105 protein-coding genes and 4 tRNA genes (1 of these 109 cut by a window edge) are annotated in these 99,198 nt (G+C 59.3%); 32 read left to right on the plus strand and 77 right to left on the minus strand.

Annotated features, from left to right (window positions below):
- The 3 genes from ppa to AC07N4_RS25035 form a co-directional block, all read left to right on the plus strand.
- Window positions 1–325, plus strand: partial view of an inorganic diphosphatase gene (ppa, locus tag AC07N4_RS25025; RefSeq protein ID WP_007990564.1) — the 3' portion only. It extends 203 nt beyond the left edge of the window; only the last 325 of its 528 coding nucleotides appear in the window; its start codon lies beyond the left edge, outside the window; its stop codon occupies window positions 323–325.
- 221 nt (window positions 326–546) lie between these two features.
- Window positions 547–1,284, plus strand: a complete 738-nt coding sequence (locus tag AC07N4_RS25030; RefSeq protein WP_085732972.1) for a S24 family peptidase — start codon at window positions 547–549, stop codon at window positions 1,282–1,284.
- 415 nt (window positions 1,285–1,699) lie between these two features.
- Window positions 1,700–2,176, plus strand: a complete 477-nt coding sequence (locus tag AC07N4_RS25035) for a hypothetical protein (RefSeq protein ID WP_256580622.1) — start codon at window positions 1,700–1,702, stop codon at window positions 2,174–2,176.
- A 1-nt stretch (window position 2,177) separates the two neighbouring features.
- On the opposite strand, the gene AC07N4_RS25040 is transcribed toward AC07N4_RS25035, so the two are convergent.
- Genes AC07N4_RS25040 through AC07N4_RS25065 form a run of 6 tightly spaced genes read right to left on the minus strand, consistent with a single transcriptional unit; the run spans window position 2,178 to window position 12,351 of the window.
- Window positions 2,178–2,990 (minus strand): YfaP family protein, encoded by an 813-nt coding sequence (locus AC07N4_RS25040; protein WP_102620863.1) that lies wholly within the window; start codon window positions 2,988–2,990, stop codon window positions 2,178–2,180.
- Window positions 2,991–2,993: 3 nt separating this feature from the next.
- Window positions 2,994–4,613: a DUF2300 domain-containing protein gene (locus tag AC07N4_RS25045; RefSeq protein WP_493066442.1), complete on the minus strand. Its 1,620-nt coding sequence runs from the start codon at window positions 4,611–4,613 to the stop codon at window positions 2,994–2,996.
- 1 nt (window position 4,614) lies between these two features.
- A complete protein-coding gene (locus AC07N4_RS25050; RefSeq protein WP_493066441.1) occupies window positions 4,615–9,180 on the minus strand; it encodes an alpha-2-macroglobulin family protein in 4,566 nt (1,521 codons plus the stop codon).
- On the minus strand, window positions 9,177–9,842 hold the full coding sequence (locus tag AC07N4_RS25055) for a DUF1175 domain-containing protein (RefSeq protein WP_170931650.1): 666 nt from the start codon (window positions 9,840–9,842) through the stop codon (window positions 9,177–9,179). The genes AC07N4_RS25050 and AC07N4_RS25055 overlap by 4 nt, the downstream gene beginning before the upstream one ends.
- On the minus strand, window positions 9,812–11,524 hold the full coding sequence (locus AC07N4_RS25060) for a DUF2138 domain-containing protein (protein ID WP_096820762.1): 1,713 nt from the start codon (window positions 11,522–11,524) through the stop codon (window positions 9,812–9,814). Before AC07N4_RS25060 ends, AC07N4_RS25055 begins: the two co-directional genes overlap by 31 nt.
- A gap of 35 nt (window positions 11,525–11,559) precedes the next feature.
- Window positions 11,560–12,351, minus strand: a complete 792-nt coding sequence (locus AC07N4_RS25065) for a YfaP family protein (RefSeq protein WP_493066440.1) — start codon at window positions 12,349–12,351, stop codon at window positions 11,560–11,562.
- Between the two features lie 277 nt (window positions 12,352–12,628).
- On the opposite strand from AC07N4_RS25065, the gene AC07N4_RS25070 reads away from it, so the two are divergent.
- The 5 genes from AC07N4_RS25070 (at window position 12,629) to AC07N4_RS25090 (ending at window position 19,002) form a co-directional block, all read left to right on the plus strand.
- Window positions 12,629–13,774, plus strand: a complete 1,146-nt coding sequence (locus tag AC07N4_RS25070; RefSeq protein WP_493066439.1) for a Fic family protein — start codon at window positions 12,629–12,631, stop codon at window positions 13,772–13,774.
- A gap of 88 nt (window positions 13,775–13,862) precedes the next feature.
- A complete protein-coding gene (locus AC07N4_RS25075) occupies window positions 13,863–14,105 on the plus strand; it encodes an exodeoxyribonuclease VII small subunit (RefSeq protein WP_007894317.1) in 243 nt (80 codons plus the stop codon).
- Complete coding sequence (gene ispA, locus AC07N4_RS25080) at window positions 14,102–14,989, plus strand: (2E,6E)-farnesyl diphosphate synthase (protein ID WP_096820759.1); 888 nt, start codon at window positions 14,102–14,104, stop codon at window positions 14,987–14,989. The genes AC07N4_RS25075 and ispA overlap by 4 nt, the downstream gene beginning before the upstream one ends.
- A gap of 91 nt (window positions 14,990–15,080) precedes the next feature.
- A complete protein-coding gene (dxs, locus tag AC07N4_RS25085; protein ID WP_273540951.1) occupies window positions 15,081–16,979 on the plus strand; it encodes a 1-deoxy-D-xylulose-5-phosphate synthase in 1,899 nt (632 codons plus the stop codon).
- A 139-nt stretch (window positions 16,980–17,118) separates the two neighbouring features.
- Window positions 17,119–19,002 carry a TonB-dependent receptor domain-containing protein gene (locus tag AC07N4_RS25090; protein ID WP_493066438.1) on the plus strand — a complete coding sequence of 628 codons (1,884 nt, stop codon included), beginning with the start codon at window positions 17,119–17,121 and terminating at the stop codon, window positions 19,000–19,002.
- Window positions 19,003–19,005: 3 nt separating this feature from the next.
- Here AC07N4_RS25090 and AC07N4_RS25095 read toward each other — a convergent pair whose 3' ends face one another.
- From AC07N4_RS25095 to nrdR, 12 genes are all read right to left on the minus strand, one after another.
- Window positions 19,006–19,806, minus strand: a complete 801-nt coding sequence (locus AC07N4_RS25095) for a cobalamin-binding protein (protein ID WP_493066437.1) — start codon at window positions 19,804–19,806, stop codon at window positions 19,006–19,008.
- A complete protein-coding gene (locus AC07N4_RS25100; RefSeq protein WP_096820755.1) occupies window positions 19,806–20,225 on the minus strand; it encodes an MFS transporter in 420 nt (139 codons plus the stop codon). The genes AC07N4_RS25095 and AC07N4_RS25100 overlap by 1 nt, the downstream gene beginning before the upstream one ends.
- Entirely contained in the window at window positions 20,222–20,839 is a 618-nt protein-coding gene (gene ribA / locus AC07N4_RS25105) for a GTP cyclohydrolase II (RefSeq protein ID WP_065259552.1), read from the minus strand. The genes AC07N4_RS25100 and ribA overlap by 4 nt, the downstream gene beginning before the upstream one ends.
- A gap of 133 nt (window positions 20,840–20,972) precedes the next feature.
- Entirely contained in the window at window positions 20,973–21,710 is a 738-nt protein-coding gene (locus AC07N4_RS25110) for a substrate-binding periplasmic protein (protein ID WP_096820754.1), read from the minus strand.
- Window positions 21,711–21,738: 28 nt separating this feature from the next.
- A complete protein-coding gene (locus tag AC07N4_RS25115) occupies window positions 21,739–22,242 on the minus strand; it encodes a phosphatidylglycerophosphatase A family protein (protein WP_096820753.1) in 504 nt (167 codons plus the stop codon).
- Window positions 22,239–23,204, minus strand: a complete 966-nt coding sequence (gene thiL, locus AC07N4_RS25120) for a thiamine-phosphate kinase (RefSeq protein WP_493066436.1) — start codon at window positions 23,202–23,204, stop codon at window positions 22,239–22,241. The genes AC07N4_RS25115 and thiL overlap by 4 nt, the downstream gene beginning before the upstream one ends.
- Before the next feature lie 18 nt (window positions 23,205–23,222).
- Window positions 23,223–23,723, minus strand: coding sequence for a transcription antitermination factor NusB (nusB, locus tag AC07N4_RS25125; RefSeq protein WP_096820751.1), 501 nt, complete (start codon window positions 23,721–23,723; stop codon window positions 23,223–23,225).
- On the minus strand, window positions 23,720–24,196 hold the full coding sequence (gene ribH / locus AC07N4_RS25130; protein ID WP_003228649.1) for a 6,7-dimethyl-8-ribityllumazine synthase: 477 nt from the start codon (window positions 24,194–24,196) through the stop codon (window positions 23,720–23,722). Before ribH ends, nusB begins: the two co-directional genes overlap by 4 nt.
- A gap of 91 nt (window positions 24,197–24,287) precedes the next feature.
- A complete protein-coding gene (ribBA, locus tag AC07N4_RS25135; RefSeq protein ID WP_065259547.1) occupies window positions 24,288–25,379 on the minus strand; it encodes a bifunctional 3,4-dihydroxy-2-butanone-4-phosphate synthase/GTP cyclohydrolase II in 1,092 nt (363 codons plus the stop codon).
- Between the two features lie 16 nt (window positions 25,380–25,395).
- On the minus strand, window positions 25,396–26,061 hold the full coding sequence (locus tag AC07N4_RS25140; RefSeq protein WP_102620871.1) for a riboflavin synthase: 666 nt from the start codon (window positions 26,059–26,061) through the stop codon (window positions 25,396–25,398).
- Between the two features lie 47 nt (window positions 26,062–26,108).
- A complete protein-coding gene (ribD, locus tag AC07N4_RS25145; RefSeq protein ID WP_493066435.1) occupies window positions 26,109–27,242 on the minus strand; it encodes a bifunctional diaminohydroxyphosphoribosylaminopyrimidine deaminase/5-amino-6-(5-phosphoribosylamino)uracil reductase RibD in 1,134 nt (377 codons plus the stop codon).
- Window positions 27,239–27,703 (minus strand): transcriptional regulator NrdR, encoded by a 465-nt coding sequence (nrdR, locus tag AC07N4_RS25150; protein ID WP_003228656.1) that lies wholly within the window; start codon window positions 27,701–27,703, stop codon window positions 27,239–27,241. The genes ribD and nrdR overlap by 4 nt, the downstream gene beginning before the upstream one ends.
- A gap of 128 nt (window positions 27,704–27,831) precedes the next feature.
- On the opposite strand from nrdR, the gene AC07N4_RS25155 reads away from it, so the two are divergent.
- Genes AC07N4_RS25155 through trxA form a run of 3 tightly spaced genes read left to right on the plus strand, consistent with a single transcriptional unit; the run spans window position 27,832 to window position 29,861 of the window.
- The gene (locus tag AC07N4_RS25155; protein WP_102620892.1) at window positions 27,832–28,296 is read left to right on the plus strand and encodes a YbaY family lipoprotein; all 465 of its coding nucleotides are present in this window, start codon (window positions 27,832–27,834) and stop codon (window positions 28,294–28,296) included.
- Window positions 28,293–28,949 (plus strand): class I SAM-dependent methyltransferase, encoded by a 657-nt coding sequence (locus AC07N4_RS25160; protein WP_085712325.1) that lies wholly within the window; start codon window positions 28,293–28,295, stop codon window positions 28,947–28,949. The genes AC07N4_RS25155 and AC07N4_RS25160 overlap by 4 nt, the downstream gene beginning before the upstream one ends.
- A gap of 39 nt (window positions 28,950–28,988) precedes the next feature.
- The gene (gene trxA, locus AC07N4_RS25165) at window positions 28,989–29,861 is read left to right on the plus strand and encodes a thioredoxin (protein WP_096820749.1); all 873 of its coding nucleotides are present in this window, start codon (window positions 28,989–28,991) and stop codon (window positions 29,859–29,861) included.
- Window positions 29,862–29,865: 4 nt separating this feature from the next.
- On the opposite strand, the gene AC07N4_RS25170 is transcribed toward trxA, so the two are convergent.
- The gene (locus AC07N4_RS25170; protein ID WP_493066434.1) at window positions 29,866–30,222 is read right to left on the minus strand and encodes a hypothetical protein; all 357 of its coding nucleotides are present in this window, start codon (window positions 30,220–30,222) and stop codon (window positions 29,866–29,868) included.
- Between the two features lie 125 nt (window positions 30,223–30,347).
- Here AC07N4_RS25170 and AC07N4_RS25175 point away from each other — a divergent pair, with 125 nt between their 5' ends.
- The 8 genes from AC07N4_RS25175 to AC07N4_RS25210 all read left to right on the plus strand — a co-directional run bounded on the left by AC07N4_RS25175 (window position 30,348) and on the right by AC07N4_RS25210 (window position 36,567).
- A complete protein-coding gene (locus AC07N4_RS25175; protein ID WP_255261922.1) occupies window positions 30,348–30,929 on the plus strand; it encodes a PAAR domain-containing protein in 582 nt (193 codons plus the stop codon).
- Window positions 30,926–31,876, plus strand: a complete 951-nt coding sequence (locus AC07N4_RS25180) for a CHAP domain-containing protein (protein WP_096820747.1) — start codon at window positions 30,926–30,928, stop codon at window positions 31,874–31,876. The genes AC07N4_RS25175 and AC07N4_RS25180 overlap by 4 nt, the downstream gene beginning before the upstream one ends.
- Window positions 31,873–32,436 (plus strand): hypothetical protein, encoded by a 564-nt coding sequence (locus AC07N4_RS25185; RefSeq protein WP_096820746.1) that lies wholly within the window; start codon window positions 31,873–31,875, stop codon window positions 32,434–32,436. The genes AC07N4_RS25180 and AC07N4_RS25185 overlap by 4 nt, the downstream gene beginning before the upstream one ends.
- 157 nt (window positions 32,437–32,593) lie before the next feature.
- Complete coding sequence (locus tag AC07N4_RS25190) at window positions 32,594–33,187, plus strand: DUF2796 domain-containing protein (RefSeq protein ID WP_493066433.1); 594 nt, start codon at window positions 32,594–32,596, stop codon at window positions 33,185–33,187.
- 15 nt (window positions 33,188–33,202) lie between these two features.
- Window positions 33,203–33,913 (plus strand): ABC transporter ATP-binding protein, encoded by a 711-nt coding sequence (locus AC07N4_RS25195; protein ID WP_096820744.1) that lies wholly within the window; start codon window positions 33,203–33,205, stop codon window positions 33,911–33,913.
- Between the two features lies 1 nt (window position 33,914).
- Window positions 33,915–35,180 carry an ABC transporter permease gene (locus AC07N4_RS25200; protein ID WP_096820743.1) on the plus strand — a complete coding sequence of 422 codons (1,266 nt, stop codon included), beginning with the start codon at window positions 33,915–33,917 and terminating at the stop codon, window positions 35,178–35,180.
- A gap of 11 nt (window positions 35,181–35,191) precedes the next feature.
- Window positions 35,192–35,710, plus strand: a complete 519-nt coding sequence (locus AC07N4_RS25205) for a DUF3299 domain-containing protein (protein WP_096820927.1) — start codon at window positions 35,192–35,194, stop codon at window positions 35,708–35,710.
- A 158-nt stretch (window positions 35,711–35,868) separates the two neighbouring features.
- Window positions 35,869–36,567 carry an OmpW/AlkL family protein gene (locus AC07N4_RS25210; RefSeq protein WP_007955593.1) on the plus strand — a complete coding sequence of 233 codons (699 nt, stop codon included), beginning with the start codon at window positions 35,869–35,871 and terminating at the stop codon, window positions 36,565–36,567.
- Between the two features lie 190 nt (window positions 36,568–36,757).
- Here the strand turns inward: AC07N4_RS25210 and AC07N4_RS25215 are convergent, their stop codons facing one another.
- Window positions 36,758–37,687: an NAD-dependent epimerase/dehydratase family protein gene (locus tag AC07N4_RS25215; protein ID WP_102620875.1), complete on the minus strand. Its 930-nt coding sequence runs from the start codon at window positions 37,685–37,687 to the stop codon at window positions 36,758–36,760.
- Window positions 37,680–38,564, minus strand: coding sequence for a sugar nucleotide-binding protein (locus AC07N4_RS25220; RefSeq protein WP_096820741.1), 885 nt, complete (start codon window positions 38,562–38,564; stop codon window positions 37,680–37,682). Before AC07N4_RS25220 ends, AC07N4_RS25215 begins: the two co-directional genes overlap by 8 nt.
- Window positions 38,565–38,742: 178 nt before the next feature.
- On the opposite strand from AC07N4_RS25220, the gene AC07N4_RS25225 reads away from it, so the two are divergent.
- The 5 genes from AC07N4_RS25225 to AC07N4_RS25245 all read left to right on the plus strand — a co-directional run bounded on the left by AC07N4_RS25225 (window position 38,743) and on the right by AC07N4_RS25245 (window position 47,647).
- Window positions 38,743–43,038 carry a DEAD/DEAH box helicase gene (locus AC07N4_RS25225; protein WP_493066432.1) on the plus strand — a complete coding sequence of 1,432 codons (4,296 nt, stop codon included), beginning with the start codon at window positions 38,743–38,745 and terminating at the stop codon, window positions 43,036–43,038.
- Between the two features lie 132 nt (window positions 43,039–43,170).
- Window positions 43,171–44,382, plus strand: a complete 1,212-nt coding sequence (locus tag AC07N4_RS25230; RefSeq protein WP_493066431.1) for an MFS transporter — start codon at window positions 43,171–43,173, stop codon at window positions 44,380–44,382.
- A gap of 186 nt (window positions 44,383–44,568) precedes the next feature.
- The gene (locus AC07N4_RS25235) at window positions 44,569–45,366 is read left to right on the plus strand and encodes an endonuclease/exonuclease/phosphatase family protein (RefSeq protein ID WP_096820738.1); all 798 of its coding nucleotides are present in this window, start codon (window positions 44,569–44,571) and stop codon (window positions 45,364–45,366) included.
- Complete coding sequence (clsB, locus tag AC07N4_RS25240; RefSeq protein ID WP_493066430.1) at window positions 45,363–46,649, plus strand: cardiolipin synthase ClsB; 1,287 nt, start codon at window positions 45,363–45,365, stop codon at window positions 46,647–46,649. Before AC07N4_RS25235 ends, clsB begins: the two co-directional genes overlap by 4 nt.
- Window positions 46,646–47,647 carry a lysylphosphatidylglycerol synthase domain-containing protein gene (locus tag AC07N4_RS25245; protein ID WP_493066429.1) on the plus strand — a complete coding sequence of 334 codons (1,002 nt, stop codon included), beginning with the start codon at window positions 46,646–46,648 and terminating at the stop codon, window positions 47,645–47,647. Before clsB ends, AC07N4_RS25245 begins: the two co-directional genes overlap by 4 nt.
- On the opposite strand, the gene AC07N4_RS25250 is transcribed toward AC07N4_RS25245, so the two are convergent.
- From AC07N4_RS25250 to AC07N4_RS25260, 3 genes are all read right to left on the minus strand, one after another.
- A complete protein-coding gene (locus AC07N4_RS25250) occupies window positions 47,635–48,393 on the minus strand; it encodes an alpha/beta hydrolase family protein (protein WP_096820735.1) in 759 nt (252 codons plus the stop codon). The two genes, AC07N4_RS25245 and AC07N4_RS25250, sit on opposite strands and share 13 nt — an antisense overlap.
- Complete coding sequence (locus AC07N4_RS25255; protein ID WP_493066428.1) at window positions 48,383–49,492, minus strand: DUF3182 family protein; 1,110 nt, start codon at window positions 49,490–49,492, stop codon at window positions 48,383–48,385. Before AC07N4_RS25255 ends, AC07N4_RS25250 begins: the two co-directional genes overlap by 11 nt.
- Window positions 49,493–49,670: 178 nt before the next feature.
- Window positions 49,671–50,666 carry a GlxA family transcriptional regulator gene (locus AC07N4_RS25260; RefSeq protein WP_102620882.1) on the minus strand — a complete coding sequence of 332 codons (996 nt, stop codon included), beginning with the start codon at window positions 50,664–50,666 and terminating at the stop codon, window positions 49,671–49,673.
- A gap of 101 nt (window positions 50,667–50,767) precedes the next feature.
- On the opposite strand from AC07N4_RS25260, the gene AC07N4_RS25265 reads away from it, so the two are divergent.
- The 7 genes from AC07N4_RS25265 (at window position 50,768) to AC07N4_RS25295 (ending at window position 55,938) form a co-directional block, all read left to right on the plus strand.
- On the plus strand, window positions 50,768–51,322 hold the full coding sequence (locus AC07N4_RS25265) for a cysteine hydrolase family protein (protein WP_096820732.1): 555 nt from the start codon (window positions 50,768–50,770) through the stop codon (window positions 51,320–51,322).
- A 154-nt stretch (window positions 51,323–51,476) separates the two neighbouring features.
- On the plus strand, window positions 51,477–52,145 hold the full coding sequence (locus AC07N4_RS25270) for a YjfI family protein (protein ID WP_493066427.1): 669 nt from the start codon (window positions 51,477–51,479) through the stop codon (window positions 52,143–52,145).
- 17 nt (window positions 52,146–52,162) lie between these two features.
- Window positions 52,163–52,861 carry a PspA/IM30 family protein gene (locus AC07N4_RS25275; protein WP_273538177.1) on the plus strand — a complete coding sequence of 233 codons (699 nt, stop codon included), beginning with the start codon at window positions 52,163–52,165 and terminating at the stop codon, window positions 52,859–52,861.
- A gap of 123 nt (window positions 52,862–52,984) precedes the next feature.
- Entirely contained in the window at window positions 52,985–53,620 is a 636-nt protein-coding gene (locus tag AC07N4_RS25280; protein ID WP_096820729.1) for a DUF2491 family protein, read from the plus strand.
- Between the two features lie 13 nt (window positions 53,621–53,633).
- Window positions 53,634–54,059, plus strand: a complete 426-nt coding sequence (locus AC07N4_RS25285; protein WP_102620885.1) for a DUF350 domain-containing protein — start codon at window positions 53,634–53,636, stop codon at window positions 54,057–54,059.
- Between the two features lie 17 nt (window positions 54,060–54,076).
- Window positions 54,077–54,778: a DUF1190 domain-containing protein gene (locus tag AC07N4_RS25290; protein WP_192559113.1), complete on the plus strand. Its 702-nt coding sequence runs from the start codon at window positions 54,077–54,079 to the stop codon at window positions 54,776–54,778.
- A gap of 2 nt (window positions 54,779–54,780) precedes the next feature.
- Window positions 54,781–55,938, plus strand: a complete 1,158-nt coding sequence (locus AC07N4_RS25295; protein WP_102620887.1) for a glutathionylspermidine synthase family protein — start codon at window positions 54,781–54,783, stop codon at window positions 55,936–55,938.
- Window positions 55,939–56,003: 65 nt separating this feature from the next.
- Here the strand turns inward: AC07N4_RS25295 and AC07N4_RS25300 are convergent, their stop codons facing one another.
- From AC07N4_RS25300 to AC07N4_RS25310, 3 genes are all read right to left on the minus strand, one after another.
- Window positions 56,004–57,209: an acyltransferase family protein gene (locus AC07N4_RS25300; RefSeq protein ID WP_096820727.1), complete on the minus strand. Its 1,206-nt coding sequence runs from the start codon at window positions 57,207–57,209 to the stop codon at window positions 56,004–56,006.
- A 265-nt stretch (window positions 57,210–57,474) separates the two neighbouring features.
- Entirely contained in the window at window positions 57,475–57,993 is a 519-nt protein-coding gene (locus tag AC07N4_RS25305; protein WP_007966163.1) for a single-stranded DNA-binding protein, read from the minus strand.
- 9 nt (window positions 57,994–58,002) lie between these two features.
- Window positions 58,003–59,400, minus strand: a complete 1,398-nt coding sequence (locus AC07N4_RS25310) for an MFS transporter (protein WP_096820725.1) — start codon at window positions 59,398–59,400, stop codon at window positions 58,003–58,005.
- Between the two features lie 191 nt (window positions 59,401–59,591).
- Here AC07N4_RS25310 and uvrA point away from each other — a divergent pair, with 191 nt between their 5' ends.
- Window positions 59,592–62,426, plus strand: a complete 2,835-nt coding sequence (gene uvrA / locus AC07N4_RS25315; protein WP_096820724.1) for an excinuclease ABC subunit UvrA — start codon at window positions 59,592–59,594, stop codon at window positions 62,424–62,426.
- Between the two features lie 65 nt (window positions 62,427–62,491).
- Here uvrA and bfr read toward each other — a convergent pair whose 3' ends face one another.
- The 50 genes from bfr to birA all read right to left on the minus strand — a co-directional run bounded on the left by bfr (window position 62,492) and on the right by birA (window position 99,048).
- A complete protein-coding gene (bfr, locus tag AC07N4_RS25320) occupies window positions 62,492–62,959 on the minus strand; it encodes a bacterioferritin (protein ID WP_085733015.1) in 468 nt (155 codons plus the stop codon).
- Between the two features lie 149 nt (window positions 62,960–63,108).
- The gene (locus AC07N4_RS25325; protein ID WP_102620889.1) at window positions 63,109–64,563 is read right to left on the minus strand and encodes a catalase; all 1,455 of its coding nucleotides are present in this window, start codon (window positions 64,561–64,563) and stop codon (window positions 63,109–63,111) included.
- Window positions 64,564–64,801: 238 nt separating this feature from the next.
- The gene (gene rplQ / locus AC07N4_RS25330; protein WP_007955635.1) at window positions 64,802–65,188 is read right to left on the minus strand and encodes a 50S ribosomal protein L17; all 387 of its coding nucleotides are present in this window, start codon (window positions 65,186–65,188) and stop codon (window positions 64,802–64,804) included.
- A gap of 42 nt (window positions 65,189–65,230) precedes the next feature.
- Entirely contained in the window at window positions 65,231–66,232 is a 1,002-nt protein-coding gene (locus tag AC07N4_RS25335) for a DNA-directed RNA polymerase subunit alpha (protein ID WP_003186012.1), read from the minus strand.
- A 22-nt stretch (window positions 66,233–66,254) separates the two neighbouring features.
- Window positions 66,255–66,875 carry a 30S ribosomal protein S4 gene (gene rpsD, locus AC07N4_RS25340; protein WP_003176404.1) on the minus strand — a complete coding sequence of 207 codons (621 nt, stop codon included), beginning with the start codon at window positions 66,873–66,875 and terminating at the stop codon, window positions 66,255–66,257.
- An 18-nt stretch (window positions 66,876–66,893) separates the two neighbouring features.
- Complete coding sequence (rpsK, locus tag AC07N4_RS25345) at window positions 66,894–67,283, minus strand: 30S ribosomal protein S11 (protein WP_002555466.1); 390 nt, start codon at window positions 67,281–67,283, stop codon at window positions 66,894–66,896.
- Window positions 67,284–67,313: 30 nt separating this feature from the next.
- A complete protein-coding gene (gene rpsM, locus AC07N4_RS25350) occupies window positions 67,314–67,670 on the minus strand; it encodes a 30S ribosomal protein S13 (RefSeq protein WP_009045849.1) in 357 nt (118 codons plus the stop codon).
- Between the two features lie 130 nt (window positions 67,671–67,800).
- Window positions 67,801–67,917 carry a 50S ribosomal protein L36 gene (gene rpmJ / locus AC07N4_RS25355; RefSeq protein WP_002555468.1) on the minus strand — a complete coding sequence of 39 codons (117 nt, stop codon included), beginning with the start codon at window positions 67,915–67,917 and terminating at the stop codon, window positions 67,801–67,803.
- A gap of 27 nt (window positions 67,918–67,944) precedes the next feature.
- Window positions 67,945–69,273: a preprotein translocase subunit SecY gene (gene secY / locus AC07N4_RS25360; protein ID WP_003228718.1), complete on the minus strand. Its 1,329-nt coding sequence runs from the start codon at window positions 69,271–69,273 to the stop codon at window positions 67,945–67,947.
- On the minus strand, window positions 69,274–69,711 hold the full coding sequence (rplO, locus tag AC07N4_RS25365) for a 50S ribosomal protein L15 (RefSeq protein ID WP_003228720.1): 438 nt from the start codon (window positions 69,709–69,711) through the stop codon (window positions 69,274–69,276). It lies immediately after the preceding gene.
- A 3-nt stretch (window positions 69,712–69,714) separates the two neighbouring features.
- A complete protein-coding gene (rpmD, locus tag AC07N4_RS25370; protein WP_003176408.1) occupies window positions 69,715–69,891 on the minus strand; it encodes a 50S ribosomal protein L30 in 177 nt (58 codons plus the stop codon).
- Between the two features lie 2 nt (window positions 69,892–69,893).
- Window positions 69,894–70,394 carry a 30S ribosomal protein S5 gene (rpsE, locus tag AC07N4_RS25375; protein WP_007955637.1) on the minus strand — a complete coding sequence of 167 codons (501 nt, stop codon included), beginning with the start codon at window positions 70,392–70,394 and terminating at the stop codon, window positions 69,894–69,896.
- A 3-nt stretch (window positions 70,395–70,397) separates the two neighbouring features.
- On the minus strand, window positions 70,398–70,748 hold the full coding sequence (gene rplR, locus AC07N4_RS25380) for a 50S ribosomal protein L18 (protein ID WP_003186037.1): 351 nt from the start codon (window positions 70,746–70,748) through the stop codon (window positions 70,398–70,400).
- A gap of 10 nt (window positions 70,749–70,758) precedes the next feature.
- Entirely contained in the window at window positions 70,759–71,292 is a 534-nt protein-coding gene (gene rplF, locus AC07N4_RS25385; protein WP_025129400.1) for a 50S ribosomal protein L6, read from the minus strand.
- A gap of 12 nt (window positions 71,293–71,304) precedes the next feature.
- Entirely contained in the window at window positions 71,305–71,697 is a 393-nt protein-coding gene (gene rpsH, locus AC07N4_RS25390) for a 30S ribosomal protein S8 (protein ID WP_003228724.1), read from the minus strand.
- A 209-nt stretch (window positions 71,698–71,906) separates the two neighbouring features.
- Window positions 71,907–72,212 carry a 30S ribosomal protein S14 gene (rpsN, locus tag AC07N4_RS25395; protein ID WP_003228726.1) on the minus strand — a complete coding sequence of 102 codons (306 nt, stop codon included), beginning with the start codon at window positions 72,210–72,212 and terminating at the stop codon, window positions 71,907–71,909.
- Between the two features lie 13 nt (window positions 72,213–72,225).
- The gene (rplE, locus tag AC07N4_RS25400; RefSeq protein WP_003210069.1) at window positions 72,226–72,765 is read right to left on the minus strand and encodes a 50S ribosomal protein L5; all 540 of its coding nucleotides are present in this window, start codon (window positions 72,763–72,765) and stop codon (window positions 72,226–72,228) included.
- Window positions 72,766–72,785: 20 nt separating this feature from the next.
- Window positions 72,786–73,100, minus strand: a complete 315-nt coding sequence (rplX, locus tag AC07N4_RS25405; protein ID WP_003186046.1) for a 50S ribosomal protein L24 — start codon at window positions 73,098–73,100, stop codon at window positions 72,786–72,788.
- 11 nt (window positions 73,101–73,111) lie between these two features.
- A complete protein-coding gene (gene rplN, locus AC07N4_RS25410) occupies window positions 73,112–73,480 on the minus strand; it encodes a 50S ribosomal protein L14 (protein WP_002555479.1) in 369 nt (122 codons plus the stop codon).
- 23 nt (window positions 73,481–73,503) lie between these two features.
- On the minus strand, window positions 73,504–73,770 hold the full coding sequence (gene rpsQ, locus AC07N4_RS25415) for a 30S ribosomal protein S17 (RefSeq protein ID WP_003194644.1): 267 nt from the start codon (window positions 73,768–73,770) through the stop codon (window positions 73,504–73,506).
- Window positions 73,771–73,772: 2 nt separating this feature from the next.
- Window positions 73,773–73,964, minus strand: coding sequence for a 50S ribosomal protein L29 (gene rpmC, locus AC07N4_RS25420; protein WP_002555481.1), 192 nt, complete (start codon window positions 73,962–73,964; stop codon window positions 73,773–73,775).
- The gene (gene rplP / locus AC07N4_RS25425; RefSeq protein ID WP_003228729.1) at window positions 73,964–74,377 is read right to left on the minus strand and encodes a 50S ribosomal protein L16; all 414 of its coding nucleotides are present in this window, start codon (window positions 74,375–74,377) and stop codon (window positions 73,964–73,966) included. The genes rpmC and rplP overlap by 1 nt, the downstream gene beginning before the upstream one ends.
- Window positions 74,378–74,389: 12 nt before the next feature.
- Entirely contained in the window at window positions 74,390–75,076 is a 687-nt protein-coding gene (gene rpsC / locus AC07N4_RS25430) for a 30S ribosomal protein S3 (RefSeq protein WP_003176422.1), read from the minus strand.
- Between the two features lie 13 nt (window positions 75,077–75,089).
- Window positions 75,090–75,422, minus strand: a complete 333-nt coding sequence (gene rplV / locus AC07N4_RS25435) for a 50S ribosomal protein L22 (RefSeq protein WP_003103908.1) — start codon at window positions 75,420–75,422, stop codon at window positions 75,090–75,092.
- A gap of 11 nt (window positions 75,423–75,433) precedes the next feature.
- Window positions 75,434–75,709 carry a 30S ribosomal protein S19 gene (rpsS, locus tag AC07N4_RS25440; RefSeq protein WP_011336172.1) on the minus strand — a complete coding sequence of 92 codons (276 nt, stop codon included), beginning with the start codon at window positions 75,707–75,709 and terminating at the stop codon, window positions 75,434–75,436.
- A 16-nt stretch (window positions 75,710–75,725) separates the two neighbouring features.
- A complete protein-coding gene (rplB, locus tag AC07N4_RS25445) occupies window positions 75,726–76,550 on the minus strand; it encodes a 50S ribosomal protein L2 (RefSeq protein WP_003186055.1) in 825 nt (274 codons plus the stop codon).
- A gap of 14 nt (window positions 76,551–76,564) precedes the next feature.
- The gene (rplW, locus tag AC07N4_RS25450) at window positions 76,565–76,864 is read right to left on the minus strand and encodes a 50S ribosomal protein L23 (protein ID WP_002555488.1); all 300 of its coding nucleotides are present in this window, start codon (window positions 76,862–76,864) and stop codon (window positions 76,565–76,567) included.
- Entirely contained in the window at window positions 76,861–77,463 is a 603-nt protein-coding gene (gene rplD / locus AC07N4_RS25455; RefSeq protein ID WP_003228735.1) for a 50S ribosomal protein L4, read from the minus strand. Before rplD ends, rplW begins: the two co-directional genes overlap by 4 nt.
- A 12-nt stretch (window positions 77,464–77,475) precedes the next feature.
- Window positions 77,476–78,111 (minus strand): 50S ribosomal protein L3, encoded by a 636-nt coding sequence (rplC, locus tag AC07N4_RS25460; protein ID WP_007955641.1) that lies wholly within the window; start codon window positions 78,109–78,111, stop codon window positions 77,476–77,478.
- An 80-nt stretch (window positions 78,112–78,191) separates the two neighbouring features.
- Window positions 78,192–78,503 carry a 30S ribosomal protein S10 gene (gene rpsJ / locus AC07N4_RS25465; RefSeq protein WP_003186070.1) on the minus strand — a complete coding sequence of 104 codons (312 nt, stop codon included), beginning with the start codon at window positions 78,501–78,503 and terminating at the stop codon, window positions 78,192–78,194.
- Between the two features lie 157 nt (window positions 78,504–78,660).
- A complete protein-coding gene (gene tuf, locus AC07N4_RS25470; RefSeq protein ID WP_024014521.1) occupies window positions 78,661–79,854 on the minus strand; it encodes an elongation factor Tu in 1,194 nt (397 codons plus the stop codon).
- A 31-nt stretch (window positions 79,855–79,885) separates the two neighbouring features.
- Window positions 79,886–81,991, minus strand: a complete 2,106-nt coding sequence (gene fusA / locus AC07N4_RS25475) for an elongation factor G (protein ID WP_096823079.1) — start codon at window positions 81,989–81,991, stop codon at window positions 79,886–79,888.
- 30 nt (window positions 81,992–82,021) lie between these two features.
- Window positions 82,022–82,495, minus strand: a complete 474-nt coding sequence (gene rpsG, locus AC07N4_RS25480) for a 30S ribosomal protein S7 (RefSeq protein WP_007916467.1) — start codon at window positions 82,493–82,495, stop codon at window positions 82,022–82,024.
- 108 nt (window positions 82,496–82,603) lie between these two features.
- Window positions 82,604–82,975: a 30S ribosomal protein S12 gene (gene rpsL, locus AC07N4_RS25485; RefSeq protein WP_003186084.1), complete on the minus strand. Its 372-nt coding sequence runs from the start codon at window positions 82,973–82,975 to the stop codon at window positions 82,604–82,606.
- A 215-nt stretch (window positions 82,976–83,190) separates the two neighbouring features.
- Window positions 83,191–87,390 (minus strand): DNA-directed RNA polymerase subunit beta', encoded by a 4,200-nt coding sequence (gene rpoC, locus AC07N4_RS25490; RefSeq protein ID WP_096823078.1) that lies wholly within the window; start codon window positions 87,388–87,390, stop codon window positions 83,191–83,193.
- Between the two features lie 63 nt (window positions 87,391–87,453).
- Window positions 87,454–91,527: a DNA-directed RNA polymerase subunit beta gene (gene rpoB / locus AC07N4_RS25495; RefSeq protein WP_096823077.1), complete on the minus strand. Its 4,074-nt coding sequence runs from the start codon at window positions 91,525–91,527 to the stop codon at window positions 87,454–87,456.
- A 220-nt stretch (window positions 91,528–91,747) separates the two neighbouring features.
- Window positions 91,748–92,113 carry a 50S ribosomal protein L7/L12 gene (rplL, locus tag AC07N4_RS25500; protein WP_007962228.1) on the minus strand — a complete coding sequence of 122 codons (366 nt, stop codon included), beginning with the start codon at window positions 92,111–92,113 and terminating at the stop codon, window positions 91,748–91,750.
- A gap of 74 nt (window positions 92,114–92,187) precedes the next feature.
- Window positions 92,188–92,688, minus strand: a complete 501-nt coding sequence (rplJ, locus tag AC07N4_RS25505) for a 50S ribosomal protein L10 (RefSeq protein WP_085613345.1) — start codon at window positions 92,686–92,688, stop codon at window positions 92,188–92,190.
- Between the two features lie 197 nt (window positions 92,689–92,885).
- Window positions 92,886–93,581 (minus strand): 50S ribosomal protein L1, encoded by a 696-nt coding sequence (rplA, locus tag AC07N4_RS25510; RefSeq protein ID WP_003186095.1) that lies wholly within the window; start codon window positions 93,579–93,581, stop codon window positions 92,886–92,888.
- A complete protein-coding gene (rplK, locus tag AC07N4_RS25515; protein ID WP_003228756.1) occupies window positions 93,581–94,012 on the minus strand; it encodes a 50S ribosomal protein L11 in 432 nt (143 codons plus the stop codon). The genes rplA and rplK overlap by 1 nt, the downstream gene beginning before the upstream one ends.
- 117 nt (window positions 94,013–94,129) lie before the next feature.
- Window positions 94,130–94,663, minus strand: coding sequence for a transcription termination/antitermination protein NusG (gene nusG / locus AC07N4_RS25520; RefSeq protein ID WP_007957598.1), 534 nt, complete (start codon window positions 94,661–94,663; stop codon window positions 94,130–94,132).
- Window positions 94,664–94,672: 9 nt separating this feature from the next.
- On the minus strand, window positions 94,673–95,041 hold the full coding sequence (secE, locus tag AC07N4_RS25525; protein ID WP_011063783.1) for a preprotein translocase subunit SecE: 369 nt from the start codon (window positions 95,039–95,041) through the stop codon (window positions 94,673–94,675).
- 45 nt (window positions 95,042–95,086) lie between these two features.
- Window positions 95,087–95,162 (minus strand) — tRNA-Trp (locus AC07N4_RS25530).
- A 53-nt stretch (window positions 95,163–95,215) separates the two neighbouring features.
- Window positions 95,216–96,409: an elongation factor Tu gene (gene tuf / locus AC07N4_RS25535; protein ID WP_024014521.1), complete on the minus strand. Its 1,194-nt coding sequence runs from the start codon at window positions 96,407–96,409 to the stop codon at window positions 95,216–95,218.
- Between the two features lie 84 nt (window positions 96,410–96,493).
- A tRNA-Thr gene (locus AC07N4_RS25540) sits at window positions 96,494–96,569 on the minus strand.
- 26 nt (window positions 96,570–96,595) lie between these two features.
- Window positions 96,596–96,669, minus strand: a tRNA-Gly gene (locus AC07N4_RS25545).
- Between the two features lie 25 nt (window positions 96,670–96,694).
- Window positions 96,695–96,779, minus strand: a tRNA-Tyr gene (locus AC07N4_RS25550).
- 143 nt (window positions 96,780–96,922) lie between these two features.
- Window positions 96,923–97,348 (minus strand): hypothetical protein, encoded by a 426-nt coding sequence (locus AC07N4_RS25555; RefSeq protein WP_096823090.1) that lies wholly within the window; start codon window positions 97,346–97,348, stop codon window positions 96,923–96,925.
- 7 nt (window positions 97,349–97,355) lie between these two features.
- Window positions 97,356–98,105, minus strand: a complete 750-nt coding sequence (locus AC07N4_RS25560; RefSeq protein ID WP_102620890.1) for a pantothenate kinase — start codon at window positions 98,103–98,105, stop codon at window positions 97,356–97,358.
- Complete coding sequence (gene birA, locus AC07N4_RS25565; protein WP_493066426.1) at window positions 98,095–99,048, minus strand: bifunctional biotin--[acetyl-CoA-carboxylase] ligase/biotin operon repressor BirA; 954 nt, start codon at window positions 99,046–99,048, stop codon at window positions 98,095–98,097. The genes AC07N4_RS25560 and birA overlap by 11 nt, the downstream gene beginning before the upstream one ends.
- Window positions 99,049–99,198: the final 150 nt, after the last annotated feature.

Here is a 99,198-nt window from a genome sequence, read left to right on the forward strand (position 1 = left end):
TCCCCTGGACGTGCTGGTCGTAACCCCTTACCCGGTTGCTCCAGGTTCGGTGATCCGCGCTCGTCCAGTCGGCATCCTGAACATGACCGACGACGGCGGCGGCGATGCCAAAGTCATCGCAGTCCCACACGACAAGCTGTCCCAGCTGTACGTGGACGTGAAGGAATACACCGACCTGCCAGCCCTGCTGATCCAGCAGATCGAGCACTTCTTCGCGAACTACAAAGATCTCGAAAAAGGCAAATGGGTGAAAATCGAAGGCTGGGCCGGTGCAGACGCCGCCCGCGAAGCGATCACCAAGTCGGTTGCTGCCTACAAAGGCTAAGCCTCGCGACCTGCGACACGCTTGAAGAAAACCCCGGTTGATCCGGGGTTTTTTGTGCCTGACTGGCAGGGGCTTAAACAGCTTGTTTATGGCTGCCTACAGAAAAGTTTTAGTGTGTGTAATTTCCCACAAGTACGTCTTACATCCCGTCGCAAAATTTGCCGCGATTTTGAACGCCAGGTTTATTCAAACCGCTCTAGGCCGGCCGTAGACTCATGTTTATGAGAAAGAACACTAGCGGTCCAAGATTCAAGGCGCTCCTGGAAGCTGCGAATATCACCACCACGGGATTCGCAAAGTTCTGGGGCACGGAAGCCCAAAACGTTCATAACTGGTACACCCGGGGCGTACCCGCGTACCGCATGGAAGAAGTCGCGCGCCTGCTGTCCGTCAACAGCCAATGGCTGAAAACCGGTGAAGGCCCGAAAGAAGCGCCGCACCTGTACACCGCCGGCGACACACTGGATGCCCAGGCGATTCAGGGCGTCTATACGGTGCTCGAATCCACCGACATCGAACTGCCGCTCTACAAGGAAGCCCCGACTGCCCCTGGCTCCGACAAGACCCATGTCATCAAGGACCCGGAGCAAACCATCCGCCTGCCCCGCAGCCACCTCGAAACCCTGGAAATCCGCCACACCGACGCCATCTGCACGCACATGATCGGCAACAGCATGGCCGAGAAGATCGAAGACGGCTCCACCCTCGCCATCGACCGCGGCCTCACCCAGGTGGTGGACGGCGAAATCTACGCCATCGAACACGACGGCATGCTGCGCATCAAATACCTGCACCGCATGCCCGGCAATGCCCTGCGCCTGCGCAGCCACAACAGCGCCGAATACCCGGACGAGATCTTCCGGGCAGCGCAGATCGAGGAGCAGAGGATTCATGTATTGGGGTGGGTGTTCTGGTGGTCGACGCTGGGCAAACGGCGGCCGGTGGTGCCGTTTCTCTGAGGTTACTGCTGTTGTGGGAACTCGCCGGCTGGCGATGAGGCCCGGAAAATCAGTACAAATCCCGAATTTGTTCTGCTGCGGTCGCTCTAAACCGCACTTCAGGCTGGGAATCCCCGGCAAAACTCAGTATCCTGCGCCCCACATTCGCGCATCGACCGCCCTGCGGCCCAGATGACGCCTGACGCGGCAGACCACTGTCTGACCAAGTCCCACAGCCGGACGCAAGATCCGGGTGTACGTTTTGAAGGCTGGCGCGGTTTACCAAAAATAAACCAAGCCAGTCCCCGAGAAGCCGGCCACAAGCCGGCTTTTTAATGCCTGTTGGAAAAGTGATTTTCGAGAGGCGTTCAGCCAATTGCTGATCAACACCAAATTGTGCAGCAGGTACTTGCACAATTGTTCAGCGAAAAGGCTCTTGGCAACTTCGATGCTTAATCCACTACAAGGACGTTCAAGATTGCTCCCATCTGCCCTGAATTCACGCCTGAAATCCGTCGGACTGGTTTCGACCATATGCCTCTGCCTGACAGCTTGCGTGGGAGTAGGCGTTTCCCTCCCTGAAAAAACCACACTAAAAACCGACGCCTACAGAGCACAAAGCTACCGCTCGATTCCCCCACAGATCACCAGAACAGTAAAATCGACACCCGCCCGAGAATGGTGCGGAATTACTGTCTGGGCGCTGGTAGTTCCGGTGCCGTTGAAGCTGCCGGTGTGCACGTCGTACTTCGAACAGTCCTTCGGCAAAGACGAGTTCGGAAACGAAGCCGTTCTGCTCAACACCCAGCAAAAAGTGCCATCTCCGCTATACGCTTGTGGCCCATTCATGGTGCTGGGACCAATCGTTCACGGATATGAAGGCAATGCACTGTGCGGCGTTTTTCCCGATTGACTCACGGATAACTAAACGACTTCACCAACGTCAACTCCCCCACCGCCCGCATCGGTACCAAAAACGTCTCCATCTTCTCGCTCGGTGTCCCTTCCTCGGTAATCACCGTCACCTGCGCCGTGGTCAGCGGCTGCACCGCCTCTTCCCCGCCCTCGTCATCCCCGCGATAGCCACCGCCGAAGTAGTTCACATACACCAGATACTGCCCCTTGATCGGCGCCGGCATGGCGAAGATTTCCGGGCCGTAACCGGTGGTCACGTCAACGTCCAATGCAGCGCCGTTGGGGGCGACGCGGTTGCCGTACCAGATGTGCGCGCCGTCCGGTGTGACCAGATGCAAGTCGAGGTCGGTGCCGTCGCTGTCCCAGGACAGCAGCACGCGCAGTTTGGCCGGGGTGGCGCCGCCGCTGACGTTGAGGAATTGCGTGCGGTGGCGTTGCTGGCCGTCGGGGCTGCGGACTTCGACGCTGTTGCTGCCGTTGGGGAATGAGAATGGGCGGTCGAAGCGGCCGCTGTCGTCGATTTTCAGCGGCATGCTGACGCCATTGACGATCAGCCGGCCGGGCTCTTTGTTTTTCGGTGTGGCTTTGATTTCGCCGCTGATGCGTGCGGTGTTGGCCTGGCCGACCGGGGTGTTCACCGAGGAGGCCGGGTAGTTGACGGTCTGGCGGAAGTTTTCGCCGTCGCCCTCGGGCGCGCCGCTGCGCCAGCCGCCGATCGGGGTGTCGAGTTTGACGCTGTCGGCGGCCATCGCCATCGGCAATGCATTGAGCGCGCAGAGCAACAGCAAGACCTGTGGATAACGGAGTGTCATGGTCTATTCCAGCAAAAGGTGACGGGCGAGCCCTTCGATATAGGTTTCATCCTGGCCGTTGGGGTGTGCTTCAAAGGCCAGGTGCAGGTATTCGTGAGTCAGGTCGAGGCGATCCTGCAAAGACAGCACGCCGCGCACGTAGATGCGCTGACGTTCGCGGTCGACGAAGGGTCGTCCGAAGGCGAGTTTGCAGACGGCGAAAGTGCTGACTTCGTTGTAGCCAGTTTCGCTTTCCAGCCTCGGACGCCAGCCGCGCCGTTGTTTTTGCAGCCAGTCTTGCGCAGCGGGCAACGCTTCGCAGGACGCCACCGGGTTGTCCCAACGGCTAAGGCTGGCCCGGGGATAGGCGTGCAGCAGAATCGCGTCGTAGCGCTGGCCGGCATTGGCTTGTTCGACGGCTTGCTGCCAGGCAAGTTTGTCGGGGCCAGGTTGATCGGAGTGATAGGTGACGGTGCTGCCGGCCAACACCAGATCCGCCGTCCACGCCGCAATGCTGCGCGACTCGGCGGAGGCTGGACGCGGTGCGACCCGTTGGCGGGTGCTGCTGTCATCGATGCTCAGGCATTCGCCGTTGCGCGTGGCGTTTTGCAGCAGATACGTGCGGATTGCCACGGCCAATGCTTTGGCGGCTTCGGCGGGTTCGGGTTTGGCTTCACGCTCCAGCACACGGGCGACGTACTCTTCGCGATCCAGCCGGGCGACCAGTTTGTCGTTGAGCAGAAACAATTCGCCGTCGCTGTGGATATCCAGCGCATTGCCATTGGCGAATTCCACGCGGTAATCGCCCTGCAACGGGCCGGAACTCACCACTCGATCACCGACCAGAACCCGCGAAACCGGATAACGCGAGAACAATCCCACCTCAACACAACGCCCCGCCTCCGCCGGCCACGATGCGGGCAACACCGTCGCCAACGCCGAACCGTAATGCCGCAGAACCATCTGACTGGTACCCCGGCCACCCGCCCAGATCGGCGAACCATCCGCCGTCCAGCCAGCGAATCCGCCCTGGCGTGATTGAGGGTCCTGATCGCCGAGCCAGCTCCAGGTTTTCACCCGCAAGCGGCCGCCCAGTTCACCGACGACATTGCCGTCCGCCGCGTTCAGCACCACGTCGAGCAGCACACGACGCATCTGATCCTGAGCCGGCAGCAAAGCCAAAACTTTCAGCAAGTCAGCGACGGAAACCCGAGTAGCCGGTTGCACCGATGGCAGGTCCAGCAACCACGACGGCGCCTGTCGCGCCTGCCAATAGGTTTTCCAATCGCCAGCGGTTATGCCCAGCCGCGCCGGCTCGAAATACAGCCCGCAGGATTTCACCAGCGCCTGATCACGTTCGATCTTGCCGCCCGCGGTGCAGCAATAGACTTCTTCCTTCGACTGCCCGCGGCATTCATACGCCGGCTCTTGCGCGCCGGTATCCACCAGCCACGCGTAAACGAACACCTTCCACAGACTGCCCAGCGGCGTATCCAGAGACGAAGGCAGCGGCTCGCGAGCGGTCAGTTGCGTGGTGTTCAGCGACAACAACTCGCCCTTGTAGGCCACGCGCAACGGCTCATCCTGCGCCGTCGCCAGCGCAGGAATCACACACATCAGCAGCCACAGCAGCGGCCGGGTCATGTCAGTTGACCGTGACCTGACCGAGGGCGGCTTTCGCTTCCTGGGCCTGATGCTGCGGCGCGTAGACCTGAGTGAAGCGCACCGGCGGCAGGTTGAACTGGCCCTTCTGCGAGAAGCGCACCAGATGCCGCAGACGCAATTCACCGCTCAGCGCATCCACCGGCACCGCGTAGGCCAGTTGGCCCGGTTCGAACCGTGCTTTCTCCAGCGCGGTCGGCTCGGTGCCGTCCTTGCCCTGCAACTTGATGCCCCAGGTCGTGCGCTCGACATCCGCGCCCGGCGGCAGCGGCACTTCGAGCATGCCGTAGCGCAGCGGTTTCGGTGCCTTGCTGGTGAGGATCACCTCGTCCAGGTACAGGCTGTCGCTGGACAGCGGCTTGGTGCCGACCGGCTCCAGTTTGAAAGTGAAGGCTTCGTCACCCGGCACCAGACGCGACAGACGACGAGTGATGGTCACCGCCATCGGATCAACCGCCGGTTGTTGGGTCTGGAAACTCAGCGCGGCACGCAACGGACGCTCCTGGGTGCCCGACACTGTCAACACGGTCGGCACCGGCGCAGTCCCCTGCCACATCCAGTACATCTCGCCGGTCGCGCCGTAGTTTTTCTTCCAGCCTTCGCCCGGAGCCAGCGCGATGGTCGGCGAGGCCTGAGCGATGCTGCGTTGCAGCCAGGTCAGCGCCAGCGCGCGTTCGAGGGTCGATTGCTGCGGCAACAGGCGTTGCAGCAGCGCGTTCGCACGAGCCTGATCGAACGGTTGCAGCGAAAGGTTCAGCGCTTCGACAAACGGCTGCGAACTGACCGACAAGCGCTGTTGCGCAGCGCCCAACTGACGATTGAATGCTTCCGGCAGAGCAACTTTCGACTGGGTGGCCAGCGATGCGGTCAGGACCCGCGCCGCCGCCAGACCGAGCGCCGAATCCGGATCGCTCATCACCAGACTGTCCTCACCGTCGTCCATCAGGTTCGCGGCATTGCCCTCACCGGCCTTCGCCAGATCGTCCATCAAACCGCTGAGCAGCGTGTTGACCGGCAGATGCATCTGCTTGGCGAACGACAGGATCAGCGCCCGTTGCAGCAACGGCGTGTTCGGCGCCTGCTTGGCGTAAACCTCCAGCACCCGCTGCCAGTGCTCCGGCGGCAGGGTCAGATCCAGCACTTGGCTGGCGTTCCAGTCGGCGTAGTAGGCGTAAGCGGTGAGGAACGCATCCGGTTCACCGTCGAAGCCCCACCAGGTGAAGCTCGCCGACGGCCCGGCCATTTGCACCAGGCGCAGACGGCTGTTCTGCATGATCAGACGCAAGCGGTCGCGGATCTGCGGGCTCGACGCCAGCGACGGATAAGCGATGCTCAGCGGCAGCAAGCGGCTGGCGGTCTGCTCGACGCCGCCGTACGGATAGCTCAGCAGATCGTCGAGGGCGGAACGGAACAGCGCTTGCGGACTGTCATCCAGACGCAGGCGAATGTCGGTGGCGTCCGCCGGCAGAGTCAACGGCGTGTCGCCGCTGGCCACGTCGAGGCTCTGAGTCTGCGTCACTTGCCAGCCTTCTCCGGTCGCGGTCAGGCGCACAGCGAGGGCGTCGGCGGTCTTGCCGTCCTGCACCAGTTCGGCGGTCCATTCGCCGGTGGCCAATGCGAAGGCCGGCAGCGGCAGGTAGTTGATGCCGTTGTTGAGCGTCACCGGCAGGCGCTGTTCGGCGCCGGCGTAGTGCGTCACCAGTTCAGCCTTGACCGGTTTTTCGGCCTGGCTGAAGGCGAACACGCCGAGTTGCGGCTGATCGCCCTTGCGGAATTTGTTCGGCCCGCTCCACTTCAGGTACAGCGGTTTTTCCGAGCGCACGAACTGCTTCTTCTGCCCGACCTGACCGTCATCGGCAATCGCCCGCGCGGTAATGCGCCAGCGGGTCAGCGAGTCCGGCATCTTGAAGGTGAAGCGGGTCTTGCCGTCGGCGTCGGTCAGCAACTCTGGCTGCCACGCGGCGGTATCGACGTCTTCGCGGCGCGGCCGCTCCAGCACTTTTACCCCGCGTTCGCTGCGGTTGGCCTTGCCCGGTGCGCCCGGGCTGCCCGGCAGCGCCACGTCGTAGCTGATGAACGACAGGCTGGCGCTGGTGCGCACGTTGTTGCGGCGCGGGTGGTAGAAGAACTGGTCGATGGTCGGCGCGACTTCCGGTTGCAACGCGTAGACCATTTCATCCACGACGCTGACCGTCAGGTGCGCCGGCACTGCCTTGCCGGCGAACTGCGTGGTCAGGTCGACCGTCACGGTATCGCCCGGCTGATAGGTCTCTTTGTCAGTCTTGATTGCCACGTCGATCTGCGGCGCGACGACCTTGATCCCGGCGTTCTGGAAGCTGTACTGACCGCCCTTGGTGTAGAGCACGGAGAACGTCAGGTTCGGCGCAAAGTTGTCCTTCACCGGGATGCGTGCGCGGTATTGGGTTTCGCTGAGTTTTTCCAGTTTCAGCCAGTCGCCGCCCTTGGCCAGCAGCGCGGTGGCTTCGACCTTGTCGCGCTCCAGCGACAACAGGGCATCACTCACCGGCTCCGGGAAAGTGATCAGCGCCAGCGCTTCGTCGCCGGCCTTGTACTCAGTTTTGTCGAGGACGATTTCCACGGTGCCCGGCACCGCCTTGACGCCGTCGCCGGTGACCGAATGGCCGGTCGCACCAAGCACTCGACCGTGCTGATCTTTCAGCGACAGGTTGTAGGTGCCCGGGCGATCGAACGCCACGCTGAAACCTTTGTCTTTCGCCGCCAGTTTGCCTTCGCCGGTGGTCTGGTCTTCCAGACGCACCCAGCTGTAGCTGCTCGGCACAACGGCCTGAGCCTGTTCGCTGCCACCTTCGTTGGCGTAGCTGAACGCGACCTTGTCACCCACCGCGCTGAAACGCTGCGGCGCAGTCAGGCGGAAGCTGGCGGCGCCCCGGTCGATGAGGATTTCCTTGGTGGTCTTGACCCGATACGCCGCACCATCGCTGGCGAACACGGTGAGCATGTAGCGGCTCGGTTTGTCAGCGGCTGGCAGGTCGAGGTTCGCGTTGCCTTTGCTGTCGGTGGTCAGTTCGGTGCTGGTCAGCTCCACCGGGAATTGCCCGAGGTATTGCAGCTCGTTGTCGACCATCGACAGTTGCTGGGCGCGCAGGCTCAGGGTCAGTTTGGCGTTGGCCACCGGCTTGCCGTCCGGGTACAGCAGCACCAGGCTGCCCTTCACCGGTTCGCCGGTGCGGTAATCCTGCTTGGCCAGATTCAGCGAGATTTCGAAGTGCGGCTTGATGTACTCCGCCACACGGAACGCGCTGCTGTAGGCCTGATCCTTGTAGTTGAAACGCAGCTCGTAACCACCGGCCACCGCGTTGTCCGGCAACTGGAAACGGCCCTGGGTGCCGGCCTTCGAATCGAGTTTCAGATCGAGCCGCTGCAATTCGGTGCCGGTCGCATCGAGTACGCTGACGTTGACGTCCGCCGCACCCGGCAATACCGAGTCCCGCGCGTTCTTGAATTCGCGCCCGACGATTTTCAGCGACACCCAATCGCCCGGGCGATACAGCGGCCGGTCGGTGAAGGCGTAGAGTTTGGTGTCGTAGATTTCGCTGTCGTAATAGAAGTTTTCCGAGACGAACACGCCGCCCTCTTCGTCCTCGCCGATCACGAACGAACGCTCCGGGCTGACGTGTTTCAGGCGCAGCAAACCATCGGTGTCGGTGGCGCCGCTGCTCATCACGCCGAGGCCGTCGGTCCACAGCACATTGACCTTCGGCACCGAACTGCCTTCGTGTTTGCGCGCGGCCCACACCAGCAACTCATCACCAGCAATCTTGCTCACCGCGACGGTGTTGGAAACGAACACCATGGTGGTCGCGCGGTACTTGCCGATCAGCGCTTCAACCAGGTACAGGCCTGGTTTCAGGTTGCCCAGCGGGATGTAGACGTTGCCCGGCGCGACGCTGACGAACTCGCTGGAAGAACCGGCCAGATTCACGCCTTCCGGCGGCTGGATCGGCTTGGCCTGCCACAGCGGATAACGGAACTGGCTGACCACCGGCAGACCCGGAATCAAGGCGAACTGCGGTTGCGCGTCGTAAGGCGTCGGCGCAGCGATGGCGCTGCCCATCTTCAGCTCCGGCACCTCTTCGGTGACTTGCTGACGCGATTCGTAGGAGAACGCACGCTGCATCACCCGACGGGATTTGCGGTACCAGTTGTCCCACAGGTACGCGAGGGTGTTCGACAGGCCTTCGCCCTTGAACTGGCCGTCGCTGACCACGCGGTGCAGGTTCTTCTGGCGCTTGAGGAAGTCCAGCGGCTTGTCGATCTTGTACACGCGAATGTCGGCGCCGCCGTACGGTTCCATGCGGAAACGACGGTAGTCACGGCCCGGCGCTTCGAGGCGCACAACCGCCTGTTCGTCGCTGGCGAAACTGCTGTCGGCCAGCAGGAAGAAGCTTTCACCGGAGACCGGCGTGTAGCCGCTTGGCTCGACGGAGTCTTCGGCATTCACGGCCGAAAACGGCAGGGCTAACAGCAACAGAAAAGGCAGTAAACGCAGCATGCGGGCACCGGTCATTGGGAGAGAAAGTTCAGTCGATAGACGCCGATGAAGTTGGGGTTGGCTGCGTCGGGTATCCATCGGGTGTCCTTCCATGTCATGAGTTGCTGCAGGCTTGCCGAACGCATGCCGTTGTCAGTGGGGGTGGTCGTGCCGGTGTGATAGGCGATGTAACGGCCCATCCAGATCATCAGGTGCTGGTCGTCGCCCTGATCGAAAAACATCAGATCGCCGGGCCGTGCCTGAGACACGTCGCGGCCGATCAGATGGCTGTTGAACTGAATCAGTTTGATCGCGTTGACGTAGGGCCCGACCTTGCCGCCGCCCTGTTGCCATTGCTGGGCAAACTTGCGTTGCTCGTCGCTCAACGCCAGCTCCGGCGGCAGGTAGCGGTTGGACACGCCATTGCTGCGCAGCCATTTGTCGTCATGGACTTTCAGCGCTTCGTTGGCGGCGAAACGCACCAGCCCGGCGCAGTCCTGCTGATACCAGCGCGGGCTCGGGCCTTTGCTCAACTGCTCCTGAGCGATGCGCACGAACCAGGCGCGAAAGACCTGGGACTGCGCAGGATCGAGCGCCGGCGCTTCGACCGCTCGGGCACCCGCGCTCAGTAACAGCGCGAGCAAGCCGAGGCTGCGGATCAGTGCCGTCACAGCGCTTTCCACTCCAGCGGCAGCCATTGCCAGTGACCGTCGGGCTCACTGCCTTCCGGCAACGTCAGGGCGTATTTGCCGTAACCGCCGAGGGTGCGCAGTTTCGGGATCAGGTAGGTTTGCGCGGCGTTGTAGAACACCGGCTCCATGTCCTGCGGCAGGCTGTCGAGGGTTTCCTGCTGCATCAGTTGCGCCATCGAGTCCGGACCAAAGTAGATTGGCATCAGCACGTCTTTGGGCAGCACATCGGCCATCGGCGGGAAGCGTTTGTCGAGGGTGCCGAGAGCCTTGTCGACCAGTTTGTCGTCGAGGGAAAACAGCAGCGTCGAACCGTGGCGCGCCAGGCTGACTTTCATGAAAGCCTTGCCGGTGATCGCGTCCGGGTTCTCGGCATCCTTGGCCGCGTAAGGACCGAAGTTGGAGCTGACCTGACGCTGCCAGAGGTGGCTCTGGCCTTCCTGTTTTTCCACCACCGGGAACGCGTGCTCATCGACGTTGCCTTCATAGGCGCCGACCATCGAATCGAACAGCGTACCGATATCACCGTCGAGTTTGCCGCTGTCCTCGTCCTTCAGACTGGCCACCAGCAACGGCGTGTACAGCCGCGAATCGGCATACCAACACAGGCCCGCCGCGCCGGCCACGTGTTCGGTAAGCGTCTGCGCTACTGCTTCTTCGGCGCCTAGCTTCACCAGCAATGGTTTCTGCGGCTCGGCAGCTACCGGCAAGGTCACACAGGCACTGGCACCCAGCGGCATGGCTTGCCAGACCGGTTTGAAATCGAAGTCCGGCTGGTTCTCCAGTTCATCCATGGCGAGGAAGCTGTGCCAGCCCTTGTCGTCCATGTCGAAACGCAGGCCGGCGAAGTTCGGGATGAAGCGCTGGTAACCCATGGCCAGAACGCTGGAATTGACCGACAGACGCTGTTTGGTTTCAGGTGTTTTCGCCGGCAGCCCGAACGCTTCGGGGAACAATTTTTCGCCATTTAGCAGCGCCGCCAGCGCTTGTGGCGAAACATGGCCAGACTCTTCGGAGGCGCCACTTTCAGGGTCGTAGAATTTGGTCGGGTTGGACAGCACCACCAGTTTGTCGCCACGGGAAGCGAACAACAGTGATTTGCTGGCGTTGTAGGTCAGTTGATACAGCGGCACCTCGTCACTGCCGACTTTCAGGGTGCTCAACACGCTCAGTTGCGAATCATCCAGCGCGACTTTCGCCAGCGGCTCCAGCAGTTTGGCCAAACCGCCGCGATCCATCACCAACAGGAAATCCTTCAGACGACCATCGGCGCCACGCCACAGCGCTACGTCTGCCGGTTGATCGAAGAGCTGTTCGATCAGGCTGTCCTGCAGCTTCAGATCATGCTCGTAGATGATCCGCCGCAGACTGCCGATCAGCCCGAGGCGGTCGGCGTGGGTTTCGTAATAGAAGACGAAATCCTCGGTGAGCGTGGCCTTGAGGAACGGCACCGTCAGCAGGTCCTTGGGCAACTGGCTCAGGGAGCGGGTTTCCAGCAGCGCGTCCGGGCGGCTGAGGCCGAGCTTGTCGCTGGCCAGTGCCGCCGCAGGCAGCTTGGGTTTGTGCATCAGCCAGCCGAGCCCGCCCGCCACGCCGGCCACCAGGCACAGCCCGACCACCAGCAACGGCCAGCGCCGGGAAGGTTTGCCGGCAGGCGTTACGGCGGCCGGTGTAGCAGTGTTATCGCTCATCTTTCCAGAACCCGAGTTCATCCGTGGCGGGATGCTTAATAGTTGAAAGTCTTGACCAGCAGCAGATCACCGATGGCCCGCAGGGGCACGATGAACGTTTCGCGTTTTTCGTCGACGGCATTTTCGTTGAGCACCAGCGTGATCTGCGAGGTGATGACCTCGTTCTGGTTGCTGGTCTCCTCGAAGTTATAGCCGCCGTCGCCAAAGTTGCCCCAATAGTTGACGTAAACCAGATAGGTGCCATGCAGCGGCGCAGTCATGGTGAACATTTCTGGGCCGGGGCCGTCGACACCGTCCGGGTCCAGACCGCCGCCGTTGGTCAACGCCGTGTGGGCGAAAAACGCATGCTGGCCGTCAGGCGTAATGATGTGCAGATCGAGTTCAGCCTTGGGATCGTCCCAGCCGAGCACCACGCGAATTCGCGCCGGCGTACGCAGGTTGTTCGCTTCGTAGAACTGCACGCGCTTGAGCGACTGGCCTTCGGCGCTGCGCACTTCGACGCTGTTGGAGCCTGCGCCAAATGCATAAGGCCGGGCGAAACGCCCATCGTCGTCGGTGTACAGATTCAGCGGATTGCCGTTGACCGCTAGGGTGTGCGGCCCGCGCTGGTTGCCGATGGCCTTGAGCTGGCCCTGGATCATCGTGCGATTACGCTGGATGCCGCGATCGATCGGCGGCGTGGGATAGGCGACTTGCGGGTTTTCACTGCGGTCGAGCAAACCGTTATAGCGCCAGCCGCCCACCGGTTCCGACAGATCAGCGCTCGGCGCCGCCCATAGAGCGGGGGCGCAGGCCAACCCGACCAGCAGCAAAAGAAATGAACGCATGTGATGCCTCCTGCCATGCCTGAACGAAACCTTGCACCCGATCCTCGGTACTTCACAGCGGTGAAAACTGCGTTTCGTCTGAAAGACCCGTGACTGTCGGGTCGTAGAAGGCGCGAAGGTTAGCGATTCGGCAGTTTTTTAACAATCGGATACATCTTGAAATGCGGTGGGAATCACGCACCCGGGTGGACGATGAGCCGAATAGGCGTCATATTCGGCTCACAAAATGAGCCGAATAGCATTTCTATTCGGCTCACGCACTCAGGAACAGCATTTCATGGCAACTCACTGGATCTGGCAGCAACCCGATTGGCCCGACTTCAATTGGCAGGCAGAGCGTCTCACTGCGCTGTTGCGCGAATGCGTTCAGGCGCAGGGACAATTGATGGGCATGGCGGGATCAGTGGGCAATTCACTGAGCGCTCAGACTGAGCTGGACGCGTTGCTGCAGAACATCGTGACCTCCTCGGCCATCGAGGGGGAGCAGTTGAATGTTGAATCCGTGCGTTCTTCATTGGCACGACGTCTGGGGCTGGAATCACCGGATGGCGACAACGTCAGCAAGCGCAGCGAGGGGCTGGCGCAACTGATGCTCGATGCCACTCAACGTTTTGCCGAACCGCTGACGCTGGAACGATTGCTGGAATGGCATTCATGGCTGTTTCCAGAACAGGAGAGTGGTTTCCTTTCGCGAGCAATCAATGTCGGCGCATTACGCGGCGATGAGCCGATGCAGGTGGTTTCCGGACGAATCGACCGTCCGACCGTGCACTTCGAGGCGCCACCGCGACAAGGCCTTGAGCGACAACTCGACAGTTTTCTCAAGTGGTTCGACGCCAGTCAGCATCAGGCAGGCCTTGATCCTTTACTGCGAGCCGGTATTGCACATTTCTGGTTCGTCACCTTGCACCCGTTCGATGACGGCAACGGACGCCTGACTCGCACCCTCACCGATCTGGCACTGGCTCAGGGCGAAGCGCAGGCGATTCGTTTTTACGCGATGTCCGCCAGCATTCTCGATGACCGCGCGGGCTACTACCGAATTCTGGAATCCAGTCAGAAAGCCACGCTGGACATCACTGACTGGCTCACATGGTTCCTGCAAACCCTGCTGCGCAGCCTGCAGCAGGCCATCGCACGGATTGAAAGTGTGTTGGGCAAGTCGCGCTTCTGGCAGGCACACCGCGAGTCCGGGCTGTCGGTGGAGCAGATTAAAGTGCTCAACCGCTTGCTCGACGGTGGTGAACGCGGTTTCGAACACGGTATCAGTGCGGCGCAATACCAGAGTGTGGCCAAGGTCTCCAAAGCCACGGCGACCCGACATCTGGCGGAACTGCTGGAAAAAGGCTGCCTGCAACGTCTTCCGGGCGGCGGGCGGAGCACTCGTTATCAGATCCGTTATCCGGTCGAATCGACTGACTGACACCATTCTCCGTCGGCCCGCTCATTTGCCCATAAACCCCCTATCTGCTAGTGTCGCGCCGGTTTAACGTCAACCGGAATTAGCCGCCATGGCCCGCAAAAAAGCTGCACTGGATTTCGAACAGTCCCTCGCCGACCTGCAAACACTGGTCGAGCGTCTGGAGAACGGTGAATTGTCGCTGGAAGACTCGCTGACCGCTTTCGAGCAGGGCATCGGCCTGACCCGTGACTGCCAGGCAGCGCTGGCCCAGGCCGAGCAGAAGGTCCAGGTGTTGCTGGAGCGCGATGGCGAGCTGGCCGAGGAACCCTTCGACGCGGATCAGCCAGAATGATCGCGGCGTATTCGGCGACCAGCCAGGCGCGGGTCAATGCGGCACTGGAAACCTTGTTCAATGCACCGCTGCCAGAGCTGGCGCGGCTGTACGAAGCGATGCGCTACAGCGTGATGAACGGCGGCAAACGCGTGCGTCCATTGCTGGCCTACGCGGCTTGCGAAGCCCTCGGCGGCAAGGCCGAGCAGGCCAACGGCGCGGCGAGTGCAGTGGAGTTGATCCACGCCTATTCGCTGGTACACGACGATTTGCCGGCGATGGACGACGACGATCTGCGTCGCGGCCAGCCGACCACCCACAAGAAATTCGATGAAGCCTGCGCGATTCTTGCCGGCGACGGTTTGCAGAGCCTGGCGTTCAGCGCCCTGCTCGACCCGCGCCTGAGCGACCTGAGCGCGGATATCCGTCTGCAACAGGTCACGGCGCTGGCGCACGCGGCAGGCCCGGCCGGCATGGTCGGCGGTCAGGCCATCGACCTCGGTTCGGTCGGTCTGAAGCTCGATCAGAAAGCCCTTGAACAGATGCACCGGCACAAGACCGGCGCGCTGATCGAAGTCAGCGTCAAGCTCGGCGCCCTGGCCAGCGGCCGCGCCGAGAAGGATGAACTCAAGGCCCTGCAAAGTTATGCACAGGCCATCGGCCTGGCGTTCCAGGTGCAGGACGACATCCTCGACGTCGAAAGCGATACCGAAACCCTCGGCAAACGCCAGGGCGCCGACATTGCCCGCGACAAGCCGACCTACCCGGCCCTGTTGGGTCTGGACGCAGCCAAGGCCTATGCCCTGGAACTGCGCGATCAGGCATTGCACGCGCTGCGACCGTTTGACGCGGCTGCCGAGCCATTGCGCGATCTGGCCCGGTATATCGTCGACCGGCGCAACTAAAGGCTAATCAGCCAAAAAAGACCAACGCGTGGGCAGGGGACGATGCATCAGGTAAACTGCCGCATCTTTTATACCTATAACGATTCGCCTGATGCCCACGACGTTCCATGAGATTCCCCGCAAGCGCCCGACCACGCCCCTGCTCGACCGCGCGAACACGCCGGACGGCCTGCGCCGGTTAGGCGAAGCCGAGCTGGAAACCCTGGCTGATGAGTTGCGCCTGGAATTGCTCTACACGGTCGGCCAGACCGGTGGGCATTTCGGTGCCGGCCTGGGCGTCATCGAGCTGACCATCGCGTTGCATTACGTCTTCGACACCCCGGACGACCGGCTGGTGTGGGACGTCGGTCATCAGGCCTATCCGCACAAGATCCTCACCGGTCGCCGCGAGCGCATGGAAACCCTGCGCCAGAAGGACGGCATCGCTGCCTTCCCGCGTCGCTCCGAGAGCGAGTACGACACCTTTGGCGTCGGCCACTCCAGCACCTCGATCAGTGCCGCGCTGGGCATGGCCATCGCCGCCCGTCTGCAGAACAGTGATCGCAAGGCGATTGCCGTGATCGGTGACGGCGCATTGACCGCCGGCATGGCCTTCGAGGCGCTGAACCATGCGCCGGAAGTGAACGCCAACATGCTGGTGATCCTCAACGACAACGATATGTCGATCTCGCGCAACGTCGGCGGTCTGTCGAATTATCTGGCGAAGATCCTTTCCAGCCGCACTTACGCGAGCATGCGTGAAGGCAGCAAGAAAGTCCTGTCGCGCCTGCCCGGCGCCTGGGAAATCGCCCGTCGCACCGAAGAATACGCAAAAGGCATGCTGGTCCCCGGCACCCTCTTCGAAGAACTGGGCTGGAACTACATCGGCCCGATCGATGGCCACGACCTGCCGACCCTGATCGCCACCTTGCGCAACATGCGCGATCTGAAAGGCCCGCAGTTCCTGCACATCGTCACCAAGAAAGGCAAAGGCTTCGCCCCGGCGGAAGTCGACCCGATCGGTTACCACGCCATCACCAAGCTCGAACCGCTGGGCGCCCCGGCCGCTGCGCCGAAGAAGGCCGGCGGGCCGAAGTATTCCGGCGTGTTCGGTGAATGGCTGTGCGACATGGCCGCTGCCGACCCGCGTCTGGTGGGCATCACCCCGGCGATGAAGGAAGGTTCGGATCTGGTGGCGTTCAGCGAGCGTTTCCCGCTGCGCTACTTCGACGTGGCGATTGCCGAGCAGCACGCCGTGACCCTCGCGGCCGGCATGGCCTGCGAAGGCGCCAAACCGGTGGTGGCGATCTACTCGACGTTCCTGCAACGCGGCTACGACCAGTTGGTGCACGACGTTGCGGTGCAGAACCTCGACGTGCTGTTCGCCATCGACCGCGCCGGTCTGGTGGGCGAAGACGGCCCGACCCACGCCGGCAGTTTTGATCTGTCGTTCCTGCGTTGCATCCCGGGCATGGTCATCATGACCCCGAGCGATGAAAACGAACTGCGCAAGATGCTCACCACCGGTCACCTGTACAACGGCCCGGCGGCGGTGCGTTACCCGCGCGGCACCGGCCCGAACGCGACCATCGAGAAGAACCTCGAACCGATCGAGATCGGCAAGGGTGTGGTTCGTCGTCAGGGCAGCAAGGTCGCCCTGCTGGTGTTCGGCGTGCAACTGGCCGAAGCGCTGAACGTCGCCGAAACCCTGGACGCGACCGTGGTCGACATGCGTTTCGTCAAACCGATGGACGAAGCGCTGGTGCGTGAAATCGCCGCCAGCCACGACCTGCTGGTGACCATCGAAGAGAACGCGATCATGGGCGGTGCCGGTGGCGCGGTCAGCGAATTCCTCGCCCGCGAGAACATTCTCAAGTCGGTGCTGCATCTGGGCTTGCCGGACGTTTACGTCGAGCACGCCAAACCGGCGCAGATGCTGGCCGAGTGCGGGCTGGACGAGGCCGGGATCGAAGCGGCGGTGCGTGAGCGCCTGGAGCTGCTTAACAAGTAAAACGCAATGCCCATGTGGGAGCGAGCCTGCTCGCGATAGCGTACTGTCAGTCACTTCAATGCCGACTGACACACCGCAATCGCGAGCAGGCTCGCTCCCACATTGATTTGCGCACACCGGAAATACCAACGGAATACCGATGAACCTCTCGCGTCTCGCCCTGCCCCTTCTCCTGCTGCCAACCGCCAACGCCCTCGCCGACACTTTCGAACGCGACCAGGCCCTGAAGCTGCCGGACGTGCTGATCAGCGCCAACCGCCAGGTGGAAGCCCGTAACGACAGCAGCGCCGCCAACACCGTGTTCACCCGCGAAGACATCGAGCGCCTGCAACCGAGCAGCGTCACCGACCTGCTGCAACGGGTACCGGGCGTGCAAGTGGCGCAAACCGGCGGGCGCGGCAGTCTGCCGGGGATCTACATTCGTGGTACCCAATCGGCGCAAAGCCTGGTGCTGGTCGACGGCCAGCGCATCGGCAACTCCACCTCCGGCGACAGCAACCTGCAACACCTGAACATCGAGCAAATCGAACGCGTCGAAGTGCTGCGCGGTTCGCGTTCAGTGATCTATGGCAGCGATGCAATTGGCGGGGTGATTCAGATCTTCACCCGGCGCGGCGGCGAACAAGGCTTGCAGCCGCGGATGCATGTCGGATTCGGCAGCCATCAGATCTGGGAGCGCAGTGTCGGCCTGTCCGGCGGCGACGAGAAAACCCGCTTCAACCTCGGTGCCAGCCTCGATGAAACCGCCGGTCTCGACCGCACCCACGAGTCGTATCCCAGCGACAGCGACCACGACGCCTACCGCAACAAATCCATCAGTCTGAGCCTCAGCCATGCGCTGACCGATGATGTCGAAGTCGGCGCCAACCTGCTGGATAACCGTGGCAAAAGCGAGTTCGACAACCCGTTCGGACGCTTCGACCCAGTCACCTTCGACTCCGTCCAGCAGCAGCCCTACAGCGATTTCACCGTCAGCAGTTTCAGCAGCTACATCGACGCGCGGATCAACGAGCGCTGGAAATCGCGTCTGGAACTCGGCCACAGCGAAAACCGCGAGAAGACGTTCGACAAGCTCAGCGACGAACGCTCGGTGTTCAACACCTACCGCGACTCGGTGACCTGGCAGAACGACCTGACCCTGGATGCGCGCAACAGCCTGATCCTCGGTGGCGACTGGTATGAAGACCGAGTCAACAGCAGCACCGCGTTCGACGAGGACAGCCGCTGGAACCGTGCGGCCTTCATTCAGCATCGCTTCCAGGCCGACAGTTTCTCCACCGAACTCGGCCTGCGCCGTGACGACAATCAGCAGTTCGGCGGCCAGAACAGCTGGAGCGGCACGCTGACATTGCCGGTCAACCCGGACAACGATCTGCTTCTCAGCTACAGCGAAGGCTTCCGTGCACCGACCTTCAACGACCTGTATTACCCGGACTTCAGCAACCCGGATCTGAAACCGGAAACCTCGAAAAGCTACGAGCTGCAATGGCGCAGCCAGTTGAGTGACAGCAGCCGCCTCGAAGCCTCGCTGTATCGGACAGACCTGGAAGACGCGATCATCTTCGGCAGCAACTCACGCCCGGAAAACGTCGCGTCGGCGCGGATCAACGGCTTTGAGGCAGCGCTGAAACAGGAACTGCTGGGCTGGCAGAGCAACCTCGGCGTCGCAATCATCGACCCCCGCGACCGCGACACCGGTCACACCCTGGCGCGCCGTGCACGCCGGACGCTGAGCTGGGATCTGGATCGACAATTCGATCGTCTCGGTCTCGGTGCCAGTTGGCAGGCCGTCAGCAGCAGTTATGACGACCTGAACAATCAACAACCATTGGGTGGTTATGCGCTGCTCGGACTGCGCAGCAGCTGGGCGCTGAACCGTGAAATCAAGCTGGATTTCAAGGTGGATAACCTGCTGGACAAGGGTTACAGCCGAGCGCTGTACAGCCATGACGGCAGTCAGTATGGCTATCGCGAGGAAGGTCGGGCGTTCATGTTCGGGGTGACCTGGACGCCACAGCTGTAGCGGTCAACGGTCTGGCGCAATCAGTTGGCAGAGTTTGGCGGTCGCCTCGATCATCTGCCCGCTCGGACGCTCCAGACCTTTGTCGGTGACCAGCAGCAACTGCCTGTGCTCGACCGCTGCCACCTGCGGCCAGGCGCTCCATGCGTTCAGTTGTGACTGGTCGCCGGCCAAAATCACTTCGGGGTCACGCTGTAAAACAGCTTCGATGCTCACCTGCGGCGCCGGCAATGTCAGGTCGGCAAACACATTGCGTGCACCGCACACTTCAAGCGCATCGCTGATGATCTGCCCGCCACCGACGGTGTACAGCGGCTTGTCCCAGACCTGGTAGAACACCCGCAACGGCGTTTCCCGCCGATAGCGTTGGCGCAGCTCGTCGAGCTTGCGCCGCAACCCAGTCGCCCGCTCAACCCCGCGCTCAGGGCGACCAAGCTGCGCAGCGATGGCTTCGATCTGCGTGATCAACTGCTCGAAACTGTGGGGTTCGGCAACGAAGGTCGGGATGTTCAGGCGTTTGAGCTGATCACGCTGTGCTGGGCCGACACTGCCGGGCCACAACAGCAACAAGTCAGGCTTGAGGCTGAGCAGCCGTTCCATGTCGAGCTGACCATAACGGCCCACCGAAGGCACATCCTTGATCGCAGACGGCCGGTCACCGGCATCCAGCACACCCACCAACAGATCGGCCGAATCCAGCTCGACGACGATTTCAGACAAGGATGGCGCGAGACTGACCACTCGCAGAGCGGCCAGGGTTTCGCTGCTGACGGCCAGTAGCAGAACCGCCAGCCAGAGACGACGCATCAACCGAGTTGACGCGGGATACGGTAGAGGTAGAACAGCACCGCCGTGGACAGCGCCAGCAACATCAGCGGCACGGCCTCCAGGCCGACGAACACCGCCAGTGCACCGATCCACGCCGGCAACCCCGCCACCAGAAACGCTGTGCGACGACGAGCCGCAAGGGCTATCCACGCAGCGGGTTCTTCAGGGGTATCGAGGGCTTTTTGCGTGGCGATCAGCGCATGTTTGTAACGGCCGAAAAACTTCAGGCTGACAAACATCGAGGCCACACCGGCAATGAAAAACGGCATCGCCAGCACCGGCATGATCGCTTCGCTCTCGCCGAACACGGCATTGAGAACAAACAGCGGCACCAGCGCCAGCGCCAGGTATTTCCACCAGGCGACTGACAGACGGCGCCGCACCTGACCGCGAGTCACGCCCGGTCTACCTCGCCCTGATGTTCGTTGCCCATCATGTGGTCGAGTTTGCTGGCTTTGGTCGCCAGGTAGAGTTTGTTGTGCGGGTTGTGGCCTGTGTGCAGCGGCACGCGCTCGGCGACGACGATATTCATGTCGGTCAGGGCTTTGACCTTGCGCGGGTTGTTGGTCATCAGGCGCAGGGATTTCACGCCCAGATGCTCAAGCATCGGCAGGCACATGGCGTAGTCACGCTGGTCGGCGGCAAAACCCAGACGCTCGTTGGCTTCAACGGTGTCGGCACCGCCGTCCTGCAATTCGTAGGCACGGATCTTGTTCAGCAGGCCGATGCCACGGCCTTCCTGACGCAGGTACAGCAACACGCCACGACCTTCACGGGCGATCGCCTTGAGGGCGGCCTCCAGTTGCGAGCCGCAGTCGCAACGCTGACTGAACAAGGCATCGCCGGTCAGGCATTCGGAGTGCAACCGGCCGAGTACCGGGGCACCGTCGGCAATCTCACCCAGGCTCAGCACGACGTGCTCGCGGCCGGTGGCTTCATCGAGAAAACCGTGCATGGTGAATTGCGCAAAAGGCGTTGGCAGCTTGGAAGCGGCGACAAAAACGACAGGCACCGGTGTGCTCCTGATCTAAAAAGTCTGAAGATTCGCTGGGCGGCATTGTAACAGCAGGTTCCTGCAGGCGCTTAGGCTGAATTATCGGCCATAACGATCAAAAAGTTTGATAACAGGCCCGACATCATCGCGTTTACTCGAACGGATACGGCTGCTTCCAGTGCTCGAAGATCGGTTTCAGCTCGCCGCTTTTCACCAGTTGTTCCATGCGCTGGTCGTAGATCGACATCAGTGCGCGGGCCTGCGGGGTGTCGGCGAAACCGAGGTACAGCGGCAACTCTGCCAGATGCGAGTAATGGTATTGCGAAGGGTCGGCGGCGTTTCTCACCACCGCTTCGATTTCCGTCAGGGCATCGATGTAGTAATCCGCCCGCCCCTGCTTGAGCATCGACAGGATTCCGGTGCGGCGCTCGATCTGGTTGAAGCGCTTGACGTTCGGCAGGTAGGTTTCATACCGATAACCCCGCACCCAGGCCAGTCGGTACTTGCCAAGGTTCGCCTGGGTCGGCGACGGGTTGCTGGCAAGGCCGAGTGCGTAGATGTGGTCGGAATCGAAGTTCCATTTCGGGTACAGCACCTGCTCGGCTTCACCGCGATAGGAACCGACCAGTGCGTCGACTTCCTTCAGTTGCACCAGGCCCACCGAACGGGTGTACGGCACGGAGCGGATATCCAGAGTCACACCGGCCGGCTCGAACACTTTGCGCAACACGTCCCAGCCCAGGCCGTGGCCATCGGCAGCGGTGTAGTCTTCCCATTCTTCGCTGGCCAGGTGAATGACCGACGGCGTTGCGTCCTGCGCCTGCGCCACCGCACCGGCCAGCACACCCAGCAGGGTAAAAAACAGTATCGCCAAGCCGCGTCGAGCCATCCCTGTGTCCCTCATCCACGCCTTGAAATCAGGCGAAAATCCACACCAGTCCCTGCATCGCCAGCCAGGCGAACACGCCCGCCAGCACGTCGTCGAGCATGATGCCGACGCCGCCATGCACATGCCGGTCGATCCAGCGGATCGGCCATGGCTTGAGGATGTCGAAGAAGCGGAACATCAAAAACCCGGCGAGCAACCAGTACCAGCCTTCCGGCACCAGCCACAGGGTGATCCACATCCCGACCATTTCGTCCCAGACGATGCCTTCGTGGTCGTGTACCCGCAGATCGTCGGCGACCTTGCCGCACAGCCAGAAGCCGAACAGCATGGTGATCCCGAGCATCAGCCAGTAACCCCAGTCGGGCAACATCTGCCACAACGGAATAAAGGGTAGCGCAACTAACGAGCCCCACGTGCCCGGTGCTTTCGGCAAGGTGCCGGAACCGAAGCCGAACGCGAGGAAATGCCAGGGGTTGCGCCAGACCGACGGCGGAACGAACTCGCCGGGAACCTGTTTCGGGTGATCTGTCACGGTGACTCCTGAAAATGTTGATAACCCCGGATTTGCGGGGTGATGTCATGCCCTTCGCGATCCAGCAGCACCACGCCCTGCCCCTCTGCCACGCGCCCGATCACATGGATCGGCCAGCCATCGGCCAGCAGCGCCGGCAATACGACGGACGGCAAGGTAAAGGCCAGCACGTAATCATCGCCACCGCTCAGCGCCGCACGTTCGGCGCCGCGCTGACCGAGAAACGCCACCAGCGCCTCCGACAGCGGCACGCGCTCACGCTCGACTTCAAGGCGAACCTTCGAGGCCAGTGCAATGTGGCCGCAATCGGCGAGCAAGCCATCGGAGATATCCAGCGCCGACGTAGCCTTGCCACGCAAGGCCTGACCGAGGGCGAGTTGCGGTTGCGGCGACCAGTAATGATCGAGCAACGGCTGTGCGATGTCCGGCTCGGCTTCGCGCTGGCCGAGCACCAGCGGCAAGGCCCCTGCGGCATTGCCCAGTTCGCCGCCGACACACAGCAGATCGCCCGGCTGCGCGCCGCTGCGGGTCAGGGCCTTTCCGGCCGGGACGCGACCGAACACGGTGACGGTCAGGCTCAACGGCCCGCGAGTGGTATCGCCGCCAACCAGCGCCACGCTGCAGCTTTGCGCCATACGGTTCAAACCACGGGCATAGGCTTGCAGCCAATCGGCAGTCACCGTCGGCAAGGTCAGGGCAAGGGTAAAGGCAACGGGCGTGGCGCCCATGGCAGCCAGATCGCTGACCGCCACGGCCAGCGAGCGCTGACCGAGCAGAAACGGATCGCAGGGATCGGCGAAATGCACGCCGGCCACCAGCGTATCGGTGGAAATCGCCAGCTGCTCCCCGGAAGGAACCGCCAGCAAGGCGCAGTCGTCGCCGATCCCCAGTGCAACGCCTTCGCCACCCTGCGCACAAGGCGCGGCGGCGAAGAAATTGCGGATCAGCTCAAACTCGCCCATTGCGATATCAAGCGCTGATCAGCGCTTGAACGCCTTGACTTCAGCTTCACGCAGGCGCGGAGCCAGCTTGTCGAGAACGCCGTTGACGAACTTGTGGCCGTCGGTGGAACCGAACACCTTGGCCAATTCGATACCTTCGTTGATCACAACGCGGTACGGCACGTCGACGCGCTTGAGCAGCTCCCAGGTGGACAGACGCAGAACCGCCAGTTCAACCGGGTCCAACTCTTCGATCGCCAGATCCAGGCAAGGCGTGAGCGCGTTGTCGATTTCGGTGCGGCTGGCCGGAACCCCGTGCAGGATTTCGCGGAAATACGCGCCATCGACATCGGTAAAATCGTTATCGACCCGGAATTGCGCTTCGATCTCGTTCAGCGAAGCCTTGGCCATGTGCCATTGATACAGAGCCTGAGTCGCGAGCTGACGGGCTTCGCGGCGCTTGACGCTCTTCGATGGCTTGCCGGCATCCGCAGGTTTCGGATCGCGCGGGTTGAAACGATCGCTTTCGTCGCTAATCACTTGGCCTCCAACTGCGCCAGCAGGCTGACCATTTCCAGAGCGGACAGGGCAGCTTCAGCACCTTTGTTGCCGGCTTTGGTGCCGGAACGTTCGATGGCTTGCTCGATGGAATCAACGGTCAGGACGCCGAAAGCGACCGGTACGCCGAATTCCATGGACACCTGGGCCAGGCCCTTGGTGCACTCGCCAGCCACGTATTCGAAGTGCGGAGTGCCGCCACGAATGACCGCGCCCAGGGCGATGATTGCTGCGAACTCGCCTTTCTGGGCGACTTTTTGCGCAACCAGCGGGATTTCGAAGGCGCCAGGTGCGCGGATGATGGTGATGTCGCTTTCGCTCACGCCGTGGCGAACCAGGGCATCAACTGCACCGCTGACCAGGCTTTCAACCACGAAACTGTTGAAACGGCCCACTACCAAAGCGTAGCGGCCTTTAGGGGCGATGAAGGTACCTTCGATGGTCTTCAGGGTCATTCGTCAGATCTCTTAAAGAGCCGGGACGCGTCTGTTTCGCGTCCCTCAGTGATTTATTTGCCGCGAATTCGGGTCCGGAAACAACCGGTCATTATTCGGAGGGCACGTATTCTACAACTTCCAGATCGAAACCGGATATCGCATTAAATTTCATCGGTGCCGACATCAAGCGCATTTTGCGTACGCCGAGGTCACGCAGGATCTGCGAACCGGCACCGACGATGCTGTAGGTGGTCGGTTTTTTCACCGCCGCCTGATCGCCGGTTTCGCGGATATGCGCCAGCAACACGTCGCCATCGAGCGGGTGACCGAGCAGCAGCACCACACCGCTGCCGGCCTCGGCAACCGCAGCCATGGCGGCGCGCAGGCTCCAGCGGCCCGGTTGCTTGACCATCAGCAGGTCGCGCAGCGGGTCCATGTTGTGCACACGAACCAGGGTCGGTTCTTCGGCGCAAACGGTGCCCAGGGTCAGTGCCATGTGCACGTCGCCTTCCACGGAATCACGATAGGTCACCAGGTTGAATTGGCCCAGTTCGCTGTCCAGTGGCTGCTCGGCAATCCGCTGAACGGTACGTTCGTGGATCATCCGGTAGTGAATCAGGTCGGCGATGGTGCCGATCTTAATGTTGTGTTCGGCCGCGAAAGCTTCCAGTTCGGCGCGACGGGACATGGTGCCGTCGTCGTTCATCACTTCGCAGATCACGCCGCTCGGCTCGAAACCGGCCATGCGTGCCAGGTCGCAAGCCGCTTCGGTGTGACCGGCGCGCGCCAGGGTGCCGCCGGCCTGAGCCATCAGCGGGAAGATGTGGCCCGGGCTGACGATGTCTTCGGCTTTCGCGTCTTTCGCCGCAGCCGCTTGCACGGTGCGCGCGCGGTCAGCGGCGGAGATGCCGGTGGTCACGCCTTCGGCGGCTTCGATCGACACGGTGAACTTGGTGCCGAAACCGGAACCGTTGCGCGGTGCCATCAGCGGCAGCTTCAGGGTTTCGCAGCGCTCGCGGCTCATCGGCATGCAGATCAGGCCACGGGCGTGCTTGGCCATGAAGTTGATGTGCTCGGCCTTGCAGCATTCGGCGGCCATGATCAGGTCGCCTTCGTTCTCGCGGTCTTCGTCATCCATGAGGATGACCATCTTGCCTTGGCGGATGTCTTCAACCAGTTCTTCGATGCTATTGAGCGCCACAAGGCACCCCCTTCAGTCAGGATTTGAGGTAGCCGTTGGCGGCCAGAAAGCTTTCAGTGATCGTACCGCCGGCGGTCGGCTCTGCAGCCTTGTCGCCCAACAGCAGGCGTTCGAGATAACGCGCCAGCAAGTCGACTTCCAGGTTCACCCGGCGACCTGGCTTGTAGGACGCCATGATGGTTTCGCTCAAGGTGTGCGGGATGATCGTCAGCAGAAATTCGGCGCCATCGACCGCGTTCACGGTCAGGCTGGTGCCGTCGACGGTGATCGAGCCTTTGTGGGCGATGTACTTGGCCAGCTCTTTCGGCGCGCGGATGCGAAATTCCACGGCGCGGGCATTGTCGCTGCGCGAGACCACTTCGCCGACACCGTCGACGTGACCGCTGACCAGATGTCCGCCGAGACGGGTGGTCGGGGTCAGGGCTTTTTCCAGGTTGACCGGGCTACCGCTCTTCAGGTCATTCATGGCGGTGCAGTCGAGGGTTTCGCGACTGACGTCGGCGGCAAAGCCGTCGCCCGGCAGCTCTACAGCGGTCAGGCACACGCCGTTGACCGCGATGCTGTCGCCGAGTTTGACGTCGCTCAGGTCGAGCTTGCCGGTTTCGACATGCACCCGCACATCACCGCCCTTTGGGGTCAGTGCGCGGATACTGCCGATGGATTCGATGATGCCGGTAAACATGGGGTTCTCCTTGAGAACGAAGCCAGCGCTAACGCGATGGCCGGGAATTATACGCTCGCCGATGAGACAGGGATTGCAGTGACTCGCCAGTCATCGCCAACCGCGCGAATTTCAGTGATTTTCAGCTCCGGCGCATCCTTCATATAGGCTAGCGGCCAGTCCAGCAACGGACGCGCCGTGGAGCCGAGAAACTTGCCGGCGATGAAGATCACGAACTCGTCGACCAGACCGAGCTGGGCAAACGCACCGGCCAGTCGCGGACCGGCCTCGACCAGCACTTCGTTGACGCCACGGCTGGCCAGTTCAATCAGCAATTGGCGCAGATCGACCTGACCGTCATCACCCGGCACGATCAGGCATTCCGGGCCGTGGGCGTACTGTTCTTCGATGGCCACGCAGGTGGCGACCAGCGCCGGGCCGGCCTTGAAGAACGGCGCATCCAGCGGTACTCGCAGGCGCCCGTCAATCAGTACCCGCAGCGGCGGACGGCTCAGGGCCAGCGCGGTTTGCTCGGCATCCAGACCCAGCTCATCGCCGCGCACGGTCAGTCGTGCGCCATCGGCCAGCACCGTATCAGCGCCGGTCAGCACCACGCTGGCCTGGGCGCGCAAACGCTGCACCGCCGAACGCGCGGCAGGCCCGGTGATCCATTGGCTCTCGCCGCTTTCCATCGCTGTGCGGCCGTCGAGGCTCATGGCCAACTTGACCCGCACGAACGGCAAGCCGTGCTCCATGCGTTTCAGAAAACCTTGATTGAGCTTGCGTGCTTCGGCTTCCAGCACGCCGCTTTCGGTGGCGATGCCGGCATCGGCCAGACGCTGCAATCCGCGTCCGGCGACTTGCGGATTGGGATCGCGCATCGCCGCAACCACCCGGCCGACACCGGCATTCACCAGCGCATCGGCGCAGGGCGGCGTGCGGCCGTGATGGCTGCAAGGTTCGAGGGTGACGTAAGCGGTCGCGCCCCGGGCCAGCTCACCGGCGGCGCGCAGGGCGTGGACTTCGGCGTGGGGTTCGCCGGCACGCTCATGCCAGCCTTCGCCGACAATCTGCCCGTCGCGCACGATCACGCAGCCGACCCGTGGATTGGGATGGGTCGTGTAATGCCCTTTGCGCGCCAGTTCCAGGGCCCGGGCCATGAAGTGGGCGTCGAGGATGGCCTGTTCGGCGGCGCTGGTCATTCTTTCACCGGTTCACGGGCGAGGCGGTCGATCTCTTCGCGGAACTCGTTGAGGTCCTGGAAGCGGCGATACACGGAAGCGAAACGGATGTAGGCGACTTCATCGAGCTTTTGCAGCTCGGCCATCACCAGTTCGCCGACCACGAGGGATTTGACCTCGCGTTCGCCGGTGGCGCGCAGCTTGTGTTTGATGTGCACCAGCGAGGACTCGAGACGCTCGACGCTCACCGGACGTTTCTCCAGGGCGCGCTGCATGCCGGCGCGGAGTTTTTCTTCGTCGAACGGTTGGCGGCTGCCGTCGGTTTTGATCAGGCGCGGCAACACCAGTTCGGCCGTCTCGAACGTCGTGAAACGTTCGCCGCAGGCCAGGCATTCACGCCGGCGGCGCACCTGTTCGCCCTCGGCGACCAGACGCGAGTCGATGACCTTGGTGTCGTTGGCACCGCAGAAGGGACAGTGCATGGTGGCTGGCAACAAAAAAAGGGAGGGCCATGGTAGCGCATCCCGGTGGCAAGACAAGCCATAGGCTTTGCGGTATACAGACTGCCATGATCGTTTGATCCATGGATTTCATTTTGCTGGAGCCGCCAATGTCGTTACGACCGCTCGTTTTGCTCAGTGTTTTCAGCCTGCTGGTGGCCTGTGGCAGCGACGCGCCCAAGCCGCAGCCACCAACGCCGGGCCCGGCACCGCAACAGGCGCAGAAAAAGGCCAAAGAAGCGGCCGACCTCGGCCCGCTGCCCGCGTATCAACGGGAACTGAGCGGCACCCTGCAAGGCGTGCCGGCTGGCGCCGAAGTCGAACTGGCGCTGCTGGTGATCGACGAGAAAGGTCGCCCACAGCAGTTACTCGCCAGTTCCAGTCTGATCGGCAACAACCAGGTTCTGCCGTTTCGCCTGCGTTTCAACCCTGACGCCTTCCCGGCCGGCGCGCGGGTCGAACTGCGGGGCCGCGCCACTCAATCCGGCCAGTTGATCCTGCACCTGCCGTCGCAGACCATCAGCCAGCCGACCACCCAGGCGCTGGGCCAACTGCAATTTGTCAAAGCCCCATGAATGCACCGTTAGACCTGCAACAGGCGCTGGGCGAGTTGCTCGGTGATGCCCGGCTGGTGGCCTGCCCGCTGCCGGACACTGATCTGAAACTGTGGCTGATCGACGGCGACAACATGGCCCGGGAGTTCAGCCCGGACGAAACCCGGCGAATCCTGCACGAACCGCCGTACTGGAGTTTCTGCTGGGCCAGCGGCCTGGCGGTGGCGCGTTACCTGGCGGAATTTCCCGAGTGGGTGCGTGGCAAACGCGTACTGGATTTCGGCGCCGGTTCCGGGATCGCCGGGATTGCCGCCGTGAAGGCAGGAGCACTGGAAGTGGTGGCCTGCGACCTTGATCCGCTGGCGATTGCCGCCTGCCGGGCCAACGCTGAACTCAATGACGTGCAGATGAGTTATTCCACGGACTTCTTCGCCGAGGCGGATCGCTTTGATCTGATCCTGGTGGCCGACGTTCTGTACGACCGTGAGAACCTGCCGCTGCTCGATGCGTTTCTCAGTCGCGGTCGCGAAGCATTGGTGGCGGATTCGCGGGTCAGGGATTTCCGTCATCCGCTGTACCGGCGGATCGAAATGCTCGAAGCCATGACCCTGCCGGATCTGGCCGAGCCCGAAGAGTTTCGCCATGTCAGCCTCTACCATGCGGCCCGCGCCTGACCGTATAGTTGCCCCATTCACGCTTTTACGAGATACCCCATGAGTCAGCAAACGCCGTACATTTTCGACGCCACGACGGCCGACTTCGACCAGTCGGTGATCGAGGCCTCCTTTCAAAAACCGGTGCTGGTGGATTTCTGGGCCGAATGGTGCGCGCCGTGCAAGGCGTTGATGCCGATGCTGCAAGGGATCGCCGAGAGCTATCAGGGCGAGTTGCTGCTGGCCAAGGTCGACTGCGACGTCGAGCAGGACATCGTCGCCCGCTTCGGTATCCGCAGCCTGCCGACCGTGGTGCTGTTCAAGGACGGTCAGCCTGTGGACGGTTTCGCCGGGGCCCAGCCGGAATCCGCCGTGCGCGCCCTGCTCGAACCGCATGTGAAGATGCCGCCACCAGCCGCCGCTGATCCATTCGAACAGGCTCAGGCGCTGTTCGACGAAGGCCGTTACGCCGATGCCGAAGCCGCGCTGGTGGTGATGCTCAATGAAGACAACACCAACGCCAAGGCGCTGATTCTCTACGCCCGCTGCCTGACCGAACGCGGTGAACTGGGCGAAGCGCAAGCAGTGCTCGACGCGGTCAAGAGCGACGAGCACAAGGCTGCACTGGCCGGTGCCAAGGCACAGATCAAGTTCCTCGGCCTGGCCCGCGACCTGCCGGACGCCGCCGACTTGAAAAGCCGTCTGGCGCAGAACCCGCAGGACGATGAAGCGGTGTATCAACTGGCGATCCAGCAACTGGCCCGCCAGCAATACGAAGCGGCGCTGGACGCGCTGCTCAAGCTGTTCATCCGAAATCGCAGCTACGGCGAAGGCCTGCCGCACAAGACCTTGCTGCAAGTGTTCGAACTGCTGGGCAACGATCACCCGCTGGTGACCGCTTACCGTCGCAAGGTGTTTGCGGCGCTGTACTAAGCGCTTACTCGATCCAGCTGTAGAGCGGCGTATCCCCGCCGCTCGCCACTTTCACATCCGACGAATGCCGCAGGCGCACCAGCAAGCGCTTGCCCGCCGCCGCACTGCCGGTCAGCCCTTCGAGCTGATCCAGCAGCTCCGGCCCGCTGAGTTGCCCGGCCTTGCGCAACAGATCCCTGGCGACCTGCCACAACGCGTCATCCTGATTGACCGGTTTCGCCACAGGCGCCGCCGCTGTTTGCGGCTGGGCCGGCTGCACCTGCAAGCCAAACTGCGCACCGAGCCGCGCCCAATCGCTTTCATCCAGTTCCAGGGTCAAATCCACCGGCAACTCACCGACGGTTCCGCGTATCCGCAACATAACTTCGCTCCCGCACATTTCTGACCTGCATGCTCCCATGGGACTTGTGTAACGCCAAGTGTCAGAAGCTGGCGACGCTTGCCTTATCGGCTACATTTCTTCTTTTTTTCATGGGAAGGAACCCCATGTCTTCAGGAAGAAAACTGGCGTCGAAGGGAGGCCCCACCTCTACAGGTGGCGTGATTCTCGAAGGAAACGAAAACCTGCGTATCGAAGGCAAAATCATCGCCTCGATCGGGCAACTTGCCAGTTGCCCGGCGTGCAGTGCTGGCCAAGGACCGATTGTCGCCGTTGGCGAAAGAACTCTGATCCTGCCCGCCGGCCCAGCTGCACTGGAGGGTGACTATATCGCCTGCGGCTGCCCGCCCATGGCCAACAAACTGCTCACTCAGCAACACAGCGGCTTCGCCGGCATTGGCCGTCCAGCGCCCATCGATATGGGCCCTTCGATTACCGCCCCGACTTCACATCGCTATCTGCAAGTCATCATCGAACGCCTGGACGACTCCCAGAAACCAGGACTTGCCTACAGACTCAAAGACAAGAAAAAAACAGCCGTCCTGCAAGACATCACCTGTAATGCAACAGGCGAAGGCTGCGAACACCCTGTGGAAAGCCATTCGGATTACGACACTCTGTTGGTCGGTGAAGAGTCCGAGTGGACGTTTTACGCTTATGAAGAATCCCTGAATCAGGACTTGCCATGAAGTCGGAAATCAAACTCGTCTTTAAAGACTTTCTGATGCAGCCACCAAAAGGCGTGAAGTTTCAGTTGCTGATCGACGGACTTGTCATTGATGACAACATCGTTCAAAACGATGACAAACCCCGCATCTACTCACTCGTTTCGGACAAGACTCAAACCGCTATTACCCGCTTGGACGCCCAGAAATTACCTTCGATAAAAAGCCGTGACAGCTACGAAGTCACCGTTCAAATTGTTGGTAACTCCGGCGCAAAAAAGGCAATGCATACAGCCACGCTGAATTCAGGTAAATCGCTGTCGATAGTTGCAGTATCACCTTGGGTAAAAGTGCCCCTATCCACCAGCGGCAAAGTCTCTAACGACACATTCTACGAGGTCGAGTATGGCGTCAAACGGAGGGATGAAACCCGCACCGTAAAGGTGGTCATCCAGGACATGCCGCGCCGCATACTGATGGAGGCGCTATCACACCGAGGTTCGACTGAATGGGCCGGCAACAAAGTCAAACATTCTTTACCGCATCCAACGCTTAAGAAAAGCGTGGAGTTCAGGGCGGAATCAAACAAGTGCAATGTGTTCGTCTATGACGTATTGACTGCCATCGGTGTCAACGTGGCGATGATCGAACATGGCTCTTCAAAATACATCCCGGGCTATTCCAAAGTGAGCCCGCCAACCGCAGGGGAATGGGCAGATGAGACCCGGCTGCTCAATAGTTGGAACGCAGAGAAATCTCCCCTACCCGGAGACGTTGGTGCGTATGCTGTCAATTACTCTGATGCCAGCGGTCACGTCGGATTTGTTCTGACTCAAGGTGTCTGCATTTCAGCAGGCTGGGACAAAATCGAAGTCAACGACGCAGGTTTTCGAATCGCATCGGGTAATGCTGCTCGCAGTGACCACGACTTCACCATCTTCCGACGTTACAAGTACAGCAAACCACAATGAAACGACTCTGGATAATCCTGGCTGCTTCACTCCTGCTCGTTGTGGCATGGCGCTTTTGGTCGCCTGCCGACCTTTCAGCCTGCACCTCCGAAGGCGCAGCACCAGGGCCGTTGAGCGCCATCATTCACAATTACTTTGAAAGTAATAGACGTATCGGATGGCGCGATATGGATGACCGCTTCGACATACTCTCTACTCCCGAAGGCCAAAAAATTGCCGGCCAACCAAAGCCGTACGCATGTGAAGCGTTACAGATACTGCAAAATCCCGCGTTCAGTGAGAGTGAAAAAATCTTCACTACGGCGTTGATGTTCCAGTTGCCGATCAGTCAGTACATGGGCTTCATGGATCGCAGCCATCAACTCTACTCAGAGCACAAAATAGATCCGGAGGTCATGAAGGTGGTGGTACTTCCGCGTGGAACGGCGATCAACTACTGGTGGCTTCCAGCCTGGCGCCAGCGCTTCACTCGCGATGCTCCGAACCTGCTCGACGAAAGTCTGATCCGCCATGTGCTAACGGGAGGCTACTGGTTCGACTATCCCGGCGCCGGATTCTGATTCAAAAATCGTGACATTCAATCTACGTGCCGCTCCGGGAACATCCCGGACGGTGCTCAGTGATGCCTTGCGCAAAGCGTGCGGGGCGGGCAAACTCTGCGCACTTTCGTTATAAGATTACATAACAAACTCTTCACTTTACTTCCCGGAGTTCGCCATGCGTCGTCTGCTGCTCGCTTTGCCGTTTGCCCTGTTGCCACTGGCCATCGCCCAGGCTGCCGATGAGCATGACCACGATCATGAACACGGCAGCCTCGGTGCCCACGAACATGGCGTCGGTCGCCTGAACGCTGCGCTCGACGGCCAGACCCTGGAACTGGAGCTGGAAAGCCCGGCGATGAACCTGGTCGGCTTCGAACACGTCGCCACCAGCGATGCCGACAAGGCCAAGGTCGCTGCCGCTCGCGCGCAACTCGAAAAACCGCTGGCGCTGTTCAGCCTGCCGGCCGCCGCCGGTTGCAAGGTCACCCGTCAGGAACTGTCGAGCCCGCTGTTCGGTGACAAGCCGGATGCCGACGATCATGACGACGATGAAGACGCCAAGGGCGGCGAAGCGCATCACCACGATCACAGCGAAATCCACGCTCACTACCAGTTCACCTGCGCAGCACCGGGCGCCTTGACTACTCTGGATCTGGCGAACATTTTCAATACCTTCCCGGCGACCCAGAAAATTCAGGTACAACTGATCAGCCCGAACGGCCAGCAAGGCACGGAAGTGACGGCCAAATCCGCCGCCCTGAAATTCTGATCACGAACCGGCACCATGACCCAAGCACTCATCGAACTGTCCGACCTGGGCTTCAACTGGCCCGGTCACCCGCCGCTGCTGGACATCCCGGCGTTTCGTCTGGAACCGGGTGAAACCCTGTTCCTCAAGGGCCCCAGCGGCAGCGGCAAGACCACCCTGCTCGGCCTCCTCGGCGGGGTGCAGAAGCCCGGTCGCGGCAGCATTCGCCTGCTCGGCCAGGAACTGACCGAACTGGGTGCCGGCGCTCGCGATCGCTTTCGTGTCGATCACACCGGCTACATCTTCCAGCAGTTCAACCTGCTGCCGTTTCTCTCGGTGCGCGAGAACGTCGAGCTGCCGTGCCACTTTTCGAAGCTGCGCGCAGAACGTGCGAAACAGCGTCATGGCAGTGTCGATCAGGCAGCCGCCACCCTGCTCGCCCACCTGGGCTTGAAGGACGAAGGCATTCTCGGACGCCGTGCCGATTCGCTGTCGATCGGTCAACAGCAACGGGTTGCCGCTGCGCGCGCGTTGATCGGTCAGCCGGAACTGGTGATCGCCGACGAGCCGACCTCGGCATTGGATTACGACGCCCGGGAAAACTTCATTCGCCTGTTGTTCGCCGAGTGCCGTGAGGCCGGGTCGAGCCTGTTGTTCGTCAGCCACGACCAGAGTCTGGCGCCGCTGTTCGACCGTCACCTGTCCCTGGCCGAACTCAATCGCGCCGCCACGTCTGCCGAGGTCTGAGATGTATCTGTTCCGTCTGGCCATGGCCAGCCTCGCCAACCGCCGCTTCACCGCCCTGCTCACCGCGTTCGCCATCGCCCTCTCCGTCTGTCTGCTGTTGGCAGTGGAACGGGTGCGCACCGAAGCCAAGGCCAGTTTCGCCAGCACCATCAGCGGCACCGACCTGATCGTCGGCGCCCGTTCCGGTTCGGTGAACCTGCTGCTGTACTCGGTATTCCGCATCGGCAACGCCACCAACAACATTCGTTGGGACAGCTTCGAACACTTCGCCAGCAACCCGAAGGTGAAGTGGGCGATCCCGATGTCCCTCGGCGATTCCCATCGCGGCTATCGGGTGATGGGCACCACTGAAGCCTATTTCGAGCATTACCAGTACGGTCGCCAGCAGCATCTGGAACTGGCCGACGGCCGCGCCTTTGCTACCGATCCGTTCGAAGTGGTACTCGGTGCCGAAGTGGCCGAGGCGCTGCATTACAAGCTCGGCGACCAACTGGTACTGGCCCACGGTGTGGCGGCGATCAGTCTGGTCAAGCACGATGACAAACCGTTCACCGTGGTCGGCATTCTCAAGCGCACCGGCACGCCGGTGGACCGCACGTTGCACATCAGCCTCGGTGGCATGGAGGCAATCCACATCGACTGGCACAACGGTGTGCCGGCCCGTGGCAACGGGAGGATCAGTGCCGATCAGGCGCGCAACATGGACCTGACGCCGCAAGCGATCACCGCGTTCATGCTCGGCCTCAACAGCAAGATTTCCACCTTCGCGCTGCAACGGGAGATCAACGAATTCCGTGGCGAACCGATGCTGGCGATCCTGCCAGGTGTGGCCTTGCAGGAACTCTGGAGCCTGATGAGCACCGCTGAAAAAGCGCTGTTCGTGGTCTCGTTGTTCGTGGTGCTGACCGGGTTGATCGGCATGCTCACGGCGATTCTCACCAGCCTCAACGAACGCCGCCGCGAGATGGCGATCCTGCGTTCGGTGGGTGCGCGGCCGTGGCACATCGCGAGCCTGCTGGTGCTGGAGGCATTTGCTTTGGCGCTGACCGGGGTGATCGCCGGGCTGGCGTTGCTGTACATCGGCATCGCCGCGGCACAGGGTTATGTGCAGGCCAATTACGGCTTGTATCTGCCGCTCGCATGGCCAAGCGAGTATGAATGGACGCTGCTCGGTGGCATTCTGGCTGCCGCGCTGCTGATGGGCAGCGTGCCGGCCTGGCGCGCGTATCGCCAATCATTGGCCGATGGCCTGTCGATCCGTTTATGAGGATGTTCACCATGCCCCGCGCTGTCCTTGCGCTGCTGTTGCTGGTCGCCCTGCCCGTGTGGGCAGCGGCGCCGAAAGACCTGACCTGGTCGGAGATGATCCCGCCGGACGCGGCGCCCGAAGTGCCGAACATGACGCCGCTGCATGACCTGTCGAAGATGAGCGACGCGCTGTCCGCCGAATCCGCGCCGGCAGCCAAGCAGGACTTGCCCAACGCACCGGTGGTGCAAAGCCTCGACGGCCAGAACATCCGCCTGCCGGGCTACATCGTGCCGCTGGAAGTCAGCGAGGAAGGCCGCACCACGGACTTCCTGCTGGTGCCGTATTTCGGCGCCTGCATCCACGTGCCGCCACCACCGTCGAACCAGATCGTGCATGTGAAAAGCGCCGTCGGCGTGAAGCTCGACGAGCTGTATCAGCCGTACTGGGTCGAGGGGCCGTTGCAGGTCAAGGCGTCCACCAGCGAACTGGCCGATGCCGGGTATCAGATGGATGCGGACAAGATTTACGTCTACGAGCTGCCGGAGTAATTCCGGCAATCAGTTATAGCCCGCCAAATCGGCTTCGCGAGCAAAGGTTCCACAAAAAAACCGTCCATCACTGTTTCATTGAGCTGAGTCAAAAGACCGTATCAGACGGATTCGTACCATAGGACATCAAACATTTTTAACGTCCTTTGGGAGCTTCCATGAACAAGTCCTTGCTCAGCGCTTCGCTGTTTGCCCTCGCGCTCGCAGCCCCGCTCGCCCACGCCCACGAAGCTGGCGACATCATCGTTCGTGCCGGTGCGATCACCGTCAACCCAAAGGCCGACAGCTCCAGCGTCAAGGTCGATCAGGGTCCGCTGAGCGGCACCAACCTGGGCGGCAAGGCGACCATGAGCAGCGACACCCAACTGGGTTTGAACTTCGCCTACATGCTGACCAACAACATCGGTATCGAGCTGTTGGCCGCGTCCCCGTTCGAGCATGACGTGAAGCTCAAGGGCACCGCACTGCCAGCGGCCAACGGCAAGCTCGGCACCCTGAAACACCTGCCGCCGACCCTGAGCGTCGTCTACTACCCGCTGGACGCGAAGTCGGCCTTCCAGCCGTACATCGGCGGCGGCATCAACTACACCTGGATCTACGACGAACACGTCGGCAGCGAAGCCCAGTCCAACGGCTTCAGCAACTTCAAGGCGAAAAACTCCTGGGGCCTGGCCTGGCAGGTCGGCGCTGACTACATGCTGACCGACAACATCATGCTCAACGCCCAGGTGCGCTACATCGACATCGACACCCGCGCCACCGTCGAGAACAACGCCGTTGCGCCGGGCACCCGAGCAAAAGTGAATGTTGATGTCGATCCATTTGTGTACATGGTCGGTCTGGGCTACAAGTTCTAAGCGAGCAATCAAAGAACGTTCACGTGGTGGTGAATGAGGCTTGGTGGCGGGCAGACTCAGAACTGACGGCGATGTTACGCAATCGACCGGGGAGCAAGCTCCCTCGCTACAGGAAATGTGTTTGAAATCCGATTTCCGGCCGTGAAAAAGGCGCCTGTCAAAAGGCGCCTTTTTCATGTCCGCGAGAAGCTCAGCGGCCGAGCAAACGTGCCAGGCCAACGCTCATCGGCGTTGGCGTCGGGCACTTGAATCGCTCAAGCAGCCGAGCGTTGTTCGCCCGCGAATGACGGATATCGCCGGAGCGCGCCGGGCCATAGCTGACCGGCGGCAGCTCACCGACCACTGCTTCCAGCGCGGCCAGCATCTGCTTGAGGTTGGTCGCCTGATTCCAGCCGACGTTCACCGCGCCGACTTGTGCTTCAGGTTTTTCCAGGGCTTGCACCAGCACGTCGACCAGATCTTCGACGTACATGAAATCCCGGGTCTGCTCGCCATCGCCGAACACGGTGATCGGCAAGCCTTTCTGCGCGCGCTCACTGAAGATGCTGATCACGCCGGAGTACGGCGAGGACGGATCCTGACGCGGGCCGAAAATGTTGAAAAAGCGAAAGATCACCGGTTCCAGACCGTGCTGGCGACGGTAGAAATCGAAGTAGTGCTCACCGGCCAGTTTGTCCGATGCATACGGCGTCAATGGCGCTTTCGGCGTGTCTTCGTTGATCGACTCGCCCTCGCCATTGTTGCCGTAGACCGCGGCGCTGGAGGCGAACAGCACGCGCTTCACGCCGGCCTCGCGCATGGCTTCGCAGACGTTGAGCGTGCCGATGAAATTGCTCTGGTGAGTCTTCACCGGATCATCCACCGACGCCTGAACCGAAGCCACGGCGGCCAGGTGCGCGACTGCGCTGCAACCCAGCATCGCCTGGGCGACCAGCGCGGCATCGGCGACATCGCCGACGATCAGCTCGACCTTGGGATTGTCCAGCGGCAGGTTGCTGCGTTTGCCGGTCGACAAGTCATCGAGGATCCGTACCGAGTGGCCGTTGGCGAGCAACGCGTCAGTCAGGTGCGAACCGATGAAACCGGCGCCGCCGGTGATTAAAACAGGGCCGTCAGCCATGGCGATAAAACCTATCCAGTAAGCCCGGGAGTGCGGCACGCCAGGCGCGCGGCTTGATCCCGAAAGTGTGCAGAATTTTCTTGCAGGCCAGCACCGCGTGTTGCGGCTCTTCAGCGGCATCCTCACGCGCGGCATGGGCCTGGGCGGTCGGTTCTTCGATCGCCAGCGGATGCAGGCTGCGAGCCTCGGTGAGAATCGCCTGCCCCAGCGCCAGCGGCGTAGTCGCCTCGTGGCCGGCGTAGTGGTAAGTGCCCCACAGCGGCGCGGCGCAATCGAGTTGTTTGAGCACCGAAATGATCACCCGGGCCGCATCGTCGACCGGGGTCGGATTGCCGCGACGGTCGTCAGCCAGCAGCAATTCTTCCGGCTGTTCGGCACGGGCCAGGAATCGCCCGAGGGTGCCTTCCGGGCTGTCATCGAGCAGCCAGCCAAAGCGCAGCAACACGTGCTGCGGGCAAGTGGCGCGTACGCTCTGCTCGATCCGCCACAGCGCCTGACCGCGCAGGCCCAACGGCACGGGCTCGTCCTTTTCGCTGTAGGCGGTGGCACGGGAACCGTCGAATACCCGGTAGCTGGACGGTTGCACCAGCACGATGTTGTGGTGCTGGCACAGTTCGGCCAGACGCTCGATGGCGCGTTCCTGGCCCGACAGACGGCTTTCGCTGACGGTCTCGGCCTGGAACCAGTCGAAATAGTAGGCAAGGTTGATCAATGCATCGGGACGGGTGTCGTCGAGCAGTTGTGTCAGGCTCGCGGCATCCCAGCCGTCTTCGGGCGGGCGGGGGGCGAGGAAACCGATGTCTTCCTCCGCACCGAGGCGAATCAGCGCCTGCCCAAGGGCATTTCCGCCGCCCAGTAACATAAGGCGCATTCGCATAGAGTCAGCAGGCCCAGTCTGATTGGAACGATGGCTTTAGCGACGATGCGTGTGGCACCGTCGTCGATAATTGCCGGAATCGTTGCATTTTGCGGGTTTAGTGCGCAACCGTCACCCGTAAAGTGTAGATCCCCAGCGGTACTTGCAACTTCGCCCGCTCACCCGCATAACTGAAGCCATGAATCTGCCCCTCCCCAAGGACGCGGCCCTGGCAGGCTTCCACCCCGCTGTCAGCGCCTGGTTCAGCCGCACATTCGCGACGGTCACCGCCGCCCAGGCCCGCGCATGGCCGTTGATCCGCCAGCGACGCTCGACGCTGATCGCCGCGCCCACCGGCTCCGGCAAGACCCTCACCGCATTCCTCGCGGTGCTCGACGATCTGGTCCACCGTGGCCTGGAAACCCCGGACGGTCTGCCGGACGAGACGCTGGTGGTCTACGTTTCGCCGCTCAAGGCGTTGTCCAACGACATCCGCATCAACCTGCAAAATCCGCTGGCCGGAATAACCGACCAGTTACGCCAAATGGACCTGCCGGCACTGGAAATCACCACCGCCGTACGCACCGGTGACACCCCGCAAAAAGACCGCGCCGCCATGCGCAAAAGTGCGCCGCACATTCTGGTGACCACCCCGGAATCGCTCTACGTACTGCTCGGTTCGGAGTCCGGGCGCAAAATGCTCGGCACCACGCGCACGGTGATCGTCGATGAAATCCACGCCATTGCCGCCAGCAAACGTGGCAGCCACCTGGCCCTGAGCCTCGAACGCTTGCAGGCGCTGTGCGCCGAACCGCTGACCCGCATCGGCCTGTCGGCCACGCAAAAACCGATCGATGCGGTCGCACGGTTTCTGGTCGGCCATGAGCGCCCTTGCGAAATCATCGACATCGGCCACGCCCGTCCACGGGATCTGGGCATCGAAGTGCCGCCGGTGCCGTTGTCGGCGGTCATGGCCAATGATGTCTGGGAGCTGGTCTACGACCGACTCGCCACGCTCGCCCGCGAACACCGCACCACGCTGATTTTCGTCAACACCCGGCGCCTGGCCGAACGCCTGAGCCGGCACCTGAGCGAACGCCTCGGCAAACACGCGGTGGCCGCGCACCACGGCAGCCTCGCCAAGGAATTTCGTCTCGACGCCGAACAGCGACTCAAGCGTGGCGAGTTGCAAGTGCTGATCGCCACTGCATCGCTGGAACTGGGGATCGACATCGGTGAAGTCGACCTTGTGTGCCAGATCGCTTCGCCGCGCTCGATTGCCGGTTTTCTGCAACGGGTCGGCCGTTCCGGACACCAGGTTGGCGGCACGCCCAAGGGGCGCCTGTTCGCCACCACCCGCGATGACCTGATCGAATGCGCCGCGCTGCTCGACTGCGTGCGCCGGGGCGAACTCGACACCCTGCACATCCCCGAAGCGCCGCTGGATGTGCTGGCGCAACAGATCATCGCCGAGGTCAGTTGCCAGGAGTGGGCCGAGGACGCGTTGCTCGCACTGCTTCGTCACGCGGAACCCTACGCCGACCTCGACGAAAAGCATTATCAGGCGCTGCTGACCATGCTCGCCGAGGGCTACAACGGCCGTCAGGGCATCCGCAGCGCCTACCTGCACCGCGATGCCGTGAGCCGAACCTTGCGCGGACGACGCGGTGCGCGGCTGACGGCCGTGACCAGCGGCGGCACCATCCCCGACAACGCCGACTACAGCGTGCTGCTGGAACCCCAGGGCCTGAACATCGGCAGCGTCAACGAAGACTTCGCCGTGGAAAGCATTGCCGGCGATGTGTTCCAGCTCGGCAACACCTCCTACCGAATCCTGCGGGTGGAAACCGGCAAGGTGCGGGTCGAGGATGCCCAGGGCCAACCGCCGACCATTCCGTTCTGGCTCGGCGAAGCGCCCGGTCGCAGCGCCGAATTGTCGATGGCCGTGGCCCGCCTGCAGGCACAGCTCGATCAACTGCTGAGCGCCAGCCCCGGCGACCTGCAACCGGCCCTCGACTGGCTGACCGCAACCCTGGGACTGGACCTGGCCAGCGCCGAACAGCTTGTGGATTATCTGGCCCGAGCCCGCCTCTCCCTCGGCGCCCTGCCGTCCCAGGACACGCTGCTGATGGAGCGGTTTTTCGACGAATCCGGCGGCACCCAACTGATCATCCACTCGCCATTCGGCAGCCGTATCAATCGCGCCTGGGGCCTGGCCCTGCGCAAGCGCTTCTGCCGCACCTTCAATTTCGAATTGCAGGCCGCCGCCAGCGAAGACGCCATCGTGCTGTCGCTGTCCACCAGCCACAGTTTCGAACTCGACGAAGTCTGGCGTTATCTGCACAGCAACAGCGCCGAGCACATCCTGATTCAAGCGGTGCTGGATGCGCCGTTGTTCGGCGTACGCTGGCGCTGGAACGCCGGGGTGGCGCTGGCCCTGCCGCGCTTTGTCGGCGGGCGAAAAGTCCCGCCGCAGTTGCAGCGAATGAAAAGCGAAGACCTGATCGCCAGCGTGTTTCCCGATCAGATCGCCTGCCTGGAAAATCTCGCCGGCGAACGGGAAATCCCCGAGCATCCGCTGGTGGAACAGACCCTCGACGATTGCCTGCACGAAGCGATGGACAGCGAGGGCTGGCTCGTTCTCCTGCGACGGATGGAACGCGGCGAAGTGCGCCTGATCGCCCGCGATCTGCCGGCGCCCTCGCCGCTGGCGGCGGAAATCCTCAGCGCACGCCCCTACACCTTTCTCGACGACGCGCCGCTGGAAGAGCGTCGCACCCAGGCTGTGCTCAACCGCCGCTGGAGCGATCCACAATCCACCGATGACCTCGGTGCGCTGGACGCCGACGCGATCACCGCCGTACGTGAAGAAGCCTGGCCAACGCCGAACAGCCCCGATGAAATGCACGAAGCGCTGATGAGCCTGGCCTGCATCAGCGACCGCGAAGTCGAGGCCAACCTGCATTGGCGCGATTGGCTGAATGCGTTGGCCGACACGGGTCGAGCCTGCCAACTGCAAATCGATCCCGAGCATTCGCTCTGGTTGGCGCGAGAACGCCTGACCTGTCTGCAAGCGCTTTATCCACAGGCATCTTCAGTACTGCAAGCCCTGCCCGGTTTTGATGAAGTCTGGACCGCCGACGATGCCTTGGTGGAAGTCATCCGCGCACGACTGAGTGCATTCGGCCCGCTGCCACTGGAGACCATCGCGCAACCGCTGTCATTGCTGCCCGCTCACGTCCATCAAGCCCTCGCCCGACTGGAACGCGAAGGCTATGTACTGCGCGGTCAATTCACGCCGGGGCTGAAGACTGAAGAATGGTGCGAACGGCATCTGCTGGCGCGAATTCACCGCTACACCGTCAAGCGCCTGCGCCGGGAAATCGAACCGGTGGCGTTGCAGGATTTCATGCGTTTCCTGTTCGACTGGCAGCATGTCTCCCCGTCCACCCGGGGTCAGGGCAGCGCCGTGTTGCCGGCGATTGTCGGTCAGTTCGAAGGCTATCCGGCTGCCGCCTCGGCGTGGGACAGCGACATTCTTCCGGCGCGGCTCAAGGACTATTCACCGAGTTGGCTGGATGATTTGTGCCGCAGCGGAAAACTGGTGTGGACACGCCTCAGCGCCCGGCAAAAAACCAGCGGCACGGCGCTGCGCAGTACGCCCGTGGTGCTGTTGCCGCGCAGTCAGGTCGGGTTGTGGAGTGCACTGGCCGAGCAGACGCCGATCAGTGAACTGTCGCCTAAAACGCAGAAAGTCTTCGAGGCCCTCAGTCAGCACGGGGCGCTGTTTTTCGATGAGCTGATTCATGAAGCGCACCTGCTGCGCACCGAACTGGAAATCGCCTTGCAGGAACTGGTCGGCGCAGGTCTGGTGAATGCCGACAGCTTCGCCGGGCTGCGGGCACTGATCACCCCGGCGAGCAAGCGCCAGCAGCGCAGCAGTCGACGCGGGCGCGGGGCGTTCGTGGGTGGCATGGACGATGCCGGGCGCTGGGCGCTTTTACGTCGTGGGTCAGTTGCGGAAAGCAGCCAGACAGCGCCGCCCGAGACACTCGAACACATCGCCATGACTCTGTTGCGCCGATACGGCGTGGTGTTCTGGCGCCTGCTGGAACGCGAAGCCGATTGGCTGCCGAGCTGGCGCGAACTCCTGCGCACCTTTCACCGGCTGGAGGCCCGGGGCGAGATTCGCGGCGGGCGGTTTGTCAGTGGCCTGGCCGGTGAACAATTCGCCCTGCCCGAGGCGATTCCGCTGCTGCGCGAAGTGCGCCGTCGCCCCCATGACGGCAGCCTGATCGCGGTGTGCGGGGTCGATCCGCTGAACCTCGCCGGCACTTTGTTGCCGGGCGCGAAAGTGCCGGCGCTGGCGAGCAACCGGCTGGTGTATCGCGACGGGTTGCCGGTGGCGGCCGAGATTGCCGGCAAGCAGCAGTTCTGGCCGGAGCTGGATCAGGTCTCCATGGAACAGGTGCGCAACAAACTGATTCGGCATTGAGCTCAAGAACGCCTTGAGGGCAGCGTTTGATCTTTGCTCCCAGGTCAAATATCAAATGCCCATCCCTGTATTTTTCCTCCCTCCCCAAACCCCGACACTGCGCTCCATTCAATCCTCAACCGGAGTGCTGTCATGCCCATTGCCTTGCTCGCGCTGACGCTTAGCGCATTTGCCATCGGGACGACCGAGTTCGTCATCGTTGGCCTGCTTCCTACCATCGGCGCCGATCTTGGCGTCAGTCTGCCGTCCGCCGGTCTGCTGGTCAGTCTCTACGCCCTCGGCGTGGCCATCGGTGCGCCGGTGCTGACCGCGCTCACCGGCAAAGTCCCGCGCAAACTGTTGCTGCTGTTGCTGATGGTGCTGTTTACCCTCGGCAACCTGCTGGCCTGGCTGGCGCCGAGTTATGAATCGTTGGTGCTGGCGCGGATCGTCACCGGCCTTGCCCACGGCGTGTTCTTCTCCATCGGCTCGACCATTGCCACCAGCCTGGTGCCCAAGGAAAAGGCCGCCAGCGCGATTGCAATCATGTTCACCGGCCTGACCGTGGCATTGGTCACCGGCGTGCCGCTGGGCACGTTCATCGGTCAGCATTTCGGCTGGCGTGAAACCTTCCTCGCCGTGTCGGCGCTGGGCGTCATCGCGTTCATCGGCAGCTTGCTGTATGTGCCGAAAAACATCGCCCACAGCAAGCCGGCTTCGTTGCTGCAACAGTTGCAGGTGCTCAAACAGCCGCGCCTGCTGCTGGTCTACGCCATGACCGCCATCGGTTACGGCGGCTCGTTCATTGCCTTCACCTACCTGGCGCCGATTCTTCAGGACATCTCGGGCTTCAGCGCCGGCACGGTCAGCCTGGTGCTGCTGGTGTACGGCGTATCGGTCGCCGTCGGCAATATCTGGGGCGGCAAACTGGCCGACAAGCGCGGGCCGATCAGCGCCCTGAAAATCATCTTCGCCCTGCTCGCCGCCGTGCTGTTCGTGCTCACTTTCACCGCCGGCAACCCGTGGCTGGCGCTGGCCACCGTGCTGGTCTGGGGCGCAGTCGCCTTCGGCAACGTGCCGGGTTTGCAGGTGTACGTGGTGCGTCAGGCTGAACATCACACGCCGCAGGCAGTCGATGTGGCTTCAGGGCTGAACATTGCGGCGTTCAACCTCGGGATCGCCGGCGGTGCCTGGGGTGGCGGGCTGATTGTCGAACACATCGGCCTGATCCACACCGCGTGGATCGGCGGGCTGGTGGTGCTGGTGGCATTGGCCCTGACAGCCTTGAGCGGTCGCCTCGACCGGCTGGGTCCGGTGTATGCCGAACCCGCTGAAGGCTCTGCTCGCGTCATTACCGGCCACTGATCCGGCGAATACCGACCGTCCGTAGTCCCGCCGAAACTTTCTCGAACCGCCCGCAGTCACCAATAGACAGAGGCGGTACGAGGACTTTCGACGGGAGGACGGCATGGCGGCGATTCGCATCGATGACTCAAAGGGGCGCCCTGCCCCTTGGCGCGTCAAGCGCCACACCCCTGCGGGCATGCCGTCATGAGCATTCCCGAGCCGGTCGGCGTCACCGATGAACAGGCCACCGTCATCACCACGGTGCGTCGTTTTACCGTGCTGACGGTCAACACCCACAAGGGCTTCACCGCGCTGAACCGGCGCTTCATTCTCCCGGAACTGCGCGAAGCAGTCCGCAGCGTGTCCGCCGACGTGGTGTTCCTGCAGGAAGTCCACGGCACCCATGAACACCATCCCAAGCGCTACAACAATTGGCCGACGATGCCGCAATACGAGTTCCTCGCCGACAGCCTGTGGCCGCAGTTCGCCTACGGGCGCAACGCGGTGTATCCGGAGGGCGATCACGGCAACGCCCTGCTGTCGAAATTCCAGATCGTGCGCCACGACAACCTCGACGTTTCCATCAGCGGTCATGAAAACCGTGGCCTGTTGCATTGCGTGCTGCGCCTGCCGGGAGACGCTCGCGAATTGCACGCGATCTGCGTGCACCTGGGCCTGCGTGAAAGTCATCGCAACGCACAGCTGAAACTGCTGCGAAAACGCCTCGCCGACCTGCCCGACGATGCACCGGTGATCGTCGCCGGCGACTTCAACGACTGGCGCCAGCGCGCCGATGCCCTGCTGGAACCTTGCGGTCTGCGTGAAGTGTTTGCCGAACATCAGGGCAAACCGGCGCGCAGTTTTCCGGCGCGTTGGCCGGCGTTGCGGCTGGACCGGATCTACGTGCGCAACCTCAAGACCAGCCAGCCGAAGGTGCTCGCCAACCGACCCTGGTCACACCTTTCCGATCATGTGCCGCTGTCCGTGGAGATCGAACTATGAGCAGCGCGCCGCTGGAAAAATCCGCCGTGGAACCGATCACCATCACCCCACCGATCCGCGAGCCCGGTCACGTCGATGTCGACTATGGCTGGCAGGGCAACAACCGCGTCGAACTGCTGGAAAACGGCGAGGCGTATTTCCCGCGAGTCTTCGACGCCATGCGCGCAGCGAAGAGTGAAATCCTGCTGGAGACCTTCATCGTTTTCGAAGACAAGGTCGGCAACGAGTTGCAGCAGATTCTGATCGACGCCGCCCGGCGTGGCGTGCGCACCACCGTCAGCCTCGACGGCTTCGGCTGTGGCGAACTGAGCACCGGCTATCTCACCGCGTTGAGCGAGGCCGGTGTGCACCTGCAAATTTTCGACCCAGCGCCCAAACGCCTGGGTTTTCGCACCAACTGGTTCCGGCGCCTGCACCGCAAGATCGTGGTGGTCGACGGGCTGATTGCGTTCGTCGGCGGGATCAATTTTTCCGGCGATCACCTAGCGGATTTCGGCCCCGAGGCGAAGCAGGATTACGCGGTGCAAGTTCAGGGCCCGGCGGTGGCCGACATCCATCACTTCGCCCTGCTGCAAAGCGGTCGTCCCGGCCGGGCGCGGTTCTGGTGGCAGCGTCGACGCCAGCGGCGGGCGGAGATGGCGTTCACCGAACATGACGGTCAGGTGCGATTGGTATTCCGCGACAACGACCAGCACCACACCGATATCGAAGACGTTTATTTGCAGGTATTGCGCCGCGCCCGGCGGCGGGTGGTGATCGCCAATGCCTATTTCTTTCCCGGTTATCGCTTGCTGCGCGAGATGCGCAACGCGGCCCGGCGCGGCGTCGATGTGCGGCTGATCCTGCAGGGCCAGCCGGACATGCTGGTGGCCAAACTCGCAGCGCGCATGACCTACGACTACCTGCTCAAGGCCGGGGTGCAGATCCACGAATATTGCGAGCGGCCGCTGCACGGCAAAGTGGCGCTGGTGGATGAGGAATGGAGCACCGTGGGGTCGAGCAATCTTGATCCGCTGAGCCTGTCACTGAACCTGGAAGCAAACGTGCTGATCCGTGACCGGGTCTTCAATTGTCATCTGTTTGAGCGTCTCGAAGATCTGAGCAACAACCACTGCAAAGCGATGGACGCCAGCAAGTCGCCGCGTGGACGTCTCTGGCACATGACCGTGGGGTTTCTGGTGTTTCACTTCCTGCGTCATTTCCCGGCCATGGCCGGCTGGCTGCCGGCGCACAAGCCTCGGCTGAAGCCCTTCATTCACACTGCCGGGAGCGATCCGTCATGAGCCGCTCCGATGCTCCCGCCGCCACACATTTGAAACCCGCTGCCACATCTCGCTGGAGCCGCTGGAAGCGTCCGCTGACGCTCCTTTTTTTCCTCGCGCTGATCGTCCTGTTAACGCTATTCGCCCAGCGCATTGAATGGACCGAGGTGCTGCAAACCCTCGCCGACTTCAAGGTGCGCACGCTGATCATCGCTTCCAGCCTGACGCTGTTGAGCTTTCTGGTGTACGCCAGTTTCGACCTGATCGGCCGCACTTACATTCGCCAGGAGCTGACCTGGAAACAGATCCTGCCGGTGGGCATCATCAGTTACGCATTCAACCTCAATCTGAGCGCGTGGGTCGGCGGGATTGCCATGCGCTATCGGTTGTACTCACGGCTCGGCGTGAGCAAAAGCAACATCGCCAAGATCCTCGGGCTGAGCCTGGCCACCAACTGGTTCGGCTACATGACCATCGCCGGCGCGGTGTTCAGCAGCGGTCTGGTCAGCATGCCGCCGGGCTGGAAAGTCAGCAGCGATGCGTTGCAGGGCATCGGCGTTTTGCTGCTGTTGCTGAGTGCCGGTTACCTGGTCGCCTGCCAGTTTTCCCGGCGGCGCGAGTGGTCGATTCGCGGGGTGGAAATCAACCTGCCGTCGCTGCGCATGGCCGTCCTGCAACTGTTGCTCGGCGCGCTGAACTGGTCGTTGATGGCGGCGGTGATTTTCACCTTGCTGCCGGACAAACTCGACTACCCACTGGTGCTCGGGGTGCTGCTGATCAGCGCGATTGCCGGGGTCATCACTCACATTCCGGCCGGGCTCGGCGTACTCGAAGCGGTGTTCGTCGCGCTGCTGCAACACGAGGCTTCGCGCGGCAGTCTGGTGGCAGGCTTGCTGGCCTATCGGGCGATCTATTTCCTGCTGCCGCTGCTGATTACCGTGCTGATGTACCTGGTGGTGGAAGCCAAGGCCAAGGCATTGCGGATCGAGAAGAAACCCAAATCTGATCAGCGCGACTGAATGATGCTCAACCGTTCGCCCACCACCATCTCGGTGATCCAGTCGACCAGGATCGAGGTGTACGCCTGCTGCGAGGTCGGGTCGCTCAGGGCATGGTCGGCGCCGTCGATGATCCGGTGCGTCAGCGAGTGGGTCTGCTGACACGCGGCGCGGTAACTCATGATCGTCGCGTGGGGCACGTAATCGTCGGTTTCCGATTGCACCAGCAGCACGTCCCCGGTGAATTGCGAGCAGGCATGCAGCGCCCGATTGCTGTCGGCGCGTACCAGCGTACCGCGATAATCGCGCAGGTCAGCCTTGTCCAGATCGCGCTTGGGCGTGTGCCATTGTTCGTCGCGATAAAGCGCCGGCACCCGCAGCGCCAGCCAGCGCACCGGGCGCAATGAAGTGAGGATCGAAGCGAGATAACCGCCGTAGCTGGTGCCGACCACCGCGATGGCCGAGGTGTCCAGCGCCGGGTGCGCGAGCAGCCGGTCGTAGGCCGCCAGCAAGTCGCGCAGGTTGTCTTCACGGGTGACCCGGCTCAGCGGAATGCCGGTACCGCCGGTGTGCCCGCGCAGATCGAACGTCAGGCACACGCAGCCCAGGCCGGCGATGCCTTTGGCCCGTTCCAGATCCCGCTCCTGACTACCGCCCCAGCCGTGCACGAACAACACGCCGGGGACTTTCGATTTGGGACTGAGGAACGTCCCACTCATCTGTTCGTCATCAATGTCGATTTGAACGCTTTCGCTTCTAGCCGTCATAGGATTTGACCGTCACGTATTTGAGGAGAAAGTCGCTGTTCTCGGCCGGGCCGCGATAGACCTCGATGGCATCCGCCGGCAGGGCCTGCTCGATGTAGGTTTCTACCGACGAGACGCGGATCGCGCACATCGACGGATCGTTGACGAAGCTCTGCAACGCCGCCACTTCCGCGCTGCTCGCGCCGCCCATGCGCCAGGATTGTTCGAGCACGCCGCTGCGCTGCTGACCATCGCTGTCCAGGCCCTGGGCGATGTCGTAGTTGCGTCGCGAAGCGTAGAAACGTGGATAAGCTTCATCCGCTGCGCGGTCGAAAACCTGCGCCTGCTCGATGGCCAGTCGCACATCGTCCGGCAGATCCAGTGTCAGCAGTTCCTCGTAACCGCCCTGCACCACCAGCAGGTTCGAGCCGCCGTACACATCTTCGCCGTGGGCGTCTTCGGTCAAGTATTGATCACCGCAGTAACTGAGCACCCGGTCGCCGATGAACGACTGGCCGACGCTGTGGGTGACTACCTGGCTCAGGTCCTGCTCCAGCACCACGCCTTCGTTGAACTGCTTTGCAATGTCCGGGCGAGTGAGGATCTCGTCGAAAGCGTCGAGGCTCTTGATCACTTCCTGTCCGCGGCCGGCGCACGCATGAATTGGTTTGAGACGGATCCGGCCGCTGTACAGCAGATGTTCGGCGGCGGGTCGTGCATCTTTCAGATCAAACACGCTGAGCCCGTCGAGCACGACATTGCGCGTGCGTTCGGAGAACTGCGGCGACCAGCCTTGCGGCGCGCGGGCCAGATGACTGCGCAAACCGTGGCTGATGGCTTTGGTGCAAATGAAATCGTGCTCGACGAAACCGCCCCACAGATCGTCCGGGCCTTTGATACCCAGTTCATGGGCCTTGGCGGCGCCGACGATGGTTTGGGTCGGCAGCAGATACAGGTCGCGACCACGATGCTTTTGCGCGTCGTAGCTGCCACCGAATTTCAGCCCGAGAATCTGCGCCAGCCAGCGGGCCAGCGCCTTGTTGGTCTGCACTTCGTGTTGTGGTGCGTCGGGGCGTACGGAATGGGCGACCACTATTTTGTTGCGAGGTATCGGGGTCATGCGTCCCCCTTCCAGCGGCAAGATGAATGTAGGTCAGAGGGTGCAGAGATCAGGCCAAACGGCTGCCGCGTGAAACCCCACGCAAATCAGTGAGTTAGCCTTTTCGTACTGGCACCCCGCCCGTTTCAATCTGCACGACCGGCGCCATGGCCCCGGCATTTTGCACGACCGTCAGACGCTATCTCGCCAGCGCCGTCGGCGGTGTCACGCCAAACCGCGCCCGATAATCGCTCGGCGCCAGCCCGGTGATTTTCTTGAAGATGGCGCGAAATGCACCCGGATCCTGATATCCCACCGTCCACGCGATATGGTCGATGGTGCCGTTGGTGAACTCGAGCATTTCCCGTGCCTTGCCGACCCGCAGGTGCTGACAGTACTCGGTGGGTTTCAGGCCGGTCGCGGCACGGAAACGACGCAGGAATGTGCGCTCCTCCAGCCCCGAGCGCTCAGCCATCGAGGCCAGCGAAACGTCAGTCGCACCGGTGCTTTGCAGCCAGTGCTGGACCTTGAGAATCGACGCATCGCCATGGCTGAGGATCGGCGCGAAATTGCTGCCGCAGGCACTGGCGCTGTCGCTGTGTTCCATCACCAGGAACCGCGCTGTGGCGCTGGCGATGCTCGGCCCGAGCAGACGATCGACCAGTCGCAGCCCCAGCTCCGACCAGGCCATCAGCCCGGCGGTGGTGATCAGGTCGCCGTCATCGACAATCGGTGTGTCGGCCTTGAGTTTGATGTCTGGATAACGCTCGGCAAACGCCTTGGCCGAGGTCCAGTGAGTGGTGGCGCTGCGACCGTTGAGCAGGCCGCTTTCGGCCAGCAGCCACGAGCCCACGCAGACGCCGCCCAGCGTCGCGCCACGGGCATGCTGATCGCGCAGCCATTGCAGCAATCCCGGCGATGTCTGCTCTGCACTGAACCCGGCGATCGAAGGTGGGATCAGTACCGCCAGCAAGCCTGTTTCGGCTGCAGGATGACTGTCGTAAACCCTGACCGGAGCCTGTTCGTTTTCGACCTGCCAGTGACTCACCCGCAGCCTTGGCAATTGCGCGGCCTGATGCTCGACCGCGATCCGGTCGGCCACGCCGAACAGGTCAGTCAAGCCATGCACCGCCGCCAGTTGCGCACCGGGATAAATCAGCACGCCCAATTCGGCAACGGCCCTTTCAACACCCATTGTCAGTTTTCCCCTGTCTATTGTCGGTGCGGCCAATCCTCGAAGACGTAGCTGGCGCCGATACTGATTCCACACCCAACAAACACTTCGAGGACACACCCATGGCCAGGCAAGCACTCATCGTAGTCGATATCCAGAACGACTACTTCCCCCAAGGCAAGTGGCCGCTGGCTGGCGTCGACGCCGCTGCCGACAACGCCGCCCGACTGATCGCAGCGTTCCGTGAAGCGGGTGAGCCGGTGATCCATATCCGTCACGAATTCACCTCGGCGGATGCGCCGTTCTTCACCCCGGGCTCCGAGGGCGCCAAGTTGCATTCCAAGGTGCTCAACCGCGCCGACGAACCGGTGGTGCTCAAGCACTTCGTCAACTCGTTCCGCGAAACCGAACTGCAATCGATCCTTGATGAGCAAGACATCAAGGAACTGGTGGTGGTCGGCAGCATGAGCCACATGTGCATCGATGGCGTCACCCGTGCGGCGGCGGATCTGGGTTACACCGTCACGGTGATCCACGATGCCTGCGCCACCCGCGATCTGGAATTCAATGGCCTGACCGTGCCGGCGGCCTATGTACACGCAGCATTCATGTCATCGCTGGGTTTTGCCTACGCCAGCGTGGTCTCAGCAGACGAATTCCTCGCCGCCAGCCGTTAATTCTCGTGCGCGAACCTTCGCAATAGACACAGGCCCGCCATGTTGCGGGCCTTTTTTCGTGCACTGAAAAAATCTCACGCGTGAGCCATTGATGGCACTTTGAATTGGTTGTAGTGTGGCTCACGCGTGAGTTATTCATAACAGAGTCATCGCCATGAAAAGCAACTCCCCAGCAACAAAATCGGAGAGCCCGAAGGGAGTACGCTCGACAACGTCCGTGAAAAAACCATCGAGTTTCTATATGAAGCAGATGCGTGCGGGCCTGGCGGCCGCCGGTTATGTGAAACACGAAACTTGGGTGCTTCCGGAGAACCGAAGCTTGCTCAAGCAAATGGAGCAACAGCTACGCCAACCGATTCTGGCTGGCTCTTTCATGTCGGAGAATTACATGAGCGCAGGCAACAACTGGAACATCGATAGCCTCTACAACGCTTTCAAGGCACTGGACGAAGTGGCTTCGCAAGAAATCACCCTGTCCCTGATCCAGAGCTCCGAACCCAGCCTCAAGCTGGAAATGAACGAATTCGGCGGCCTGCCGATTCACATCGCCATCGCGGGTCAGCAGATCATCGTCGACACCGTGCTGGTGGACATCGATTCGATCACCGACGTGCGCACCTTCAACGATGCGGTCCTGCGCAGCCGGGAAATGTTCCCGCTGTCGTCGATCGGCATCGAGACCATGCCCAACGGCCAGACTGTCTACAACATGTTCGGCGCGCTGAGTGCAGATTCGAGCCTGACCAACGTGGTCACCGAGGTGAAAACCCTGGTCGATAACGTGCAGCGCGCCAGCGAAGCCTTCGAACATTTCTTCAAGTAATCAACAGGGAAAGTCCAATGACTCAGTCCATCTGGAACAAGTTGTTCACCGCGCTGCGCGGCGGCGCCAATGAAGTCGGCGAAGCGATCGTCGATCAACAGGCCCTGCGCATCCTCGATCAGGAAATCCGTGACGCCGACAGCGCCCTGTCCAACGCCCGTCGCGAACTGGTCACCATCATGGCCAAGCACAAGCTGTCCGCCGACCGCGTGAGCGAGTACGACGCCAAGATCAAGGATCTGGAAGCCAAGGCAGTCTCTGCCCTGAACGCCGGCCGTGAAGACCTGGCGATGGAAGTGGCCGAGGCGATTTCGACCCTGACCAACGACCTGACCACCGAGAAGGCCCAGAGCGACGAGTTCGGCACCTACGCCGAAAACATGCGCAAGGACATCAACAAGGCCGAAGCGCGGATCAAGAGCCTGCGTCAGCAAGTGGACATGGCCAAGGCCCGTGAAAGCGTGCAGAAAGCGCAAGTCAGCGCCTCCATCGCCAGCGGCGGCGCCAACGGCAAGCTGGAAACCGCAGTCGGCACCCTGAACCGCTTGCAGGAGAAGCAAAAGCAACGCGCCGCCGAGCTGAACGCTCAGGACGAACTGGCCGATGCCACGACCGGCAACGACCTGGAACGCAAACTGCGCGACGCCGGCATCACGCCGAACGAGGGCAGCGCCAACGCGATCCTCGAGCGACTGAAGCAGAAGTCAGCCCAGTAAGGGCAGCCAGAGAAAAGAAGGGCACCGGGTGCCCTTCTTTTTCGCCTGCTCGTTTGTCACGAGGCCGGTACACTAGCGGCGTTTTGCCAACGAACACCTCCACCCGCTTCAAGGAATGTACCCATGGGATGGTTAAAGAACTTGCTGGGGACCCCGGCTCCAACACCTGAAGCTGTCGGCGGCCCGCTTGGTCTGGCGCAGGGCAAGGGGATCCGGTTCGATTCGACACTCGGCCTGCTGCTCGATGGCAGCACCTCGGTACGGGTTCCCGATGCCCAGGCCATCTGGAGCGCCGGCTGGATCGACCTCGGCCAGTCGAACAAGCTGCATCGCTATTACCTGAACAACGAAGATTTCTGGCTGCAGGTCCACGTCACCGGCGACGATCAGATCGAATCGGTGACGCTGTTCAATTACGTCAGCTACGTCACGGTCAACAGTGACGCCGAGCTGCAGCGCCTGGCGGGCCCGAACAGCCTGATCGGCCTGCCGGCCTACACCCATGAGGGCGTGTCCTTCACCCGTGAATGGGGCACCGAACGCGGCCAGACCGAACTGGTCCCGCTCACCGAACAAGTGATCAATCCCGACGAGTCCTACACCATCGAACACCATTCGATGCTGTACGCCCGGGAAACCGGCCTGACCGACCGTCGTGAGCTGCTGCTGTTCTCCGTCGAACAGGACGAAGAAGGCACCGTCAGCCTGAGCACATCGCTGGGCATCTCGCTGTACACCACCGATCTGAGCACCATTTAAAAGGAAGTTCCCCATGCTGGAAGTGCTGTCCGTTTCCCTGAACAAGGCCGCGCTGGTCGGTTTCGCCGCCTACCTGATCGGCGCCGTGCTGCTGTTCATGCTGTTTCAGTTCGTCTACACCCGCATCACGCCGCACAAGGAATTCGAACTGATTCGCGGCGGCAACAACGCTGCCGCCATCGCCCTGTCGGGTGCGATCATCGGTTTCGCGATTCCGGCGAGCAACATCATCGCCCACTCGATCAACGTCCTCGATTTCGTGCTCTGGGCGGTGATCGCCGCTGCGGTGCAATTGCTGGCATTCCTGGCGACCGGCCTGGTGCTCAAAGGCACGTCCCAACGCATCGCCAATGGTGAAATCGCCGCCGGCATCTACGTCGCGGCGGTGGCGATCAGCGTTGGCATGCTCAACGCCGCGTGCATGACACCGTCCTACTGATCGGCAGGAAGCCTGAGATGAAACGAAGCAAGTACGTTCAACTGTCCCTGGCGGCCTCCGTGGCGCTGGCGATTTCCGGCGAAGTGGCCGCCCAGGAACAACGCAACTTCCAGAGCGTGGAACAGTGCGTTGATGCCGAAGTGGCCGCCGATGCCTGCTCGAACGCCTACGTCGCGGCCCTGACCGAACACCGGCGCATCGCCCCGGCCTATGACGATAAAGCGCAGTGCGACGCAGACTTCGCTGCCGGCTGGTGTCAGAAAAATTCCGACGGCCGCTTTGTGCCGAAGCTGGGTGGCTTCAAGGTGCCACAGAACGTTGAGCCGGCGCAGAACCTCGATGCGATCGCCAATGCGCAGATGCCAGCGGGTGACCCGGCACCTGCCCAGACCACACAGAGCACTTCCCATGGTTCCAGTGGCGGTGGCGGTGGCGGTGGTAACGGCTGGCTCAGCGGATGGCTGATCGGTAATGCCATGAGCAACAATCGCGCAAGCGACACGCGGACGGTCTATCGCGATCGTGACACTCGCCAGACGTACGACACTTCGACGCTGAACCGCCGGATCGAATCGGCTCCGACGACTCGAAACGATTCGGACTACACCAGCTCCCGAAGCAAATCGGTCAACGTGGCGTCTTCGACTTCCCGTGGTGGCTTCGGCAGCCAGTCCAGTGCACGCAGCGGTTGGGGCGGCTGGGGCAGTTCGAGCAGCTGATCATGAAGAAGATCCATTGCGCTGAGCGCCCCGACTGGAAACAGACCGCCGAAAGTCTCGGCTTCCTGTTTCACACCATCGACGACGAACCCTACTGGGACGAACGCGCGTACTACCAGTTCACGCTCGCGCAGATCGAAAACGATCTCGAGGATCCGACTACCGAACTGCACGAGATGTGCATGGACCTGGTCGACCGGGTGGTGCACAGCGAAGAGTTGCTCGATCGCCTGAGCATCCCCGCGTCGTACTACGACATGATCCGAACGTCCTGGCTGGAAGGTCATCCGCATCTGTACGGACGCATGGACTTCTCCTACAGCGGCAACGGCCCGGCAAAGTTGCTGGAGCTCAACTACGACACGCCCACCAGCCTGTACGAAGCAGCGGCGTTCCAGTGGGGCTGGCTGGAGCAATGCATCGAGCGCGGAATGCTGCCGCGCCATGCCGACCAGTTCAACAGCATCGACACCCGCCTGCACGAAGCCTTTGCCCAGCTGAAGCTCAAGCGCCCGTTCTACTTTGCCTCGATGAAAGGCTCGGTCGAGGACAAGGGCACCACGGACTACCTGCGACTGATCGCGGAAAAGGTCGGCATCGAATCACGGCACATCGATATCGAAGATATCGGCCTGACTCCCGAGGGACGTTTTGTCGATCTTGAAGATCGCTGGATCCCGCACCTGTTCAAGCTGCACGCCTGGGAGTTCATTTTCCATGAGCCGTTCGGCGCAGCCATCGCCGAATGCGACACGCAGTTTTTCGAACCGGCCTGGAAATCCATTCTCTCCAACAAGGGCGCCCTGCCCCTGCTCTGGGAGCTGCACAAGGGCCATCCGAACCTGCTGGCTGCGCATCTCGACCCGAATCCGGGCAGCGCGGTGCCCAAGGGCTGGGTACGCAAACCGTACTTTTCCCGGGAAGGCGCCAACATCGAGCTGCAAACCGCCGACGGTCTGGTCGTCAAAGAGGACGGCCCCTACACGGACGCGCCCTTCATCCTGCAGGCATTTGCGCCGCTGCCCAAGTTCGATGACAGCTACACGCTGATCGGCTCCTGGGTGATTGGTGATCAGGCCGCAGGAATAGGCGTGCGCGAAGACAACAGTCTGATCACCAAGGATTCAAGCCGGTTTTTACCGCATCTGATTCTTGACTGATTCGAGGCTGGCAATAAAAAACCCGTAGCGTTTGCGCGCTACGGGTTTTTCGTTTCCGGCATCGGTTACGACAATTCGGTCGTACGCACCGGCACCTCGGACGCTCGCTTTTCCTTGACCGGCTCGACGGTGCTGACCCCGACCATTCTCCGGCGTGCGATTTCCGCACCGCGACGACGCAATGGGGTTTCGACAAAACGATAGTTCAACTCGCTGCACACCAGCATGATTGCAAACGAGGTCAGCAACATCGGCACGGTGAACTCCGCACCCAACGCGACACCCCGTTCGCTGGCCACTCGGCTCCAGATCTCGGTGCTCAGGTGGTAGGCGAACATATGCACAACGTACAAGGCATACGAGCGCGACCCCAGCCATTGCCCGAGCCCACTCAAAATCGCCGGGCAGTAGATGTAGCCCTTCTGGTAGCTGGAAAGCCAGACGAGAATCAACGCATTGATTGCGATCAGCCCCACCGCGATCGGCATGGCGACCATCTGACCGGCAATGGCACCGAGCATGTAAAGCAGGAACAGCGTGAGCGCCAGCCGCTTGAACAAGCTGGCCCCCAATGCCGTGGGTTCAATGTCCTTGTACAGCGATGTGCGCGTGAACAGGCACAGCAAAATGCCCCACATCATCGCATCCAGACGGAACGAGAACAGCATGCCGGCCAATGGCCCGCCAAACGCATAGCGATTGAAGGGGAACTGCACGGCAATCAGCGCGATCAGGGTAATCACCCGCCAGCGCGTGGAGGTGATCAGCAGCAGGAACAGCGGGAAAATGAAGTAAAACTGCTCCTCCAGCGCCAGGCTCCAGTACACCGAGTTCGGCCCCAGCAGTACACCGTACTGGTTCGCCAGATTCCCCGTGAACGTCGCGACGGCGGTGAAGCTGCGCAGATTCTCGAACCACGACTGGAAGGCATTCGACTGGTTGAAAAAGATCGAAAACGCCAACGGGATCAGTACCCACAGCCACGCCGTAGGCAGCAGACGATAGGCGCGACGAATCCAGAATGAAGTGGCGGCGAGGCCGAACCGGTTTTGCTCGCGGTTCTTGTCGAAATAGTCGAGATAGGCCTTGCTGACGACAAAACCTGAAATACAGAAAAACAGATCCACCCCCGACCAAGGGGAATAGACGTTGAACAGCTTTTCCATGAACTCGGCATGGAACGGCAGTAACAGCGAGCTGTGAGCAAACACCGTCATCAGGATAGCCACGCCGCGCAGGTACTCGATTTCCTTGTTCTTGCTACTGCTCATTGTTTTCTCTTGTTCTTGTGGTGGAACTGACGCCCGACGCCGGGGAGCCCGCTCTTGCAAAATGGACGGGCTCGAAAGCGCCGGACCGATCATGGATTGGCTTGCCGCGGCCTTCAAGACTCTACGCGAAACTTTATTGCCCTGATCGCAGGGACCGATCAGTCAGTTCACGATCATCCAAAAGATGTTTACGACGCCAGAAACGACGAAGCCCCCGCAATGCGGGGGCTTCGAATGCAAACCGGAAGGGGTTCGGGCGCTTCAATCAGAACGGGATATCGTCATCGAAGCTGTCGAAATCCGGAGCCGGTTGCGGTGCGGCCTGCTGTGGAGCCGGGGCCGGACGCTGCTGAGGTGCCGACTGCTGCGGACGCGGAGCCTGTTGGCGTGGAGCCTGCTGCTGATAGTTGTTGCCACCGCCTTGTTGGTCGCCCTGTTGTGGACGGCCGCCCAGCAGTTGCATGGTGCCTTGCATGTCGACCACGATTTCGGTGGTGTAACGCTTGATACCGTCTTTTTCCCACTCACGGGTCTGCAGCTTGCCTTCGATGTACACCTGCGAACCCTTGCGCAGGTATTCGCCGGCGATTTCGGCAACCTTGCCGAACATCGATACACGGTGCCACTCGGTCTTCTCGACCTTCTGACCGGTCTGCTTGTCGGTCCACTGCTCGCTGGTCGCCAGACTCAGGTTGGTCACGGCGTTACCGTTGGGCAGGTAGCGTACTTCGGGATCCTGGCCGCAAGTACCGACCAGAATGACTTTGTTAACCCCACGGGCCATAACGTTCTCCTAGGCTTCGCACGCAGTCTGCGCCGGGTTGTTCACCAGGCGCTCAAGAGTGGTGCGATCCATTAATTCGGTGTCCAGTTTGATGTAGATCGCCGCTTCATCAGCGACTATGACTGCATCAGTTACCCCTACGAGGGCCTTGAGGCGCTCGACCAGACCCGCTTCGCGGATCGCTTCGGGCGACAACGGCAGGCGCAGGCTCGTCACGTAGGGAGGTTCGCGCATGGTAACAGCAAAGGCCAGCCAAAGTGCAGCCAGCCCGGCACATCCGAGGAACACAACCGACAGACCGCCATGCTGGAACATCCAGCCGCCGAGAATCCCGCCGAGTGCAGAACCGAGGAACTGGCTGGTGGAGTACACGCCCATGGCCGTGCCTTTGCCACCTGCCGGTGAAACCTTGCTGATCAGCGACGGCAGCGAAGCTTCCAGCAGATTGAACGCGGTGAAGAACACCACCGTCCCGATCACCAGAGCCCGCAGGCTGTCACCGAACTGCCAGAAGAATAGCTCAGTGAACATCAGCGTCATCACGGCGCCGAGCAAAACTCGTTTCATTTTGCGTTTCTTCTCGCCGTAGATGATGAACGGGATCATGGCGAAGAACGAGATCAGCAAGGCTGTGAGGTAGACCCACCAGTGCTGTTCCTTGGGCAGACCGGCCTTTTCGACCAGCGCCAGGGGCAGCGCGACGAAGCTCGACATCAACATCGCATGTAACACAAAAATGCCCAGGTCCAGCCGCAGCAGGTCCGGGTGTTTGAGCGTCGGCATCAACGCCTGACGCGCCACGCCGGACTCACGATGACTCAGCGGCCCGGTGGACTTCGGCACCATGAACATCACGATCACGATACCGACCAGCGCCATCCCGCCAGTGGCGAGGAACAGGCCGGACAGACCGAATGCGCGGGTCAGCAGCGGACCGACCACCATGGCCACGGCGAACGACAGGCCGATGGTCATGCCGATCATGGCCATCGCCTTGGTGCGGTGTTGTTCGCGAGTGAGGTCGGACAGCAACGCCATGACTGCCGCGGAAATAGCGCCGGCGCCCTGCAGGACCCGGCCGGCAATCACGCCCCAGATCGAGTCGGCCTGGGCCGCCAGCACACTGCCGAGGGCGAAGACGATCAACCCCAGGTAAATCACCGGACGACGGCCTATGCGGTCGGAAATGATCCCGAACGGAATCTGGAAAATCGCCTGGGTCAAGCCGTAAGCGCCAATCGCCAGCCCGATGAGGGCCGGGGTCGCTCCTGCCAGATCCATGCCATAGGTTGCCAGTACCGGCAGCACCATGAACATGCCAAGCATACGGAAGGCGAACACCAGGGCCAGACCGCTCGCCGCGCGGGTCTCGCTGCCACTCATGCGTTCGCTGTGGGGATCGTGCATGGAAAAACCTCGTGTGAACCGGCGGCGATTCTACCAGTCCCATCGAAAGACGGGGTATATCGCGACGCTTTGCCACGTACAGATGAAACTCTCTTCATGTAAGGCAGAAATCCCTTCATTTGATAGTGTGCATCCATCCAGTATTTGGCCGTATACTCCTGTGTTTTCGACGCCCGCCGAGCGAGGCCACTTTGGACAAGATCCTGATACGTGGGGCCCGTACCCACAACCTGAAGAACATCGACCTGACCCTGCCACGGGACAAACTGATCGTCATCACCGGCCTGTCCGGATCCGGCAAGTCGTCCCTGGCCTTCGACACGCTGTACGCCGAAGGTCAGCGCCGCTATGTCGAATCCCTGTCGGCCTATGCCCGGCAGTTCCTGTCGATGATGGAAAAACCCGATGTCGACACCATCGAAGGTCTGTCGCCGGCGATCTCCATCGAACAGAAGTCGACCTCGCACAACCCGCGCTCCACGGTCGGCACCATCACCGAAATCTACGACTACCTGCGTCTGCTCTATGCACGCGTCGGTACGCCGCGCTGCCCGGATCACGACATCCCGCTGGAAGCCCAGACCGTCAGCCAGATGGTCGACCTGGTGCTGGCTCAGCCGGAAGGCAGCAAACTGATGCTGCTGGCCCCGGTGATCCGTGAGCGCAAGGGCGAGCACCTTTCGGTATTCGAAGAACTGCGTGCCCAGGGTTTCGTCCGGGCCCGGGTCAACGGTCGGCTCTGCGAGCTGGACGAGCTGCCAAAACTGGATAAGCAGAAGAAGCACACGATCGAAGTCGTGGTTGACCGCTTCAAGGTGCGCGCCGACCTGCAACAGCGTCTGGCCGAGTCCTTTGAGACCGCGCTGAAGCTGGCGGACGGCATCGCCCTGGTAGCGCCGATGGACGACGAGCCGGGCGAAGAGATGATTTTCTCCGCGCGCTTCGCCTGCCCGATCTGCGGCCATGCGATCAGCGAGCTGGAACCCAAGCTGTTTTCCTTCAACAACCCGGCCGGCGCCTGCCCGACCTGCGATGGTCTGGGCGTGAAGCAGTTCTTCGACATCAAGCGTCTGGTCAACGGTGAGCTGACCCTGGCTGAAGGCGCGATTCGCGGCTGGGACCGGCGCAACGTCTATTACTTCCAGATGCTCGGCTCGCTGGCTGCGCATTACGGCTTCAGCCTGGAGCAACCGTTCAACGAACTGCCGGCCGATCAGCAGAAGTTCATCCTGCACGGCAGTGGCTCGCAGAACGTCGATTTCAAATACCTCAACGACCGGGGCGACATCGTCAAACGCTCGCACCCGTTCGAAGGCATCGTGCCGAACCTGGAGCGTCGTTACCGCGAAACCGAATCGGCCAGCGTGCGTGAAGAACTGGCGAAGTTCCTCAGCACCCAGTCCTGCCCGGACTGCCGTGGTACCCGCCTGCGCCGCGAAGCGCGGCATGTGTGGGTGGGCGAGAAAACCTTGCCGGCGGTGACCAACCTGCCGATCGGCGATGCCTGCGACTACTTCGGCGAGCTGAAGATGACTGGCCGGCGCGGTGAGATCGCCGACAAGATCCTCAAGGAGATCCGCGAGCGTCTGCAGTTCCTGGTCAACGTGGGGCTGGATTACCTGTCGCTGGATCGCAGTGCCGACACATTGTCCGGCGGCGAAGCCCAGCGGATCCGTCTGGCCAGCCAGATCGGCGCCGGCCTGGTCGGTGTCCTGTACATTCTCGACGAACCATCCATCGGCCTGCACCAGCGCGACAACGATCGCCTGCTCGGCACCCTCAAGCACCTGCGCGACATCGGCAACACCGTGATCGTGGTCGAGCACGACGAAGACGCGATCCGGCTGGCCGACTATGTGGTCGATATCGGCCCGGGCGCCGGCGTTCATGGCGGGCAGATCGTCGCCGAAGGCACGCCGGCCGAAGTCATGGCACACCCGGACTCGCTGACCGGTAAATACCTGTCGGGCCGGGTCAAGATCGAAGTGCCGGCCAAGCGCACGCCGCGCAACAAGAAACAGGTGCTGTCGCTCAAGGGCGCGCGCGGCAACAACCTGCGCAACGTGGACCTGGAGATCCCGATCGGCCTGCTGACGTGCGTGACTGGCGTCTCCGGATCGGGCAAGTCGACGCTGATCAACAACACACTGTTCCCGCTGAGCGCCACGGCACTCAATGGCGCAACCACCTTGGAAGCGGCAGCCCACGACAGCATCAAGGGCCTGGAGCATCTGGACAAGGTCGTGGATATCGACCAAAGCCCTATCGGTCGTACACCGCGCTCCAACCCGGCGACCTATACCGGGCTGTTCACGCCGATTCGCGAACTGTTCGCCGGCGTGCCCGAGTCCCGCTCCCGTGGTTATGGCCCGGGGCGCTTCTCATTCAACGTCAAGGGCGGTCGCTGCGAGGCTTGCCAGGGCGATGGCCTGATCAAGGTGGAAATGCACTTTCTGCCGGACATCTACGTACCGTGCGACGTGTGCAAGAGCAAACGCTACAACCGCGAAACCCTCGAGATCAAATACAAGGGCAAGAGCATCCACGAAACCCTCGAGATGACCATCGAAGAAGCGCGGGAGTTCTTCGACGCGGTGCCGGCGCTGGCGCGCAAGCTGCAAACACTGATGGATGTGGGTCTGTCGTACATCAAGCTCGGTCAGTCGGCGACCACGCTGTCCGGCGGTGAGGCGCAGCGGGTCAAGCTGTCTCGCGAACTGTCGAAGCGCGACACTGGCAAGACCTTGTACATCCTCGATGAGCCGACCACAGGCCTGCACTTCGCGGACATCCAGCAACTGCTCGACGTGCTGCATCGCCTGCGTGACCACGGCAACACTGTCGTGGTGATCGAGCATAACCTCGACGTGATCAAGACGGCCGACTGGCTGGTGGATCTCGGCCCCGAAGGGGGTTCGAAAGGTGGACAGATCATCGCCACCGGCACACCGGAGGAAGTGGCCGAGATGAAGCAATCTCACACTGGCCATTACCTCAAGCCGCTGCTGATCCGCGATCGAGCCTGATTGCCAGGCATGAAAAAGCCCCTGTCACTTCACCAGTGACAGGGGCTTTTTTGTATCTGACGCAATCAGGATGTGTGAGATTGCAGGTAGTTCTGAATGCCGATCAGCTTGATCAGGCCCAACTGCTTTTCTAGCCAGTAGGTGTGATCTTCTTCAGTGTCATGCAGCTGAAGCTTGAGGATATCGCGGCTTACGTAGTCGCCATTCTTTTCGCACAGCTCAATGCCTTTGCACAGCGCGGCACGCACCTTGTACTCAAGGCGCAGATCCGCTTCGAGCATGGTCTCCACCGTGGTGCCGACGTCCAGATCATCAGGACGCATGCGCGGTGTACCTTCCAGCATCAGAATGCGGCGCATCAAAGCGTCAGCATGACCGGCTTCTTCTTCCATCTCGTGGTTGATTCGTTCGTAGAGCTTGGTGAATCCCCAGTCCTCATACATCCGCGAGTGAACGAAATATTGGTCACGCGCGGCCAGTTCGCCGGTCAGCAACGTGTTGAGGTAATCGATAACGTCTGGGTGGCCTTGCATCGCCCTACATCTCCCTTCTTGAAAGTCTGTAGTTTGAACCAACCTGACTGCGAGGTCACTCACTTCGCGCAATAAAAGCGAAGATATTCTGAGAAAAGCAGGTTAAATAACGCAAAAACCGCCCTAATGAGGGCGGTTCTGCTTCTCGTTTAGACTTCGTTAAGCTGTACGTTGAGCAGCTTTGCGATTGCTTCTCCATACGCCGGGTCGGCCTTGTAGAAATGCTGCAACTGGCGGTCGACGACATCACTCGAAACACCCGCCATCGCACCGGCAATGTTGCTGACCAGCAGCGCTTTCTGTTCGTCGCTCATCAAACGGAACAGCGCACCGGCATGGCTGTAGTAGTCGGTGTCTTCGCGGTGATCGTAGCGATCAGCCGCGCCACTCAAGGCCAGCGCAGGCTCAGCGTAATGCGGCGCCTGCTTTGGCGACTCTACGTAACTGTTCGGCTCGTAGTTAGGCGTCGCACCACCGTTGCTGCCAAAAGCCATCGAACCATCACGCTGGTAGGTATTCACTGGACTGCGTGGGGCGTTCACTGGCAGTTGCTGGTGATTGGTGCCTACGCGATAGCGATGCGCATCGGCGTAGGCAAACACGCGACCTTGCAGCATGCGATCCGGCGAAAGACCAACACCCGGGACCATATTGCTCGGGCCGAATGCAGCTTGCTCGACTTCGGCGAAGTAGTTCAGCGGGTTGCGATTCAACTCCAGCTCACCGACTTCGATCAAAGGGAACTCCTTCTGCGACCAGGTCTTGGTCACGTCGAACGGGTTCTCGTAATGTGCTGCGGCCTGGGCTTCGGTCATGATCTGGATGCACACGCTCCATTTCGGGAAGTCGCCGCGCTCAATGGCCTCGAACAGATCACGTTGCGCGTAATCAGGATCGGTACCCGCCAGGCGTGCCGCATCTGCCGGCGCAAGGTTCTTGATCCCTTGCTTGGTTTTGTAGTGCCACTTCACCCAATGACGTTCGCCTTGCGCACTGATCAAGCTATAGGTGTGACTGCCGAAGCCGTGCATGTGGCGGTAGCCGTCAGGAATACCTCGGTCAGAAAACAGAATGGTGACCTGGTGCAGTGCCTCAGGCGAGTGCGACCAGAAATCCCACATCATCTGCGCACTTTTCAGATTGCTCTGCGGCAGGCGTTTCTGGGTGTGGATAAAGTCGGGGAATTTCAGCGGATCACGAATGAAGAACACTGGCGTATTGTTGCCGACGATGTCCCAGTTGCCTTCTTCGGTGTAGAACTTCAGGGCAAAGCCACGAGGATCGCGCTCGGTGTCAGCCGAGCCACGCTCACCACCCACCGTGGAAAAACGCAGAAAGGTTGGTGTCTGCTTGCCTACCGCAGAGAACAGCTTGGCGCTGGTGTACTGCGTGATATCGCGAGTGACGGTGAAAGTACCGTAGGCGCCCGAGCCCTTGGCGTGCACGCGGCGCTCAGGAATATTTTCACGGTTGAAATGGGCAAGCTTCTCGATCAAGTGAAAGTCATCGAGCAGCAACGGACCACGCGGCCCGGCAGAGCGGGAGTTCTGGTTATCGGCGACTGGCGCGCCGCTGGCAGTCGTAAGCGTCTTGTTCTGGCTCATGCGATCTTCTTCCTCTGTCAGTCTTGAACTGCCGGCTAATCGGCTTGTTGGGGAGTATCGATCATCAACATGACAGCCACAAATTCATTAACTCATGGTCATCAATAGAAAAAAGCTAACGATAAATCCCCACACATAGTGCAGACACAAACAGGGTAGAAGCTTGTACGAACCGCGCATTTCTTGCGGGCACAAAAAACCGGGCACTAGGCCCGGTTTTTTGTTTCAGACTGACGTCTTACTCAGCGGATACAGCTTCACCGCCGACAGCACGATCAACCAGTTCGACGTACGCCATAGGCGCGTTGTCGCCAGCGCGGAAACCGCACTTGAGGATGCGCAGGTAGCCACCCTCACGGGTAGCGTAACGCTTGCCCAGGTCGTTGAAGAGCTTACCAACGATAGCTTTCGAACGAGTACGGTCGAAAGCCAGACGACGGTTAGCAACGCTGTCTGTCTTGGCCAGAGTGATCAGCGGCTCGGCAACGCGGCGCAGTTCTTTGGCTTTTGGCAGAGTAGTTTTGATCAGCTCGTGCTCGAACAGCGACACTGCCATGTTTTGGAACATGGCCTTGCGGTGCGAGCTGGTGCGGCTCAGGTGGCGACCACTTTTACGATGACGCATGGTTCATTCCTTACCAAACACTACGTTCGGTGATTACGACGATCAGGCAGTCGCCTTGTCGTCCTTCTTAAGACTTGCAGGCGGCCAGTTGTCGAGGCGCATGCCGAGGGACAGACCGCGGGAGGCCAGAACGTCCTTGATTTCAGTCAAGGATTTCTTGCCCAGGTTCGGAGTCTTCAACAGCTCTACTTCGGTGCGCTGGATCAGGTCACCGATGTAATAGATGTTTTCCGCCTTAAGGCAGTTAGCCGAACGTACAGTCAGTTCCAGATCGTCAACCGGGCGAAGCAGGATCGGATCGATCTCGTCTTCCTGCTCGACAACCACTGGCTCACTGTCACCTTTGAGGTCGACGAACGCAGCCAACTGCTGTTGCAGGATGGTTGCAGCACGACGGATAGCCTCTTCAGGATCCAGAGTACCGTTGGTTTCCAGATCAATAACCAGCTTGTCCAGGTTGGTACGCTGTTCGACACGGGCGTTTTCCACCACGTATGCGATACGGCGAACCGGGCTGAACGAAGAGTCAAGCTGCAAGCGACCGATGCTGCGGCTTTCGTCTTCATCGCTCTGACGCGAGTCTGCTGGTTCATAACCACGACCACGAGCTACGGTGAGCTTCATGTTCAGGGCGCCGTTAGACGCCAGGTTAGCGATTACGTGATCGGGATTAACGATCTCGACATCATGATCCAGCTGAATATCGGCAGCGGTAACCACCCCCGAACCCTTCTTCGACAAGGTCAGCGTAACTTCGTCACGGCCGTGCAGCTTGATAGCCAGACCTTTAAGGTTCAACAGGATTTCAATTACGTCTTCCTGTACACCTTCGATGGCGCTGTACTCGTGGAGCACACCGTCAATCTCGGCCTCGACTACTGCGCAGCCGGGCATTGAGGACAACAGGATGCGGCGCAGCGCGTTGCCCAGGGTGTGGCCGAAACCACGCTCGAGAGGCTCGAGAGTGATCTTGGCGCGGGTTGGACTGACAACCTGCACATCAATATGGCGGGGTGTCAGGAACTCATTTACCGAAATCTGCATGGATGCACCTATTTTCTAGCCCTTACTTGGAGTAGAGCTCGACAATCAGGCTTTCGTTGATGTCGGCGGACAGATCACTGCGAGCAGGAACGTTCTTGAAAACGCCCGACTTCTTCTCAGTGTCTACTTCTACCCACTCTACGCGGCCACGTTGAGCACACAGATCGAGAGCTTGGACAATGCGAAGTTGATTTTTTGCTTTCTCGCGAACAGCGACCACGTCACCAGCACGAACCTGGTACGAAGGAACGTTTACGGTCTGACCGTTAACGCTGATCGACTTGTGCGATACCAGCTGACGGGATTCGGCACGAGTCGAACCAAAGCCCATACGGTATACGACGTTGTCCAGACGGCATTCGAGCAGTTGCAGCAGGTTTTCACCGGTTGCACCTTTCTTGCCAGCAGCTTCTTTGTAGTAGCCGCTGAATTGACGCTCGAGAACGCCGTAGATACGACGGACCTTCTGCTTTTCACGCAGTTGGGTGCCGTAGTCGGACTGGCGACCGCGGCGTTGGCCGTGGATACCAGGTGCTGCTTCAATGTTGCACTTCGATTCGATCGCGCGCACGCCGCTCTTCAGGAAGAGATCGGTGCCTTCGCGACGAGCGAGTTTGCATTTTGGACCAATGTAACGAGCCATTCTTTACAATCTCCTGGATTACACGCGGCGCTTCTTCGGCGGACGGCACCCGTTGTGCGGGATTGGCGTCACGTCGGTGATGCTGGCGATCTTGTAGCCACAGCCGTTCAAAGCGCGGACTGCGGATTCACGACCTGGACCTGGACCCTTGACGTTCACGTCGAGGTTTTTCAGGCCGTATTCCAGCGCAGCTTGACCAGCACGCTCAGCAGCTACTTGAGCAGCGAACGGGGTGGACTTGCGGGAACCGCGGAAACCCGAACCACCGGAGGTAGCCCAGGAAAGAGCGTTACCTTGACGGTCGGTAATGGTCACGATGGTGTTGTTAAAAGAAGCATGGATGTGGGCGATGCCATCAACCACTGTCTTTTTAACTTTTTTACGAGGACGAGCAGCAGGTTTTGCCATGATTAAATTCCTGTCGATTCGCTGGGGCGATTACTTGCGGATCGGCTTACGCGGACCTTTACGGGTACGCGCGTTGGTCTTGGTACGCTGACCGCGTACTGGCAGACCACGACGATGACGCAGACCGCGATAGCAACCGAGGTCCATCAAGCGCTTGATTTTCATGTTGATTTCGCGACGCAGGTCACCTTCAGTGGTGAACTTCGCCACTTCGCCACGCAGCTGTTCAATCTGCTCGTCGCTCAGATCCTTGATCTTTGCGGCTGGGTTTACCCCAGTCTCTGCACAAATCTTCTGTGCAGTAGTGCGACCAACACCATAGATGTAGGTCAGCGAGATAACAGTATGCTTGTTATCTGGAATGTTAACGCCTGCAATACGGGCCATTCAGTGGGACTCCAATTGACAGCTACCTACGCCCCGGAAGCCAAGAAATAGGGCGCGAGATAATATCGCTGTAATAACAAATAATCAACCCGGCAGCGCACTAGCTGCCGGGCTTGAAGCACAATCACACTCAGCCTTGGCGCTGTTTGTGACGCGGTTCCGCGCTGCAAATTACTCGAACAACACCTTCGCGGCGAATAATCTTGCAGTTACGGCACAGCTTTTTCACCGATGCACGAACTTTCATCACCAACTCCTCGAACCTTATGGGTACTCAGCGCAACATGCCGCTGCCGTAACCCTTCAGGTTGGCTTTCTTCATCAGGGATTCGTACTGGTGCGAAACGAGGTGCGATTGTACTTGGGACATGAAGTCCATCACAACCACGACCACGATCAGCAACGAGGTCCCGCCAAGGTAGAACGGAACGTTTGCTGCAACCACCAGGAACTGGGGCAACAGGCACACGGCCGTCATGTAAAGAGCACCGAACATGGTCAAGCGAGTCAGAACGCCATCAATGTAGCGCGCGGACTGCTCACCTGGACGGATGCCCGGAATAAAGGCACCGGACTTCTTCAGGTTTTCCGCTACGTCTTTCGGATTGAACATCAACGCCGTATAGAAGAAGCAGAAGAAAATAATCCCTGCACTAAACAGCAGAATATTCAACGGCTGACCAGGAGCGATCGACTGCGAGATGTCCTGCAACCAGCCCATACCTTCAGACTGACCGAACCAGGCACCCAGCGAAGCCGGGAACAGCAAAATGCTGCTCGCGAAAATAGCCGGAATAACACCGGCCATGTTCACCTTCAGCGGCAAGTGGCTAGTCTGCGCAGCGAAAACCTTGCGGCCTTGCTGACGCTTGGCGTAGTGAACGGCGATACGACGCTGACCACGCTCAATGAACACCACGAAACCGATAATCGCTACTGCCAGCAAACCGATGGCAACCAAGGCGAAGATGTTGATATCACCCTGACGCGCAGACTCGAAAGACTGCCCGATTGCTCTCGGAAGACCGGCGACGATACCCGAAAAAATCAACATCGAGATACCGTTGCCTACACCACGCTCAGTAATCTGCTCACCCAGCCACATCATGAACATCGCACCAGCCACAAAAGTGGATACCGCGACGAAATGGAAGCCAAAGTCACCAGTGAACGCAACGCCCTGCCCCGCCAGACCAATGGACATGCCAATGGCCTGGACGAGAGCGAGGACGACGGTGCCGTAGCGGGTGTACTGGCTGATCTTGCGACGGCCAGCTTCACCTTCCTTCTTCAACTGCTCCAGCTGCGGGCTGACGGCTGTCATCAGTTGCATGATGATCGATGCCGAAATGTACGGCATGATCCCCAGTGCAAAAATGCTCATCCGCTCCAGCGCGCCGCCGGAAAACATGTTGAACAAGCTAAGAATGGTCCCCTCATTCTGTCGAAACAGGTCCGCGAGTCGGTCCGGGTTGATACCTGGAACCGGGATGTGTGCGCCTATTCGGTAGACGATAATCGCCAGGAACAGAAAACGCAGACGAGCCCAGAGTTCAGACATACCGCCTTTGCCGAGCGCAGAGAGAGCACCTTGCTTAGCCATTTATTCCTCGAACTTGCCGCCAGCTGCTTCGATAGCCGCACGCGCACCTTTGGTGGCGCCGATTCCCTTGCCGATAGTGACAGCGCGAGTCACTTCACCGGACAGCATGATTTTCACACGCTGTACGTTGACGTTGATCACGTTGGCATCTTTCAGGGACTGCACGGTGACGATGTCGCCTTCCACTTTAGCCAGCTCGGACAGACGCACTTCTGCGCGGTCCATGGCCTTCAGGGAAACGAAACCGAACTTCGGCAGGCGACGATGCAGCGGCTGTTGACCGCCTTCAAAGCCTGGAGCAATAGTGCCACCGGAGCGGGAGGTCTGACCTTTGTGACCACGGCCACCAGTCTTACCCAAACCACTACCGATACCACGGCCCGGACGATGCTTTTCGCGACGGGAACCCGGCGCTGGACTCAGATCATTGAGTTTCATCGATTAACCCTCGACACGCAGCATGTAGTAAGCCTTGTTGATCATCCCGCGATTCTCGGGAGTATCCTGGACTTCTACAGTGTGACCGATGCGACGCAGACCCAGACCCTTAACGCACAGTTTGTGGTTAGGGATGCGGCCGGTCATGCTTTTGATCAGCGTAACTTTAACGGTAGCCATGATTACTTGATCTCCTCAACACGCAGGCCACGCTTGGCTGCGATGGACTCAGGAGACTGCATAGCCTTCAGACCCTTGAAAGTGGCGTGAACCACGTTTACAGGGTTAGTCGAGCCATAGCACTTGGCCAGAACGTTCTGAACGCCAGCAACTTCGAGGACAGCACGCATAGCGCCGCCAGCGATGATACCGGTACCTTCAGAAGCAGGCTGCATGTACACCTTCGAAGCGCCGTGAGCGGACTTCATTGCGTACTGCAGAGTGGTGCCGTTCAGATCAACCTGGATCATGTTGCGGCGAGCAGCTTCCATTGCCTTCTGGATCGCAGCAGGCACTTCACGCGACTTGCCACGGCCGAAGCCAACACGCCCTTTACCATCACCAACCACGGTCAACGCGGTGAAAGTGAAGATACGGCCGCCTTTAACGGTTTTGGCTACGCGGTTAACTTGAACCAGCTTCTCAATGTAGCCTTCGTCGCGCTTTTGGTCGTTATTTGACATAACTTAGAACTCCAGCCCAGCTTCACGAGCAGCATCAGCCAGCGCTTTAACGCGGCCGTGGTACTTGAAGCCAGAGCGGTCGAAAGCCACCTGCGAGACGCCAGCGGCCTTAGCACGCGTAGCGACCAGCTGGCCAACCTTAGTGGCCGCGTCGATGTTGCCAGTGGCGCCATCACGCAGTTCTTTATCCAAAGTCGAGGCGCTTGCCAGGACTTTGTTGCCGTCGGCCGAAATGACCTGGGCGTAGATGTGCTGCGACGAGCGGAACACGCAGAGACGCACGACTTCGAGTTCGTGCATTTTCAGGCGTGCTTTGCGAGCGCGACGCAGTCGAGTAACTTTTTTGTCGGTCATTTGCTATGCCCTACTTCTTCTTGGCTTCTTTACGACGGACGACTTCGTCCGCGTAGCGCACACCTTTGCCTTTGTACGGCTCTGGTGGACGGAAGTCGCGGATCTCGGCGGCCACTTGACCTACCAGCTGCTTGTCGATGCCCTTGATCAGGATATCGGTCTGGCTAGGGGTCTCAGCGGTGATGCCTTCCGGCAGTTCATAATCCACTGGGTGCGAGAAGCCAAGAGCCAGGTTCAGCACTGTGCCTTTTGCTTGCGCTTTGTAACCAACACCGACCAGCTGGAGCTTGCGCTCGAAGCCTTGGCTTACGCCCTGGACCATGTTGTTAACCAACGCACGAGTGGTACCGGCCATTGCGCGAGTTTGTTGATCGCCATTGCGAGCAGCAAAACGCAGCTCACCGGCTTCTTCAACGATCTCAACGGACGAATGGACGTTCAGTTCGAGAGTGCCCTTGGCACCCTTCACCGAAAGCTGTTGGCCTGCGAATTTGACTTCGACACCGGCTGGCAGCTTAACGGGGTTCTTAGCGACGCGAGACATGCTTATCCCCCCTTAGAACACAGTGCAAAGAACTTCGCCGCCGACACCGGCAGCGCGCGCAGCACGATCAGTCATCACACCTTTGTTGGTGGAGACGATAGACACACCGAGACCGCCACGTACTTTTGGCAGATCTTCGACGGACTTGTACTGACGCAGGCCTGGACGGCTAACGCGCTTGACTTCTTCGATGACCGGACGGCCTTCGAAATATTTCAGCTCGATAGACAGCAGTGGTTTTGTTTCGCTGCTGATCTGATAACCCGCGATGTAACCTTCGTCCTTCAGGACTTTAGCTACAGCCACCTTCAACGTGGAAGAAGGCATGCTTACGACGGACTTTTCAGCCATCTGGGCATTACGGATTCGAGTTAGCATGTCCGCTAACGGGTCCTGCATACTCATGGGCTAGACGCTCCTAATACAGAAAAATTAGCCTTGCGGCTACTACTTGTCGCCGAGAAATTCCGGGCATAAAAAACACGGGCTCAGGCGAGCCGGTCATTCTAGACATACCCCAGAAATGAATCAAGCCCCAAAAGGGGCTTGATTCATGTTCAAGGCCACCGATGGTCAGGTTCTTGCGAACCCGACCATCGAGACTTTGACAGCAATTACCAGCTGGCTTTAACCAGACCTGGAACGTCACCACGCATTGCAGCTTCACGCAGCTTGTTACGGCCCAGGCCGAACTTGCGGTAAACGCCGTGCGGACGACCAGTCAGGCGGCAGCGGTTACGCATGCGCGAAGCGCTTGCATCACGTGGCTGCTTCTGCAGAGCTACGGTAGCTTCCCAACGCGCTTCTGGACTTGCGTTCAGATCAACGATGATAGCTTTCAGCGCTGCACGCTTGGTGGCGTACTTGGCAACGGTGAGCTGACGCTTCAGCTCACGGTTCTTCATGCTCTTCTTGGCCATTTTCCTACTCCAATCAGTTGCGGAACGGGAATTTGAAAGCACGCAACAGAGCGCGGCCTTCATCATCGTTCTTGGCAGTGGTGGTCAGGGTAATGTCCAGACCGCGGAGAGCATCGATCTTGTCGTAGTCGATTTCCGGGAAAATGATCTGCTCTTTCACGCCCATGCTGTAGTTGCCACGACCATCGAAGGACTTGGCATTCAGGCCGCGGAAGTCGCGAACCCGAGGCAGGGAGATCGACAGCAGACGATCCAGGAACTCGTACATACGCTCACGGCGCAGGGTCACTTTGACGCCGATCGGCCAACCTTCACGGACTTTAAAGCCAGCGATGGATTTGCGAGCGTAGGTCACAACGACTTTCTGGCCGGTGATCTTTTCCAGGTCAGCAACAGCGTGCTCGATGACTTTTTTGTCGCCGATCGCTTCGCCCAGACCCATGTTCAGGGTGATTTTGGTAACGCGCGGAACTTCCATCACGTTCGAAAGCTTAAGTTCTTCCTTAAGTTTCGGAGCGATTTCCTTCCGGTAAATCTCTTTTAGTCGTGCCATGGTCTTCTACCTAGCAGTGTTCAAGCATCAACCGCTTTTTGGGTCGACTTGAAGACACGAATTTTTTTACCGTCTTCTACTTTGAAACCAACGCGGTCAGCCTTGTTGGTTTCGCCGTTGAAGATGGCGACGTTAGAAGCGTGCAGTGGCGCTTCTTTCTCGACGATACCGCCCTGTACGCCCGACATCGGGTTAGGCTTGGTATGACGCTTGACCAGGTTCAGACCACCAACAACCAGACGGTTGTCAGCAAGAACCTTCAGCACCTTACCGCGCTTACCTTTGTCTTTGCCGGCGATCACGATGATCTCGTCGTCACGACGAATCTTTTGCATGTCGGATCTCCTTACAGCACTTCTGGGGCGAGCGAGACGATCTTCATGAACTTCTCAGTACGAAGTTCACGGGTCACTGGCCCAAAGATACGGGTGCCGATCGGCTCTTGCTTGTTGTTCAGAAGAACAGCAGCGTTGCCATCAAAGCGGATAATGGAGCCATCAGCACGACGTACGCCGTGACGAGTGCGGACTACAACAGCAGTCATCACTTGGCCTTTTTTCACCTTACCGCGAGGAATTGCTTCCTTCACGGTAACTTTGATGATGTCACCGATACCAGCGTAACGACGATGGGAGCCACCCAGCACCTTGATGCACATAACGCGGCGAGCGCCGCTGTTATCGGCCACATCGAGCATGGATTGAGTCTGAATCATATAATTTCTCCGACCCCTAGCCCTTAGACTTCCACAGCGCGTTCGAGAACATCAACCAGCGCCCAAGACTTGGTCTTGGCCATCGGACGAGTTTCACGAATAGTGACTTTGTCGCCGATGTGGCACTGATTGGTTTCGTCGTGCGCGTGCAGCTTAGTCGAACGCTTAACGTATTTACCGTAGATCGGGTGCTTAACGCGACGCTCGATCAGAACGGTGATGGTTTTGTCCATCTTGTCGCTGACAACACGGCCAGTCAGCGTACGGACAGTTTTTTCGGCTTCAGCCATGATCACTTACCTGCCTGCTGGTTGAGCACAGTCTTCACGCGAGCGATGTCACGCTTAACTTGCGAGAGCAGATGAGACTGCCCCAACTGGCCAGTTGCTTTCTGCATGCGCAGATTGAACTGGTCGCGCAGCAAGCCGAGCAGTTGCTCGTTCAGCTGCTGTGCGGATTTTTCACGAAGTTCATTCGCTTTCATCACATCACCGTCCGTTTAACAAAGGAGGTGGCGAGCGGCAGCTTTGCAGCAGCCAGGGCGAAAGCCTCACGCGCCAGCTCTTCAGAAACACCCTCGATTTCATACAGGACTTTGCCTGGCTGAATCTGGGCAACCCAGTACTCCACGTTACCCTTACCTTTACCCATACGAACCTCGAGAGGCTTCTTGGAGATCGGCTTGTCCGGGAATACACGGATCCAGATCTTGCCGCCACGTTTTACGTGACGGGTCAGAGCACGACGCGCTGACTCGATCTGACGAGCGGTGAGACGACCACGAGCTACAGACTTCAGCGCGAACTCGCCGAAGCTGACTTTGCTACCGCGCAGTGCCAGACCACGGTTGTGGCCGGTCATCTGCTTGCGGAACTTCGTACGCTTTGGTTGCAACATTTGGCGTACCCCTTACTTAGCAGCTTTTTTACGAGGCGCTGGTGCTTGTGGTTTCAGTTCTTCTTGGCGACCACCAATTACTTCGCCCTTGAAGATCCAAACCTTTACACCGATCACACCGTAAGTGGTGTGAGCTTCGTAGTTGGCATAGTCGATGTCGGCACGCAGGGTGTGCAGTGGCACACGACCTTCGCGATACCATTCAGTACGTGCGATTTCAGCACCGCCGAGACGACCGCTCACTTGGATTTTGATGCCTTTGGCACCAATGCGCATGGCGTTCTGTACAGCACGCTTCATAGCGCGACGGAACATTACGCGACGCTCCAGCTGCTGAGCTACGCTCTGCGCAACCAGCATACCGTCGAGCTCCGGCTTGCGGATCTCTTCGATATTGATGTGCACAGGCACACCCATTTGCTTGGTCAGGTCCTGACGCAGTTTCTCAACATCTTCACCTTTCTTCCCGATAACGATACCTGGACGAGCGGTGTGGATGGTGATGCGTGCAGTTTGGGCCGGACGATGGATATCGATACGGCTTACGGACGCGCTTTTTAGTTTGTCTTGGAGGTATTCACGCACCTTCAGATCAGCGAACAAGTAGTCCGCATAAGTCCGACCGTCTGCGTACCAGACGGAGGTGTGCTCCTTGACGATTCCCAGGCGAATGCCAATGGGATGTACTTTCTGACCCATCTCTTCGACTCCGTTACTTGTCAGCAACCTTGACAGTGATATGGCAAGACCGCTTGACGATGCGATCAGCACGGCCTTTGGCACGTGGCATGATGCGCTTCAGCGAACGCCCTTCGTTGACGAAAACGGTGCTGACCTTCAGGTCATCAACGTCTGCGCCTTCGTTATGCTCGGCGTTGGCTACGGCCGACTCCAGCACTTTTTTCATGATCTCGGCGGCTTTCTTACTGCTGAAAGCCAACAGGTTGAGCGCTTCGCCCACCTTCTTCCCGCGGATCTGGTCGGCGACCAAGCGGGCTTTCTGGGCGGAGATTCGAGCGCCCGACAACTTAGCGGCTACTTCCATTTCCTTACCCCTTAACGCTTGGCTTTCTTGTCTGCCACGTGCCCGCGATAGTTGCGGGTACCGGCGAACTCGCCCAGTTTGTGGCCGACCATGTCTTCGTTAACGAGAACTGGGACGTGCTGACGACCGTTGTGTACTGCGATGGTCAGACCGACCATTTGTGGCAGGATCATCGAACGACGCGACCAAGTCTTAATTGGTTTGCGATCGTTCTTTTCCGCCGCCACTTCGATCTTCTTCAGTAGGTGAAGATCAATAAAAGGACCTTTTTTCAGAGAACGTGGCACTGTCGTATCCCTCTATTTACTTGCGACGACGGACGATCATTTTGTCGGTACGCTTATTACCACGAGTCTTCGCGCCCTTAGTCGGGAAGCCCCATGGCGATACCGGATGACGACCACCAGAGGTACGACCTTCACCACCACCATGTGGGTGGTCAACCGGGTTCATGGCAACACCACGAACGGTTGGGCGAACGCCACGCCAGCGCTTGGCACCAGCTTTACCCAGCGAACGCAGGCTGTGCTCGGAGTTCGAGACTTCGCCCAGGGTCGCACGGCATTCAGCCAGTACTTTACGCATTTCACCGGAACGCAGACGCAGGGTCACGTAAACGCCTTCACGAGCGATCAGCTGAGCCGAAGCACCAGCGGAACGAGCGATTTGTGCGCCTTTACCTGGCTTCAGTTCGATGCCGTGTACGGTGCTACCAACTGGAATGTTGCGCAGTTGCAGAGCGTTGCCCGGCTTGATCGGTGCCAGAGCACCTGCGATCAGCTGGTCGCCAGCGCTCACGCCTTTAGGGGCGATGATGTAGCGACGCTCGCCATCTGCGTACAGCAGCAGAGCGATGTGAGCAGTACGGTTTGGATCGTATTCGATACGCTCGACAGTGGCAGCGATGCCATCTTTGTCGTTGCGACGGAAGTCGACCAGACGATAATGCTGCTTATGACCACCACCGATGTGACGAGTGGTAATACGGCCATTGTTGTTACGACCACCAGACTTCGATTTTTTCTCGAGCAGCGGTGCGTGAGGAGCGCCTTTATGCAGCTCCTGGTTGACCACCTTGACCACAAAACGGCGGCCAGGGGAAGTCGGTTTGCATTTAACGATTGCCATGATGCACCCCTTCCTTACTCAGCACTGCTGCTGAAATCGAGATCTTGGCCTGGCTGAAGGGAGATAACTGCCTTCTTCCAGTCATTACGCTTGCCCAGACCGCGAGCGGTGCGCTTGCTCTTACCCAGAACGTTCAGGGTAGTAACACGCTCAACTTTCACGCTGAACAGGCTTTCGACGGCCTTCTTGATTTCCAGCTTGGTTGCGTCAGTAGCAACCTTGAAAACGAACTGGCCTTTCTTGTCTGCCAGAACCGTAGCCTTCTCGGAAACGTGCGGGCCAAGCAGAACTTTAAATACGCGTTCCTGGTTCATCCCAGCAGCTCCTCGAATTTCTTCACGGCCGACACGGTGATCAACACCTTGTCGTATGCGATCAGACTAACTGGATCGGAACCTTGCACGTCACGTACATCTACGTGTGGCAGGTTGCGAGCAGCCAGGTACAGGTTCTGATCAACAGCGTCCGACACGATCAGAACGTCGGTCAGGCTCATGTTGTTCAGTTTGCCCAGCAGGTCTTTGGTTTTCGGAGTTTCAACTGCGAAATCCTGAACCACAACCAGACGATCAGTACGCACCAGCTCAGCAAGGATGGAACGCATTGCTGCGCGGTACATCTTCTTGTTCAGCTTCTGGGAGTGATCTTGTGGACGAGCTGCGAAAGTGGTACCGCCGCCGCGCCAGATTGGGCTACGGATAGTACCGGCACGAGCACGGCCAGTACCTTTCTGACGCCATGGGCGCTTACCGCCACCACGAACGTCGGAACGGGTCTTTTGCTGCTTGCTACCTTGACGGCCGCCGGCCATGTAGGCCACGACTGCTTGGTGAACCAGCGTCTCGTTGAACTCGCCGCCAAATGTCAGTTCGGAAACTTCGATCGCTTGAGCGTCATTTACATTTAATTGCATGTCAGCTTCCCCTTAACCGCGAGCCTTGGCTGCTGGACGTACAACCAGGTTGCCGCCAGTAGCGCCAGGAACAGCACCCTTGACCAACAACAGATTGCGTTCAGCGTCCACGCGCACTACTTCCAGGGACTGCACGGTCACGCGCTCAGCGCCCATATGACCGGACATTTTTTTGCCCTTGAATACACGACCAGGAGTCTGGCACTGGCCGATAGAGCCTGGGACGCGGTGGGATACGGAGTTACCGTGGGTGTTATCTTGCCCGCGGAAATTCCAACGCTTGATCGTACCCTGGAAGCCTTTACCTTTGGACTGACCGGTTACATCAACCAGTTGACCAGCGGCGAAGATTTCAGCGTTGATCAGATCGCCGGCCTGGTACTCGCCTTCTTCAAGGCGGAATTCCATTACGGTACGACCAGCGGCAACGTTCGCTTTAGCGAAGTGGCCAGCCTGAGCAGCTGTTACACGGGAAGCACGACGCTCGCCGACAGTGACTTGCACTGCACGATAGCCATCGGTTTCTTCAGTTTTGAACTGGGTGACGCGATTCGGCTCGATCTCAATGACCGTGACCGGAATGGAGACACCTTCTTCGGTGAAAATACGGGTCATACCCGCTTTACGACCGACTACACCAATAGTCATGTTGTAAACCTCATGAGTGTACGGGGCTTTCACCCGCTATGGCCGCCCATTTCAGAGCGTTACACGACTAAGACCGAGTCTTAGCCGAGGCTGATCTGCACTTCCACACCGGCCGCAAGATCAAGCTTCATAAGTGCATCAACGGTTTTATCCGTTGGCTGGACGATGTCCAGAACGCGCTTATGAGTGCGGATTTCGTACTGGTCACGCGCGTCTTTGTTGACGTGCGGGGAAACCAGAACGGTAAACCGCTCTTTACGGGTAGGCAGTGGAATTGGACCACGCACTTGAGCACCAGTACGTTTCGCGGTTTCCACGATTTCCTGGGTTGATTGGTCGATCAGGCGATGGTCAAAAGCCTTCAACCTGATACGGATTTGCTGATTTTGCATTGGATTTCAGACTCCGGCTGCTATTCCCACCGGGCGCAATACGCCCGTTAAAAGGAGGCGCAATTCTATAGACGCCCCAGATAGGTGTCAACCCAATAAAAAAGCCCCCGCTAAGCGGGGGCTTTTTCAACTCATCAAAGCTATCTCAAAAAAGAGATTACTCGATGATTTTGGCTACGACGCCAGCGCCGACGGTACGACCGCCTTCACGGATAGCGAAACGCAGACCGTCTTCCATCGCGATGGTTTTGATCAGGGTAACAGTCATCTGAATGTTGTCACCTGGCATTACCATTTCAACGCCTTCTGGCAGCTCGCAGTTACCAGTCACGTCAGTAGTACGGAAGTAGAACTGTGGACGGTAGCCTTTGAAGAACGGAGTGTGACGACCGCCTTCTTCCTTGCTCAGAACGTAAACTTCTGCGGTGAACTTGGTGTGCGGCTTAACCGAACCCGGCTTAACCAGAACCTGACCACGCTCAACGTCGTCACGCTTGGTGCCACGCAGCAGAACGCCGCAGTTCTCGCCAGCACGACCTTCGTCCAGCAGCTTGCGGAACATCTCAACACCGGTGCAGGTGGTGGTGGTGGTGTCACGCAGACCAACGATTTCCAGAGCATCTTGAACGCGAACGATACCGCGCTCGATACGACCAGTCACAACAGTACCGCGACCCGAGATCGAGAATACGTCTTCGATTGGCATCAGGAATGGCTTGTCGATCATACGAACTGGCTCAGGGATGTAGGTATCCAGAGTCTCAACCAGTTTACGAACGGCAGTGGTGCCCATTTCGTTGTCGTCTTTGCCTTCCAGCGCCATACGAGCCGAACCGATGATGATCGGAGTGTCGTCGCCTGGGAAGTCGTAGGTCGACAGCAGGTCGCGAACCTCCATCTCAACCAGTTCCAGCAGCTCAGCGTCGTCTACCAGGTCAGCCTTGTTCAGGAAAACCACGATGTACGGAACGCCTACCTGACGGGACAGCAGGATGTGCTCACGGGTTTGTGGCATCGGACCATCAGCGGCCGAGCAAACCAGGATCGCGCCGTCCATCTGGGCAGCACCGGTGATCATGTTCTTCACGTAGTCAGCGTGACCTGGGCAGTCAACGTGAGCGTAGTGACGAATAGTCGAGTTGTACTCAACGTGCGCGGTGTTGATGGTGATACCACGAGCTTTTTCTTCTGGAGCGCTGTCGATCTTGTCGAATTCAACTACGGCCGAACCGAAAACTTCGGAGCAGACGCGAGTCAGAGCAGCGGTCAGAGTGGTTTTACCGTGGTCAACGTGACCGATGGTGCCAACGTTTACGTGCGGTAGGGAACGATCAAATTTTTCTTTAGCCACGACAATTAACTCCTAGCCTAAAGGGGCTGAATCAGCCTTGTTTTTTGGTAACGGATTCGACGATGTGCGACGGAGCCGTATCGTATTTTTTGAATTCCATAGAGTAGCTTGCGCGACCCTGAGACATGGAACGGACGTCGGTCGCATAACCGAACATCTCACCCAGTGGAACCTCGGCACGGATAACCTTGCCGGACACTGTGTCTTCCATACCCTGGATCATGCCGCGACGACGGTTAAGGTCGCCCATCACATCACCCATATAGTCTTCAGGCGTAACAACCTCTACCGCCATGATCGGCTCAAGCAGCTCACCACCGCCCTTCTGGGCCAGTTGCTTGGTCGCCATGGAAGCAGCCACTTTAAACGCCATCTCGTTGGAGTCGACGTCGTGGTAAGAACCATCGAACACGGTAGCCTTCAGGCCGATCAGCGGATAGCCGGCAACAACGCCGTTCTTCATCTGCTCTTCGATACCCTTCTGGATAGCCGGGATGTATTCCTTAGGAACCACACCACCTACTACTTCGTTCACGAATTGCAGACCTTCCTGACCTTCGTCAGCAGGAGCAAAACGGATCCAGCAGTGACCGAACTGACCACGACCACCGGATTGACGAACGAACTTGCCTTCGATTTCGCAGTTCTTCGTGATGCGCTCACGGTACGAAACTTGAGGCTTGCCGATGTTGGCTTCGACGTTGAACTCACGGCGCATCCGGTCAACCAGGATGTCCAGGTGCAGCTCGCCCATGCCGGAGATGATCGTTTGACCAGTCTCTTCATCAGTTTTAACGCGGAAAGACGGGTCTTCCTGAGCAAGCTTGCCCAGAGCGATACCCATTTTTTCCTGGTCATCCTTGGTCTTAGGCTCTACGGCAACCGAAATAACCGGCTCCGGGAAGTCCATGCGAACCAGGATGATTGGCTTGTCAGCGTTGCAGAGGGTTTCACCAGTGGTGACGTCCTTCATGCCGATCAGGGCCGCGATGTCGCCAGCGCGTACTTCCTTGATCTCTTCACGGGCGTTTGCGTGCATTTGCACCATACGACCCACGCGCTCTTTCTTGCCTTTAACCGAGTTGATCACGCCGTCGCCGGAGTTCAACACGCCCGAGTAAACGCGGACGAAGGTCAAGGTACCCACGAATGGGTCGGTAGCGATCTTGAACGCCAAGGCCGCGAACGGCTCGTCGTCGCTTGCGTGACGCTCCATTTCCTCTTCCTCGTTATCAGGGTTGGAACCCTTGATAGCAGGAATGTCGGTCGGAGCAGGCAGGAAGTCGATAACGGCGTCGAGAACCAGGGGAACACCCTTGTTCTTGAAGGAAGAACCGCAAACAGCCAGAACGATTTCGCCGGCGATAGTACGTGCACGCAGAGCAGCCTTGATCTCTTCGATCGACAGCTCTTCGCCTTCCAGGTACTTGTTCATCAGGTCTTCGTTGGCTTCGGCAGCAGCCTCAACCATGTTGTTGCGCCACTCAGCAGCCAGCTCAGCCATGTCCGCAGGAATTTCCTTGCGAACCGGAACCATACCCTTGTCAGAGTCGTTCCAGTAAACGGCTTGCATGTTGATCAGGTCGATCTGGCCCTGGAAGTTGTCTTCCGAACCGATAGCCAGCTGGATCGGCACCGGAGTGTGACCCAGACGCTGCTTGATCTGACCGATCACGCGCAGGAAGTTAGCACCAGCACGGTCCATCTTGTTTACGTAAACAAGACGTGGAACGCCGTATTTGTTGGCCTGACGCCATACGGTTTCCGACTGAGGCTCAACACCCGAAGTACCGCAGAACACAACGACAGCGCCGTCGAGTACGCGCAGGGAACGCTCTACTTCAATGGTGAAGTCTACGTGGCCCGGGGTATCGATTACGTTGAAGCGATGCTCGTGAGCGTACTGCTTCTCGGAACCTTTCCAGAAGGCGGTAATGGCAGCAGAAGTAATGGTAATACCACGCTCCTGCTCCTGAACCATCCAGTCTGTGGTCGCGGCGCCGTCATGCACCTCGCCCATTTTGTGACTTTTGCCAGTGTAAAAAAGGACGCGCTCGGTGGTGGTGGTTTTACCAGCATCCACGTGAGCGACGATACCGATGTTACGGTAGCGACTAATCGGAGTAGTACGAGCCATAAAGCCCTCGCAAAATTAGTGAAGCTAAAATTAGAAGCGGTAGTGCGAGAAAGCTTTGTTAGCTTCGGCCATACGGTGCACGTCTTCACGCTTCTTAACAGCAGCACCTTTACCTTCAGCAGCATCCAGCAGCTCGCCAGCCAAGCGCAGAGCCATAGACTTCTCGCCGCGCTTACGGGCGAAGTCTACCAACCAGCGCATTGCCAGAGCGTTACGACGGGACGGACGAACTTCGACCGGAACCTGGTAAGTAGCACCACCAACGCGGCGCGACTTCACTTCGACCAGCGGAGCGATGGCGTCGAGTGCTTTTTCGAAGAGTTCCAGGGGATCGGTGCCAGCCTTACGGGTCGCAACGGTTTCCAGGGCACCATAAACGATACGCTCGGCAACGGCTTTCTTGCCGCTTTCCATAACGTGGTTCATGAATTTGGCGAGGATTTGGCTTCCGTATTTCGGATCGTCCAGAATCTCACGCTTTGCTGCTACGCGACGTCTTGGCATTGATAAGCCCTCAAACGGTCTTCAGGTTAGCTCGGGACAGATCCAGAGGATGCGCGCCCGACCTTACTCTTATCGACTCAATAAAATGAAAATCTGCAAAACGGCCGATTACTTCGGACGCTTGGTACCGTACTTCGAACGACCTTGGTTACGACCTTTAACACCGGAAGTATCCAGGGAGCCGCGAACGGTGTGGTAACGAACACCTGGCAAGTCTTTTACACGACCGCCGCGGATCAGTACCACGCTGTGCTCTTGCAGGTTGTGGCCTTCACCACCGATGTACGAGGAAACCTCGAAACCGTTGGTCAGACGCACACGGCATACTTTACGCAGTGCCGAGTTAGGTTTTTTCGGCGTAGTGGTGTACACACGGGTGCACACGCCACGACGTTGCGGGCAGTTCTGCAGCGCAGGTACGTCGGATTTCTCGACGATACGCTTACGCGGCTGACGTACCAGCTGGTTGATAGTTGCCATCTACTAGCTCCACTGTTGTCTTGCGACGCTATTGTCTTGCAAGAAAAGCAAAATGGCAGGAACGAATTCCCGCCAAATTTAGGGGATCAAGAGTCTAAAGAGGATCTTGTCCCCAGTCAAGGCAAGGCCCCGACCTCCCCGCTCGTCGAACCTCGACAAATTGTCTCGATTCGATGAACGGTTCGATCAGGGCCTTAGCTCATTTTTCGCAGAACTCAGTTACCGCTCGAGTTCAGCGCTTCGGTCAGTGCAGCTTCCACTTCACTGGCGCTTACGCGCAACGGTTTGTCTGCATCACGGCGACGTTTACGCTCGCTGTGATAAGCCAGACCGGTACCAGCCGGGATCAGACGACCCACGACCACGTTTTCTTTCAGGCCGCGCAGGTAATCGCGCTTGCCGGTTACGGCCGCTTCGGTCAGTACGCGGGTGGTTTCCTGGAAGGAAGCCGCGGAGATGAACGATTCGGTCGACAACGACGCCTTGGTGATACCCAGCAGAACGCGGGTGAACTTGGAGACAAATTTGTCTTCCGCGTTCAGACGCTCGTTCTCTACCAGTACGTGAGTCAGTTCCATCTGGTCGCCCTTGATGAAGCTGGAATCGCCGGACTCGGAGATCTCAACTTTACGCAGCATCTGACGCAGGATGGTCTCGATGTGCTTGTCGTTGATCTTCACGCCTTGCAGACGGTAAACGTCCTGGATCTCGTTAACGATGTACTTGGCCAGCGCGCTCACACCCAGCAGACGCAGGATGTCGTGCGGATCACTCGGGCCGTCGGAGATAACTTCGCCGCGGTTTACCTGTTCGCCTTCGAACACGTTCAGGTGACGCCACTTCGGAATCAGCTCTTCATACGGATCGCTACCGTCGTTCGGAGTGATGACCAGACGGCGCTTGCCCTTGGTCTCTTTACCGAACGCGATGGTGCCGCTGACTTCAGCCAGAATCGACGCTTCTTTCGGACGACGGGCTTCGAACAGGTCGGCAACACGCGGCAGACCACCGGTGATGTCACGGGTTTTCGAAGTTTCTTGCGGGATACGAGCGATAACGTCACCGATCGCAATCTTCGCACCGTCCGCAACACCGACCAGGGCGTTGGCTGGCAGGAAGTACTGAGCGATAACGTCAGTGCCTGGCAGCAACAGATCCTTGCCGTTGTCATCGACCATCTTCACCGCAGGACGGATGTCCTTGCCGGCAGCCGGACGGTCTTTGGCATCGAGTACTTCAATGTTGGTCATACCGGTCAATTCGTCAGTCTGACGCTTGATCGTGATGCCTTCTTCCATGCCCACGTAGGTCACGGTACCTTTCATTTCGGTAACGATCGGGTGAGTGTGCGGATCCCACTTGGCCACGATTGCGCCAGCGTCGACCTTGTCACCTTCTTTAACCGAAATCACGGCACCGTACGGCAGCTTGTAACGCTCGCGCTCACGACCGAAGTCATCAGCGATTGCCAGCTCACCGGAACGGGACACAGCAACCAGGTTGCCATCCACACGCTCAACGTGTTTCAGGTTGTGCAGACGGACGGTACCGCCATTCTTCACCTGAACGCTGTCGGCTGCGGAAGTACGGCTTGCCGCACCACCGATGTGGAACGTACGCATCGTCAGCTGGGTACCCGGCTCACCGATGGACTGGGCAGCGATAACGCCGACCGCTTCACCGATGTTCACCTGGTGACCACGAGCCAGGTCGCGGCCGTAGCACTTGGCGCAAATGCCATAGCGGGTTTCGCAACTGATCGGCGAACGCACGATCACTTCGTCGATGCTGTTCAGCTCGATGAACTCGACCCACTTCTCGTCTACCAGGGTGCCAGCAGGAACGATGACGTCCTCGGTACCCGGCTTGAATACGTCACGGGCGATAACACGACCCAATACGCGCTCACCCAACGGCTCTACAACGTCACCGCCTTCAATGTGCGGAGTCATCAGCAGACCGTGTTCGGTGCCGCAATCGATCTCGGTTACAACCAGATCCTGCGCAACGTCTACCAGACGACGAGTCAGGTAACCGGAGTTCGCAGTTTTCAACGCGGTATCCGCCAGACCTTTACGAGCACCGTGAGTGGAGATGAAGTACTGAAGTACGCTCAAACCTTCACGGAAGTTCGCAGTAATCGGCGTTTCAATGATGGAACCGTCCGGCTTGGCCATCAGACCACGCATACCGGCCAGCTGACGGATCTGTGCTGCGGAACCCCGCGCACCCGAGTCAGCCATCATGTACATCGAGTTGAACGACTCTTGATCGACTTCGACGCCGTGACGGTCGATGACTTTCTCTTTCGAGAGGTTGGCCATCATCGCCTTGGAGACTTCGTCGTTCGCTTTCGACCAAAGGTCGATCACTTTGTTGTACTTCTCGCCCTGGGTTACCAGGCCGGAGGCGTACTGGCTCTCGATCTCTTTCACTTCGTCGGTGGCTGCACCGATGATGCGGGCTTTTTCATCCGGGATAACGAAGTCGTTAACACCGATGGAAACGCCGGAGATGGTCGAGTAGGCAAAACCGGTGTACATCAACTGGTCAGCGAAGATCACGGTCTCTTTCAGACCAACCACGCGGTAGCACTGGTTGATCAGCTTGGAGATCGCCTTTTTCTTCATCGGCAGGTTGACGACGTCGAACGACAGACCTTTTGGTACAACCTGGAACAGCAGCGCACGGCCGACAGTGGTGTCGACGATACGGGTACCGCTCACGCTGTTGCCGTCACGATCGTTCACGGTTTCGTTGATACGAACCTTGATCTTGGCGTGCAGTGCGGCTTCGCCGGCACGGAACACACGGTCAACTTCCTGCAGATCCGCGAACACACGACCTTCGCCCTTGGCGTTGATCGCTTCACGAGTCATGTAGTACAGACCCAATACAACGTCCTGCGACGGAACGATGATTGGCTCACCGTTGGCTGGCGACAGAATGTTGTTGGTCGACATCATCAACGCACGCGCTTCGAGCTGGGCTTCCAGCGTCAGCGGTACGTGCACGGCCATTTGGTCGCCGTCGAAGTCGGCGTTGTACGCGGCGCAGACCAGCGGGTGCAGCTGGATAGCCTTACCTTCGATCAGTACCGGTTCAAACGCCTGGATACCCAGACGGTGAAGGGTCGGTGCACGGTTGAGAAGAACCGGGTGTTCGCGAATCACTTCAGCGAGAACGTCCCAAACTTCCGGCAGCTCGCGCTCGACCATTTTCTTGGCCGCTTTGATGGTGGTCGCCAGACCACGCATTTCCAGCTTGCCGAAAATGAACGGCTTGAACAGCTCGAGAGCCATCTTCTTCGGCAGACCGCACTGATGCAGACGCAGGGTCGGGCCTACGGTAATTACCGAACGACCGGAGTAGTCAACACGCTTACCGAGCAAGTTCTGACGGAAACGACCTTGCTTACCCTTGATCATGTCAGCCAGGGATTTCAGAGGACGCTTGTTGGAACCGGTGATAGCGCGGCCACGACGACCGTTGTCGAGCAGTGCGTCGACAGCTTCCTGCAACATACGCTTTTCGTTGCGCACGATGATGTCCGGAGCGGACAGATCCAGCAGGCGCTTCAAACGGTTGTTACGGTTGATCACTCGACGATACAGATCGTTGAGGTCGGAAGTCGCGAAACGACCGCCATCCAGCGGGACCAGTGGACGCAGATCTGGCGGCAGAACCGGCAGAACGGTCAGCACCATCCACTCTGGCAGGTTGCCGGAACCCTGGAAGGCTTCCATCAACTTCAGACGCTTGGACAGCTTCTTGATCTTGGTTTCGGAGTTGGTTTGCGGAATCTCTTCACGCAGACGGCCGATCTCGTGTTCCAGGTCGATAGCGTGCAGCAGTTCACGGACAGCTTCAGCACCCATGCGGGCGTCAAAGTCATCACCGAACTCTTCCAGCGCTTCGAAGTACTGCTCATCGTTCAGCAGCTGACCTTTTTCAAGAGTGGTCATGCCCGGATCGATAACGACATAGCTCTCGAAGTAGAGAACGCGTTCGATATCACGCAGGGTCATGTCCATCAGCAGGCCGATACGGGACGGCAGCGATTTCAGGAACCAGATGTGGGCAACCGGCGAAGCCAGCTCGATGTGCGCCATGCGCTCACGACGAACCTTGGCCAGTGCAACTTCAACGCCGCACTTCTCGCAGATCACACCACGATGCTTCAAGCGCTTGTACTTACCGCACAGGCACTCGTAATCCTTTACCGGGCCAAAGATCTTGGCGCAGAACAGACCGTCACGCTCGGGTTTGAACGTACGGTAGTTGATGGTTTCCGGCTTTTTAACTTCACCGAACGACCACGAGCGGATCATCTCAGGCGAGGCCAATCCGATACGGATGGCGTCGAACTCTTCGACTTGACCCTGGTTTTTCAGCAAATTCAGTAGGTCTTTCAAGGCCTTTCCTCCTGGCGGAGCAGAGAGCGGGCAATCCTGCCCCGCTCTCGATCGCGTCACGTGTTATTCGGTTTCCAGATCGATATCGATGCCGAGGGAACGAATTTCCTTGATCAACACGTTGAAGGACTCGGGCATGCCCGGCTCCATACGGTGATCGCCGTCCACGATGTTTTTGTACATCTTGGTCCGGCCGTTCACATCGTCCGACTTCACTGTGAGCATTTCTTGCAGAGTGTAAGCAGCACCGTATGCTTCCAGTGCCCAGACCTCCATCTCCCCGAAACGCTGACCACCGAACTGTGCCTTACCACCCAGCGGCTGCTGGGTAACCAGGCTGTACGAACCGGTAGAACGCGCGTGCATCTTGTCGTCTACCAAGTGGTTCAGCTTCAGCATGTACATGTAGCCAACGGTAACTGGACGCTCGAACTTGTTGCCGGTACGGCCGTCGGTCAGCTGCATCTGGCCGCTTTCTGGCAGGTCCGCCAGTTTCAGCATGGCCTTGATTTCGCTTTCCTTGGCACCGTCGAACACTGGAGTGGCCATTGGAACGCCGCCACGCAGGTTCTTCGCCAGATCCAGGATTTCCTGATCGGAGAAGCTGTCCAGATCTTCGTTACGACCGCCGATCTGGTTGTAGATCTCGTCCAGGAAGGTACGCAGTTCAGCGACTTTACGCTGCTCTTCGACCATCCGGTTGATCTTCTCGCCCAGACCTTTGGCCGCGAGGCCCAGGTGGGTTTCAAGGATCTGACCAACGTTCATACGCGAAGGTACACCCAGTGGGTTGAGGACCACGTCGACCGGGGTGCCATTGGCATCGTGCGGCATGTCTTCAACCGGCATGATCACGGAGACCACACCCTTGTTACCGTGACGACCGGCCATCTTGTCGCCCGGCTGGATGCGACGACGGATTGCCAGGTAAACCTTGACGATCTTCAGCACGCCTGGAGCCAGGTCATCGCCCTGCTGCAGTTTGCGCTTCTTGTCTTCGAACTTGTCGTCCAGCAGACGGCGACGATCAACGATGTAGGCCTGAGCCTTCTCGAGCTGCTCGTTCAGAGCATCTTCAGCCATGCGCAGTTTGAACCACTGACCATGCTCAAGACCGTCGAGCACTTCGTCGGTGATGTCCTGACCTTTCTTCAGGCCCGCGCCGCCTTCAGCCTTGTGGCCTACCAGAGCGGAACGCAGACGTTCGAAGGTCGCGCCTTCAACGATGCGGAACTCTTCGTTCAGATCCTTGCGGATCTCGTCCAGCTGGGTCTTCTCGATCGACAAGGCACGAGCATCACGCTCAACGCCGTCACGAGTGAAGACCTGCACGTCGATGACAGTACCTTTGGTACCGGTAGGTACACGCAGGGAAGTGTCTTTAACGTCGCTGGCTTTTTCACCGAAGATCGCACGCAGCAGTTTTTCTTCCGGAGTCAGTTGGGTCTCGCCTTTCGGAGTGACCTTACCTACCAGGATGTCGCCTGCGCCAACTTCAGCACCTACGTAAACGATACCGGCTTCGTCCAGTTTGTTCAGTGCAGCTTCACCCACGTTCGGGATGTCCGCAGTGATTTCCTCTGGGCCAAGCTTGGTGTCACGAGCCACGCAGGTCAGTTCCTGGATGTGGATCGTGGTGAAGCGGTCTTCCTGAACCACACGCTCGGACAGGCAGATGGAGTCTTCGAAGTTGAAGCCGTTCCATGCCATGAACGCGATGCGCATGTTCTGACCCAGTGCCAGTTCACCCATATCGGTGGACGGGCCGTCGGCCATGATGTCGCTACGCTGAACGCGATCACCCTTGCTCACCAGCGGACGCTGGTTGATGCAGGTGTTCTGGTTCGAGCGGGTGTACTTGGTCAGGTTGTAGATGTCGACACCAGCTTCGCCGGTTTCAACTTCGTCATCGGCAACACGAACCACGATACGGCTGGCATCAACGGAGTCGATCACGCCGCCACGACGAGCCACGACGCAAACGCCGGAGTCGCGAGCCACGTTACGCTCCATGCCGGTACCTACCAGCGGCTTGTCAGCACGCAGGGTTGGTACAGCTTGACGCTGCATGTTCGAACCCATCAACGCACGGTTGGCGTCGTCGTGCTCGAGGAACGGAATCAGCGACGCTGCAACCGAAACTACCTGCTTCGGCGAAACGTCCATCAAGGTGACTTCTTCAGGCGCCTTGACGGTGAATTCGTTCAGGTGACGTACGGCTACCAGTTCGTCGATCAGGACTTTCTGGTCGTTCATGGTCGCCGAAGCCTGCGCGATCACGTGATCGGCTTCTTCAATAGCGGACAGGAACACGATCTCGTCGGTAACCACACCCTCTTTCACCACACGGTACGGGCTTTCGAGGAAGCCGTACTGGTTGGTGCGAGCGTAAGCAGCCAGGGAGTTGATCAGACCGATGTTCGGACCTTCCGGCGTTTCAATCGGGCAGACACGACCGTAGTGAGTCGGGTGTACGTCACGAACTTCGAAGCCCGCGCGCTCACGAGTCAGACCGCCAGGGCCGAGTGCAGAAACACGACGCTTGTGGGTAATCTCGGACAGCGGGTTGTTCTGGTCCATGAACTGCGAGAGCTGGCTGGAACCGAAGAACTCCTTCACCGCCGCAGCCACAGGCTTGGCGTTGATCAGGTCTTGCGGCATCAGGCCTTCGCTTTCGGCCATCGACAGACGCTCTTTGACCGCACGCTCAACACGCACCAGGCCAACGCGGAACTGGTTCTCGGCCATTTCGCCTACGCAGCGAACACGACGGTTACCCAGGTGGTCGATGTCGTCGACGATGCCTTTACCGTTACGGATGTCGACCAGAGTCTTCAGTACCGCGACGATATCTTCCTTGCACAGCACGCCCGAACCTTCGATCTCGGTACGACCGATACGACGGTTGAACTTCATCCGGCCGACCGCAGACAGGTCATAACGCTCAGGGCTGAAGAACAGGTTGTTGAACAGGGTTTCGGCAGCGTCTTTGGTTGGCGGCTCGCCTGGACGCATCATGCGATAGATTTCGACCAGCGCTTCCAATTGGTTGCTGGTGGAGTCGATCTTCAGAGTGTCGGAGACGAACGGACCGCAGTCGATGTCGTTGGTGTACAGCGTTTCGATGCGAACGACGCCGGCCTTGGCGATTTTCGCCAGGACTTCAGTCGACAGCTCGGTGTTGCACTCTGCCAGGATTTCGCCGGTAGCCGGATGCACGATGACCTTGGCGGTGGTGCGACCCAGGACGTAGTCCAGAGGCACGTCCAGCTCTTTGATCCCGGCTTTTTCCAGCTGGTTGATGTGACGGGCAGTGATACGACGACCCTGCTCGACAATTACCTTGCCTTTGTCGTCCTGGATGTCGAGGACTGCAACTTCACCACGCAGGCGCTGAGGCACCAGTTCCAGGCTCAGGGTTTCGCCCTTAACGTGGAATACGTTGGTGGTGTAGAACGCGTCCAGTACTTCTTCGGTGGTATAGCCGAGCGCGCGCAGCAGAACCGAGGCCGGCAGCTTGCGACGACGGTCGATACGTACGAATACGCAATCCTTCGGGTCGAACTCGAAGTCCAGCCACGAACCGCGGTAAGGAATGATGCGCGCGGAGTACAGCAGTTTGCCGGAGCTGTGCGTCTTGCCACGGTCGTGGTCGAAGAACACGCCCGGGGAGCGGTGCAACTGGGAAACGATTACACGCTCGGTACCGTTGATTACGAAGGTACCGTTCTCAGTCATCAGGGGGATTTCACCCATGTAGACTTCTTGCTCTTTGATGTCCTTGATCGCTTTGTTCGACGACTCTTTGTCGAAAATGATCAGGCGCACTTTTACCCGCAAAGGTACGGCGAAAGTTACACCGCGCAATACGCATTCTTTGACATCAAATGCCGGTTCGCCCAGGCGATAACCGACGTACTCCAGCGCAGCATTGCCGGAGTAGCTGATGATCGGGAAAACGGATTTGAAGGCCGCATGCAGGCCCACGTCGCGGAACTGATCTTTAGTCGCTCCCGCTTGCAAGAATTCACGATACGAATCCAGCTGGATGGCCAGGAGGTAAGGCACATCCATGACGTCCGGCAACTTGCTAAAGTCCTTGCGGATACGTTTTTTCTCAGTATATGAGTAAGCCATCAGCGTTCCCCAGCTTGGTCACCTGCTTGTTTGGCCCCTCCCGACGGGAGCAGCCAGAAAATCGTGCAAACCCCATGGTTTGCGCCACCGCATCGGGTGGTTACAGCTCGTTATCAGCACCGACCCAGTCGGCTGCCAATAACGGAAAAAGGCCGGTGGCAAGAGCCACCAGCCATCAGCCTGTCGCTTGACGCTCGGGCTGGAGGAGCAAAGTCGATACTTATTTCAGCTCGACTTTAGCGCCTGCTTCTTCCAGCTTCTTCTTGGCGTCTTCAGCAGCTTCTTTCGAAACGCCTTCAGCTACAACCTGAGGAGCGCCGTCTACTTTCTCTTTGGCTTCTTTCAGGCCCAGACCGGTCAGTTCGCGAACTGCCTTGATCACGTTAACCTTCTTCTCGCCAGCTTCCAGCAGAACAACGTTGAACTCGGTTTGCTCTTCAACAGCAGCAGCAGCTACAGCTGGGCCAGCCGAAGCAGCAGCAGCGGTAACACCGAAGGTTTCTTCCATCGCTTTGATCAGCTCAACGATTTCCACTACGGATTTCTGGCCGATTGCTTCGATGATTTGTTCGTTAGTCAGAGACATGACTCAATTCCTGAATTGGGGGACGGCCTACGCGACCATCGAAATAAACAAAAAACGCGAGAAGCTGACGAGCCTTAGGCTGCAGCAGCTTCTTTCTGGTCGCGAATTGCCGCCAGAGTACGAGCCAATTTGCTGGTAGCGCCTTGAATCACGCTCATCAGCTGGGAAATTGCTTCGTCACGGGTCGGCAGAGTTGCCAGAACGTCGATCTGATTAGCTGCGAGGAACTTGCCCTCGAACGCAGCTGCCTTGATCTCGAACTTGTCCTGACCCTTCGAAAACTCTTTGAAAATACGAGCAGCAGCGCCCGGATGTTCGTTCGAGAATGCGATCAGGGTCGGGCCGGTGAACACGTCGTTGAGGACACTGTATTGAGTGTCAGCAACAGCGCGCTTGAGCAGGGTGTTACGTACAACACGTACGTAAACGCCAGCTTCACGAGCCTCTTTACGGAGTCCGGTCATTGCGCCTACTGTTACGCCACGGGCATCAACCACGACAGCGGACAGAGCGACTTTGGCAGCCTCGTTGACTTCAGCGACGATGGCCTTCTTGTCTTCGAGATTAATTGCCACGGGTTTAACTCCTGCTTGTTACCGTTTCACTCGATCGAAACCGAATGTCGTTTTGGTGTCTGATTCGGTAAGGAACCGGGAGCACCATCTGCGTAGGCTTGAGGTTTAAGACTTGCGCCGCCTACGGTCTTGGATAGCCCCCGCCAGGCAGGGACCCCAATCTTTCGATTGGCACGAAAACTCGTGCCAATTTTGTCTTACGCGTCCAGCGAGCTCTGGTCGATAACCAGACCTGGGCCCATAGTGGTGCTCAGGGTAACGCGCTTGACGTAGATGCCTTTCGAGGAAGCTGGCTTGATACGCTTCAGATCAGCGATCAGGGCTTCAACGTTTTCCTTCAGCTTGACGGCATCGAAGCCGATCTTGCCAACGGAAGTGTGGATGATGCCGTTTTTGTCGGTGCGATAACGAACCTGACCAGCCTTGGCGTTTTTAACCGCGGTGGCTACGTCTGGAGTTACGGTGCCGACTTTCGGGTTAGGCATCAGGCCACGTGGACCGAGGATCTGACCCAGTTGACCTACAACGCGCATGGCATCCGGGGATGCGATCACTACGTCGTAGTTCAGGTCGCCGCCTTTCATTTCGGCAGCCAGGTCGTCCATACCTACACGGTCAGCGCCGGCAGCCAGAGCGGCCTCAGCAGCTGGACCCTGGGTGAACACAGCAACGCGAACGGTCTTGCCAGTGCCGTGTGGCAGCACAGTAGCGCTACGAACGACCTGGTCGGATTTACGCGGGTCTACGCCCAGGTTTACAGCAACGTCAAACGACTCGCTGAACTTGACAGTCGACAGCTCGGCCAGCAGTGCAGCGGCGTCTACAAAGTTGTAGGCCTTGCCTGCTTCGATTTTGCCGGCGATAGCCTTTTGACGCTTGGTCAGCTTAGCCATTACACACCCTCCACGTTAAGGCCCATGCTACGAGCAGAACCGGCGATAGTACGCACGGCTGCATCCATATCAGCTGCAGTCAGATCCGCGTTTTTGGTTTTCGCGATTTCTTCCAGCTGAGCACGGGTAACAGTGCCAACCTTAACGGTGTTCGGACGAGCGGAACCGCTGGTCAGACCGGCCGCCTTCTTCAGCAGAACCGAAGCAGGGGTGGATTTGGTTTCGAAAGTGAAGCTACGGTCGCTGTAGACAGTGATGATCACTGGAGTCGGCAGACCAGCTTCCAGGCCCTGGGTACGGGCGTTGAAAGCTTTGCAGAATTCCATGATGTTCACGCCGTGCTGACCCAGAGCAGGACCAACAGGTGGACTTGGGTTAGCCTGAGCGGCCTTCACTTGCAGCTTGATGTAAGCGGTAATCTTCTTGGCCATGAGGCACTCCAATTACGGGTTCGATCGCCTCGAAAGGCTCCCCGGTTACTTGCGCGTTTATCCCAGTGACGACAAAACCCCACAGCCTAGGGCTGCGGGGTTGGGATGCTTGTCCAGTTAGACCTTTTCGACCTGACTGAACTCCAACTCTACCGGAGTAGAGCGACCGAAAATGAGCACCGCCACTTGGATCCGGCTCTTTTCGTAGTTAACTTCTTCAACAACACCGTTAAAGTCAGCGAAAGGACCGTCATTGACACGAACGGTTTCACCTGGCTCGAACAACGTCTTCGGCTTCGGCTTGTCGCTACCGTCAGCAACGCGACGCAGGATCGCCTCTGCTTCTTTATCAGTGATTGGTGCAGGCTTATCAGCAGTACCGCCGATAAAACCCATCACCCGAGGAGTATCCTTGACCAAGTGCCAAGTACCCTCGTTCATATCCATCTGGACCAGCACATAGCCAGGGAAGAACTTACGTTCGCTTTTGCGCTTCTGGCCATTACGCATTTCAACCACTTCTTCAGTGGGAACCAGAATTTCGCCGAAGCCATCTTCCATGCCAGCCAGCTTTACACGCTCGATCAGCGAGCGCATTACATGCTTCTCGTAACCCGAATAAGCATGCACAACGTACCAACGCTTAGCCACGGGACACCCTTAGCCGACAATCAAGGAAACAAGCCAGCCGAGCAGGGAATCAAGCCCCCACAACAGCAACGCCATAACCAGAACAACAGCCACAACAATCAACGTGGTCTGCGTGGTTTCTTGGCGAGTTGGCCATACGACTTTACGAATCTCGGTGCGAGCTTCCTTAACCAGTACAAAGAAAGACTTGCCCTTGGCAGTCTGCAGGCCTACAAAGGCAGCTACAGCAGCAATGACAAGCAATGCGAGTACGCGGTACAGGATCGGCGAAGCAGAGTAATACTGATTGCCTACAACGCCAACAATCACCAAAGCGACCACTACAAGCCACTTAAGCAGATCGAAGCGAGAGCCTTGAGCTTCAGCCTTAGGAGTCATCTATGAAGATCCTGTGAAAAGAAAGCCAGACACACCGAGTGAATCTGGCAGGTCAGGAGGGAATCGAACCCCCAACCTACGGTTTTGGAGACCGTCGCTCTGCCAATTGAGCTACTGACCTAAAACAAAATCAGGCCGACCATTATGCCGGCCTGAAAAATACATTACAACTACTTACTCGATGATTTTGGCTACGACGCCAGCGCCGACGGTACGACCGCCTTCACGGATAGCGAAACGCAGACCGTCTTCCATCGCGATGGTTTTGATCAGGGTAACAGTCATCTGAATGTTGTCACCTGGCATTACCATTTCAACGCCTTCTGGCAGCTCGCAGTTACCAGTCACGTCAGTAGTACGGAAGTAGAACTGTGGACGGTAGCCTTTGAAGAACGGAGTGTGACGACCGCCTTCTTCCTTGCTCAGAACGTAAACTTCTGCGGTGAACTTGGTGTGCGGCTTAACCGAACCCGGCTTAACCAGAACCTGACCACGCTCAACGTCGTCACGCTTGGTGCCACGCAGCAGAACGCCGCAGTTCTCGCCAGCACGACCTTCGTCCAGCAGCTTGCGGAACATCTCAACACCGGTGCAGGTGGTGGTGGTGGTGTCACGCAGACCAACGATTTCCAGAGCATCTTGAACGCGAACGATACCGCGCTCGATACGACCAGTCACAACAGTACCGCGACCCGAGATCGAGAATACGTCTTCGATTGGCATCAGGAATGGCTTGTCGATCATACGAACTGGCTCAGGGATGTAGGTATCCAGAGTCTCAACCAGTTTACGAACGGCAGTGGTGCCCATTTCGTTGTCGTCTTTGCCTTCCAGCGCCATACGAGCCGAACCGATGATGATCGGAGTGTCGTCGCCTGGGAAGTCGTAGGTCGACAGCAGGTCGCGAACCTCCATCTCAACCAGTTCCAGCAGCTCAGCGTCGTCTACCAGGTCAGCCTTGTTCAGGAAAACCACGATGTACGGAACGCCTACCTGACGGGACAGCAGGATGTGCTCACGGGTTTGTGGCATCGGACCATCAGCGGCCGAGCAAACCAGGATCGCGCCGTCCATCTGGGCAGCACCGGTGATCATGTTCTTCACGTAGTCAGCGTGACCTGGGCAGTCAACGTGAGCGTAGTGACGAATAGTCGAGTTGTACTCAACGTGCGCGGTGTTGATGGTGATACCACGAGCTTTTTCTTCTGGAGCGCTGTCGATCTTGTCGAATTCAACTACGGCCGAACCGAAAACTTCGGAGCAGACGCGAGTCAGAGCAGCGGTCAGAGTGGTTTTACCGTGGTCAACGTGACCGATAGTTCCGACGTTGACGTGCGGTAGGGAACGATCAAATTTTTCCTTAGCCATCGATATCACCCCTCACAGAAGAAATAAGCAAACAACCCTAGCCATTAAAACAAAGGCAGATATTTTCATATCTGCCTTGTTATATGGAGCTCTTGAGCGGATTTGAACCGCTGACCTCACCCTTACCAAGGGTGTGCTCTACCAACTGAGCTACAAGAGCGTAACACTTTGCACAACCTGCAAACTTGGAGCGGGTAGCGGGAATCGAACCCGCATCATCAGCTTGGAAGGCTGAGGTTCTACCACTAAACTATACCCGCGGAGCCTGCAGCTCACGCTAAAATCTGGTGGAGGGAGAAGGATTCGAACCTTCGAAGTCGTAGACGTCAGATTTACAGTCTGATCCCTTTGGCCGCTCGGGAACCCCTCCTAATCAGGCCGGCATTCTATACTATGCCAAACCCTTGTCAAGCATTTTCTCATTTAAAAACCTGAGGTTAGCTGCTTTGACATCACCCTACCGCTTCAACCTTTTCAGGTCTTCGCTGTGGAGCGGGCGCCATTCTATGCAAACTATTCCGCAGGTGCAACCCCCTCGCACAGCATTATTTTGTGTTTTAACTCATTGAATTCCTTGGAAAGGTTTTGCAACTGAGTATCACCCAGGAAACGCTGGGTTTCAGGCGTGATTCGGAACCAATATGCATTGCTGGAAAGGTCTTTCGGCAAAGGCTGAGCTTTCGCACCAAGCTCACTCAGGCGCTGTTCCAGCGCCTGCGCAGTTTCAGGACGACCCGAACCACCTATATATAGACACTGCCCATCAGCCTTCGCACCTCGCGAGGCATCACCAGCCTCACTCAGCAAACGGATATCCTGCTGCGAACCACGATAAAGACTGAGAGGCGTGACGTCCTTTGCACGCAATGGAGCCTCCTGTTGATGCCAGACGTAATAAAACACATTGAGTACCAGAAGCAGGAGAAACAACCAACGCATACAAACCTCAGGACAAAGGACATGCCATAGCCAAACCTACGAACACCAAATCGGAAACGACCCGAGCCTCAGGCGCGACATCCGACACCAACTCGGCATCACCACCCGTGATGAAGACACTGAAGCTTTCACCCCAGTAGGAGCGCGCCATCTCCAACTGCGTCAATACGAATCCTCTGAGCATCAACGAACAGCCACGCTCCACCGCCTCGACCGTATTGCGCCCAGGAGCGTGACTCGCCAATGCCCGTTCCGCCGCCAGATCGCCATAGCGAATCTTTCGAGTATGCGTACGCAATTGATTGCGCATTAGCGGCATACCAGGACCAATGAAGCCTCCCAGGTGCTCACCATCCGACGAGATGAAATCAGCAGTCACCGCTGTCCCGAAATCGAGAACCAGGCACGCCCCACCAGCCAGATGAAAACCACCGAGCATCGCCAGCCAACGATCAAGGCCTAAACGCTCGTAGTCTTCGTAACCATTTTTGACGCCGGACATTTCGCGAGCAGGTGTCGCACAGACAACGGAAATATCGAACTCACGCTTGAGAAAACCAATCAGCAAATTGGTCTCATCTTCAGTTCTCACACTGACAAGGCGGCATTTGCCGAGAGACAATTTATCGAGCGAACGAAGGCCGCTGACCAATGCCTCATCGGAGTCGACCACCCCTTCCGCGACCAGGGCACCTGCCTCGGCATCCAGCACCCGCCACTTGATAAAACTGTTTCCGCAATCAAGCTCAAGAATCATCACGCAACCTCAAGCTGAGCTCACCACCACTAAAGACTTTCTCCACGCCATCCACCTTCAGCCGTAGCGCACCTTGATTATCGATCCCCAGCACCACGCCATCTATCTGATTGACACCCGCCGTGAGAGAAACCGGCAGTCCCTGCCATAAGTGATTCGCTTCCCACTCCGCCTGAAGCGCAGAGAAACCTCCTGATTGATGACGCTGCAGATAAAGCTGCAACTGCTTGCTCAGCTCAACCACCAGAACATTGCGATCACAAGTTTTTCCCGACTCGAGCCGTATCGAGGTCCATTGCTGATCAACCTCGTCAGTGGCCTGCATGTTCACGTTAATGCCAACACCCAGCACTACATGACACACGTCTGCCGGATCTCCGACCAGTTCCAGCAAGATCCCGGCGATTTTTTTGCGCCCAGCCAAAACGTCATTGGGCCACTTCAGCCCCGCACCCGACACCCCAAGCGCACGGAGGGTTTGCATGACCGCGAGACCGACAACAAGACTTAGTCCTTCAAGTTGACGCATCCCACCATCAATACGCAATACGAGACTGTAATAGAGGTTCTCGGCAAACGGACTTACCCATTTGCGACCTCGACGACCACGTCCGGAGATTTGCCGTTCAGCCAGTACCAGAAAGGGCGCCATTTGACCCCGATCAACGGCACGCAGCGACTCTGCGTTAGTAGAGTCGATGGAGTCGAAGACACTCACAGGCCAGCCGGCAAGACTTTCCTCTATCTTGAGCGAGTCAAGCAACTCCAGTGGTGAGGCCAACTGGTAGCCCCGCCCCCGGACTTTATGTATGGATAGCCCAAGCTCAGCCTCCAGGTGTTGAAGCTGCTTCCACACTGCACTTCGACTAATTCCCAGGGCAACTCCCAGAGCCTGACCGGAATGGAATCGCCCATCCTTCAGAAGGTTCAACAACGTCAGCATGCAGGTCTCGCCTCGGAATGAGGCCCGAATAATAGCCATGCACCGAGCTGTTGCATAGAATTCAAACAACCCGCTTTCCTGCGGGCAAAACAAAACCCCAACTGCTTTCGCAATTGGGGTTTCGGAATTTAATCTTGACGATGACCTACT

The sequence above is a fragment of the Pseudomonas sp. GW821-FHT09E04 genome (assembly GCF_059416185.1).

Coding starts and splice junctions, on each gene's coding strand:
- AC07N4_RS25030 (WP_085732972.1), top strand. CDS start 547: ATGAGAAAGAACACTAGCGGTCCAAGATTCAAGGCGCTCCTGGAAGCT.
- AC07N4_RS25040 (WP_102620863.1), bottom strand. CDS start 2,990: ATGACACTCCGTTATCCACAGGTCTTGCTGTTGCTCTGCGCGCTCAAT.
- AC07N4_RS25045 (WP_493066442.1), bottom strand. CDS start 4,613: ATGACCCGGCCGCTGCTGTGGCTGCTGATGTGTGTGATTCCTGCGCTG.
- AC07N4_RS25050 (WP_493066441.1), bottom strand. CDS start 9,180: ATGACCGGTGCCCGCATGCTGCGTTTACTGCCTTTTCTGTTGCTGTTA.
- AC07N4_RS25055 (WP_170931650.1), bottom strand. CDS start 9,842: ATGGCTGCCGCTGGAGTGGAAAGCGCTGTGACGGCACTGATCCGCAGC.
- AC07N4_RS25060 (WP_096820762.1), bottom strand. CDS start 11,524: ATGAGCGATAACACTGCTACACCGGCCGCCGTAACGCCTGCCGGCAAA.
- AC07N4_RS25065 (WP_493066440.1), bottom strand. CDS start 12,351: ATGCGTTCATTTCTTTTGCTGCTGGTCGGGTTGGCCTGCGCCCCCGCT.
- AC07N4_RS25070 (WP_493066439.1), top strand. CDS start 12,629: ATGGCAACTCACTGGATCTGGCAGCAACCCGATTGGCCCGACTTCAAT.
- AC07N4_RS25075 (WP_007894317.1), top strand. CDS start 13,863: ATGGCCCGCAAAAAAGCTGCACTGGATTTCGAACAGTCCCTCGCCGAC.
- ispA (WP_096820759.1), top strand. CDS start 14,102: ATGATCGCGGCGTATTCGGCGACCAGCCAGGCGCGGGTCAATGCGGCA.
- dxs (WP_273540951.1), top strand. CDS start 15,081: ATGCCCACGACGTTCCATGAGATTCCCCGCAAGCGCCCGACCACGCCC.
- AC07N4_RS25090 (WP_493066438.1), top strand. CDS start 17,119: ATGAACCTCTCGCGTCTCGCCCTGCCCCTTCTCCTGCTGCCAACCGCC.
- AC07N4_RS25095 (WP_493066437.1), bottom strand. CDS start 19,806: ATGCGTCGTCTCTGGCTGGCGGTTCTGCTACTGGCCGTCAGCAGCGAA.
- AC07N4_RS25110 (WP_096820754.1), bottom strand. CDS start 21,710: ATGGCTCGACGCGGCTTGGCGATACTGTTTTTTACCCTGCTGGGTGTG.
- thiL (WP_493066436.1), bottom strand. CDS start 23,204: ATGGGCGAGTTTGAGCTGATCCGCAATTTCTTCGCCGCCGCGCCTTGT.
- ribH (WP_003228649.1), bottom strand. CDS start 24,196: ATGACCCTGAAGACCATCGAAGGTACCTTCATCGCCCCTAAAGGCCGC.
- AC07N4_RS25140 (WP_102620871.1), bottom strand. CDS start 26,061: ATGTTTACCGGCATCATCGAATCCATCGGCAGTATCCGCGCACTGACC.
- ribD (WP_493066435.1), bottom strand. CDS start 27,242: ATGACCAGCGCCGCCGAACAGGCCATCCTCGACGCCCACTTCATGGCC.
- nrdR (WP_003228656.1), bottom strand. CDS start 27,703: ATGCACTGTCCCTTCTGCGGTGCCAACGACACCAAGGTCATCGACTCG.
- AC07N4_RS25155 (WP_102620892.1), top strand. CDS start 27,832: ATGTCGTTACGACCGCTCGTTTTGCTCAGTGTTTTCAGCCTGCTGGTG.
- AC07N4_RS25160 (WP_085712325.1), top strand. CDS start 28,293: ATGAATGCACCGTTAGACCTGCAACAGGCGCTGGGCGAGTTGCTCGGT.
- trxA (WP_096820749.1), top strand. CDS start 28,989: ATGAGTCAGCAAACGCCGTACATTTTCGACGCCACGACGGCCGACTTC.
- AC07N4_RS25170 (WP_493066434.1), bottom strand. CDS start 30,222: ATGTTGCGGATACGCGGAACCGTCGGTGAGTTGCCGGTGGATTTGACC.
- AC07N4_RS25175 (WP_255261922.1), top strand. CDS start 30,348: ATGTCTTCAGGAAGAAAACTGGCGTCGAAGGGAGGCCCCACCTCTACA.
- AC07N4_RS25180 (WP_096820747.1), top strand. CDS start 30,926: ATGAAGTCGGAAATCAAACTCGTCTTTAAAGACTTTCTGATGCAGCCA.
- AC07N4_RS25185 (WP_096820746.1), top strand. CDS start 31,873: ATGAAACGACTCTGGATAATCCTGGCTGCTTCACTCCTGCTCGTTGTG.
- AC07N4_RS25190 (WP_493066433.1), top strand. CDS start 32,594: ATGCGTCGTCTGCTGCTCGCTTTGCCGTTTGCCCTGTTGCCACTGGCC.
- AC07N4_RS25195 (WP_096820744.1), top strand. CDS start 33,203: ATGACCCAAGCACTCATCGAACTGTCCGACCTGGGCTTCAACTGGCCC.
- AC07N4_RS25200 (WP_096820743.1), top strand. CDS start 33,915: ATGTATCTGTTCCGTCTGGCCATGGCCAGCCTCGCCAACCGCCGCTTC.
- AC07N4_RS25205 (WP_096820927.1), top strand. CDS start 35,192: ATGCCCCGCGCTGTCCTTGCGCTGCTGTTGCTGGTCGCCCTGCCCGTG.
- AC07N4_RS25210 (WP_007955593.1), top strand. CDS start 35,869: ATGAACAAGTCCTTGCTCAGCGCTTCGCTGTTTGCCCTCGCGCTCGCA.
- AC07N4_RS25215 (WP_102620875.1), bottom strand. CDS start 37,687: ATGGCTGACGGCCCTGTTTTAATCACCGGCGGCGCCGGTTTCATCGGT.
- AC07N4_RS25220 (WP_096820741.1), bottom strand. CDS start 38,564: ATGCGAATGCGCCTTATGTTACTGGGCGGCGGAAATGCCCTTGGGCAG.
- AC07N4_RS25225 (WP_493066432.1), top strand. CDS start 38,743: ATGAATCTGCCCCTCCCCAAGGACGCGGCCCTGGCAGGCTTCCACCCC.
- AC07N4_RS25230 (WP_493066431.1), top strand. CDS start 43,171: ATGCCCATTGCCTTGCTCGCGCTGACGCTTAGCGCATTTGCCATCGGG.
- AC07N4_RS25235 (WP_096820738.1), top strand. CDS start 44,569: ATGAGCATTCCCGAGCCGGTCGGCGTCACCGATGAACAGGCCACCGTC.
- clsB (WP_493066430.1), top strand. CDS start 45,363: ATGAGCAGCGCGCCGCTGGAAAAATCCGCCGTGGAACCGATCACCATC.
- AC07N4_RS25245 (WP_493066429.1), top strand. CDS start 46,646: ATGAGCCGCTCCGATGCTCCCGCCGCCACACATTTGAAACCCGCTGCC.
- AC07N4_RS25250 (WP_096820735.1), bottom strand. CDS start 48,393: ATGACGGCTAGAAGCGAAAGCGTTCAAATCGACATTGATGACGAACAG.
- AC07N4_RS25255 (WP_493066428.1), bottom strand. CDS start 49,492: ATGACCCCGATACCTCGCAACAAAATAGTGGTCGCCCATTCCGTACGC.
- AC07N4_RS25260 (WP_102620882.1), bottom strand. CDS start 50,666: ATGGGTGTTGAAAGGGCCGTTGCCGAATTGGGCGTGCTGATTTATCCC.
- AC07N4_RS25265 (WP_096820732.1), top strand. CDS start 50,768: ATGGCCAGGCAAGCACTCATCGTAGTCGATATCCAGAACGACTACTTC.
- AC07N4_RS25270 (WP_493066427.1), top strand. CDS start 51,477: ATGAAAAGCAACTCCCCAGCAACAAAATCGGAGAGCCCGAAGGGAGTA.
- AC07N4_RS25275 (WP_273538177.1), top strand. CDS start 52,163: ATGACTCAGTCCATCTGGAACAAGTTGTTCACCGCGCTGCGCGGCGGC.
- AC07N4_RS25280 (WP_096820729.1), top strand. CDS start 52,985: ATGGGATGGTTAAAGAACTTGCTGGGGACCCCGGCTCCAACACCTGAA.
- AC07N4_RS25285 (WP_102620885.1), top strand. CDS start 53,634: ATGCTGGAAGTGCTGTCCGTTTCCCTGAACAAGGCCGCGCTGGTCGGT.
- AC07N4_RS25290 (WP_192559113.1), top strand. CDS start 54,077: ATGAAACGAAGCAAGTACGTTCAACTGTCCCTGGCGGCCTCCGTGGCG.
- AC07N4_RS25295 (WP_102620887.1), top strand. CDS start 54,781: ATGAAGAAGATCCATTGCGCTGAGCGCCCCGACTGGAAACAGACCGCC.
- AC07N4_RS25300 (WP_096820727.1), bottom strand. CDS start 57,209: ATGAGCAGTAGCAAGAACAAGGAAATCGAGTACCTGCGCGGCGTGGCT.
- AC07N4_RS25305 (WP_007966163.1), bottom strand. CDS start 57,993: ATGGCCCGTGGGGTTAACAAAGTCATTCTGGTCGGTACTTGCGGCCAG.
- AC07N4_RS25310 (WP_096820725.1), bottom strand. CDS start 59,400: ATGCACGATCCCCACAGCGAACGCATGAGTGGCAGCGAGACCCGCGCG.
- bfr (WP_085733015.1), bottom strand. CDS start 62,959: ATGCAAGGCCACCCAGACGTTATCGATTACCTCAACACGTTGCTGACC.
- AC07N4_RS25325 (WP_102620889.1), bottom strand. CDS start 64,563: ATGAGCCAGAACAAGACGCTTACGACTGCCAGCGGCGCGCCAGTCGCC.
- rplQ (WP_007955635.1), bottom strand. CDS start 65,188: ATGCGTCATCGTAAAAGTGGTCGCCACCTGAGCCGCACCAGCTCGCAC.
- AC07N4_RS25335 (WP_003186012.1), bottom strand. CDS start 66,232: ATGCAGATTTCGGTAAATGAGTTCCTGACACCCCGCCATATTGATGTG.
- rpsD (WP_003176404.1), bottom strand. CDS start 66,875: ATGGCTCGTTACATTGGTCCAAAATGCAAACTCGCTCGTCGCGAAGGC.
- rpsK (WP_002555466.1), bottom strand. CDS start 67,283: ATGGCAAAACCTGCTGCTCGTCCTCGTAAAAAAGTTAAAAAGACAGTG.
- rpsM (WP_009045849.1), bottom strand. CDS start 67,670: ATGGCCCGTATTGCAGGCGTTAACATTCCAGATAACAAGCATACTGTT.
- rpmJ (WP_002555468.1), bottom strand. CDS start 67,917: ATGAAAGTTCGTGCATCGGTGAAAAAGCTGTGCCGTAACTGCAAGATT.
- secY (WP_003228718.1), bottom strand. CDS start 69,273: ATGGCTAAGCAAGGTGCTCTCTCTGCGCTCGGCAAAGGCGGTATGTCT.
- rplO (WP_003228720.1), bottom strand. CDS start 69,711: ATGAAACTCAATGATCTGAGTCCAGCGCCGGGTTCCCGTCGCGAAAAG.
- rpmD (WP_003176408.1), bottom strand. CDS start 69,891: ATGGCTACCGTTAAAGTTACGCTGATCAAAAGCATGACCGGCCGCATC.
- rpsE (WP_007955637.1), bottom strand. CDS start 70,394: ATGTCAAATAACGACCAAAAGCGCGACGAAGGCTACATTGAGAAGCTG.
- rplR (WP_003186037.1), bottom strand. CDS start 70,748: ATGACCGACAAAAAAGTTACTCGACTGCGTCGCGCTCGCAAAGCACGC.
- rplF (WP_025129400.1), bottom strand. CDS start 71,292: ATGTCTCGCGTCGCTAAGAACCCCGTTAAGCTGCCAGCCGGTGTCGAA.
- rpsH (WP_003228724.1), bottom strand. CDS start 71,697: ATGAGTATGCAGGACCCGTTAGCGGACATGCTAACTCGAATCCGTAAT.
- rpsN (WP_003228726.1), bottom strand. CDS start 72,212: ATGGCCAAGAAGAGCATGAAGAACCGTGAGCTGAAGCGTCAGCTCACC.
- rplE (WP_003210069.1), bottom strand. CDS start 72,765: ATGGCACGACTAAAAGAGATTTACCGGAAGGAAATCGCTCCGAAACTT.
- rplX (WP_003186046.1), bottom strand. CDS start 73,100: ATGCAAAAGATTCGTCGTGACGACGAGATCATCGTGATCGCCGGCAAA.
- rplN (WP_002555479.1), bottom strand. CDS start 73,480: ATGATTCAGACTCAATCCATGCTCGATGTGGCCGATAACAGCGGCGCT.
- rpsQ (WP_003194644.1), bottom strand. CDS start 73,770: ATGGCTGAAGCCGAAAAAACTGTCCGTACGCTGACTGGCCGTGTTGTC.
- rpmC (WP_002555481.1), bottom strand. CDS start 73,964: ATGAAAGCGAATGAACTTCGTGAAAAATCCGCACAGCAGCTGAACGAG.
- rplP (WP_003228729.1), bottom strand. CDS start 74,377: ATGTTGCAACCAAAGCGTACGAAGTTCCGCAAGCAGATGACCGGCCAC.
- rpsC (WP_003176422.1), bottom strand. CDS start 75,076: ATGGGTCAGAAAGTACATCCCATTGGCATTCGCCTGGGAATCGTCAAG.
- rplV (WP_003103908.1), bottom strand. CDS start 75,422: ATGGAAGTAGCCGCTAAGTTGTCGGGCGCTCGAATCTCCGCCCAGAAA.
- rplB (WP_003186055.1), bottom strand. CDS start 76,550: ATGGCAATCGTTAAATGCAAACCGACTTCCCCTGGCCGCCGTTTTGTG.
- rplW (WP_002555488.1), bottom strand. CDS start 76,864: ATGAACCAGGAACGCGTATTTAAAGTTCTGCTTGGCCCGCACGTTTCC.
- rplD (WP_003228735.1), bottom strand. CDS start 77,463: ATGCAATTAAATGTAAATGACGCTCAAGCGATCGAAGTTTCCGAACTG.
- rplC (WP_007955641.1), bottom strand. CDS start 78,111: ATGACTATTGGTGTAGTCGGTCGTAAAGCGGGTATGACCCGTATTTTC.
- rpsJ (WP_003186070.1), bottom strand. CDS start 78,503: ATGCAAAATCAGCAAATCCGTATCAGGTTGAAGGCTTTTGACCATCGC.
- fusA (WP_096823079.1), bottom strand. CDS start 81,991: ATGGCTCGTACTACTCCGATTAGTCGCTACCGTAACATCGGTATCGTC.
- rpsG (WP_007916467.1), bottom strand. CDS start 82,495: ATGCCAAGACGTCGCGTAGCAGCAAAGCGTGAGATTCTGGACGATCCG.
- rpsL (WP_003186084.1), bottom strand. CDS start 82,975: ATGGCAACTATCAACCAGCTGGTACGTCAGCCGCGTAAGCGTATCGTC.
- rpoB (WP_096823077.1), bottom strand. CDS start 91,527: ATGGCTTACTCATATACTGAGAAAAAACGTATCCGCAAGGACTTTAGC.
- rplL (WP_007962228.1), bottom strand. CDS start 92,113: ATGTCTCTGACTAACGAACAAATCATCGAAGCAATCGGCCAGAAATCC.
- rplA (WP_003186095.1), bottom strand. CDS start 93,581: ATGGCTAAGCTGACCAAGCGTCAAAAGGCTATCGCCGGCAAAATCGAA.
- rplK (WP_003228756.1), bottom strand. CDS start 94,012: ATGGCCAAGAAGATTACCGCTTACATCAAGCTGCAAGTGAAGGCCGCT.
- secE (WP_011063783.1), bottom strand. CDS start 95,041: ATGACTCCTAAGGCTGAAGCTCAAGGCTCTCGCTTCGATCTGCTTAAG.
- tuf (WP_024014521.1), bottom strand. CDS start 96,409: ATGGCTAAGGAAAAATTTGATCGTTCCCTACCGCACGTCAACGTCGGA.
- AC07N4_RS25555 (WP_096823090.1), bottom strand. CDS start 97,348: ATGCGTTGGTTGTTTCTCCTGCTTCTGGTACTCAATGTGTTTTATTAC.
- AC07N4_RS25560 (WP_102620890.1), bottom strand. CDS start 98,105: ATGATTCTTGAGCTTGATTGCGGAAACAGTTTTATCAAGTGGCGGGTG.
- birA (WP_493066426.1), bottom strand. CDS start 99,048: ATGCTGACGTTGTTGAACCTTCTGAAGGATGGGCGATTCCATTCCGGT.